The 115,343-nt window shown below is 53.1% G+C and carries 99 protein-coding genes (2 of these 99 running past the window's edge); 44 read left to right on the top strand and 55 right to left on the bottom strand.

From position 1 onward, the window contains the following. From EX31_RS07405 to EX31_RS07395, 3 genes are all read left to right on the top strand, one after another. Positions 1-2,017, top strand: partial view of a GH36-type glycosyl hydrolase domain-containing protein gene (locus EX31_RS07405; protein WP_037034078.1) — the end only. Its footprint begins 6,533 nt before the window's first position; the window shows 2,017 of its 8,550 coding nt (coding positions 6,534-8,550); its start codon lies off the left edge, out of view; it ends in the stop codon at positions 2,015-2,017. A 161-nt stretch (positions 2,018-2,178) separates the two neighbouring features. After that, a complete protein-coding gene (locus tag EX31_RS07400; protein WP_037034076.1) occupies positions 2,179-2,877 on the top strand; it encodes a response regulator in 699 nt (232 codons plus the stop codon). After that, on the top strand, positions 2,874-4,058 hold the full coding sequence (locus EX31_RS07395) for a sensor histidine kinase (RefSeq protein WP_037034075.1): 1,185 nt from the start codon (positions 2,874-2,876) through the stop codon (positions 4,056-4,058). Before EX31_RS07400 ends, EX31_RS07395 begins: the two co-directional genes overlap by 4 nt. A gap of 58 nt (positions 4,059-4,116) precedes the next feature. Here EX31_RS07395 and EX31_RS07390 read toward each other — a convergent pair whose 3' ends face one another. The 3 genes from EX31_RS07390 to ychF all read right to left on the bottom strand — a co-directional run bounded on the left by EX31_RS07390 (position 4,117) and on the right by ychF (position 8,147). After that, on the bottom strand, positions 4,117-6,324 hold the full coding sequence (locus EX31_RS07390) for a TonB-dependent receptor (RefSeq protein ID WP_037034073.1): 2,208 nt from the start codon (positions 6,322-6,324) through the stop codon (positions 4,117-4,119). Between the two features lie 210 nt (positions 6,325-6,534). Continuing rightward, complete coding sequence (gene yajD / locus EX31_RS07385; protein WP_013575600.1) at positions 6,535-6,882, bottom strand: HNH nuclease YajD; 348 nt, start codon at positions 6,880-6,882, stop codon at positions 6,535-6,537. A gap of 173 nt (positions 6,883-7,055) precedes the next feature. Further along, a complete protein-coding gene (gene ychF / locus EX31_RS07380; protein WP_013575599.1) occupies positions 7,056-8,147 on the bottom strand; it encodes a redox-regulated ATPase YchF in 1,092 nt (363 codons plus the stop codon). A gap of 218 nt (positions 8,148-8,365) precedes the next feature. Between ychF and EX31_RS07375 the strand changes: the two genes are divergently transcribed. From EX31_RS07375 to EX31_RS07350, 5 genes are all read left to right on the top strand, one after another. After that, positions 8,366-9,847 (top strand): SulP family inorganic anion transporter, encoded by a 1,482-nt coding sequence (locus EX31_RS07375; protein WP_013575598.1) that lies wholly within the window; start codon positions 8,366-8,368, stop codon positions 9,845-9,847. 212 nt (positions 9,848-10,059) lie between these two features. Beyond that, entirely contained in the window at positions 10,060-12,018 is a 1,959-nt protein-coding gene (locus EX31_RS07365; RefSeq protein WP_037034071.1) for an SPFH domain-containing protein, read from the top strand. After that, entirely contained in the window at positions 12,015-13,049 is a 1,035-nt protein-coding gene (gene hflC / locus EX31_RS07360; RefSeq protein WP_037034070.1) for a protease modulator HflC, read from the top strand. The genes EX31_RS07365 and hflC overlap by 4 nt, the downstream gene beginning before the upstream one ends. Next, the gene (gene hflK, locus EX31_RS07355) at positions 13,046-14,089 is read left to right on the top strand and encodes a protease modulator HflK (protein ID WP_037034069.1); all 1,044 of its coding nucleotides are present in this window, start codon (positions 13,046-13,048) and stop codon (positions 14,087-14,089) included. The genes hflC and hflK overlap by 4 nt, the downstream gene beginning before the upstream one ends. A gap of 12 nt (positions 14,090-14,101) precedes the next feature. After that, on the top strand, positions 14,102-16,006 hold the full coding sequence (locus EX31_RS07350) for a cation-translocating P-type ATPase (protein ID WP_037034068.1): 1,905 nt from the start codon (positions 14,102-14,104) through the stop codon (positions 16,004-16,006). Positions 16,007-16,097: 91 nt separating this feature from the next. Here the strand turns inward: EX31_RS07350 and pth are convergent, their stop codons facing one another. Further along, positions 16,098-16,688: an aminoacyl-tRNA hydrolase gene (gene pth, locus EX31_RS07345; RefSeq protein WP_037034067.1), complete on the bottom strand. Its 591-nt coding sequence runs from the start codon at positions 16,686-16,688 to the stop codon at positions 16,098-16,100. Positions 16,689-16,980: 292 nt separating this feature from the next. Between pth and ychH the strand changes: the two genes are divergently transcribed. Continuing rightward, positions 16,981-17,259 (top strand): stress-induced protein YchH, encoded by a 279-nt coding sequence (ychH, locus tag EX31_RS07340; RefSeq protein ID WP_037034066.1) that lies wholly within the window; start codon positions 16,981-16,983, stop codon positions 17,257-17,259. A gap of 122 nt (positions 17,260-17,381) precedes the next feature. Here ychH and prs read toward each other — a convergent pair whose 3' ends face one another. The 3 genes from prs to lolB form a co-directional block, all read right to left on the bottom strand. Next, on the bottom strand, positions 17,382-18,329 hold the full coding sequence (prs, locus tag EX31_RS07335) for a ribose-phosphate diphosphokinase (RefSeq protein ID WP_013575591.1): 948 nt from the start codon (positions 18,327-18,329) through the stop codon (positions 17,382-17,384). A gap of 162 nt (positions 18,330-18,491) precedes the next feature. Then, a complete protein-coding gene (ispE, locus tag EX31_RS07330; protein WP_013575590.1) occupies positions 18,492-19,355 on the bottom strand; it encodes a 4-(cytidine 5'-diphospho)-2-C-methyl-D-erythritol kinase in 864 nt (287 codons plus the stop codon). 1 nt (position 19,356) lies between these two features. Then, positions 19,357-19,980 (bottom strand): lipoprotein insertase outer membrane protein LolB, encoded by a 624-nt coding sequence (gene lolB, locus EX31_RS07325; protein WP_013575589.1) that lies wholly within the window; start codon positions 19,978-19,980, stop codon positions 19,357-19,359. A gap of 262 nt (positions 19,981-20,242) precedes the next feature. On the opposite strand from lolB, the gene hemA reads away from it, so the two are divergent. The 6 genes from hemA (at position 20,243) to kdsA (ending at position 25,659) form a co-directional block, all read left to right on the top strand. After that, on the top strand, positions 20,243-21,505 hold the full coding sequence (hemA, locus tag EX31_RS07320) for a glutamyl-tRNA reductase (RefSeq protein ID WP_013575588.1): 1,263 nt from the start codon (positions 20,243-20,245) through the stop codon (positions 21,503-21,505). A gap of 32 nt (positions 21,506-21,537) precedes the next feature. After that, positions 21,538-22,620 carry a peptide chain release factor 1 gene (prfA, locus tag EX31_RS07315; protein WP_013575587.1) on the top strand — a complete coding sequence of 361 codons (1,083 nt, stop codon included), beginning with the start codon at positions 21,538-21,540 and terminating at the stop codon, positions 22,618-22,620. Next, positions 22,620-23,489, top strand: coding sequence for a peptide chain release factor N(5)-glutamine methyltransferase (gene prmC / locus EX31_RS07310; RefSeq protein ID WP_037034065.1), 870 nt, complete (start codon positions 22,620-22,622; stop codon positions 23,487-23,489). Before prfA ends, prmC begins: the two co-directional genes overlap by 1 nt. Before the next feature lie 19 nt (positions 23,490-23,508). Beyond that, positions 23,509-23,898 carry a SirB2 family protein gene (locus EX31_RS07305; protein ID WP_037034064.1) on the top strand — a complete coding sequence of 130 codons (390 nt, stop codon included), beginning with the start codon at positions 23,509-23,511 and terminating at the stop codon, positions 23,896-23,898. A gap of 2 nt (positions 23,899-23,900) precedes the next feature. Then, a complete protein-coding gene (sirB1, locus tag EX31_RS07300) occupies positions 23,901-24,710 on the top strand; it encodes an invasion regulator SirB1 (protein ID WP_013575584.1) in 810 nt (269 codons plus the stop codon). 94 nt (positions 24,711-24,804) lie between these two features. After that, entirely contained in the window at positions 24,805-25,659 is an 855-nt protein-coding gene (gene kdsA, locus EX31_RS07295) for a 3-deoxy-8-phosphooctulonate synthase (protein WP_015689950.1), read from the top strand. A gap of 63 nt (positions 25,660-25,722) precedes the next feature. Here kdsA and dauA read toward each other — a convergent pair whose 3' ends face one another. The 13 genes from dauA to EX31_RS07230 all read right to left on the bottom strand — a co-directional run bounded on the left by dauA (position 25,723) and on the right by EX31_RS07230 (position 42,801). Next, positions 25,723-27,390 carry a C4-dicarboxylic acid transporter DauA gene (dauA, locus tag EX31_RS07290; RefSeq protein WP_037034063.1) on the bottom strand — a complete coding sequence of 556 codons (1,668 nt, stop codon included), beginning with the start codon at positions 27,388-27,390 and terminating at the stop codon, positions 25,723-25,725. A 421-nt stretch (positions 27,391-27,811) separates the two neighbouring features. Continuing rightward, complete coding sequence (locus tag EX31_RS07285; RefSeq protein ID WP_037034062.1) at positions 27,812-28,519, bottom strand: GNAT family N-acetyltransferase; 708 nt, start codon at positions 28,517-28,519, stop codon at positions 27,812-27,814. An 883-nt stretch (positions 28,520-29,402) separates the two neighbouring features. Further along, a complete protein-coding gene (locus tag EX31_RS07280; RefSeq protein ID WP_037034061.1) occupies positions 29,403-30,725 on the bottom strand; it encodes a c-type cytochrome in 1,323 nt (440 codons plus the stop codon). 22 nt (positions 30,726-30,747) lie between these two features. After that, positions 30,748-32,352: a GMC family oxidoreductase gene (locus tag EX31_RS07275; protein WP_037034060.1), complete on the bottom strand. Its 1,605-nt coding sequence runs from the start codon at positions 32,350-32,352 to the stop codon at positions 30,748-30,750. Then, positions 32,345-32,911 (bottom strand): sugar dehydrogenase complex small subunit, encoded by a 567-nt coding sequence (locus EX31_RS07270; RefSeq protein WP_037034059.1) that lies wholly within the window; start codon positions 32,909-32,911, stop codon positions 32,345-32,347. The genes EX31_RS07275 and EX31_RS07270 overlap by 8 nt, the downstream gene beginning before the upstream one ends. A 40-nt stretch (positions 32,912-32,951) precedes the next feature. Further along, entirely contained in the window at positions 32,952-33,428 is a 477-nt protein-coding gene (locus EX31_RS07265) for a GlcG/HbpS family heme-binding protein (RefSeq protein WP_037034058.1), read from the bottom strand. A 418-nt stretch (positions 33,429-33,846) separates the two neighbouring features. Continuing rightward, positions 33,847-35,826: a formate-dependent uric acid utilization protein AegA gene (gene aegA / locus EX31_RS07260; RefSeq protein ID WP_037034057.1), complete on the bottom strand. Its 1,980-nt coding sequence runs from the start codon at positions 35,824-35,826 to the stop codon at positions 33,847-33,849. Between the two features lie 209 nt (positions 35,827-36,035). Further along, positions 36,036-37,589, bottom strand: coding sequence for a serine hydrolase domain-containing protein (locus EX31_RS07255; protein ID WP_037034056.1), 1,554 nt, complete (start codon positions 37,587-37,589; stop codon positions 36,036-36,038). An 83-nt stretch (positions 37,590-37,672) separates the two neighbouring features. After that, on the bottom strand, positions 37,673-38,446 hold the full coding sequence (locus EX31_RS07250; protein WP_013575574.1) for an ABC transporter ATP-binding protein: 774 nt from the start codon (positions 38,444-38,446) through the stop codon (positions 37,673-37,675). Continuing rightward, positions 38,443-39,273 (bottom strand): ABC transporter ATP-binding protein, encoded by an 831-nt coding sequence (locus EX31_RS07245; RefSeq protein WP_013575573.1) that lies wholly within the window; start codon positions 39,271-39,273, stop codon positions 38,443-38,445. Before EX31_RS07245 ends, EX31_RS07250 begins: the two co-directional genes overlap by 4 nt. Further along, a complete protein-coding gene (locus EX31_RS07240) occupies positions 39,273-40,199 on the bottom strand; it encodes an ABC transporter permease (protein ID WP_013575572.1) in 927 nt (308 codons plus the stop codon). The genes EX31_RS07245 and EX31_RS07240 overlap by 1 nt, the downstream gene beginning before the upstream one ends. Further along, entirely contained in the window at positions 40,196-41,209 is a 1,014-nt protein-coding gene (locus EX31_RS07235; protein ID WP_013575571.1) for an ABC transporter permease, read from the bottom strand. Before EX31_RS07235 ends, EX31_RS07240 begins: the two co-directional genes overlap by 4 nt. Further along, positions 41,206-42,801 carry an ABC transporter substrate-binding protein gene (locus tag EX31_RS07230; protein ID WP_013575570.1) on the bottom strand — a complete coding sequence of 532 codons (1,596 nt, stop codon included), beginning with the start codon at positions 42,799-42,801 and terminating at the stop codon, positions 41,206-41,208. The genes EX31_RS07235 and EX31_RS07230 overlap by 4 nt, the downstream gene beginning before the upstream one ends. A gap of 250 nt (positions 42,802-43,051) precedes the next feature. Between EX31_RS07230 and EX31_RS07225 the strand changes: the two genes are divergently transcribed. Further along, positions 43,052-44,164, top strand: a complete 1,113-nt coding sequence (locus EX31_RS07225) for a dipeptidase (protein WP_037034055.1) — start codon at positions 43,052-43,054, stop codon at positions 44,162-44,164. A gap of 230 nt (positions 44,165-44,394) precedes the next feature. On the opposite strand, the gene ydgH is transcribed toward EX31_RS07225, so the two are convergent. Further along, the gene (gene ydgH, locus EX31_RS07220; protein ID WP_013575568.1) at positions 44,395-45,348 is read right to left on the bottom strand and encodes a DUF1471 family protein YdgH; all 954 of its coding nucleotides are present in this window, start codon (positions 45,346-45,348) and stop codon (positions 44,395-44,397) included. A gap of 535 nt (positions 45,349-45,883) precedes the next feature. Here ydgH and pntA point away from each other — a divergent pair. Beyond that, entirely contained in the window at positions 45,884-47,413 is a 1,530-nt protein-coding gene (gene pntA, locus EX31_RS07215; RefSeq protein WP_037034053.1) for a Re/Si-specific NAD(P)(+) transhydrogenase subunit alpha, read from the top strand. A gap of 9 nt (positions 47,414-47,422) precedes the next feature. Then, on the top strand, positions 47,423-48,814 hold the full coding sequence (gene pntB / locus EX31_RS07210; RefSeq protein ID WP_013575566.1) for a Re/Si-specific NAD(P)(+) transhydrogenase subunit beta: 1,392 nt from the start codon (positions 47,423-47,425) through the stop codon (positions 48,812-48,814). A gap of 69 nt (positions 48,815-48,883) precedes the next feature. On the opposite strand, the gene uspE is transcribed toward pntB, so the two are convergent. Continuing rightward, positions 48,884-49,843: a universal stress protein UspE gene (gene uspE / locus EX31_RS07205; protein ID WP_013575565.1), complete on the bottom strand. Its 960-nt coding sequence runs from the start codon at positions 49,841-49,843 to the stop codon at positions 48,884-48,886. Positions 49,844-49,978: 135 nt separating this feature from the next. Beyond that, positions 49,979-50,734 (bottom strand): FNR family transcription factor, encoded by a 756-nt coding sequence (locus EX31_RS07200; protein WP_013575564.1) that lies wholly within the window; start codon positions 50,732-50,734, stop codon positions 49,979-49,981. A 441-nt stretch (positions 50,735-51,175) separates the two neighbouring features. On the opposite strand from EX31_RS07200, the gene EX31_RS07195 reads away from it, so the two are divergent. Continuing rightward, positions 51,176-52,201, top strand: coding sequence for a TerC/Alx family metal homeostasis membrane protein (locus EX31_RS07195; RefSeq protein ID WP_013575563.1), 1,026 nt, complete (start codon positions 51,176-51,178; stop codon positions 52,199-52,201). A 79-nt stretch (positions 52,202-52,280) separates the two neighbouring features. On the opposite strand, the gene EX31_RS07190 is transcribed toward EX31_RS07195, so the two are convergent. Beyond that, positions 52,281-53,501, bottom strand: coding sequence for a glycosyltransferase family protein (locus EX31_RS07190; RefSeq protein WP_037034052.1), 1,221 nt, complete (start codon positions 53,499-53,501; stop codon positions 52,281-52,283). A gap of 119 nt (positions 53,502-53,620) precedes the next feature. Next, positions 53,621-54,436, bottom strand: a complete 816-nt coding sequence (locus EX31_RS07185; protein WP_037034051.1) for a mannosyl-3-phosphoglycerate phosphatase-related protein — start codon at positions 54,434-54,436, stop codon at positions 53,621-53,623. 214 nt (positions 54,437-54,650) lie between these two features. Here EX31_RS07185 and smrA point away from each other — a divergent pair, with 214 nt between their 5' ends. Continuing rightward, positions 54,651-55,217 carry a DNA endonuclease SmrA gene (gene smrA / locus EX31_RS07180; protein ID WP_037034050.1) on the top strand — a complete coding sequence of 189 codons (567 nt, stop codon included), beginning with the start codon at positions 54,651-54,653 and terminating at the stop codon, positions 55,215-55,217. 114 nt (positions 55,218-55,331) lie between these two features. Further along, positions 55,332-56,372, top strand: coding sequence for an FAD:protein FMN transferase ApbE (gene apbE / locus EX31_RS07175; RefSeq protein WP_013575559.1), 1,041 nt, complete (start codon positions 55,332-55,334; stop codon positions 56,370-56,372). A 46-nt stretch (positions 56,373-56,418) separates the two neighbouring features. Here the strand turns inward: apbE and glgX are convergent, their stop codons facing one another. Next, positions 56,419-58,701, bottom strand: a complete 2,283-nt coding sequence (glgX, locus tag EX31_RS07170; protein ID WP_037034048.1) for a glycogen debranching protein GlgX — start codon at positions 58,699-58,701, stop codon at positions 56,419-56,421. Between the two features lie 212 nt (positions 58,702-58,913). On the opposite strand from glgX, the gene EX31_RS07165 reads away from it, so the two are divergent. Continuing rightward, the gene (locus EX31_RS07165) at positions 58,914-59,858 is read left to right on the top strand and encodes a 2-hydroxyacid dehydrogenase (RefSeq protein WP_037034047.1); all 945 of its coding nucleotides are present in this window, start codon (positions 58,914-58,916) and stop codon (positions 59,856-59,858) included. Between the two features lie 192 nt (positions 59,859-60,050). Further along, positions 60,051-61,004, top strand: coding sequence for an HTH-type transcriptional regulator Cbl (cbl, locus tag EX31_RS07160; RefSeq protein ID WP_013575556.1), 954 nt, complete (start codon positions 60,051-60,053; stop codon positions 61,002-61,004). A 138-nt stretch (positions 61,005-61,142) separates the two neighbouring features. Here the strand turns inward: cbl and EX31_RS07155 are convergent, their stop codons facing one another. Further along, positions 61,143-63,086, bottom strand: a complete 1,944-nt coding sequence (locus EX31_RS07155; RefSeq protein WP_037034046.1) for an exoribonuclease II — start codon at positions 63,084-63,086, stop codon at positions 61,143-61,145. Positions 63,087-63,235: 149 nt separating this feature from the next. Beyond that, on the bottom strand, positions 63,236-65,542 hold the full coding sequence (locus tag EX31_RS07150) for an FdhF/YdeP family oxidoreductase (protein WP_037034045.1): 2,307 nt from the start codon (positions 65,540-65,542) through the stop codon (positions 63,236-63,238). 458 nt (positions 65,543-66,000) lie between these two features. Here EX31_RS07150 and EX31_RS07145 point away from each other — a divergent pair, with 458 nt between their 5' ends. Together EX31_RS07145 and oxlT are read left to right on the top strand one after the other, a co-directional pair. Continuing rightward, the gene (locus tag EX31_RS07145) at positions 66,001-67,170 is read left to right on the top strand and encodes a serine hydrolase (RefSeq protein WP_037034044.1); all 1,170 of its coding nucleotides are present in this window, start codon (positions 66,001-66,003) and stop codon (positions 67,168-67,170) included. 254 nt (positions 67,171-67,424) lie between these two features. Then, on the top strand, positions 67,425-68,684 hold the full coding sequence (gene oxlT / locus EX31_RS07140; RefSeq protein ID WP_037034043.1) for an oxalate/formate MFS antiporter: 1,260 nt from the start codon (positions 67,425-67,427) through the stop codon (positions 68,682-68,684). A gap of 108 nt (positions 68,685-68,792) precedes the next feature. Here oxlT and EX31_RS07135 read toward each other — a convergent pair whose 3' ends face one another. The 4 genes from EX31_RS07135 to EX31_RS07120 form a co-directional block, all read right to left on the bottom strand. Further along, positions 68,793-69,020: a hypothetical protein gene (locus tag EX31_RS07135; protein WP_013575551.1), complete on the bottom strand. Its 228-nt coding sequence runs from the start codon at positions 69,018-69,020 to the stop codon at positions 68,793-68,795. A 182-nt stretch (positions 69,021-69,202) separates the two neighbouring features. Then, positions 69,203-70,141, bottom strand: a complete 939-nt coding sequence (locus EX31_RS07130; protein ID WP_037034041.1) for an ABC transporter substrate-binding protein — start codon at positions 70,139-70,141, stop codon at positions 69,203-69,205. Between the two features lie 9 nt (positions 70,142-70,150). Further along, positions 70,151-71,248: an LLM class flavin-dependent oxidoreductase gene (locus EX31_RS07125; RefSeq protein WP_037034040.1), complete on the bottom strand. Its 1,098-nt coding sequence runs from the start codon at positions 71,246-71,248 to the stop codon at positions 70,151-70,153. Positions 71,249-71,448: 200 nt separating this feature from the next. Next, on the bottom strand, positions 71,449-72,342 hold the full coding sequence (locus tag EX31_RS07120) for a LysR family transcriptional regulator (RefSeq protein ID WP_013575547.1): 894 nt from the start codon (positions 72,340-72,342) through the stop codon (positions 71,449-71,451). Positions 72,343-72,529: 187 nt separating this feature from the next. On the opposite strand from EX31_RS07120, the gene EX31_RS07115 reads away from it, so the two are divergent. Continuing rightward, positions 72,530-73,135: a cysteine dioxygenase family protein gene (locus EX31_RS07115; RefSeq protein WP_015689937.1), complete on the top strand. Its 606-nt coding sequence runs from the start codon at positions 72,530-72,532 to the stop codon at positions 73,133-73,135. Continuing rightward, positions 73,128-74,747, top strand: coding sequence for a rhodanese-like domain-containing protein (locus EX31_RS07110; protein WP_037034039.1), 1,620 nt, complete (start codon positions 73,128-73,130; stop codon positions 74,745-74,747). Before EX31_RS07115 ends, EX31_RS07110 begins: the two co-directional genes overlap by 8 nt. Before the next feature lie 44 nt (positions 74,748-74,791). Here EX31_RS07110 and EX31_RS07105 read toward each other — a convergent pair whose 3' ends face one another. From EX31_RS07105 to EX31_RS07095, 3 genes are all read right to left on the bottom strand, one after another. Next, positions 74,792-75,058, bottom strand: coding sequence for a YjbD family protein (locus EX31_RS07105; protein WP_013575544.1), 267 nt, complete (start codon positions 75,056-75,058; stop codon positions 74,792-74,794). A 318-nt stretch (positions 75,059-75,376) separates the two neighbouring features. Then, a complete protein-coding gene (locus EX31_RS07100) occupies positions 75,377-75,670 on the bottom strand; it encodes a DUF1161 domain-containing protein (RefSeq protein ID WP_037034038.1) in 294 nt (97 codons plus the stop codon). Positions 75,671-75,722: 52 nt separating this feature from the next. Then, positions 75,723-76,091, bottom strand: a complete 369-nt coding sequence (locus EX31_RS07095; protein ID WP_037034037.1) for a DUF1283 family protein — start codon at positions 76,089-76,091, stop codon at positions 75,723-75,725. A gap of 132 nt (positions 76,092-76,223) precedes the next feature. Here EX31_RS07095 and EX31_RS07090 point away from each other — a divergent pair, with 132 nt between their 5' ends. Then, positions 76,224-76,550 carry a YnfA family protein gene (locus EX31_RS07090; RefSeq protein ID WP_015689934.1) on the top strand — a complete coding sequence of 109 codons (327 nt, stop codon included), beginning with the start codon at positions 76,224-76,226 and terminating at the stop codon, positions 76,548-76,550. 4 nt (positions 76,551-76,554) lie between these two features. Here the strand turns inward: EX31_RS07090 and EX31_RS07085 are convergent, their stop codons facing one another. Further along, positions 76,555-77,460, bottom strand: coding sequence for a LysR family transcriptional regulator (locus EX31_RS07085; RefSeq protein WP_037034035.1), 906 nt, complete (start codon positions 77,458-77,460; stop codon positions 76,555-76,557). A gap of 312 nt (positions 77,461-77,772) precedes the next feature. On the opposite strand from EX31_RS07085, the gene EX31_RS07080 reads away from it, so the two are divergent. Continuing rightward, positions 77,773-79,068: an NCS2 family permease gene (locus tag EX31_RS07080; protein WP_013575539.1), complete on the top strand. Its 1,296-nt coding sequence runs from the start codon at positions 77,773-77,775 to the stop codon at positions 79,066-79,068. 127 nt (positions 79,069-79,195) lie between these two features. Here EX31_RS07080 and ydfG read toward each other — a convergent pair whose 3' ends face one another. The 7 genes from ydfG to EX31_RS07045 all read right to left on the bottom strand — a co-directional run bounded on the left by ydfG (position 79,196) and on the right by EX31_RS07045 (position 86,277). Then, positions 79,196-79,945: a bifunctional NADP-dependent 3-hydroxy acid dehydrogenase/3-hydroxypropionate dehydrogenase YdfG gene (gene ydfG / locus EX31_RS07075; RefSeq protein ID WP_013575538.1), complete on the bottom strand. Its 750-nt coding sequence runs from the start codon at positions 79,943-79,945 to the stop codon at positions 79,196-79,198. 126 nt (positions 79,946-80,071) lie between these two features. Then, positions 80,072-81,127 (bottom strand): aldo/keto reductase, encoded by a 1,056-nt coding sequence (locus tag EX31_RS07070; protein ID WP_013575537.1) that lies wholly within the window; start codon positions 81,125-81,127, stop codon positions 80,072-80,074. Between the two features lie 25 nt (positions 81,128-81,152). Beyond that, positions 81,153-82,247 carry an ABC transporter ATP-binding protein gene (locus tag EX31_RS07065; protein ID WP_037034033.1) on the bottom strand — a complete coding sequence of 365 codons (1,095 nt, stop codon included), beginning with the start codon at positions 82,245-82,247 and terminating at the stop codon, positions 81,153-81,155. After that, complete coding sequence (locus tag EX31_RS07060; protein ID WP_037034032.1) at positions 82,248-83,201, bottom strand: carbohydrate kinase family protein; 954 nt, start codon at positions 83,199-83,201, stop codon at positions 82,248-82,250. A 26-nt stretch (positions 83,202-83,227) separates the two neighbouring features. Then, entirely contained in the window at positions 83,228-84,067 is an 840-nt protein-coding gene (locus tag EX31_RS07055) for a carbohydrate ABC transporter permease (RefSeq protein ID WP_037034031.1), read from the bottom strand. Further along, a complete protein-coding gene (locus tag EX31_RS07050; RefSeq protein ID WP_037034030.1) occupies positions 84,064-84,966 on the bottom strand; it encodes a carbohydrate ABC transporter permease in 903 nt (300 codons plus the stop codon). The genes EX31_RS07055 and EX31_RS07050 overlap by 4 nt, the downstream gene beginning before the upstream one ends. Before the next feature lie 60 nt (positions 84,967-85,026). Continuing rightward, entirely contained in the window at positions 85,027-86,277 is a 1,251-nt protein-coding gene (locus EX31_RS07045) for an extracellular solute-binding protein (RefSeq protein ID WP_013575532.1), read from the bottom strand. 499 nt (positions 86,278-86,776) lie between these two features. On the opposite strand from EX31_RS07045, the gene EX31_RS07040 reads away from it, so the two are divergent. Continuing rightward, positions 86,777-87,949, top strand: coding sequence for an ROK family transcriptional regulator (locus EX31_RS07040; RefSeq protein ID WP_173362098.1), 1,173 nt, complete (start codon positions 86,777-86,779; stop codon positions 87,947-87,949). Here the strand turns inward: EX31_RS07040 and EX31_RS25225 are convergent. Continuing rightward, positions 87,918-88,466 carry a YopT-type cysteine protease domain-containing protein gene (locus EX31_RS25225; protein ID WP_197060712.1) on the bottom strand — a complete coding sequence of 183 codons (549 nt, stop codon included), beginning with the start codon at positions 88,464-88,466 and terminating at the stop codon, positions 87,918-87,920. The genes EX31_RS07040 and EX31_RS25225 overlap by 32 nt on opposite strands. Before the next feature lie 266 nt (positions 88,467-88,732). Here EX31_RS25225 and guaD point away from each other — a divergent pair, with 266 nt between their 5' ends. From guaD to EX31_RS07000, 8 genes are all read left to right on the top strand, one after another. After that, positions 88,733-90,085 carry a guanine deaminase gene (guaD, locus tag EX31_RS07035; protein WP_037034028.1) on the top strand — a complete coding sequence of 451 codons (1,353 nt, stop codon included), beginning with the start codon at positions 88,733-88,735 and terminating at the stop codon, positions 90,083-90,085. Then, entirely contained in the window at positions 90,082-90,750 is a 669-nt protein-coding gene (locus tag EX31_RS07030; protein ID WP_013575529.1) for a TetR family transcriptional regulator C-terminal domain-containing protein, read from the top strand. Before guaD ends, EX31_RS07030 begins: the two co-directional genes overlap by 4 nt. A gap of 115 nt (positions 90,751-90,865) precedes the next feature. Next, complete coding sequence (gene xdhA, locus EX31_RS07025; RefSeq protein WP_037034027.1) at positions 90,866-92,269, top strand: xanthine dehydrogenase small subunit; 1,404 nt, start codon at positions 90,866-90,868, stop codon at positions 92,267-92,269. After that, entirely contained in the window at positions 92,262-94,661 is a 2,400-nt protein-coding gene (xdhB, locus tag EX31_RS07020) for a xanthine dehydrogenase molybdopterin binding subunit (RefSeq protein ID WP_037034026.1), read from the top strand. The genes xdhA and xdhB overlap by 8 nt, the downstream gene beginning before the upstream one ends. A gap of 11 nt (positions 94,662-94,672) precedes the next feature. Next, positions 94,673-95,443: a xanthine dehydrogenase accessory protein XdhC gene (gene xdhC / locus EX31_RS07015; RefSeq protein WP_037034025.1), complete on the top strand. Its 771-nt coding sequence runs from the start codon at positions 94,673-94,675 to the stop codon at positions 95,441-95,443. Between the two features lie 243 nt (positions 95,444-95,686). After that, on the top strand, positions 95,687-96,754 hold the full coding sequence (locus EX31_RS07010; RefSeq protein ID WP_037034024.1) for an ABC transporter ATP-binding protein: 1,068 nt from the start codon (positions 95,687-95,689) through the stop codon (positions 96,752-96,754). A 24-nt stretch (positions 96,755-96,778) separates the two neighbouring features. Then, a complete protein-coding gene (locus tag EX31_RS07005; RefSeq protein WP_037034023.1) occupies positions 96,779-97,777 on the top strand; it encodes an ABC transporter substrate-binding protein in 999 nt (332 codons plus the stop codon). A 19-nt stretch (positions 97,778-97,796) separates the two neighbouring features. Then, positions 97,797-99,527: an ABC transporter permease gene (locus EX31_RS07000; protein ID WP_037034022.1), complete on the top strand. Its 1,731-nt coding sequence runs from the start codon at positions 97,797-97,799 to the stop codon at positions 99,525-99,527. A 38-nt stretch (positions 99,528-99,565) separates the two neighbouring features. Here EX31_RS07000 and EX31_RS06995 read toward each other — a convergent pair whose 3' ends face one another. Further along, entirely contained in the window at positions 99,566-100,174 is a 609-nt protein-coding gene (locus EX31_RS06995) for a hypothetical protein (RefSeq protein WP_037034021.1), read from the bottom strand. 265 nt (positions 100,175-100,439) lie between these two features. On the opposite strand from EX31_RS06995, the gene EX31_RS06990 reads away from it, so the two are divergent. Continuing rightward, positions 100,440-101,135, top strand: a complete 696-nt coding sequence (locus EX31_RS06990; protein WP_037034019.1) for a GntR family transcriptional regulator — start codon at positions 100,440-100,442, stop codon at positions 101,133-101,135. A 50-nt stretch (positions 101,136-101,185) separates the two neighbouring features. On the opposite strand, the gene fetB is transcribed toward EX31_RS06990, so the two are convergent. The 4 genes from fetB to manA all read right to left on the bottom strand — a co-directional run bounded on the left by fetB (position 101,186) and on the right by manA (position 105,637). Then, the gene (gene fetB, locus EX31_RS06985) at positions 101,186-101,959 is read right to left on the bottom strand and encodes an iron efflux ABC transporter permease subunit FetB (protein WP_013575520.1); all 774 of its coding nucleotides are present in this window, start codon (positions 101,957-101,959) and stop codon (positions 101,186-101,188) included. Beyond that, positions 101,946-102,617, bottom strand: a complete 672-nt coding sequence (gene fetA, locus EX31_RS06980; protein ID WP_013575519.1) for an iron efflux ABC transporter ATP-binding subunit FetA — start codon at positions 102,615-102,617, stop codon at positions 101,946-101,948. Before fetA ends, fetB begins: the two co-directional genes overlap by 14 nt. A 162-nt stretch (positions 102,618-102,779) precedes the next feature. Beyond that, a complete protein-coding gene (locus tag EX31_RS06975; RefSeq protein WP_037034018.1) occupies positions 102,780-104,321 on the bottom strand; it encodes a YdgA family protein in 1,542 nt (513 codons plus the stop codon). Positions 104,322-104,455: 134 nt separating this feature from the next. Further along, positions 104,456-105,637 carry a mannose-6-phosphate isomerase gene (manA, locus tag EX31_RS06970; RefSeq protein ID WP_037034016.1) on the bottom strand — a complete coding sequence of 394 codons (1,182 nt, stop codon included), beginning with the start codon at positions 105,635-105,637 and terminating at the stop codon, positions 104,456-104,458. A 246-nt stretch (positions 105,638-105,883) separates the two neighbouring features. Here manA and fumC point away from each other — a divergent pair, with 246 nt between their 5' ends. Next, the gene (fumC, locus tag EX31_RS06965; RefSeq protein ID WP_037034015.1) at positions 105,884-107,281 is read left to right on the top strand and encodes a class II fumarate hydratase; all 1,398 of its coding nucleotides are present in this window, start codon (positions 105,884-105,886) and stop codon (positions 107,279-107,281) included. A gap of 64 nt (positions 107,282-107,345) precedes the next feature. Here the strand turns inward: fumC and tus are convergent, their stop codons facing one another. Continuing rightward, the gene (tus, locus tag EX31_RS06960; RefSeq protein ID WP_013575515.1) at positions 107,346-108,281 is read right to left on the bottom strand and encodes a DNA replication terminus site-binding protein; all 936 of its coding nucleotides are present in this window, start codon (positions 108,279-108,281) and stop codon (positions 107,346-107,348) included. A 163-nt stretch (positions 108,282-108,444) separates the two neighbouring features. After that, positions 108,445-108,993 carry a hypothetical protein gene (locus tag EX31_RS06955; RefSeq protein ID WP_037034014.1) on the bottom strand — a complete coding sequence of 183 codons (549 nt, stop codon included), beginning with the start codon at positions 108,991-108,993 and terminating at the stop codon, positions 108,445-108,447. Between the two features lie 309 nt (positions 108,994-109,302). On the opposite strand from EX31_RS06955, the gene EX31_RS06950 reads away from it, so the two are divergent. After that, complete coding sequence (locus EX31_RS06950; protein WP_013575513.1) at positions 109,303-109,869, top strand: DNA-3-methyladenine glycosylase I; 567 nt, start codon at positions 109,303-109,305, stop codon at positions 109,867-109,869. A 16-nt stretch (positions 109,870-109,885) separates the two neighbouring features. Here the strand turns inward: EX31_RS06950 and EX31_RS06945 are convergent, their stop codons facing one another. Beyond that, entirely contained in the window at positions 109,886-110,848 is a 963-nt protein-coding gene (locus EX31_RS06945) for a GlxA family transcriptional regulator (protein WP_013575512.1), read from the bottom strand. 116 nt (positions 110,849-110,964) lie between these two features. Here EX31_RS06945 and EX31_RS06940 point away from each other — a divergent pair, with 116 nt between their 5' ends. Beyond that, positions 110,965-111,606, top strand: a complete 642-nt coding sequence (locus EX31_RS06940) for an HD domain-containing protein (protein WP_037034013.1) — start codon at positions 110,965-110,967, stop codon at positions 111,604-111,606. Positions 111,607-111,655: 49 nt separating this feature from the next. Here EX31_RS06940 and yqfB read toward each other — a convergent pair whose 3' ends face one another. The 3 genes from yqfB to EX31_RS06925 all read right to left on the bottom strand — a co-directional run bounded on the left by yqfB (position 111,656) and on the right by EX31_RS06925 (position 113,590). Further along, positions 111,656-111,961, bottom strand: coding sequence for a N(4)-acetylcytidine aminohydrolase (gene yqfB / locus EX31_RS06935; protein WP_037034108.1), 306 nt, complete (start codon positions 111,959-111,961; stop codon positions 111,656-111,658). A 537-nt stretch (positions 111,962-112,498) separates the two neighbouring features. After that, a complete protein-coding gene (locus EX31_RS06930; RefSeq protein WP_037034012.1) occupies positions 112,499-112,861 on the bottom strand; it encodes a cupin domain-containing protein in 363 nt (120 codons plus the stop codon). A 123-nt stretch (positions 112,862-112,984) separates the two neighbouring features. After that, a complete protein-coding gene (locus EX31_RS06925; RefSeq protein ID WP_013575507.1) occupies positions 112,985-113,590 on the bottom strand; it encodes a transglycosylase SLT domain-containing protein in 606 nt (201 codons plus the stop codon). Between the two features lie 218 nt (positions 113,591-113,808). Here EX31_RS06925 and EX31_RS06920 point away from each other — a divergent pair, with 218 nt between their 5' ends. Both EX31_RS06920 and gap read left to right on the top strand, forming a co-directional pair. Beyond that, positions 113,809-114,798, top strand: coding sequence for a GlxA family transcriptional regulator (locus tag EX31_RS06920; protein ID WP_037034011.1), 990 nt, complete (start codon positions 113,809-113,811; stop codon positions 114,796-114,798). 78 nt (positions 114,799-114,876) lie between these two features. Beyond that, positions 114,877-115,343: the 5' end (the start) of a type I glyceraldehyde-3-phosphate dehydrogenase gene (gap, locus tag EX31_RS06915; protein WP_013575505.1), read on the top strand. Its footprint extends 544 nt past the window's final position; 467 of the gene's 1,011 nt are visible here — the first part of the coding sequence; the start codon lies at positions 114,877-114,879; its stop codon lies off the right edge, out of view.

The following is a 115,343-nucleotide window of genomic DNA, read 5'->3' as shown; positions in this document are numbered from 1 at the left end:
ACCGGTCAAACTGATTATCATGACCCTGACTAACCTCTCCGGCAGGCCGCGCAGATTGTCGGTGACCGGTTATGCCGAATGGGTGATGGCAGATTTACGTGCCAAGTCCGCGATGCATATCGTGACCTCGGCCGCGCACGTGGTAAAAGGTTGCGGCGTACTGGCGACCAATCATTACACCAGCAACGGCTCTGAACGCACCGCTTTCTTTGCGGTCACCGGCGCACATTGCTCGGTCAGCGGTGACCGTCGCGAGTTCTTTGGTCGCACCGGTTCTGCGGCCATGCCCGCGGCCATGAAAAATCAGCGTCTTTCCGATAAAACCGGTGCGGCGCTGGATCCTTGTGGCGCGGTACAGTCGGCCACAACGCTTATCGACGGCGACCAGCGCACCTTTATTTTCGCGCTGGGTCTGGGGCAGAATGCCGCAGATGCCGAAGCGCTCATTCATCAGTATCTTGAGGAAGGTGCGGCGCAGGCTGAGCTGGATCGCATTCATCATCACTGGCATCAGGTGCTGGATAAAATTCAGATCACCACGCCGGATAAATCGGTTGATTTGCTCGCCAATGGCTGGCTGATTTACCAGACCTTAGCCAGCCGGATCCTGGCGCGCAGCGGCTATTATCAGTCCGGCGGGGCGTTCGGTTTCCGCGACCAGTTGCAGGATACACTGGCGCTAAGCCACGCGGCGCCGGAACGGATGCGCGAACAGATCCTCTTATGTGCGTCGAGGCAGTTCATTGAAGGCGATGTCCAGCACTGGTGGCATCCGCCAACCGGCAACGGCGTGCGTACCCGCTGTTCTGACGACTATCTCTGGCTGCCGCTGGCCATCAGCCATTACATCACGGTCACCGGCGATCATGGCATTGCCGAAGAATCCGTGCCTTATCTCGAGGCACGTTTGCTGGAGGCGGGTGAGGAGTCGTTCTACGAGCAACCGCAGGTCAGCGCAACGCAGGAAAGTCTCTGGCAGCACGGTGTGCGTGCGCTGAAGCATGGTCTGAAAATGGGTGAGCACGGACTGCCGCTGATGGGCGCGGGAGACTGGAATGACGGCATGAATCTGGTGGGGCTGGGCGGGCGCGGGGAAAGTGTCTGGCTGGGCTTTTTCCTCTACGACGTTCTGCAACGTTATGGCGCACTGGCAGAAGAGCGCCAGGACATCGCTATCGCCACCCTGTGCCGCGAGCAGTCGGCGCTGCTGAAGCAAAACCTCAACAACCATGCGTGGGACGGTGAGTGGTATCTGCGCGGTTATTTCGACAGCGGTGAAACGCTGGGTTCGCATATGAACGACGAATGCCAGATAGATGCTATCGCGCAAAGTTGGTCGGTGCTTTCCGGAGCCGGTACACCTGAACGCACCGCCAGCGCCATGCGGTCGGTCGATCAGCGTCTGGTCGATAACGATGCGGGGTTGATCAGATTACTGACGCCGCCATTTGACGGCAACGGCCCGAATCCGGGGTATATCCGCGGATATCTGCCGGGCGTGCGTGAAAACGGCGGGCAGTATACCCACGGAGCCATCTGGGCGGTGATGGCGTTTGCCCGACAGGGTAACACCGAACGCGCCTGGGAACTGATGTCGATGATTAACCCGATCAATCACAGCCTCACGCCGGAGGCGGTCAGCCGCTATAAAGGGGAACCGTATGTGATTTCCGCCGATATTTATTCGGTAGATCCGCACAGCGGTCGCGCGGGCTGGAGCTGGTATACCGGTTCTGCGGGCTGGACATACCGGTTGATCACCGAATCATTGCTGGGCATTACACGCCACGGCGATGCTATCGCCATCCACAGCAAATTGCCTGCGCTGTGGCCGGAAATCACGGTGACGTATCAGCAAGGCAGCAGCCGTTACCTGATAACGGTGCGGCACAACACCGGCGACTACTGTGTCACGCTGGATGGCCATGCCCTGGACGGTGATCTGATCCCGCTGACGGATGACGGTAACGAGCATCAGGTGGTGGTCGAACTGGGGAGCCGGGCAGAAAATGCGTAAACAGGTAATGTGAAGCATTAGTTTTCTGGATATCATTGTGATTCCTCATCATCTAAACGTATGGTTCGTAGCGGATTGCAGCCGCATCTGAAACCGGAAGTCGGGAGAGGCAGGGTCAGTAAACTGCCGGGAATTTATGATGAAACAGCCAGGGCGACTCAATGCAAACAAAGCGGATCCTGATTATTGAAGATGATGCCGATGCGGCAGACGTTCTCGATGCGTATTTAAAACGCGAAGGATATGACGTACAGATTGCCGGCGACGGCATTTCCGGGCTGGAGCATGCGCTGCGCTGGAAGCCGGATCTCATTTTGCTGGATGTGATGCTGCCCGGGATGCGCGGCACTGATGTGCTGGCATCGCTGCGGCGTGAAAGCAGCACGCCGGTGATTATGGTGACGGCGATGGGCGACATGCCCGATAAAATTGGCGCGCTGCGCTTCGGTGCGGATGATTATGTGGTCAAACCTTACAACCCCGGTGAGGTGGTGGCGCGGGTGCAGGCGGTACTGCGTCGTGTGGCGACAGACGAAAACAATACGTCTGCTGTGTTGCGCTGGCAGGGTCTCGACGTGGATGTCGGGGCGCTGACGGCGGCGGTTAGCTCTGCCTCGGGCGAACCGCATTATCTTGATTTAACCCCGACAGAATTTGGCGTACTGAGCACATTAATGCGTGCACCAACACGCCCGTTCTCACGTCAGTATTTGCTGGAGCATTGCCTGCCGGAAAGCGAGGCGCTGGAAAGGGTGGTCGATACGCATGTCTATAACTTGCGTAAAAAACTCGAATCCGCAGGCATCGTTAACGTGTTAGTCAATGTGCGCGGCGTCGGTTACCGGTTCAGACAGCCATGAACCATCACTCTCACTATCAGTCCCTGTGGCGCTGGATTTGTGTGCGGATCCTGACGCTGGCCATCGGCAGTGTCGTTGTGATTGCATTGTGCATGTGGCTGCGTTTTGTCATTGAGAATCTTTGGGTATTGCACCATATGTCTCCCGCACTCAGGGCAGAGTTTTACGTGCTGCGGGATAATCCGGATCTTAATCTTGCGCGGTTTCATGAGATTGTCGATCAGGGCTGGGGGGCACGTTACTCCGATCCCTCCATCGCCTCGGCCGACTGGATCATGGTTGGCATCCTGGTGGTCGTGGTGACGCCGTTTATCGCTATTTTGGGATTAAAAGCCGCGCGACCGCTTTCGTCACAATTCAGCCGTCTGGCCCAGGTGGCGCGTGCGGTCACGCAGGGAGATTTTAATACGCGGGCTGAGCCGGTGAAAAATGCGCCGGCGGAACTGATTCAGTTCACGGATGATTTTAACGCCATGATGCTGCAACTTTCGCGCTATGAGCGGGAGCTGCGGGCCTCCCATGTGGCGATGGCGCATGAACTGCGCTCACCGCTCACGGCGGCAGTGGGGCGTTTACAGGGCATGCTGGACGGTGTTTTCCGCCCGGAGCCGCAGCAATTGCAGATGGTGATGACACAGCTTTTGCATCTGAACCGTCTGATCGACGAACTGCATCTGCTGTCGCTGGCGGATGCCGGTCAGCTTAACCTCAGCAAGACAGAACTAGATCTGGCCGATCTGCTGCGCGAGCGGATGACCTGGCTGAAACCTCAGTCGACGAAAGCCGGTTTTGACATCGCCCTGACGCCGGAGACGCCGTGCCGTTATGTCGGTGACCCGTTCCGGCTCGGGCAGGTATTTACCATTCTGATGGAAAATGCGCTGCGTTATGCGCAGGAAGGACGGCGTCTGGACATCGCCATCGCGCCCGGCAATGGCGGTTATGACATAACGTTCCGGGACAAGGGTCCGGGTGTGGATGACAGTTTTCTGCCTGTTATGTTTGAACGCTTCAGCCGGGCGGACTCTTCCCGCGCACGACATTCCGGGGGCAGCGGATTGGGTTTATCCATCGCCCGTGCGATTTGTGAAGCGCACGGCGGGGGGATCCATGCGACGAAGAGAACGCACGGCGGGCTGATGGTCACGGTCAGTTTACCGCTGCCGGAAAACAGCCAATAAAAAATTCGCACTGTAATAAAAAAGGGGATGCTGAATGCATCCCCTTTTTATATCCGTATCAGAAGTCGTACGTCATGGAGACTTTGAGCGCGCGCGTTTTTCCCTGATAAACATAGGTTCCGGTGCTGTCGATATTTGACCAGTATTTTTCATTGGTCACGTTATCAACACCAGCACGCCAGACCATATCATTCTGGTTGATTTTGGTGCGGTAACGCACGCCAAGATCCAGAACGGAATAAGCGTCGATTTTCTTCGTGTTGGCTGAGTCTGCCCACTGTGAGCCGGAATGGTTCACCAGCGCGGTGGCCGTCAGGCCGTCAACCGGTTTGATGTCATATTCTGCACCCAGCACCAGGTTGTAGCGCGGCACGCCAATCGCATCTTTACCGTTATAGGTGTTGTCTTCGGTTTTGGTCATTTCCGGATCAATCCAGGTCGCGCTGCCGTTGAGACGCAGGCCCAGCACCGGTTCGCCAAAGACGTTCAGCTCCACGCCCCGGTTACGTTGTTCACCGTCCAGATTGTAGAATTTATTGCTGTCCAAAATGCCTGACGGTTTTTTGATTTCAAATAATGCCAGTGAACCGCCAACACGCCCGAAGTCCGCTTTTACACCCACTTCGTTCTGTTTTGAATGGGCAATGCCGGTGGTCGAACCGTAGTTTTTCGCGTTATTCGGTGCCACATCGCCCGGCTGTAAAGACTCGGTGTGGTTGGCGTACAGGGAAATCACCTGCCACGGTTTATACACAACCCCGTACGTCGGCATCCAGCGGCTGTCGCTGTAACGTGATGACACGTCTTCAGCGCCGGTCGCATTGCTGTAATTACGGACGATCACTTTCTGATGACGGGCGCCGACGGTGAACAACAGGGTGTCATCCAGGATGCCCATCGTGTCGGTTAACAGATAGCCCTGAGTCCGGTTACGCCCGGTGGTCAGCGGGTCGTCATAATTACCGCCAGACAGATTAGGTGTCGGGTTCGGGACATTCGTGGTGTGATAAATATTGGTGTTTTCAGCATTGGCACCGTAGGCCATACGCCACGCCGTATTATTGCGTGAAGTCAGGGCGGAATAACCAAAATTCACCTTGTGGGTGATGAAGGCGGTATCGAAATCGCCACGAATTCCCGCCATTCCGCTGAAATTATTGATGATGCGGTTGGTATCCAGACGACCAATCGTTGCCGTTCCGTCAGCATCTTTCAGCGCAGGGGAGGCATAGTCGCCGGTTTCATGCGAATGCTGTGCGCCAACGCCGCCATACACTGTCCAGTCATCAGTCACATCATATTCCGCTTTGGCCATACCAAATTCGGACTCAATATTGCTGTATACCCAATCCTGACTGTAATTGTGACTGTTGGATGGCACTTCCGGGATGAAATCCACACCACTGATATTCACGCCAAGACGGGCGTCGTGGAAGGTTTTCTTTTGATAGCCCATGTCCACAGAGGTACGAAGGCGGTCACCGCGATAATCGAGGCCCAGTGAGGCTGCGGTGGTGCGTTTTTTCTCACCATCAATACCGGTTTCGCCTTCACGGTTAACGGCATTCAGACGGACACCGAACTGGTTGTCATCGCCAAAACGACGGCCCAGATCCAGGGTGCCACCAACCTGAGAGGAGGAGGTGTAATCCACGCCCACACGGGTCAGTGGCGCGTCATCCGCATGCTTCGGTTCGAGGTTGATCATGCCGCCTACGCCACTTGTTGCCGCGCCGTTCAGTAATCCGTTCGCACCTTTAAAGATTTCTACGCGGTCGATTAACGACGCATCCATCACCTGACGCGGCACCACGCCCGGCAATCCGCCATACGTCATGTCATCGCCATCGAGCTGGAAGCCACGAATGCGGTAGGTTTCGGCGAAGTTGCCGTATCCCTGCACGTTCTGGACGGTGGCATCATTGCGCACCACATCAGCAATGGTCCGCGCCTGCTGATCCTGAATCAGTTTTGACGTGAAGCCGATGACGTTAAACGGCACATCCATTGCCTTCTGTTCGCCAAGCATGCCAAGGCGACCGCCATGCGCCACCTGACCGTCCAGATAGGCCGGAACCAGCTCATTGCCGCCGGGTTTGAATTCATTATCCGGCGCACTGACGATAGTCATGGTATCGCCTGTCGCCGCCGTTGAGCTGGTCGCCGGAGCAGGGGCGGTGGCCGCCATCGCAGGCATGCAGCTTACGCTGACGAAGAGTGCCAGCAGGGTCGGTTTAAACCCTGTGGGTGAATTTTTTTCGCGCATAATGTAACCCTAATGTAAAAAGGACTGAGAATCATTATTATTTGAATTTGCGATTATGCGCATGGCGTTTTGGGATGCAAGAAAAATATCAGGGGACTAACTTATGTGGCGGAAATCGCCTCGTTCATCATAAAAAATCCACGGCATCGCGTGGATTTGGGTGAATACCGGGGTTTTTAGTTTTGCCGGAGGAGCGGAGCGGAATCGACCCTATTTCTTCTTATTCAGCATCGCCTGTAAATCGGCAAACGGGTTGTAGGTGGCGGCACCGACATCATCTTGCGCATCTTCACCGGCCACCACCGTTGAACCGTACTGATCGGCTTCGGTGTACTTTGAATGCTCGTGGTCATGACAATACAGGCACAACAACTCCCAGTTACTGCCATCTTCCGGATTATTGGTATGATCATGGTCGATATGGTGAACCGTTAATTCACGCAGGTTTGAATACACAAACTCCCGCGAACAACGTCCGCACACCCACGGATAGATTTTTAGCGCTTTCTCGCGATATCCGCTTTCCAGACGCTGGTAGTTTTTTGGGATCAGTGCCATTGAGATGTTACCCGTTACAAAGAGAAAATTTACGATAGTGCCCTTAATATATCCCGTAACAGAGCGGAAGGAGAAATAAAAGAGGGAGCTGAGGGCGATTTTAGGGGGGGGATAAAAAAGAAAAATCCACGCAAGGGCGTGGATTCTGTGTGGAGCGGAAACTGAAGTTTGGTTCAGACGTTGAACAGGAAGTTCATCACATCGCCATCTTTAACGATGTAGTCTTTGCCTTCTGAACGCATTTTGCCGGCTTCTTTTGCGCCTTGCTCACCTTTGTAGGTGATGAAATCTTCGAACGCGATGGTTTGTGCGCGGATGAAGCCTTTCTCGAAGTCAGTGTGGATTTTACCTGCGGCTTGCGGAGCCGTTGCGCCCACAGGGATGGTCCATGCACGAACTTCTTTCACGCCAGCGGTGAAGTAGGTTTGCAGGTTCAGCAGTTCGTAACCGGCGCGGATCACGCGGTTCAGGCCCGGCTCTTCAATGCCCAGTTCAGCCATGAATTCTTCACGGTCAGCGTCGTCGAGTTCGGCAATGTCAGATTCAACCGCTGCACAAACAGCAACGACCACGGAGCCTTCGGCGTCTGCGATTTTGCGTACGACGTCGAGGTAAGGGTTGTTCTCGAAACCGTCTTCGTTAACGTTGGCGATGTACATGGTGGGTTTCAGCGTCAGGAAGCTCAGGTAGCGGATGGCCGCTTTGTCTTCCTCTGTCAGATCCAGTGCACGCAGCATGCCAGCGTTTTCCAGCTGTGGCAGGCATTTTTCCAGTGCGGCCAGTTCTGCCTTCGCATCTTTGTCACCGCCTTTGGCACGTTTCTGCACACGGTGAATCGCGCGTTCGCAGGTGTCGAGGTCAGATAATGCCAGTTCGGTATTGATAACCTCGATATCATCAGCCGGATCCACTTTGTTGTTAACGTGGATGATGTTGTCGTTTTCGAAACAACGCACAACGTGGCCGATGGCTTCAGTTTCACGGATGTTAGTCAGGAACTGGTTACCCAGACCTTCACCTTTAGATGCGCCTTTGACCAGACCCGCGATGTCCACGAATTCCATGGTGGTTGGCAGGATACGCTGCGGTTTTACAATCTCGGCCAACTGGTCGAGACGCGGATCGGGCATTGGTACCACACCGGTATTCGGTTCGATGGTGCAGAACGGGAAGTTTGCTGCTTCGATACCCGCTTTGGTCAGCGCATTGAACAGAGTAGATTTACCGACGTTCGGCAGGCCGACGATACCGCATTTGAATCCCATGTTTTTCTCACCTTAATATCTTAATTATCAAACGATTAAATATAACCGCACGATGTAATGACCACAATTCCCCGCATTATACACGAGAACCGCATTTATCTCGATCCGCTTGTGGCCGCCACTGTTGTCAGTACACAGGATAAACCTTGCCTCGCCTGGTTCATTTTTAGATACTTGTCACAATTTTTTAACTGATCGGGAAATGTACCGGATGTTTTATGTTTAATCCGCGTGGTCTGAAGTTGTCTGAAATGAAGAACGAAACGCTGGCCGGATTTGTGGTGGCGGTATCAATGATCCCCGAAGCGGTCGGGTTTTCACTGGTTGCCGGATTGTCGCCGATTGTCGGTTTGCACACGGCGTTTATTATCGGGCTGGTGACGGCACTGTTCGGCGGTAAACCGGGCATGGTGTCCGGTGCCGCGGGATCCATTGTGGTGGTGCTGATGAGTCTGGCGGCACAACACGGTATGGGATACGTGCTGTGGGCGACCATTTTTGCCGGGGTGATTCAGATTCTGATTGGTGTTTTCCGCCTCGGGAAATTTATCCGGCTGGTGCCGTTACCTGCGGTTCACGGCTTTGTGAACGGGCTGGCAATTGTCATTATGCTGGCGCAGTTGCACATGATTGCCGGGCAGGGACTGCTGATGTACGGACTGGTGTTGCTGGCGATTCTGGTGGTGGTGCTGTTCCCGAAACTGACCAAAATTATTCCTTCTTCGCTGGCAGCGCTGATCGTCGTTTCGGCCGTAGCGATCGGTTTTAACCTGCACACCTTGCGCGTGGGTGACCTGGCAGATATTTCAGGGGCGTTGCCACACTTCAGCCTGCCGGTTGCGCCTTTCAATGTTGAGATGCTGAAAGTCGTGCTGCCCTATGCGGTAGTGATAGCGCTGGTCGGCCTGATTGAATCGCTGCTGACGATGACCGTGCTTGATGAAATGGGTCATCAGAAGGGCAACGGCAACCGTGAAAGTATTGCGCAGGGAGCGGGGAATACGATTTGCGGTCTGTTCGGTTGCTTCGCCGGTTGCGCGATGATTGGGCAATCGATCATTAATTTCACCTCCGGCGGTCGGGGGCGAATTTCCGGTACAGTCGGCGCCATTTTACTGATCCTGTTTGTGGTCAGTTTGTCCGGTTATATTGGCTTGCTGCCGGTCGCAGCGCTGGCGGGCATTATGCTGGTGGTCTGCTACAACACCTTTGAGTGGAGTTCGCTGCGCCGTCTTCGCCGCATGCCTAAAGCTGATGTACTGGTGATGCTGATTGTCACCGTCATCACGATTTTCACCGATCTTGCCGTGGCGGTGATCAGTGGCGTGATTATCTCTGCGCTGGTTTTTGCCTGGCAGCAGGCGCGTATCCGTGTGCGCGAGCATAAAACTAAAGGCGACCTGGCAGTGTATAAGCTGGACGGGCCGCTGTTCTTCGGATCTGCCGCGACCTTTGCCGAGCTGTTTAATCCTGAAAACGATCCGCAAAATGTGGTGCTGGATTTTGCCGGTACGCGGGTCATGGATTCGAGCGGAGTGGAGGCGATTGATAAACTGACCACGCGCTATCTCGATGCCGGTAAAACCATTCGCCTGCGTCATCTGAGCAATGATTGCGTGAGTTTGCTCAAAAAAGCCGGGCCATTCTGTTCTCACGAACTCGACGATCCGCAATATTACGTGGCTGAAGATAATCTCTGAAACCTCAAAGGTGTCGCTTAAAAACGGCACCTTTTTCGTTATTCACCCGCTTGTGGCCCTTTAAAGATAAATGCTTACAATTCGGGGCAAAAAAGCGGCCAAATTCATATCGCTGAAAATTCTGTAATTTTATACCGTTACGCCCGGTCAACTTCGCACTAACTGGCTTCAGGCCTGCGCTGCGGGGTATTTTTTCCACTGCCGGAGCGGACATGAGTACAGACAAAGTATCCGGGACGGATAACGCCAGTAAACAGCTGCGCTTTCAGTCTGCCGCCACCCACACGCGTTGGCTGAGCGGGCTGATCAACCCCATTATGGTGATCAGCAGCGTGATGTATCTGATCTTGCTGATGCTGTATCTGGTCTCTCCGGCATCGGTGTGGCCCTGGGTGACCGGCAATATCATGGCGGCGATGTGGGTTTGCGCTGCCTCCCTGCAATGTGCCCGGCGTATCTCCCGCTGGCGGACGCAACAATTTGCACCTGCTGTTGAAACCGCCATGCCGGAAGCGTCTTCCGGATTTCCCCAACGTCTGATTTCCCGCCCCTGGATGCGTCCTGTTTTACGTTATGTTGACGCGCATGTGTTCTTCCAGGCGCTTCCTGCGTTTGCCGCAATTGTGCTCATCAGTGTGTTATGGCAGTTGCCAATACCGGCCAATGACGCCGGTGAGGCGGGGTATTTTGCCGGTTCGGTATTCATTCTCTGCGCCTTTGCTGTACTGGTTCTGGAGCGTCACTGGACGCTAAAAAACCCGCTGGAATGGCCGGAAGCGGCAAAGCTCGCACCGATGATGCGCATGATGATTGGCGTGTTTTTGCTGAGTGCATTAGCCCTGATGTTTGCCCGTGAGGCTTCGGTGTGGCCTGCTCACCTGTTGATGCTCACCGGATTATTACCGGGGTTGGTGGCGCTGGAGCTTTTCCTGCGGGCGCTGATGGCGATGTTTTCGCCGCCGCGTGAGGATAAAGAGCCGGAGTTTATTGCGGGCAGCCTGCTGGCCGCGCAGATTTGCTGGCCGCCGCGTCCGTTACAGTTTGTGCAAAACGAACTGCATCAGCATTTTGGTATCGATCTTCGTCAGATCCGGGCGTTTCATTTTATGCGCCGTGCACTGTTACCGCTGGCCGCAATCTTGTTACTGACCGGTTGGCTGCTGACGGGCATCAGCGAGGTGCCGCTGACCCAGCGCGGAATTTATGAATCCTTCGGCAAACCGGTGGCGGTCCGACAACCCGGTTTACATGCAGGTCTGCCGTGGCCTTTTGGCCGTACGCGGATGGTTGATAACGGCGAAGTACATGAACTCACCACCGGTTCCGAAGAACCGGTCACCACCACACCGGTCACGGTGGCTGATACCGCCGAAGGCCCGGCGCCTGAAAGCGCAAACCGTCTGTGGGACTCCGGCCACAGCAGCGATAAATCACAAATCATCGCCAGTGCCACCCGTGACAGGCAAAGTTTTCAAATCATGAATATGGATGTCCGCTTTGTGTACCGCATCGCTATGAATGACGGCGCGGCGATGGCGAGCCTCTATCACACCGACAATATGCCGGTGCTGATCCGCAGTATTGCCAACCAGGTGCTGGTGCATGATTTTTCCTCGCGTACGCTCGACAGCCTGCTGGGAAGTGATCAGACACGCCTTGCCGCAGATATTGGCCGGAAAGTACAGAGCCAGCTTGATCATCTCAACAGCGGCGTGGAACTGCTGGCTACGGTGATTGAATCAATCCATCCACCTGCGGGTGCGGCGGATGCTTATCACAGCGTACAGGCGGCACAAATTCTGGCACAAAGCGCCATCGCCGGTGAGAAAGGGCAGGCCGCGCAGCAACTCAATGCGGCACAGCAATTTGCCCGTCTGGCGCAGGATACCGCCAGTGCGCAAAGCCACGAAAATCTCGATCAGGCACAGGTCATGGCGTTGCGCTTTAACGCAGAAAATCAGGCGTATCAGACTGGCGGACAGTCGTTCCTGACCGACCGTTATTTTAGTCAGCTGATTCTGGCGATGCAGCAGCATCCGGAAGTTCTGATTGTTGATCACCGTATTGGCGGCGGGACTTCGCCGGTGCTGGATCTGAGAAATTTTACCCTGCCATTTACGCCCGGAGCGGATAAAGCGGCGCATTCTGTCAACGCGGAGACTACCCGGTGAATGATTCCCAACAACCTGAAGCCCACGGACACGATCACGATGCTCATGGCGGACATCATCACGGTGCCGGACATCACCATCATCATTCCGGCCCGGCGGCCCCTGGACTCTGGCGACGGGTTACGGTTGCCATCGTCCTGGTGGCACTGATTGCCGCCACCGCCTGTCTGGTGCAGGTGCGTTCCGGCGAAGCGATGGTGATCACGCGCTTTGGTAATCCGGTGCGTGTGCTGTTGCAACCGGGACTGGCATGGCATCTGCCGGTGCCGCTGGAGACCGCGATCCCGGTGGATTTACGTATCCGCACCACGTCCAGTGGGTTGCAGGATGTCGGCACCCGTGACGGTCTGCGGATCATTGTTCAGGCTTATACTGTCTGGCAGGTGAAAAACGATCCTCAGCATGTGCAGCGTTTTATCCGCGCGGTACAAAATCAGCCGGATATGGCCGCCGCGCAGATACGAACGTTTATTGGTTCGGCGCTGGAAACCACCACCAGCGGTTTTGCACTGGCTGATCTGGTTAACACTGATGCCAGCAAAATCCGCCTTTCCGGTTTTGAACAGCATTTGCATGATCAGATCGCCCGCCAGTTGCTCGACAGCTATGGCATTGAACTGGTGCAGGTCGGCGTTGAACGGCTGACATTACCGTCGGTGACGTTAGATGCCACCGTGGATCGCATGCGGGCAGAACGGGAAACCATTGCCACCGAGCGGTCCGCCGAAGGTAAGCGTCAGGCGGCTGAAATCCGGTCTTCCGCCGAACGCGATGCCCGTGTGATTAAGGCCGATGCGTCGGTCAGCGCAGCCAATATTGAAGCGCAGGCGCAGGTTCAGAGCGCGGCGATATACGCTAAAGCCCGGACCAGTAACCCCGAATTGTACGATTTGTTGCGCTCGCTTGACACGCTCAACAGCGTGATCACGCCGGGCACCCGGCTGGTGCTGCGCACTGATGCCGCACCGTTCCGGCAACTGGTTGAAGGTCCGCCCGCCTTGCCCGCCGCCAGCAACGGGCCGCGGCCATGAATCCGTTGTCCCGCTTTCAGGGGAATGCGTGGTTTCAGGCAGGACGCATAGCCTGTCTGGCGCTGTTTGCCATGACGCTGATTGCCGCCGCGAACTGGCTGTTCTCCAATGTGCGGCAGATAGAGCCGGATAAGCGCGCGGTGGTGATGCGCTTTGGTGCGGTTTCCCGCACGGCGGGAGCCGGGTTGTTGCTGGCGTGGCCGGAACCGCTGGAGCAGGTAGAAATTTTACCTGCCGCTGACCGGGTAATCGAGCATCACGTGACCGCGTTGCTCAGAGAAAACATTGTGCCTGCGTGGACCAATACCGGTGGCGAGAAAAGTGATGCCGTCGCGGGCGCGGGGTATTTGCTGACCGGTGATTCCGGCGTGGTTCAGCTGGATGTGCAGGTGTATTACGTGATTACCGATCCGGTGGCGTTTGTGCTGCAGGGGGAACACGTGTTACCGGCCCTGGATCGTTTAACCGAGCACGCGGCGGTGGCGATTTGTGCCTCACGCGATCTGGATACCATTCTGGTCGCGCGGCCGGAAATGGTGGGTAACGACAGCCATATCGCCGAACGCCGGGAACGGCTGCGCGGCGATTTACGTCAGGGCATTAATCAGCAACTTGCCGCCCTGAGAGCTGCAGGCAGCAACTCCGGTATCGAAGTCCGTCGCGTTGACGTGCAGTCTTCTCTGCCACCGTCGGCGGTTGAGGCGTTTAATGCCGTACTGACGGCCAGTCAGCAGGCGGATCAGAACATCGCCAGCGCGAGTAATGAGGCTGCCAGTGTGCATCAGGAGGCGGTTCAGGCGGCAGATCGCACCTTACAGGTCTCCCATGCCAAAGCCAGCGAACAGATAGCCCGGGCTTCCACGGAGACTGCAACCGTGGTGCAACTGGCGAATGATCATTCACCTGAATTACTGTGGCGTCTGTGGCGTGAACGGATGCCGGCAATCCTTGCCCATGCGGGCGGCGTCACTGCCGTTGATCCCCATGACGATGCACATCTGATCCTGCCGGGGCCAGACCGTCCATCCTCTCAACCCTGAGGTATTTGCCCTGTGACTTCTTTTACTTCTGAAGAACCGGCAGCGAAAAGCGTGCTGTTAACGCGCCATGAACAGCGGCGCATGGCGGTTCAGCTGCTTCTGGCGATGGCGGCGTTTGGTCTGCTGCTGTGCGGCTGGATCTGGCAATGGTGGTTTCCACAGCAAAGCGATGTCGGGCAAATTCTGTTTGGTGTGGCGTCATTGCTGGTGGCAGTTCCTGTGCTGCGCTCGGCAATTTATAGTTTGCGCAACCCCAGCCTGCACGGCGTCACCGATCAGTTGATTGCGCTGGCGATGCTTGGCGCGTGGGCCACGGGAGACCTGATGACCGCCGCGTTGCTGCCGGGCATTATGATTTTTGGTCATATTCTGGAAGAGCGCAGCGTTATCGGTTCGCAGGAAGCCATCGATGCGCTCAGCCATCTGACCCGCAGCCGCGCCCGGCGGATTTTGCCCGATGGTGAGATTGAAGAAATCGACAACCATCAGTTGCGAACCGGTGACCGGATTGAAGTGCGCGCCGGTGACCGGTTGCCCGCCGATGGCCGTGTGTTATCAGGTCGCGCCAGTCTCGACACTGCACCGATCACCGGCGAATCGGTGCCACAGGAAGCCTGCGCGGGTGACGATGTGTTTGGCGGTGCCATCAACCTCGACGGATTGCTTTGCGTTGAAGTCACGCGCACCGGTGCGGATGCTACGCTCGGAAAAGTGATTGCGTTGATGCAAAAAGCGGAGCATGCCAAACCGCCGATCACCCGTTTGCTTGAGCGTTATGCCGGGCAATATCTGGTGCTTATTCTGCTGATTGCCGCCGCGACCTGGTTTATCACCCGTGATGCTCACGCCATGCTGGCGGTGCTGGTGGCGGCGTGTCCGTGCGCGCTGGTGCTTTCCGCACCCGCCACGGCAATCGCCGGTATCGCCGTGGCCGCGCGTCACGGCATTCTGATCCGCAGCTCCGCTTTTCTTGAGGAACTGGCGGATCTGAACGCTATTGTGGTGGATAAAACCGGCACGCTGACCCACGGTGAACTGCATCTGCAACGCACGGTGCTGGCAGAGCATCAATCCTCTGACGCCGTGCTCCGTCTGGCGGCCAGTCTGGGCGCGGCGAGCAGCCATCCGGTCAGCCGTGCGCTGTCTAAGTTACTGCCGCGTGAACAATACTTACCGCTGGAAGACGTGTCGGAACAGCAGGGTATGGGCGTGCGGGCGCAAACTGCGCAAGGCGAGGCGTTGTTAGGGCGCCCGGCATTCTTCAGCCAGAACACTATCGCGATGACCGTCGTCCCTGAACATGACGGGCCGCTGGTTGGTCTGGCGCTGAACGGGCATTTTCTCGGCTGGCTGTTGCTGGCAGATTCATTGCGGCCTGAGGCGCAGACGGCGTTAGCTGAACTGCGTCAGCTTGGCCTGCAGCGACAACTGCTGCTGACCGGCGACCGCGCCAGCGTGGCTGAGCGTATTGCCGGGGAACTGGGCATCAGTGACGTGGTGTCGCAGGCTTTACCGGAAGATAAACTGCATCAGGTGTCAGCGGAAATTGCGCAAGGGTTCCGGCCAATGGTGGTCGGTGACGGCATTAATGATTCGCTGGCGTTAAAAGCGGGCGTGGTGGGCATTGCGATGGGGGCGGGCGGCAGTGATATCGCGCTGGCCTCCGCCGACGTGGTGCTGATCGGCAGCGATTTACGCCGTCTCGGCACCTGTGTCCGACTGAGCCGTGCCTGCCGCAGGACGCTGAAAATCAATGTGTTCATCGGGCTGGGCTGGACGCTGGTGGTGATGGCGGCGGCCGCGATGGGGTGGTTAGGCGTGGGGGGCGTACTGATTGCCGCGTTGCTGCATAATCTCAGCACTTTGCTGGTGCTGGGGAATGCGGGGCGTTTGCTGCGTTTTGATGAGCCGCTTTAAATAAAGTCGGTTAGTTATATTTCTAAAATTTCAGGTGTTAGCCAGGCTCGATTCTTTTGCACCCGGCTAACACTCTTGTCAAAAGCAGCGGTTAAAGCTCAGCTTTGAAGGTATGCAGGCGACGCATGGTTTTTTCCAAACCTTCTTTCATCAGCAACTCAGTACAGCGCAGCGACTCATCAATCGCGTCGTCAATCAGCTTTTGTTCACTGGCTGGCGGCTTGCCAAGCACAAATCCCACCACTTTGCTTTTATCGCCAGGATGCCCGATACCGATACGCAGACGGTAGAAGTTCGGGTTGTTACCGAATTTACTCTGAATATCTTTCAGGCCGTTGTGGCCGCCGTTACCCCCACCCAGCTTGATTTTCGCCATGCCCGGCGGGATATCCAGCTCGTCATGCGCGACCAGAATTTCATCGGGCTCAATGCGATAGAACTGTGCCATCGCCAGAACCGCTTTGCCACTCAGGTTCATAAAGGTGGTCGGCACCAGCAGACGGACGTCCTGACCGGCCAGAGAAAGGCGGGCGGTATAACCAAAAAACTTACTTTCTTCTTTCAGTTGCTGGTTGTGCTGGCGGGCGAGAAGGTCGACGTACCAGGCGCCGGCATTATGGCGGGTCTGGGCGTATTCTGCGCCGGGATTGGCCAGTCCAACGATCAATTTAATGCTGCTCACGATGTTCGCTTCTTTATCCGGTGAGGTTTAGCGCGCTAGTTTACCTGTCACTTTGGGCTGTGCCAAATATCAGACAGGGCAAACCCGCCTGATGTGCCAGATTTTGAATAGTTTACGTGTCTGACTATTCACTTTCCGAACGTATCTGACTGGAAAACGTAAAGATTTGTCATTCAATGTTCTCTGTCTGTGATCGTGACCGCAAAGTGAACCGGATGGGACGTCTATAGTTAAAGGCAGGAAAAGACAAGACAGCAGTGATGCTAAGACTATCGACAACTGGAGGTGACTTATGAAACGTAAAACCGCAAGAATAATCGGCAATGGCCTGATGGGACTCGGTTTGCTCACAATGGTCGGTGGTGTTGGTTATTCCATCCTGAATCAGATGCCTGAACTGGGGTTACCACAATTTTTAGCGCATGGCGCAATTGGTAGCATCTTCGTCGGTGCCATTTTATGGCTGGCGGGAGCCAGAGTCGGTGGACAGGAGCGTGTTGCAGACAGGTACTGGTGGGTTCGTCATTTTGATTCCCGCTGCACGAACGGTAAGTCACACCGTCATTTCTGAGTTTATCAGGCTGTAATCTGGCTTCTTTGGTAATAAAAAAACCGTTGTCGCTCACACGATAACGGTTTTTGCATTTCAGGTTCTGTCAAAACAAAATGCCCCTGAAAACAGGGGCATAATGATTAATGCTCGAACATCGCAGAAATGGATTCTTCATTGCTGATGCGGCGGATAGCCTCAGCCAGCATGCCTGACAGGGTCAGGGTACGCACTTTTTTCAGTGCACGGATTTCAGCGGAGAGCGGGATGGTGTCACAGACAATCACTTCGTCGATGACGGAGTTTTTGATGTTTTCCACTGCATTGCCGGAGAAAATCGGGTGGGTGGCATACGCGAATACGCGTTTAGCACCGCGTTCTTTCAGTGCTTCGGCCGCTTTACACAGCGTGCCGCCGGTATCGATCATGTCATCAACCAGTACGCAGTCGCGACCAGCGACGTCACCGATGATATGCATCACCTGAGAAACGTTTGCGCGTGGACGACGTTTATCAATGATAGCCATATCGGTATCGTTCAGCAGTTTTGCCACAGCACGGGCACGAACAACACCGCCGATATCCGGAGAAACCACAATCGGGTTTTCCAGGTTCTGTTGCAACATGTCTTCAAGCAGAATAGGGCTGCCGAACACGTTGTCTACCGGGACATCGAAGAAGCCCTGAATCTGCTCTGCATGCAGGTCTACAGTCAGAACACGGTCAACACCGACGCTGGACAGGAAGTCAGCAACAACTTTAGCGGTAATAGGCACACGGGCAGAACGCACCCGGCGATCCTGACGTGCATAGCCGAAGTAAGGAATAACGGCTGTGATACGACCAGCGGAGGCGCGGCGTAAGGCATCAACCATTACGACCAGTTCCATCAGGTTATCGTTAGTAGGCGCGCAGGTGGACTGGATAATGAAAATATCTCCGCCACGTACATTTTCGTTAATTTGCACGCTTACTTCACCGTCACTGAAACGACTGACGGCGGCGTCACCAAGGCTGGTGTATAAACGGTTGGCAATACGTTGTGCTAGTTCCGGGGTGGCGTTACCAGCAAAAAGCTTCATATCAGGCACGAGAAGAACCTCAGGCTTGCGTCCAGGGAAGACATTGGCTTTTGGCACCACCGGGCGGTGAGCGGTACCAAAGCATTATGCTCACGATACTTCTAAATCTTACTACTTAAATCTGTTGAATAATTGGCTGGCAAAGAACAGACACAAAACTACCGTGACTCTCTACGCTTTGCCCGCAGTTCTCAACCAGACGTCACGAAAACGGTGCAACGGCGAGATATTAACACCTTGTGCGACAAAACTCCGACTCCACGATGGTGTTTTGTCTAAAACCTGACGGGCGGCAGACTCGGTGTCGAATTCCGCAAACACACAGGCACCCGTTCCGGTCAGTCGCGACGGCGCGTATTCTAACAGCCAAGAAAGTAGCTGTTCAACCTCGTAAAAACGTTTTCTCGCAATCGGTTCGCAATCATTTGCGTAAGGCGTGTCTAAAAGCACATTTACAGTGCGTTTTGGTGTATTTCTGGTCAGTTGCGGATCGCTGAAAATCACCGGCGTCGCAATGCTGACACCCGGATGGGCGATCAGATACCATTTTTCCGCCGGTTCGACCGGCTGCAAAATCTCGCCAATCCCTTCAGCAAAGGCAGCATGGCCCATCACAAAGACCGGCACATCCGCGCCCAGCGTCACACCCATCTGAGCCAGTTCGGTATCAGAAAGGCCGCAATTCCATATCGCATTCAGTGCCACCAGCACAGTGGCGGCGTTGGAAGAACCGCCGCCCAGACCGCCGCCCATTGGAATTCGTTTTTGCAAGGTAATGTCTGCCCCCTGAGACGTGCCCGCGTGCTGTTGCAGAAGACGGGCGGCGCGTACCACCAGATTCTCGTCATCTGCTACGCCTTCAACTGGCGTGGTCAGCACGATATCGCCGTCGTCGCGGACTTTAAAACTCAGGCTGTCACCGTAATCCACAAACTGAAACAGTGTCTGCAGATCATGGTAGCCATTCGGGCGCTGGCCGGTGATATAAAGGAACAAATTGAGTTTAGCCGGAGAAGGCCACCATTGCTGCGTCATCTCAGTTTAGCGTCCAGTTATCCATTTTCAGCTTGATACGCTGTTCTCCCTGGGTCATTTCCAGACGCTGCGGCAGGGACGGTTTGGCATCCTCGTCATAGCTCTGATACACCACGGTGCCTGGTTTTCCGTTCTGCGTGAACTTAACTTGTGACAGGCGGTACTGACTGTCGAGGGTGAAATCGGTGCCGTCACCCGGCAAACCGAGCATCCACAAACGCAGATTAGCCAGCGGAATCGACATACCGGTCAGTTTCTGGATCATGTCATCCGGATTATCACTGGTGTAATGCTTGCCTTCATTGTTGGTCAACTGCGCAATACCGCTTTGCACTTTTAATTCCATTTCCGTGCTGCCCAGCGGATTGGTCAGCAATAAACGGTAGCTGTCAGGGGAATATTGTTGCCAGAAGAAGCGGGCATAGACTTTCTGTTTATCGGAAAGATAAGCGAAAGAACCGCGGGTCTGATAATGCTCGAGTTGTTTAACCTGAGCTTCGTGTTCACGCCACTGCGGTGAAGTCGGGCTGGTCGCCGGGCCTTTCGGCGCGTTAATCGAACAGGCGGCAAGGACTAAGCTTGCAAGAGGAAGAAGGCGAACAAAGTGTGCTTTACGCATTGGCATAACAGATAAAATCCTTTGTGCTTTGGCGAAATGGGATGCCAGGGCAAATGTGGCGTGCGTCAGTTTAGCACAGCCCGCGCGAGGGGTGATCTCAACCCTGTGCAGATGATCGGCGATTGAAAGGTTTTGGGACAATGCTGATGTGTAAAAGGATTTAACCGAAGATGCTGTTCGCCTTTTATTGATCTCGCGCATCTTGTAGAATGCCCAACAGACGTAAACCCATACTATTATAAAGTATAAGCCGATAATCGCTCTCCCTATGACCCTGCTTGCATTAGGTATCAACCACAAAACCGCCCCGGTGTCTCTGCGTGAACGGGTAACATTTTCACCCGAGACCCTCGATCAGGCGCTCTCCAGTCTGCTCCAGCAACCGCTGGTGCAGGGCGGTGTCGTGTTGTCTACCTGCAACCGCACTGAGCTGTATCTGAGCGTTGAGCAACAGGAAAACCTGCAGGAGCAACTGGTTAAGTGGTTATGCGATTATCATCATCTGAGTGAAGATGAAGTGCGCAAAAGCCTGTACTGGCATCATGATAATGAAGCCGTCAGCCATCTGATGCGCGTGGCAAGTGGACTGGATTCACTGGTGTTAGGCGAGCCGCAGATTTTGGGGCAGGTTAAAAAAGCCTTCGCCGAATCGCAAAACGGACGGGCGGTTTCCGGTGAACTGGAGCGTCTGTTCCAGAAATCTTTCTCCGTGGCCAAGCGTGTGCGTACTGAAACTGATATCGGCGCCAGCGCCGTTTCTGTCGCGTTTGCGGCCTGTACTCTGGCACGCCAGATTTTCGAATCCCTTTCTGAGCTAACCGTCTTGCTGGTCGGTGCGGGTGAAACCATCGAACTGGTGGCGCGTCATCTGCATCAGCATAATGTCCGCCACATGATGATTGCCAACCGTACGCGTGAACGTGCGCAGGTGCTGGCGACGGAAGTGAACGCAGAAGTGATCAGTCTGCAGGATATCGATTCCCGTCTCGCTGAAGCGGACATTATTATCAGTTCTACCGCCAGCCCGCTGCCGATTATTGGTAAAGGCATGGTCGAGCGCGCGTTAAAAGCCCGCCGTAACCAGCCGATGCTGATGGTGGATATTGCCGTTCCGCGTGATATCGAACCGGAAGTCGGCAAACTGGCGAACGCCTATCTGTACAGCGTCGATGACCTGCACAGCATCATTCAAAACAATCTTGCACAACGCAAAGCGGCGGCCATTCAGGCTGAAACTATCGTTGAGCAGGAGAGTTCAAACTTCATGGCCTGGCTGCGTTCGCAGGGAGCCGTTGAAATTATTCGTGATTATCGCTCGCGTGCTGATATTATTCGCGCCGACGCACAAGCAAAAGCTCTTGCCGCCATTGCGCAGGGCGCTGACGTCGAAGCGGTGATCCATGAATTAGCCCACAAATTGACAAACCGCCTTATTCACGCACCAACCCGTTCTCTGCAACAGGCAGCCAGCGACGGTGATGTGGAGCGTTTGCAAATTTTACGCGACAGCCTCGGGCTGGGTCAGCAATAGTTCTCCTTTTCTCACAGGGTTAAACACCACGCATGAAGCCTTCTATTGTTGCCAAACTGGAAGCGTTACAAGAGCGCCACGAAGAAGTGCAGGCGATGCTTGGCGATGCCGGCGTCATTGCCGATCAGGATAAATTCCGCAGTCTTTCCCGCGAATATTCACAGTTAACGGCTGTTTCTGAATGTTTTCTTGCCTGGCGTCAGGCACAGGAAGATTTAGAAACTGCTGAGATGATGCTCGACGATCCTGAGATGCGCGAAATGGCGCAGGATGAGATCAAAGAGTGCAAAGCTAATATCGAAGAACTCGAAGAAAAATTGCAGGTTCTGTTACTGCCAAAAGATCCGGACGATGAACGCGGTTGTTTCCTGGAAATTCGTGCAGGAACCGGCGGTGACGAGGCGGCTATTTTCGCCGGTGACTTATTCCGTATGTACAGCCGCTACGCCGAAATGCGTCGCTGGCGTGTAGAGATCGTGAGCGCCAGCGAAGGCGAACACGGCGGTTATAAAGAAGTGATCGCCAAAATCAGTGGCGAGGGCGCTTACGGCCAGTTCAAATTTGAGTCAGGCGGCCACCGCGTTCAGCGTGTACCGGAAACCGAATCTCAGGGGCGCATTCATACCTCTGCCTGTACCGTTGCCGTGATGCCGGAAATTCCGGAAGCCGAACTGCCGGAAATCAACGCCGGCGATTTGCGCATTGATACTTTCCGCTCATCCGGCGCTGGCGGACAGCACGTTAACACCACGGATTCCGCGATTCGAATTACCCACATTCCAACCGGTATTGTGGTGGAATGTCAGGATGAACGTTCACAGCACAAAAACAAAGCCAAAGCGATGTCCGTGCTGGGCGCGCGTATCCGTGCTGCGGAAGTGGCAAAACGTCAGGCAGAAGAAGCCTCGACGCGCCGTAACCTGCTCGGCAGTGGCGACCGTTCTGATCGCAACCGTACCTACAACTTCCCGCAGGGGCGTGTTACCGATCACCGCATCAACCTGACGATTTACCGTCTGGATGAAGTGATGGAAGGTAAACTGGACAGTCTGATCCAGCCGATCGTGCAGGAATATCAGGCCGATCAACTCGCCGCGCTATCTGAGCAGGACTGATGGATTTTCAGTCCTGGCTGCGTGATGCCACCTGCCGTCTTGCTGCGGGTGAAAGCCCGAAGCGGGATGCTGAAATTTTGCTCGGTTTTGTGACCGGCCGGGCAAGAACTTTTATTATGGCTTTTGGCGAAACGCTGCTGACAGCCGGACAACTTCAACAACTGGAAATTCTGCTTGCGCGACGTGAGCAGGGCGAACCGGTTGCCTATCTGACTGGCGAGCGAGAATTCTGGTCGCTGCCACTGTCTGTTTCTCCCGCGACATTAATTCCCCGCCCTGATACCGAATGCCTGGTGGAACAGGCGTTGATCCGTCTGCCTTCTCAACCCGTCAGCATACTGGATCTCGGCACAGGAACCGGTGCGATTGCACTGGCGCTGGCCAGTGAACGCCCGGATTGCAAGGTTACCGGTGTCGATCTGCAACCGGATGCTGTACGCCTTGCCCAACACAACGCGCAAAAGCTGAATATCCTGAATGCACGATTTTTGCCGGGCAGTTGGTTTTCACCGGTAGCCGGTGAACGTTTCGCGCTGATAGCCAGTAATCCGCCGTATATCGATGCCGCCGATCCGCACCTGGCGAAGGGTGATGTACGTTTTGAGCCCGCCAGCGCGCTGGTGGCAGAAAATGCCGGTCTGGCTGATCTGGCGCATATTATTCAGGTGGCACCCGCGTATCTTCACAAAGGCGGCTGGTTACTGCTCGAACATGGCTGGCAGCAGGCGACTGACGTGCAGGCGTTATTGCGCGATGCCGGTTATCAGCATATCGCGACGGTAAAAGATTATGGTGATAACGATCGTGTCAGCCTCGGGCAGTGGGAGCCGCTACACGGATCAGAAGAAAATCAATTGGTTAGAATTTAAATTTCAAAGGAAACGGACAATGGCATATGTCTGGATCAAGAATCTGCATCTGCTCACTATAACCCTGAGTATTGCATTGTTTGTTTTACGATTTTTTTGGAAATGGGCAGGTTCTGCTATGATGCAGAAACGCTGGGTGAAGACTGTTCCCCATATTGTGGATACAGTGCTGTTATTAAGTGGTATTTCGCTTATCTTCATCACACACTTTTATCCGTTCAGCCCTCAGGGAACCTGGCTGACCGAAAAGATTTTTGGCGTTATTATCTATATCGCGCTGGGTTTTGTGGCCCTGAGCAAGCGACCAGTCAGTCAGAACATCCGCTGGCTGGCCTTTATTCTGGCGCTCGCTTGCCTGTATCTGATTCTTAAACTGGCGCTGACGAAAATACCGCTGCTAATGGGATAACTATGAGTACCCTTGCTGATTTTGAATTTAACACCGCCCGGCTCAGTACCGGGGTGATCAAAGTAACGGAAGCCGTGCGTTTCGATTTCAATGCGGACGACGTTCGCCACCAGTTACAGTCACTGGTCGATGAAGCCCGCCGTGTCGTTCCTGAAGAGCTTGATCAGGATCAGCAGCTCGAAGTGTTGATTGAACTGTTTTACCGCACCTGGGGTTTTGGGGGCGCTGGCGGCGTTTATCGTCTGTCTGATGCTATCTGGATCGACAAAGTGCTGTCTTCGCGTCAGGGCACACCGGTTTCACTGGGGGTGATTTTTCTGCACATTGCCCATGAACTGAGTTTGCCGCTGATGCCGGTGATTTTCCCCACTCAACTTATCTTGCGTGCTGACTGGCTCGACGAAGAAATGTGGCTGCTTAATCCGATCAACGGCGATACGCTCAATGAGCATATGCTCAGCGTATGGCTGAAAGGCAATCTGGGCGTAATGGCGGAAATAGAAGATGACGATCTGGAAGAAGCGGAAAACACGCTGATCGTCCGCAAAATGCTTGATACGCTGAAAGCCGCGCTGATGGAAGAAAAACAGTTCGAACTGGCTCTGCGCGCCAGTGAAACAGTATTGCAGTTTGACCCGGAAGACCCCTATGAAATCCGCGATCGCGGGCTGATTTATGCTCAGCTGGAATGCGATCATGTGGCGATTTCTGATCTCAATTATTTTGTTGAGCAGTGTCCGGAAGACCCGATTTCAGAAGTGATTAAAGTGCAGATCCATTCGATTGAGCACAAACAAGTTACGTTGCACTAATTTATACTTACCTTACGTCACACCCGCAAAGTTATGACAGAACAATGAGTTATGTTATTTCGGGTGAAAGATTTATCACTAAAAAGGCCAAAGCATGAAACATAAAGTGGTTAGCATTCAGGACATCAAAGTCGCCAACGATCTGCCGTTTGTATTGTTCGGCGGGATGAATGTACTGGAATCGCGCGATATGGCGATGCGTGTGTGCGAGCATTACGTCACTGTGACGCAGAAACTCGGCATTCCTTACGTGTTTAAGGCGTCTTTCGATAAAGCCAACCGCTCATCTATTCATTCCTACCGTGGTCCGGGCCTGGATGAAGGTATGAAAATTTTCCAGGAGCTGAAAAAAGCATTCGGCGTGAAAATCATCACCGATGTGCATGAATCCTGGCAGGCGCAGCCTGTATCTGAAGTGGTTGATGTGATCCAGTTACCTGCATTCCTGGCGCGTCAGACCGATCTGGTTGAAGCCATGGCGAAAACCGGCGCAGTGATTAACGTGAAAAAACCACAGTTCGTCAGCCCTGGTCAGATGGGCAACATCGTCGACAAATTTAAAGAAGGCGGCAACGATCAGGTGATTCTGTGCGATCGCGGCAGCAACTTCGGTTATGACAATCTGGTTGTCGACATGCTGGGCATGAATGTGATGATCAATGCTACGGGCGGTCATCCGGTGATTTTCGACGTGACTCACGCACTGCAAACCCGTGATCCTTTCGGCGCTGCTTCTGGCGGTCGTCGTGCTCAGGTCGCTGAACTGGCTCGTGCCGGTATGGCGGTAGGTATCGCCGGTCTGTTTATCGAAGCGCACGAAGATCCGGCTCACGCGAAATGCGACGGTCCGTCAGCCTTGCCGCTGGATAAACTGGAACCGTTCCTGGTTCAGATGAAAGCCATCGACGATCTGGTGAAAAGCTTCCCGGCGCTCGATACCAGCAAGTAATCTGACCTATTCAGATAAAACAAAGGCGACCTCCGGGTCGCCTTTTCCGTTTACCGCGCAGGTTTATAACGCGTCGTGCAAAGAACTGTGGAAACTCAGTTTGCCTTCCACCGGCTGCATTCTGGCGCGGGCCAGGGTTTTCAGCGGCTGGAAAGGGATCTCAGCGATTCGCAGTTCTGTGCCTTCCGGCAAGGTATTGATGAAGTTGCGTAATGCACTGACGCCACCGGCATCGAGTACGGCAACGCGATCCCATACCAGAATGATCACTTTCTTGCCTTCGCTGCGCACCTGCAATTCACTGAAGATACGTTCCGCCGCAGCAAAGAACAGCGGGCCATTGATACGCAGCACCAGCGTATCTTCCGGTATGTCGGCCATCACTTCCGTCAGGCGGGTGAGTTTGGCGATACGGCGCATAAACAGCAGCGACGCCATCACGATACCTGCGGTAATCGCAATCACCATGTCGAACAGTACCGTCAGGCTCATGCAGGTCAGCATCACCAGAATGTCGTCTTTCGGTGCACGGCGCAGTAAATCCACCACTTTATGCGCTTCGCTCATATTCCACGCCACCATCAGCAATAACGCCGCCATCGCCGCCAGGGGCAGCCATGAAAGCAACGGCGCGAGAATGAGCAGGGCGAGGATCACCAGCAGCGAGTGAATAATGGCCGAGACCGGAGATGTTGCACCGGCGCGAACGTTAGCCGCGGAACGCGCAATCGCCGCTGTAGCGGTGATGCCGCCAAAGAAAGGGCTGACCATGTTGCCGATACCCTGACCGATCAGTTCGTTATCCGAATGGTGTTTTTTGCCGGTCATGCCATCGAGCACCACGGCGCACAGCAACGATTCAATCGCGCCCAGCATTGCCATGGAAAACGCAGCGGGGAGCAGCGCCTGCACCAGAGACCAGCTCAGTCCGCTGCCATCGGATTGAGTCCACGGCAGGGCAAATTGCGGCAAAATAGGCGGAATGCCGTTGCCCTGCGAACCGTCAGGCAGCAGGAAGTGAAAGCGTGAACCGATGGTGGCGACAGGGTGTCCTGCCTGCATGAAAATGGCCATCACCGCGCAACCCGCCAGCAGAGCCGGAAGATGGCCGGGCACGCGCAATCCCAGTTTTGGCCAGAGGATTAATATACCGAGCGTCACAATCCCTATCGCGGCATCGCCGATATCCAGCGTTGGCAGCGCCATGACCAGCGCCGCAACTTTACTCAGATAATGTTCCGGCACCGTTGCCATCGTCAGGCCAAAGAAATCTTTAAATTGCATGGTGCCGATGGTGATCGCAATACCGGACGTAAAGCCGAGCGTGACAGGCAGCGGTATGTATTCGATCAACCGGCCAAATCGCGCCAGCCCCATGAAGAGGAGCATAAAACCAGACATCAGCGTAGCCAGCAATAAACCGGACAAGCCGAACTGTTGTGAGACTGGATAGAGAATAACAACAAACGCCGCCGTCGGGCCGGAAACACTGAAACGTGATCCGCCGAAAACAGCGATGACAATCCCGGCAATGGCCGACGTATACAGCCCGTATTGCGGCGGTACACCGCTGCCAATGGCCAGCGCCATGGCCAGCGGGATGGCGATGATCCCCACGGTGACGCCAGCAATGGCATCTTTGAGTAAGCGTTGAAGCGTATATTTTTCACGAAAACAGGCGTCTATCAGTGCGCTGAAAGGCCTGATATGGCGTCTTCCTGAAGTATTCATAGGATGTAAATCACCTGACAGAAGAATGGATATTAACCCGGTATTCCTTCACCGGAAAAACGGTAGCCTACGCCTTTCAGGGCCACTACGCGTAGACATAAATCAAGCCTTGCTTACACAAAGGCGTGTTGCAGCCCTTATAGTGTAATTGTTCGCCATGTGATGTGCCGCCAGATATTTCATGCGTGAAAATAATCATGGCATTCATCATCTGTATTTAACTTAATACCCGAAATCAGCCTGAAAAAGCCCGGGAGGATGCATTTATCTGTGCCGGACATACGGTAAAGATGTAGTTAAAAATAATCCCGGCAACCGGATAGGCTGCTGATGAATCAGCGGATCTACACGAAAAACGCCCGATGCAGACGAAGGCTATAGTCTGCATCAGGATTGGTTTTGGTCTCTCCCCATTTACCTGCTACGGGTGAGGCATAAACTCTGCCAGCGGATACTTTTGCTTTCCACGGTCATCAAGGTTGGAAGGGCTTAACCAACTTTCCATGGCCCGACGGATCCCATCCCACTCCTCGTCAATAATGGAGTACCAGCGGATGTCACGGCTATGCCCCTTCGAGACTTGTGTCCGTCTGAGCGTACCTTCATAGGTAAATCCAAGTCTTTCAGCCGCACTGATGGCGGCCTGATGCAGGCTGTCACACTTCCAACCGCACCGGCGATACTGGAGTGTTTCCAGGATGTAAGAGAGTAAAAGAAATATGGCTTCTGTGCTGCACAAGGTCCGTTTCATAAGTGGTGACCAGTTAACCCAGCCAATTTCTACAGATCCGTTATCAGGGTCCATTCGTTGCAACGCGAGAAAGCCCGTGGCCTTACCCGTGGACAAATTAATCACCGCGTAAAAAAGCGGGTCTTTGCTTGCGGCAAGTGAGGCGATATAGTGATCGCACTGTCTGATCGTGATGGGGCGTTTAATATGAAAGTATGTCCAGTCACGTTCGTCATCGATACTGTGCCAGGCGTCAAATAAATCCCGGCTATGTTTGAGATCAATCGGCTCAAGCAGACAATATTGCCCCCTGAGTATAACTCTTTGCGGAAGCGAGCGTGGCTGCCAGTCGGGGAGTGATTGACCCAATTCTTGTCCGTAAACATTTACTTCCGTCATTATAAACCTTCATGCGTGGTTAAATTTATAAAAGTGTCGCCGGGTGACAGTAGACAAAACGAACTCAACCTAAATACAGCAAAGTGACACGCCAGTGATGATAATAATCAATACGATAAACCTGGAATGCAATACATTCTTTTTGAAAGATTTCTGAAAGTCAGTTTGGTTAACATAATAAAATCCTTATTTAACATATCCATATGTTTTCTTATATTATTTTAGCATCCCCTGGTGTGGCTGCATTGTAGCTGAAATATTTATCGGTAAAAAAATAATTTACCTTAGGTCGAAATTCGTTAATTATCACAAATTAATCTCAATGGTTTGATTCATATGCACTTTAATTTTATTGGCGTTATCGGGTGCTATTCAAAATAGTGCGCCAGATCACAAGGATGTATTGGTGTTGTGACTAGCAGGCTAATGTTGAATGACGTTGTTATTCCTCGTTTTATTATAATTACCCTCTGCTTTATTCTGGTTTCATTATATTATTTTTAGGTTTTTTATGACTTGCATAAATTATTTGTATTCGTTTTTTGATTTTTCCGTGCAATGACATATTGATAGGGATAAATAATTAAATTAATGAAAATGAGGCATACAAATTATTAAAATGTAGACTATACTTATTAAGTTCAGGAATGTCTGGATGCAGTAGTATAAATAATGAAGTTTTTGGCGCTGATAGCCTGATGTATCAGCGCTTTTTTTTTTATTTTCTATCTTATTTTTATTTATTATTCTTCCGTGCGAATAAGTCTCATTCAGTCGAATATTTGGACAGTGGTAATATTATTGGCATATCAAAATATTTAACCTTCTCACAATCAAAAGGAGCCTTGTGCGGCTCCTTTTGTTTAGCTTTCACCGTGGTGAATTATTTTTGCGTGCCATCTTCAATTTTCGGCGGATAGGGCAGGTCAGCGGCTTTACGCATCTTCGCCACATCTTTCGCGGTGACCGTGGCTCCCGCCGGATTGCCAAACTGTGTGCTGACGTAATGACTTAGCGTCGCAATCTGTTCATCGTCGAGCTGACTGGCAAACGACGGCATCATGATTTCGCCTTTATCCATGTGGCGCTGGACGCCGTTGAGGATGACCGAAACCTGATTGCGGCTGTCGTAAGAACCAGTGCTGGTATGGCTGAACAGTGACGGATAGGCATGGAATCCCTCGCCGCTGCCTTCACCGCCTTTGCCGTGACAGGCTGCGCAGCTGGCATTAAACAGGGCGGCGGCTGACTGGTCGATTGTCTGACCTTCGGCGCGCAGTGGGTAAATATCCTGATTCTGCTCACCCCATGCATCTCGCGGTTTGGTTTGCTTGTCATCTCCGATTGCCGGGACGGAACGGATATAGGTCGCAATCGCGTTCAGGTCGCTGTCTGACAGATGCTGCAGACTGTGCTCAATGGCTTCTGACATCGCCCCTGACGCTGACGCCTTACCGGCAACAAAACCTGTTTTCAGGTAAGTCACCAGATCCTGCTGCGACCAGTTACCGATCCCGGCATTTTTATCCGGCGTGATGTTGAAAGCTACCCATGAGCCTAAATCGCCACCGGAAAACGTTTTGTCGGTGTCCATGCCCATGGTCAGCGTGCGCGGCGTATGGCAGGTGCCGCAGTGTTCCAGCGCTTCCACCAGATAAGCCCCACGGTTCCAGTCCGCTGATTTGGACGGATCGTTTTTCAGCTCACCTTTGTCAAAGTTAAACATCTTCCACACGCGCATGCCCCAGCGTTGGTTAAACGGGAAGGACAAGTCCGTTTGCGGCCCTGCGGAATGTACCGCTGGCAGCGACATCAGATAAGCTTTGATCGCTAAAACATCTTCACGTTTCATTTTGGTGAAGGAGTCGTAAGGCATAGCAGGATACAACTGTTGTCCGTCTTTGCCGACACCGTCACGTACCGCGCGCACGAATTCATCGTCCGTCCAGTTGCCAATACCAAACTGTTTGTCAGAAGAAATGTTGGTGCCGTAAATCACCCCGAAAGGTGACGCCAGCGGATAACCGCCGCCGAATTTTGCCGTTTTATCCGCCCCCGGCGCAGTATGGCAGGCGGTACAGTCACCGGCTGTCGCCAGATATTCACCGCGCTTAATTAAATCTGCGTTGCCCGCTGCGTCATCAGCCCGGGCGGCGTTAGCCGCGACCATTAACGGCAGCAACGCCAGCATGAATTTCATTTTCATTACTCAGTCCTCAGAAAATCAATCAGGCCAGGCTTTTCAGCACCGTATCAGCCATACGCAACGCCAGCGCAGTTCCGGACAGCGTGGAGTTCACCGTCGAAGCAGAGGGCATAATGCCGGTACCGGCGATGAACAGGTTCGGGTGGTCATGCGTACGGCAATCACCATCCACTACCGAATCTTTCAGATCGTTGCCCATGATCATCGTGCCGGTAATATGCTGGTTGTTGTCGTACACCCCACGCTTGCTGTACACCACTTCGGTGCCGCCCATTTCTTTGACGATTTTCTGAAAATCAAGCATCGACTGGTCATAACCGCGGTGAACGTAGTCCGGGAATTTGTAATGCACTTCGAGGCGCGGAATACCCCATTCGTCTTTCTCGGTTTTGCTCAACACCACACGGTTTTCCGGTTCCGGCAGCATTTCCAGCAGGCATTTCAGCTGAATAAAACGCTCAGACTGATAGGTCAGCTTGTCATTCAGCGCTTTGCCGTAATACCCCTGACGCACCAGACGTTCAGTCAGATAGCGCACCGGCGAGGTATTGGCGACGTCGATACGTAACGCAGAGCGATCGCGGCGGAAATCACCATCACGCAGATTATTGATACTGCCCGGGCGCATCGGGCCGCGGCCGAAATACACTGGCTCGTCGGCGTAAAACTCAACAGAGGTGCCGGGGTGATCCATCAGATTTCGACCCACCATGCCGGAGCTGTTGGCGATACCGTTCGGGTATTTATCGCTGGTGGACATCAGCAACAGTTTCGGGCTTTCGATGCCGTTGGCGGTCAGCACGAAGCGTTTACCGGTGACTTTATGGGCCACTTTGTCAGCATCCAGATAGTGCACAGCCACGATCTCGCCGCTGTCACTGGCTTCGATGTTGTACACCACGGCGTTGGCAATCACGCGCACACCGGCTTCGATAGCTTTGCGCGCCGAAATACCGCCGTGATACTGCGCATCGATCGGGCAAACAGGCATACAGTTATTGTTGCCGCAGCAGGCAGGACGACCGTCATAAGGAATACTGTTACGCGCCTGCGGGCCGATACCTAATACGTAACCGAGTTTGGCAATGCGTTTGCTGATGCGGTCAAAACCGTAGGGCAGCGGAATACCCGGCAGCGGATAGGGTTGTGAACGCGGTGAATCCAGCGCGTCGTCACCGGAAACGCCCATCTGAATTTCGGCTTCGGTGTAATACGGCTCCAGATCTTCATAACTGATTGGCCAGTCACGACCCACGCCATACAGCGTTTTGATTTTCATATCATTTGGCAGCAGGCGAAACGCCTGTCCCGCCCAGTGCCAGGTGGTGCCACCGACACCTCGCAGATACTGCGCTGCGTAGAGGTCCGGGCCTTTCTGGATCAGATAATTGTTATCTTTCGGCTGGAATTTCGGTTGCGGTGCCCAGGGTTTCGGCGGATAGGGTTCGGTGAAGTCGCCTTTCAGCGGTGACTGACGGAACAGTTCTACCGCTTCGTCTCGTTTGATCACCGGCCCGGAATCGAGCATCAGCACGGAAACACCGGCTTTGACCATTTTCAGCGCGGCGAGAGAACCGGCGATACCGGCACCAATAACAACGACATCTGCGTTCAGTGCATCAGCCATGAGCCATTACCTCCGTGGAGTTTTGTTGCTGTGCAGCAGGTTTGTTGACCCAGAAATTCGGCTCGCCCGGTGCATAGCTTGGAGGCAGCAGATTATTTTTCAGCAACTGATAGCTGACGATATTTTCGAATCCGATACATTTCTGGCTGCCGGGTTGACCGACCACACCGAGATACCAGCCACTGACCAGTTGCTGATACAACTGCGCCAGCTCTGCCGGTTGCTGTGCAAGAAGCTGATGTAAATCATCACCCACTACGCCGCGGTGTGCGGTGATCAGTGCTGAAAGGGTATCGAGTTGTGAGTCGAGCTGCGCGCTGTTCTGCGACTGATGCAGCCAGCTGTAAAGTGCCTGAGCGAGATGCGGCTCAAGCGTGTCCATGCCGGTGAGTTGTGCTGAAAGGGTCATAAAACTTACCGGCATACTTACGGCAGAAGCCAGAGGGGGCGCAGCATAAGCCAGGCGGGTCAATACACCACCAAGCATCTGGCTGCTGATACCCGCAGCCAGTATGCCCGCAGTGCCGATAACCAGCCGGCGACGGGAGAAATTGATCATGACGTGATGTTCCGTATACGAATTATTATGGTTTACGTCGTTATTTCAGGACGCTGGCCGCTTTCTCAGAGGACTGGTTGTCGATGTCCTGCTTCGGTGTGCTGACACCGACTGCGCCCACCACGTCACCGTTAATCGTCAGCGGGAATCCGCCACCCAGTGGCACGGCATTCGGGATCGCCAGTACGGTGGTTTCGCCACCCTGCAGGCGTTGCATGAATTTCAGTGATGGCGCGTGGTAGAGCGCGGAAGTGCGTGCCTTGCCGATGGACGAATCAACACAACCGGCCGGAGAACCGTCAAGGCGCTGGAAGGCCAGTAATGAACCAGATGCATCAACTACCGCGACGCAACCGGTGCTGTGTTGTTCTGCAAGAGTGGATTTCACACTGTCGATGACTTTGGCTGCCTGCGCGTTATCCAGCGGAGGATGTCCGGCGGCGAAAGCGGAAGTGGCGGAGCAGAAAAGCGTGGTGGCACACAGTAAAGCCTGTGTGGTGGTTTTTTTAACAGACATAGACTCATCCCTTGTAGCAGTAGCAAAACATGATTTGACGTATTTTTCGAATAAGAGTTTTTAAATAAGTGTTTTAAATCAATGGAATTAAAAACAATAACGTTAACGGGCGGAACACTCTGGTGTGTTTCTTAATGCCACACGAACAAAGGCGTTATTGGTTTTTGTTTCGCGGATGTTAATTCAATTAACAAAACAGCAAAAGTGACGGTTGCGCTGGGAAATTAATTCCCGGGAGATTTTGTGCGGATATTATGAGCAAAGCGGGCCTGTAAGCCTTGTTGGATAAGGACTGAACATTTTGTGCTGTTACGAACCAGATGATCCGTTTATATTAATTAAATGTGATCTTGTTAACAAAAAAACCTCCCGAAAAGGGAGGTTTGTATTTTGCCGACAGCGCAAAGAAACGGGAGGGCTAATGGGCCGCAGGTCTGAGAGCCGGTGTACGAAAATCCAGCGATGCAATAATGCTGTTTGCTGCCTGTCGTCCATCCGACATGGCTGTCACCACCAGGTCGGCGCCCCGCACCGCATCGCCGCCTGCAAATATCTGCGGGTGACTGGTCTGATACGGGAAGCGGCTGTGATGCGGGGCCTGTAACAATCCCTGTTCGTCGTGCCTCACCGACAGTTCATCCAGCCACGGCATAGCATGCGGCAGAAAGCCAAATGCCATAATGACCGCTTCCGCTTCGAGCAGGAATTCAGAACCGGCAATCGGTGTGGGTCTGCGTCTGCCGCTGGCATCCGGTTCTCCCGGGGCGGTACGGACTAAGCGGATACCGCAGACTTCGTTACGGTTATTCAGCTCAATGCTCACCGGCTGAACGTTAAACATAAACTCAGCCCCTTCCTCGCGTGAGTTTTTCACTTTTTTCTTCGAGCCCGGCATGCTTTTTTCATCGCGGCGATACGCACAAATCACGCTTTTGGCATTCTGGCGCAGCGACGTGCGCAGACAGTCCATCGCTGTATCGCCGCCGCCGAGCACGACCACGCGTTTTCCCGCCATGCTGACATAAGGCTCATGTTTCAGTTCGGGCAGATTCATCAGATGTTTGGCGTTCGCAATCAGGAACGGCAGGGCGCTGTAAACGCCCGGCGCGTTTTCATTTTCCAGCCCGGCTTTCATCGCTTTATACGTACCCACACCTAAGAATATTGCATCGAACTCTTCCAGCAGTTGTTCCGCCTGAATGTCGACGCCGATTTCGGTATTGAGCCGGAACTCAATGCCCATTTCAGTGAAGATTTCCCGGCGTCTGACCAGCACGTTTTTATCCAGCTTGAACGCCGGAATACCAAAGGTCAGCAGGCCGCCGATTTCAGGGTGACGATCAAAGACCACGGCTTTTACGCCATGCCGCGCCAGCACGTCAGCGCAGCCCAATCCGGCCGGGCCTGCACCCACCACGGCTACGCGATAATTACGCGGAATAACCTCTGAAAGATCGGGTTTCCAGCCTTGTGCCAGCGCGGTATCGGTAATATAGCGCTCAATATTGCCGATGCTCACTGAGCCTTGTTTATCAAAAGTGCAGGCGCCTTCGCAAAGCCTGTCCTGCGGGCAGACGCGGCCACAGATCTCCGGCAGGCTGCTGGTGCGGTGCGAAAGTTCCACGGCTTCCAGAATGTGTCCCTGTTTCGCCAGCGCCAGTAATTGTGGGATATCGTTATGCAGCGGGCAGGTCCAGGCGCAGAAAGGGTGATCACTGCAATGCAGACAGCGGCCAGCCTGTTCTTCAACCTGCATCGGTGTAAAGCGCGCATAGATCTCATTAAACGTGCTTTTACGTTCGGTGAGCGGGGCTTTTGCCGCATCGAGGCGCGGTGGTGCCAGGGCGGCGGCGAATACGGCTGCTGATTTGCTGGTCAGTGAAACCTGCGGATTCCGGCCCATGGCGGCGCGGTATTGTTTATCAGCGCGGTTTTGAGCAATAACCTGATCGGTGATGAGATGCAGTGCCTGTGTCGGGCAAGCATTGACGCATGCCTGTCCGTCCGGGCTGTCATTGCACAGATCACATTTATGCGCCACGGCTGCCGCGGCGGGTAAGCCGGTCAGCGGATAGCTCTCATGCTGTACGATATCAATGGCGCCAAACGGACAGGCCACGGCGCAGGTTTTACAGCCGATACAGCGTTCTTCCAGCAACTGAATGCTGTCGTTACGACGAACGAATGCGTTTGTCGGGCAAACCTGTAAACACGGGGCATCTTCGCACTGACGGCATAGCACGGCGCTATGCCGATCGTTTTGCCGGATGACATGAATGCGCGGGGTAAACTGTTCTTTCGACGGATAACATTGTTCATTGTGAGACAAGACGCAAGCGACCTCACAGGCGCGACAGCCTATGCAAGCCTGAGAATCAGCAATAATAAATTGGTTCATTTTTACCCTGTCTGCATTTTAGTTTGCTGTGGTCTCTCATAGGCCACACAAATACTATGGGTTTGTTTGTCATCCTAATGGATACAAATACAGGGTTTATTTGAGGTGTGTCACAGTTTGACGTGTTGTTGCAGTGAGGGAGTTTAAAAAAACGCCGCCAGACGTGGGCCGGGGCGGCGTTTTGCAGGACAACGCTTCGCAGGTTATTTTTACGGATGCCAGCTGCTGCGGCATTCATCACGACGGAAACTCAGCACGCGGCTGCGGTTGGAAATCAGCCGGACGTTGTAGCCCTGGAAATAAAGACAGAAGTTTTTCTTCCACGGTCCGTCAGGGAGTTCCACCAGCAAACGCCCCGCACCCAGCGATGTTAACTGGCCGCTGGCACGCAGCGTGCCGACGCCCATCAGCAACTGATCGCCCTCAATATCAAAGGCGGCTTTCGATTGGGGATGATACCAGCGCCCCTGAACCATTTTCAGGCAATCGTTGGTTTCCACCGGGGTAAAGTAACGCGGCGCGTGTCCGATTTCACCCTGAATGGCGGTGCCGTCCCAACGCAAACGCATCGGCATGTGCGCGGATAGGGTGATGGCTTCGTCGGCGTCCGCGCCCTGATAGAGGTTATCGGCAGCGCCGAGATAACTGGCCGTGCCGTTGCTGACTTTTAGCCAGTACGGCTCGGCAACGCTGGCGTATACACCATCCGGCAATGCATGGCTACGCGCCGGGAGCGGCGCAGCTAACAGTGACGACATGACTTCCAGCACATGGGTAAACGCTGTGGTGTCTTCGCGATTGGAGACCAGCGCAATGCCTGCATCAAGCTCAGGATGAAGCAGGAAATAGGTTTTATAACCGGCATGGGAACCGCCGTGGCCGTAAACCGTATGTTCACCGATTTTCGTCGAGGTGATGCCCAGCCCGTAAGCGGAAGGAATGTCGCCTTGCAGATAACGTTGTTCTGTCAGTGTTTGCAGTACGCCCGCGGCCGGTCCGTTTTGTGAAAGCAGGCTTTGCAGCCATACTGAAAGCGAACGTGCGCTGCCGGTCAGGCTACCGGATGCTGACAGATGCAAACCTGCGACGGCTGTTTTCCAGCCTGTCGTGTCCTGCCAGTAACCGGGCACCAGGTCCGGGACGATATCGAACCAGGTTTCCGGCGCATGGAAAGCGATATCCAGCGGCTGCGCGATATGCTTTTGCAGCAGATCCTCAAACAAAATGCCTTTTTGTTTGAGGATTTCTTCCACCAGCCGGTAACCGGTGTTGCTGTAGGAAATCTCAGTCCCTGCTGTGAAGTTCAGAGCGCCGTCCTGCGTCAGGAATTCCATAATGGCACTGGCTTCGCTGACGTTATAAACAGAAATACCCAGCAGCGAAAGGGTTTCCCGCACGTCCGGCAGGCCTGCGGTCATGTCCAGCGCCTGCCCGAGGGTCACCTGTGACATCGGCGCTTTCAGTTGCGGTAAATGCTGGCCAAGGGTATCACTCACCGAAAGACTGGCATCGCTTTTCAGCAAGGCCAGTGTGGCGAAAATATGTTTTGTGACAGAGGCATAGCGGACAACAGAATCGATGCTGAAAGGTGTCGATGTGCTGAGGTTTGCCAGCCCTCCGGTCGCGAAACTGCGGAGAGTTTTACTGTCAAAAAGGGTGATCGCGCCGCCCGGTTCTCCGGGTTTATCCCAGTTTTTAGTTATGCGTTTTGCTGTTTCTTCAGCCGCCTGCCACTGTAATGCAGACTGTTCGGTGGATGTCATTAACGTCTCCTGACTGTCTTTCAGTGAAAAAGTGGGCAGCCCGGGCTGCCCGCGAAACCCAAATACGTTCACGGCAGGAACGATTATCCGGGCTCCTCTAAACTGAGACTTAACGATCGTAACTCGGCTGTGTGCGGATGGCTGACGTTGCCCATCCGTAAATCGTCTGCGCTCAGAAGTTCGACCATTTCACCACCAATCATTACGCCAATGCTGGTGCAAAGATGCGTTACAACGGCCAGATTGTGACTGACCAGAATATAAGTCAGTTTCCGGCGTTCACGCAGGTCGCTTAGCAGGTTGAGGATCTCCGCCTGCACCGAGACATCCAGCGCCGAGGTCGGCTCATCGAGCAGTAAAATTTCCGGTTCTGAAATCATCGCCCGCGCGATTGCGACCCGCTGACGCTGACCGCCGGAAAGCTGGTGCGGGAAGCGAAAACGCACCGTCTGCGGCAGGCCAACTTCGGCCAGCGCATCAGTGATACGTTTTTCGATATTCAGAAAACCGTGCACAATCAGCGGTTCGCTGAGAATGCGGTCAATGGTCTGGCGCGGATGCAGCGAGCCGTATGGATCCTGAAATACCATCTGCACGCGGCGGAAAAAGCGTTTCTGGCGCACCGGCACCTGATCTTCGCCGCCAATCACCATCCCGCCGGACCAGGACTGATTCAGCCCGGCCAGTGCGCGTAAAATGGTGGACTTGCCCGAGCCGCTTTCTCCCACGATGCCGAAACATTCACCGGGCGCGACACTGAAACTCACGCCTTTCACCACTTCGGTATCGCCGAACGCAATGCGCAGGTTATTGAGGATTATTTTGCTGTTATCCAGAGGAGGGAGTTCTGCTGTCATGAGGTTTTCCATGCTTCGTCACGCACCAGCACCGGCAGTCTGTCCCGAGGATGTTTCAGCGACGGCAGACATTCCAGCAGCCCGCGGGTGTAAGGATGTTGAGCTTTCAGTAAATTACCGGCTTGTAACGTTTCGACGATACGCCCGGCGTACATGACGGCCACACGGTCACAGAATTTCGATACCAGTGGCAAATCATGGCTGATCAGAATCAGCCCCATGCCGCGGCTGGATACAAGGTCATCGAGCAGACGCAAAATCTCAGCCTGCACAGTGGCATCAAGGGCGCTGGTCGGTTCATCGGCAATCATCAGTTCCGGATCAGGAGCCAGCATCATGGCAATCATTACGCGCTGACCCATGCCGCCGGATACCTCATGGGCATAACGCTCGGCCACTTTATGCGGCTCACGGATACGCACCTGATCCAGCAGTTCAATTGCCGCATTCATGGCCTGTTTTTTCGAGCCGCCTTTATGCGTTTGCCAGGCTTCGGCCACCTGTTTACCGATCGGCATCACCGGATTGAGCGAGTATTTCGGATCCTGCAAAATGAAACCTACCCGCTTGCCACGGATCTGACGCATTTGCTTCTCGCTGGCATTGCGCAAATCGATGCCGTCGAAAGACAGCGTTTCGGCGCGGCACCTGGCGCTGGAAGGCAGAAGGTTCATCAGGCAACGTGCTGTCAGGGATTTACCCGAACCACTTTCGCCTACGATGCCAAATTTCTCCTTACCCAATGACAGCGATACGCCGCGAACGGCATCGAAACTGCCGCTGTTGGTCTGAAACGTAATATGCAGATCTTTGATATCAACCAGCATTATTGCTCCTTAGGATCGAGGACGTCACGCAGCCCGTCGCCGAGGAAATTAAACGCCAGAGAGGTCACAAAAATGGCAATGGCCGGAATTAACGGTACCCACCATTCACTGAACAGGAAGCGGCGGGCAGTGGCAATCATCGCCCCCCATTCCGGCGATGGCGGTTGAGCGCCCATACCTAAAAAGCCCAGACTCGCGGCGGTGATAATGATCGAACTCATGTCCAGCGTGATACGCACCACCAGGCTCGGCACACACAGCGGCATGATATGGCGCAGCACGATGCGGGCAGGCGTTGCGCCAGTCAGACGGCAGGCGGCAATATAATCCGTGCCGCGTACCTGCATAGTTTCTGCGCGTGCAAGGCGGGCATACGGCGGCCAGGCGGTGAGGGCGATCGCCAGAATGGCACTTTCGATACCGGGTTTGAGTGCCGCCACAAAGGCCAGAGCCAGGATCAGACGCGGGAAGGCCAGAAAAATGTCGGTGATGCGCATCAGAATACGGTCAAGTAATCCGCCCGCATAACCGGCCACGCAGCCAATCAGCAGGCCGAGCGGGGCGACAATCGCTACCACGATAATCACCATTCCGAGCGTGATACGTCCGCCATAAAGAATACGGCTCAGGGTATCGCGGCCCAGTTCGTCGGTACCCAGCCAGTGCAGGGAAGACGGTTTTGCCAGACGGTGCGCCAGATCCTGTGCGCCCGGGTCGTAGCTGGTCAGCCACGGCGCGCAAAGGGAAATCAGCAACACAATCAGCACGGTAAACAGGCCGGTTACTGCCAGCGGGTTTTTACGCAGACCGAGCCAGATGCGGTAACGACGGCCCCAGACGGCTTGCGTGCGGGTGTGCGGCGTGTCGGCCAGCAGCCAGGCGCGGCTGCCCGCGCGGGGTTGAGGTATGACAGGTAAAGTGCTCATTTTACGCGGGGATCCAATAGTCGGTAGAGAAGGTCAGCCAGCAGGTTGAGCAGCACATAAATCGCGCCAATCAGCAATGTTGAGCCGATCACCGGATTCATATCCGCATTCATCAGCGACACGGTGAGATATTGTCCGAGACCCGGCCAGGAGAAGACGTTTTCTGTGACCACGGCGCCTTCGAGAAGGCCTGCGTACGTCAATGCCAGCACGGTGATCAGTTGTACACCGACGGTGGGGAAGGCATGTTTCCAGATAACCCGTTGTGCCGAGAGTCCCTTGGCACGGGCGGTGATCACGTATTCCCCGCCCAGTGCGTTGAGCATGAAAGTACGCGTCATGCGGGTGATATAAGCCATGCTGAAATACGCAAGGATCAGCACCGGCTGAACCATATGGGCGAGGGCATCCCAAAATGCGCCCATGTCACCGGCCAGCAGAGAATCAACGGTAAGCAAGCCGGTGACCTGCGGGATCATGTCCTGATAAATGATGTCCTGACGTCCCGGCCCCGGCGCGATACCCAGCGCAGAGTAGAAAATCAGCAGGCTGAGCAGCGCCAGCACAAACACCGGCAGCGAGTGACCGGCCAGACATACCACGCGGATAGTCTGATCAATCCAGCTGCCCTGACGGGTTGCCGCCCAGACGCCCAGCGGAATACCGACTATGGCGGCGATAATGATCGCCGCCGTGGCCAGTTCCAGCGTGGCAGGGAAAAACCGGGCGATATCCGTGGTGACCAGATTGGATGTCAGGGCAGAGCGCCCTAAATCACCGTGGAATACCTGACTGAGATAATGGAAAAACTGCAACCAGAGGGGCTGATCCAGCCCCATTTCATGACGAACCCGTTCGACCACTGCCTGCGGGGCATTATCGCCAACCGCAGCCAGAACCGGGTCCGTCGGCATTACGCGACCGATAAAAAAAGTCACTACCGACAGACCAAACAAAGTAAGACAAACGCTGATGCAGGTACTCAGAAATCCTTTGAGTCTCTTGCTCACGCTTTAACAACCTTCTCGTAGGGGCTGGTGCTCATTACAGTCAGTACCACACCGGAAATCACTTTGCGGCAGGCGGCGGTCATGGTCGGTTGCAGCATGATGGCAAACGGGCTGTTTTCCATATGTTTGGTCTGCAATTCTTCATAGAGTTTGATACGGGTGGCCGGATCCGATTCTTTCAGCGCCTGGGTGCTCAGATCGGAGATTTCCTTATCCTGCCAGCTACAACGCCATGCCAGCGTACGGCTCTTGGCGGCGTCGGTGTTATCCGGATTGCTGCAGAAGGCTTCGGCGTTAGAGTTCGGGTCAAAGTAATCCGCGCCCCATTGGGTCATTGCCAGTTGTTGCTGACGTGCACGCATTTTGGTCAGTACCTGACGGCTTTCCGCAGCCAGCAGTGTCACTTTAATCCCCACTTCGGCGAGGTTAGACTGCAATGCCTGCACGATGTCAGAAGAAGGTGAGGCGGAGTAGTGATCTAAGGTGATTTCAAAACCATTTGGGAAACCCGCTTCGGCCAGCAAGGCTTTGGCTTTTGCCACATCACGTTTGTACATGATGGTGTTCACTGCCGCCGGGAACCCTTCAGGCAGGAAGCTCTGATGGATTTTGTGGGTCAGCGGCACGATATGTTGCTGGATATTCTCGTAATCGATAGCCCATTTGATCGCCTGCCAGACCTGCGGTTTAGCCAGATTCGGATGAGCGGTATTGGCAGACAACATAAAGGTGCCGGCGATACCTTTTTGTACCAGCGTGAAGTTTTTGTCGTTGATCAGCGGACGCAACTGCTCGGTGGTCAGGTTACGGGCGATATCCACATCGCCTTTTTGCAGCATCAGCAACTGAGCGGAAGGGTCGATAATATGGCGCATGATGATGCGCTGAATTTTGCCTGCGTGCGGGTTGTTCTTGTTGCTTTCCAGAATCACGGATTCGCTGACTTTCCAGTCGCGCAACTTGAACGCACCGGAACCGGCACTGTTTTTCTTCAGCCAGGCATTACCCAAATCGTCACCGGTCTGATTCGCCAGGCATGCGGATTTTTGCACGATACTGCCGACGTTGGCGGTCAGGCAATACAACAGGAAGGATTCAGATGCAGGTTCAGCGGTTTTGATCACCAGCGTTTCGGCGTCAGGCGCGGTAATCAGGCTCTCGACGTTATCTTTGGTGTAACCAAACTGGTTAATAATGTAGGCCGGGCTCTTATCGAGTTTCACAACGCGTTGCAGGGAGAAAGCGGCGTCTTCGGCAGTAACCGGTTTGCCATCGGCCCATTTGGCTTTCGGATCCAGTTTGAAGGTGAAGGTTTTTTTGTCGTCAGAAGCCGTCCAGGACACTGCCAGATCGCCTTCAATTTCATCAGGGGAGGCCAGTTTAGGTTTCACCAGTTGCTGATACATATTGCCGGTAATTTCACTGCCCACGGACTCAAAGCTTTCATGCGGATCAAGGCTGGTAATGATGTCGAGCTGAATAGCCATGACCAGTATTGATGCCGGCGTGGCAGCAAACACGGCATCAAATTTCAGGTAGGACAGCACAGGTATTGCGGAAAAACCGGTAACAAATTGACGCCTGGTAACCATAACTACTCCCATCGTGTTGATATATAAAAGTAAAATTAAAAATTACGGTGGCAAACCCTTGACTTAACTCCGGGCAACTGGCTTAAATGAAAAACGGTTGCTTTGCACTCGTCGACGTTTCATATCGAAAAAACTAATGTGAAGCGTACTGTGTTTGTTCAAAGCTGGTGCAGCATGACTCCATTACTGCACCCCGCATGAACAAATCTCCGTTGTCTTAGTCATGCTTAATCAAAGGTAGACCTTTTTTATGAATAACGTAGCGCACGGAACTGAAGAATTAATGCCGGTTTTTGATGGACATAACGATGTTTTGCTGCAACTTTGGACAGAACATCATCAGGATCCTGAACGCGCATTCCTTCAGGGACCCGCCAGCGGACAACTGGACCTGCCGCGCTGTCGTGAAGCAGGCTTTGCTGGCGGGCTTTTCGCCGCCTGGGTGCCGACTCCGGATATTGATCTAGCAATTAGCGTGCCGGATCGTTCAGTGGACCCCCGTTTTCTGCCCGAAGGTACTCAAAAACATCCTGATTTTTCCCCGACACCTTCTTTCGATTTTGCACGTGATGTCACATTTGGCATGATGGCGTTCCTGCTGAGAATCGAAGCGCAATCGCAGGGCAAGGTGAAAATTTGTCGTACCGCGCAGGAGATCAGGCAGTCAATGCATAACCATGCATTAGCTGTGGTTATGCATATTGAGGGCGCCGAGGCAATTGATGAGGATTTGTATAATCTTGATGTGCTTTACAGCATGGGGCTGCGTTCCCTGGGGCCGGTATGGAGTCGTCCGAACATCTTCGGTGAGGGGGTACCGTTTAAATATCAGACCTCACCGGATACCGGGCCGGGGCTGACAGAGGCGGGTGTGCGTCTGGTGAAAGCCTGTAACCAGAAACGCATCATGATTGACCTCTCTCATCTGAACGAAAAAGGCTTCTGGCAGGTGGCTGAATTAAGTGATGCGCCGCTGGTGGCCAGCCATTCCAACGCATTCAGTATCTGCCCGCAGTCACGTAACCTGACCGATAAGCAGCTGCACGCCATCAAAGAAAGCCAGGGCTTCGTCGGGCTGAACTTTGCGGTGCCATTCCTGCGGGAAGACGGTAAACGCAGTGATGATACCGGCACCGATATTATGGTACGTCACATTGATTATCTGGTTGAGCATCTGGGTGAGGAGGGTGTCGGATTGGGATCAGACTTTGATGGCGCATCGATGGCACCGTTTTTGAAGGATGTGCGCGGGTTACCGGTGCTGGTTGAAGCCCTGCGCAAAGCGGGCTACGGCAATGCGCTGCTGGAAAAAATCTGCTACAAAAACTGGGTGAATGTGCTGGAACGTACCTGGGGAAACTAAGCGGGCCGCAAGGGCGTTCGCGGCAAAAAAAAGGCAGCCATCTGGGCTAATGCCGGTCACTTAAGGAAATGAGGCCCGTGAATTTGGGCCTTCGATGAAGAAAAATAGCGCTATAAGCCCTGATTCCTTCATTATCCTTTGAAGCACAAAAATGAATTTGTATTCATAAAAATGCTTAACTGACTGGCATTAGCCACCTGGACTGCCTTTTTGCTGTCTGTCATTCAGACTTATTTGAAGAAGTCTGCGCTTACAGTCAGGTTGCCACCGCTCTTGTTCTGCCACTGGCGGGTAATGTGGTAGAACTTGGCACCCTTGGCAGCCGCACGGTTCGCGACTTCCTGCGAAACATCCGTGGTGCTGTTGAAGTGGCCGGTAAAAGTGGTGGAATCAAACGGAACCATCTGTGCGGCAGTTACGTCATTCACTTCCTGAATCTTTGCACCGTTAGTGGCAGTGACAGTGTAACGCTTGCCAGTTGATGACTGCGTTTCAAAGAAACGGCCAACATCACGGCTTGGGCTACCAGAGGATGCCACACCCGGGATTTCGACCTTGGCTGCTGCTGCGCCGCCCGCTGCCAGTGCTGCTTTACCGGCTTCAGAATCAGCAGGGATAGCATCCGGAGACTGAACAACACGTTTTTGTGCATCTTTCTTATAAATGAATGCAGTGATGTACTGGTTGCCGCCGCTGTTGGCATCAATCTGGCGAACGATGAAGAAGGAATACGCCCCTTTTTCTTTCGCTGCTTTCGTAATGGCATCGTTGACGTCTGGCTGGCTGCGGTAGAAACCGTTAACGGTGACGGTATCGAAAGGTTCGAGGCCGTAAGCAACATCTTTAGGCAGCTCAACCACACCGTTGATAACACGGTAGTGAGGATCATTGCTGATTTCTGGCGCATCTTTTTTATAGATGTCTGCAACTACGCGCCAGTTCCCGCTATTGTTAGTGCTGTTGGTATCTTGAATATAAAAATAATCTGCACCCAGCGTATCGGCACGGCGGGAAACGGCGTCAGCGGCGTCGCCCAGCGTGTTGAACCGCCCGGTAATAACAATGCGATCAAAAGGCTTGATGGCTGCGGCTTTCTGCGGGCTAATTTCCTGCGCGGCATGTGCAGCAGACAGCGCAGAAACAGAAAACAGGGCCGATGCGATGATCGTTTTTGTCAGCTTCATAAAAAATCCTTCCACCTTGCGCAGTAATGTTGAAACGTGCTGAATTCTTGATGTGTAACAGGTTAGCGGACGATTATTGCATGTAACAATGCCAAGTGTCTCAGCAATTTATGGCAATAATGCGTGTGCTACCGGTATATCACATCACTTTTATTACTGCGCATAACTTATATAAGTTTGTTGAATAATCCAAGTAGTGAAATAAATGTTAATTATTCACTATTTTCTAACTTTTATGCCCAGTCCGAGCGGGTTATGGTAGAAGGATCCTGAGTGATTGATCCGGTGTTACGGTTGTTATGAGGTGGATTAAAGGCTTGTTTCTCAGGGTTTGCAGCAGGTTTGCGGACCATATCGACTTTTTTAATATTAATTACCTGTCTATCGCTGTGATACGTAGATTATTGATTAGATATTCAGTAGGTTATAGTCAGCCTGAAAAAATAAAATTCGGTGGCTTATGAACCGACGGGCTTGTACTTGAATTGTTATGTCGATGACAAAAATCATCAATGAAAAGGGTGAAGGGAATACTATGCGTATTGGTGTACCAAGAGAGCGGTTGACCAATGAAGCCAGGGTTGCAGCCACGCCGAAAACGGTGGAGCAGTTGTTGAAACTCGGCTTTACGGTCGCTATCGAACAGGGGGCCGGTAAGTTAGCCAGCTTTGAAGACTCGGCTTATGAGCAAGCGGGGGCATCAGTCGTCAGCGGTGATGATGTATGGCACTCAGATATCGTTTTGAAGGTTAATGCGCCAGAAAACGATGAAATCGATAAATTACAGGCGGGAACCACGTTAGTCAGCTTTATCTGGCCTGCGCAAAACCCTGATCTGATCCAAAAACTGGCCGACCGTCAGGTGACGGCAATGGCTATGGATTCTGTGCCGCGTATTTCCCGTGCGCAATCCCTTGATGCGCTGAGCTCAATGGCTAACATTGCCGGTTATCGTGCGATCGTTGAAGCGGCGCATGAGTTCGGTCGTTTCTTTACCGGGCAGATTACTGCCGCAGGTAAAGTGCCACCGGCAAAAGTGATGATTATCGGTGCCGGTGTTGCTGGGCTGGCTGCTATCGGTGCAGCTGGCAGCCTCGGTGCTATCGTCCGTGCGTTTGATACCCGCCCGGAAGTGAAAGAGCAGGTCAAAAGTATGGGCGCTGAATTCCTCGAGCTGGATTTCGAGGAAGAAGCAGGCAGCGGCGACGGTTATGCCAAAGTGATGTCCGAAGCGTTCATTAAAGCGGAAATGGCGTTGTTTGCGGCGCAGGCCGAAGAAGTGGACATTATCGTCACGACCGCGTTAATCCCTGGCCGTCCTGCACCGAAGCTCATCACCAAAGAGATGGTTGCCTCTATGAAGCCGGGCAGTGTGATCGTCGATCTGGCGGCTCAGACAGGCGGTAACTGTGAGCTGACAGTAGCAGACAAAATCACGACCACTGAAAACGGCGTGAAGATTATCGGCTATACCGATTTGCCAAGTCGTCTGCCCACGCAGTCTTCCCAGCTTTACGGTACCAACCTGGTTAACCTGCTGAAATTGCTGTGCAAAGAGAAGAACGGTGAAATCGAGATTGATTTCGAAGATACCGTTGTGCGCGGTGTAACAGTCGTGAAATCCGGCGAAGTCACCTGGCCTGCGCCGCCGATTCAGGTCTCTGCTCAGCCTCAGGCTGCGAAAGCCGCAGAGCCTGTTGCCAAAGTTGAAGCCAAACCGGCGTCGCCGTGGACCAAATTCATCATTATGACTGTGGCTATTGTGCTGTTTGGCTGGCTGGCGAACGTTGCCCCGAAAGAATTCCTTTCCCACTTTACCGTATTCGCGCTTTCGTGCGTGGTCGGGTATTACGTGGTGTGGAATGTCAGTCATGCGCTGCATACCCCGCTGATGTCGGTGACTAACGCCATCTCCGGGATTATCGTGGTCGGTGCCGTACTGCAAATCGGTCACGGCGGCTGGGTGAGTTTCCTGTCCTTCGTCGCTGTTCTGATTGCCAGTATCAATATTTTCGGCGGATTCACCGTCACTCAGCGCATGCTGAAGATGTTTCGTAAGAACTAAGGGGAATATATGTCTGGGGGTTTAGTAACAGCAGCATATATTGTTGCCGCAATTCTGTTTATTTGCAGCCTGGCTGGGTTGTCAAAACATGAAACATCCAAGCAGGGTAACATTTTCGGTGTCACCGGGATGGCGATCGCGTTAATCGCGACCATCCTTGGGCCTGACTCCGGCAATGTTGGCTGGATCATCGTTGCTATGGTGATTGGCGGTGCGATCGGTGTTTATCTGGCGCGTAAAGTCGAAATGACCGAAATGCCTGAGCTGGTGGCGATTCTGCACAGCTTCGTGGGTCTGGCGGCGGTTCTGGTGGGCTTTAACAGCTATCTGGATCACGGTGTTGTTCCGATGGAAGGCGTGATGGAAAATATCCATCTGACCGAAGTATTCCTCGGTATCTTCATCGGCGCAGTGACCTTTACCGGTTCGATTGTGGCGTTCGGCAAACTGCGTGGGATCATCTCTTCCAAACCGCTGGCATTGCCACACCGGCATAAACTGAATCTGGCTGCACTGGTCATTTCCTTCCTGCTGATGGTGATGTTTGTTCGCACTGAAAGCGTAGGGCTGCAGGTTCTCGCATTACTGATCATGACCCTGATCGCACTGGCGTTTGGCTGGCACCTGGTGTCCTCCATCGGCGGCGCGGATATGCCGGTTGTGGTTTCCATGCTGAACTCCTATTCCGGTTGGGCTGCAGCTGCGGCGGGTTTCATGCTCAGCAACGACCTGCTGATCGTCACCGGTGCGCTGGTGGGGTCTTCCGGTGCAATTCTGTCCTATATCATGTGTAAAGCCATGAACCGTTCGTTCATTAGTGTGATTGCAGGCGGTTTCGGTACTGACGGCTCTTCTACCGGTGATGCTGAAGAGATGGGTGAATATCACGAAGCCAGCGCGGAAGATGTGGCTGACATGCTCAAAAATGCCAGCTCGGTAATCATCACTCCTGGCTATGGCATGGCAGTTGCTCAGGCACAGTATCCGGTGCATGACATCACGGCGAAATTGCGCGCGAAAGGCATCAAGGTGCGTTTCGGTATTCACCCTGTTGCGGGGCGTCTGCCGGGCCACATGAACGTCTTGCTGGCCGAAGCAAAAGTGCCGTATGACATCGTGCTGGAAATGGATGAAATCAATGATGATTTCAGCGATACCGACGTGGTGCTGGTTATTGGTGCCAATGACACCGTGAACCCGGCCGCGCAGGAAGATCCGCGCAGCCCAATCGCCGGTATGCCAGTGTTGGAAGTGTGGAAAGCGCAGAACGTGATTGTGTTTAAACGTTCAATGAATACCGGTTATGCCGGTGTGCAGAACCCGCTGTTCTTCAAAGAAAATACCCAAATGCTGTTTGGCGATGCTAAAGAAAGCGTAGAGAAAATCCTGCGCGCGCTGTAATCAATCGAAATCCGTAATGCAAAAAGGCCAGTCAGTTGACTGGCCTTTATTTTTTGTATGAATCAGACTTTACTCGTCTTCATCTTCTTCGTCGTCATCTGACGTAATAGGGCATTCGAAATCATCGGGTTTGATTGCCAGCAAATCGCATTTCAGATGGTCGATCACCTGTTCGGTCGTATTCCCCAAAAATGCGGCAGAAAGGCCGGTGCGGCCAATCGCACCAAGAACAACCACACCTGCCTGCAAATGCTCTGCAAGGTCAGGAATGACTTCTTCCGGCAGGCCTTTTTCCACGTGCGTATATTTTTCATCAAGCTGGAATTTCTGACGCAACGCTTTCATCGCGATCAGATGCTGACCGCGGATGGCGTCATTATATACGCTTGGGTCGAAGTCCGGCAGTTCAATAGCAATATTGATTGGCGTAACCGGATAGGCGCCGACCAGATGGACTTCCGTCTGATTAACGTGAGACGCCAGCTCAATGGTCTCTTTCACCAGTTTAATGTTGAGCGGGTCGTGATAAGGTTCTTCGCTGGAAAGGTTGACAGCAACCACCGCTTTGCCGCCTTCCGGCCACGGCTGGTCTTTTACCATCCATACCGGACACGGACATTTACGCAGTAAGTTCCAGTCAGTCGGGGTGAAAATAACAGACTCAAGGCGGTCATGCTGATGAGCCATTTTCAACAACAAGTCGTGATTATTGGAAACGACTTCCTGAATGATGGCTTCGAAAGGTTTGTTATGCCAGACAACTTTGACATCAATGGGAATGCCCGCTTCGACATAATACCGGCACTGTTCTTTAATCCATTCTTCCCGTTCGCTGATCACACTTTGTCGCATACTGGTCCGTTCGTCGGGCGACAGCATGGTGGTCATCTCATAGGAGAAGTCATAAATCGACAGGAAGGCTTTGATGCGGCCGCCATTACGTTGCACCAGATAAACGGCACGACGTAGCGCGGGTTGGTCATCCTGATTGGGGTCTATAGCAACCAGTAAATTCTGATACTTAGCCATGGGGACTCCTTAACACCTGTAGAAGAACGGCGGTCAGTGTATTAAGTACAGAGTAAACCAAGATTAAGCAATCGGACAGAGGAGAAATTGAGTCGGATCAACAAATTATTCTTTGCAGATCCGACTCAATATTTATCAGGCAGAAACCGGAGCAGACTGACCGGCTAATTGAGAAAGCATTTCATGATTCTCAATGGTGATGTATTTACCTTTTACGCTCAGCATTTCTGATTTCTGGAAACGACCGAGTAAACGGCTGATAGTTTCCACGGTCAGACCGAGGTAATTACCGATGTCGCCACGGGTCATGGTCAGGCGGAATTCGCGCTGAGAGAAACCACGTTGCGCAAAGCGGCGGGAGAGGTTGTAGATAAATGCAGCCAGTCGTTCTTCAGCATTTTTCTTCGACAACAGCAGGATCATATCCTGGTCGCCTTTTATCTCACCGCTCATCAGGCGCATCATTTGCTGGCGCAGATTCGGCATTTTTCCGGAGAGATCGTCGAGGGTCTCAAACGGAATTTCACAAACCATAGACGTTTCCAACGCTTGCGCAAAACTTGGATGCTGTAAGCCTCCAATAGCATCAAAACCCACTAAATCGCCCGCAAGATGGAAGCCAGTGATTTGCTCGTCGCCTTGCTCAGTGATGGTGTAACTTTTGATGGTGCCTGAGCGAATCGCATATAAAGACTTCAGTTCATCACCGGCTTTAAACAATGCCTGACCTTTTTGGATCGGCTTTTTCCTTTCAATAATGTTGTCTAACTGATCGAGTTCATGTTCGTTCAGCGTGAAAGGAATACAAAGCTGGCTGATGCTACAGTCCTGACAATGGATTGCACAGCCACCAGATTGGATACGTCGAATAATACGCTTTTCCGGGATCATAAGAGTCACTCTGGCAATATTGATATGGGTCAATTTTAACATCTTTTGCAGCGAGTGATAAGTAGCTATAAGTAGCTAAAAGGGCGAAATGTTAAAAAACCCCGTTTTTTAACGGGTTTTTTTTCTCATTATTTTGATCTGCACTGAGAATTAAGCCCAATTGAGAATCAATGAGATTCAAAGCTGGATCAAATTATCACTAAAAAGAATATTTAAATTTTAGAGAATAAGTAGATTGAATCAATTTAGGAGAGAAAACGTCTATTTAATTATCCGTTTTGGTTCGTTATTGACCAAGGTTTTTTTGCAATTCTTGCCGTAAAAGACGCATCGGATTATGGCATAAAACGCCGTACCGGATCGACTTTGATACCCATTCACCTCACAACCGCTTACAATGGCTGAATTCGTTTAGCTTTCGTTTACTTTAGGAAAGGTGTAATGCAGTCTGATTCTCTGGGTTTTCCGTTTGAAACCACGCTTGTTTTTGTCGTTGTAGCTGTTGCGGCGCTGCTGACTGACATCTTTGCCCACCGCAGTCATAAGCCTATCGGCCTGAAAAGTGCCTCCCTTTGGACCCTATTCTGGATCGCTGTTTCTCTTGGTTTTGCCGGATTCTTATATATCCATCACGGCAAAGAAGTCGCCAGTCTTTTCCTTACCGGTTATGCGCTGGAACAGGTGCTTTCCATTGATAACCTGTTTGTGATTATGGCCATTTTTGCCTGGTTTAAAGTGCCGGATGGCTATCGTCACCGCATTCTTTACTGGGGCGTGATTGGCGCAATTGTCTTCAGGGGGATTTTCGTGGTGATTGGCACCAGCCTGCTGGCGCTGGGGCCATGGGTGGAAATGGTGTTTGCCGTTGTTATTCTCTGGACCGCTATTCTGATGATGCGTGCCTCCAGCGATGATGAAGAAAATGATGATTACTCCGATCATATTGCTAACCGCATGGTACGTCGTTTCTTCCCGGTGTTCCCGAAACTGGTGGGGCCACATTTTCTGGTCAGCAGTGAGCAGGTAGAAGCTGAACTGGCGAAGCCGGAAAATCAGGGCTTCAGCTTTACGGTGAAGAAGGGCGTACGTTATGCAACGCCGTTATTGCTGTGCATTGCTGTGGTTGAAATTTCAGACCTGATGTTTGCGTTTGACAGCGTACCTGCCGTCATCGCTGTCAGCCGTGAACCTCTGATCGTCTATTCCGCCATGATGTTTGCCGTGCTTGGTTTACGTACGATGTATTTCGTGCTCGAGGCTCTGCGTAAATATCTGGTGCATCTGGAGAAATCAGTGATCTTCCTGCTGTTCTTCGTGGCGGCAAAACTGGCACTGAATTCCAGTAACCATCTGTGGCATCACGGGATTGAAATCAGCGCATTAGCCAGCCTTTACGTGGTGCTGGGTGTTCTGGCGTTAGGCATCATTGCCAGCTTACTTTTCCCAGGGAAAAAAGAAGCCGCGTAACGCCAGTCTGAAATTTATGCATAAAAAAACGCTGCGATTGCAGCGTTTTTACTTTCTGCGGTAATTCTTTTAAAAGGCGTTACACATCGCCTTCATTATCTTTTTCGACTGCTTCATGAATGCGGTCCAGCATGTCCGGGAAGGCGGACTGCACACGGCTCCAGCTTGGAATGAACGGCTTTTCGCTCGGCGTATCCACAAAAGCCTGACCGGCTTCCATGATCGCGCCTGAGAATAATTCCACCGCCGATTCCTCGCTGTGACGGTCAAAAGTTAACCCGTTCATTTTGGCGTCATTTTCAAATCCGTCGATCATATCCAGCGCATTACGATAATAGGTCGCTTTCAGAATACGGAAAGACTCGCTGGTAATATTCACGCCGAGAATAGCCATCTTACGATACAGCGCTTTGGTGATATCAATACTCATGCGCTGTAAACCATTAGACGCATCCTCTTCTGACATCGGCTGGTGTTTATGGTCGTAATTGTCGGCGATATCCACCTGACAAATACGCCTGGTCGCTGTATTACGGTGCAGTTCTGACAGCACACCAATTTCCAGCCCCCAGTCACTCGGAATGCGCAAATCGTTCAGAACATGCGTGCGCATCGCAAATTCACCTGAAAGCGGGTAACGGAAGGTGCGCAGATACTCAAGAAAATCAGAATGGCCGTAAACGATTTGCAGGGATTTCAGCAACGGGAAAACCAGCAGGCGACCGACGCGGCCATTGAATTTCCCGTCTGCCACACGGGCGTAATAACCTTTGCAGAAATCATAATGGAAGTTGGGATTGGCCACCGGATACATCAGGCGAGCCAGCATCTCGCGGCTGTACGTGACAATGTCACAATCATGCAGCCCGACCACTGAGGTGCGGCGCGAGGCCAGCGTATAGCCGACACAAAACCACACATTGCGGCCTTTGCCCGGTTCATTCGGGGAAAGGTTTTCTTTCTTAAGCTCCTCATCCAGTGCCGTCAGGCGCGGACCGTCATTCCATAAAATGCGGTGACGTTGCGGCAGGCGGGAGAAAAATTCGCGGGCAAATAAAAATTGATCACGGTCAGCGCGATCTAAACCAATAACGATTTCTTCCAGATACGGGACTTTCGTCAGCTCGTCGACAATGCGCGTCAGCGCCGGACCTTCCAGTTCTGAAAATAACGACGGTAATATTAATCCCATTGAACGGCGGCCGGAGAACACCTGCAGATCGTATTCCAGTTCTTCGACTTTGCGGTTCGTCAGATTATGAAAATTAGTAATGACACCATCCTGATAAAAATCGCTCATACGGTATTCTCCAATTTTAGAATAGATAAAATTATTGGAAGTCTTCTCTGCAAACACAGAACGATAAACAATGTGGAAACCAACTGTTAATAAAGTATTTTACCTTTTCCATTTTTCCTTCAGAGAAGGGTAATAAAATGATTCAGCCCCTGACTCCAGCCGCGCGGGCCAAATTCATCGGTGCGAAAAACCTGTGTCACATCGTCTCGCTGTAGCGGCATTTCATGCTCATGATGGCCTTTGATTACCACGGCGTAATTCACCGTTTCCAGCATGGATAAATCATTAGGTCCATCTCCCAGACCTATGCTTAACACCGGATGACCGCGTTTTTGCTGATAGCGCGCCGTTAACCATTGCACCGCCTGACCTTTACCGGCACCAGCGCCCATTACGTGCCAGAAACGTCCGCCGCGGGTCAGTGACAGGCCTTCGCGCGTGAGACATTTTTTCAGGTGCGCGAAATCCAGATCATTACCGAACCAGATCAGCGGTTCAGAAGCGTCACGTTGCATCGCCAGTGCCGCATCCTTGACTGCCAGTCCGGTCCAGACTGCGACCTGTTTCGCCGTGACATCACCAAAGCCGCGAAACTCAAAATCATAACGCTGGCGTAGTTCCACTAAAGTCTGGCGGATCTCGCGATAACTCGCGCCGGAAAGGTGAAACGGCGCGGCGTCCTCTTCCCGCCAGTCAGGTGGCAGATGAATGATTGCGCCATTTTCTGCAATAAAAGGCTGCTTTGTCAGATTCAGGTCAGCCTGTAATTCCGCCACTTCGGCTGAGGTTTTACTGGTGGTTAAAATTAACGGAACCTGTGCCACCGAGAGTTTATCCAGCCAGGGCTGCGCGGGTTGCCAACGGTAATCATGATGGTCGAGCAGTGAGCCATCAAGGTCAGTGAAAATAATCAAGGGATCATCAAGGTAAGGCATTTTTTCTCCTCAATTGTGCCGGGGAACGTAAGCACAAGCTCACTGGTTTACTTCTTCCCCAGCAGCTAAGTATAGATATAAAAATGAGTTTTAACGGCGGGCAGGGCATTTCCGGAATTTTTACCGACGCAGTTCCGCAGGCGTGTGACTTTACCCGCAGCGGGTTTATGGCGATAATTTGGTGCAGTCCCCCCGCTGAAAAAGAGGTAAGCAGATGAGCGAAGATGATGATTTATTCAGTCAGGAGATGGCAGGTGTACAGCCACTGGCGTCGGATAAACGGGTGGTCTACCTCAAAAACTCAGTTGCGGGGCACAAGGTGAGTGCAGACCCTGAGTCGGAAATACGTGAGAATCCGCTGACTACCGGCTTTCTGAATATTCAGCCATGCGATGAGCCTCTCGAATACAAACACGATGGCGTACAGCAGGGAGTGCTGGATAAACTCCGGCAGGGGAAATACCCGCTTGAAGCCAGCCTGAACCTGTTGCGCAAACCTGTTGAGCAGTGCCGCCAGGAACTGTTTGCCTTTTTCTGTCAGGCACAGGCGGAAAATTTACGCACCTTGCTGATTATTCATGGGCGTGGCCGCGAAGACGAAAGTCATGCGAATATTGTGCGCAGTTATATTGCCAAATGGCTGCAGCAACTGGATGACGTGCAAGCGTTTTGCGCCGCTGTTCAGAAAGATGGCGGTGCAGGAGCCTGTTATGTCGCACTAAAGAAAACCGCGCAGGCAAAACAGGAAAACTGGGAGCGCCACGCCAAGCGCAGCCGGTAATTTTTATTGCGCTATGGTTCAACGGTGCGTCCGTTGCAGTGTGGTTTAAGCATCACCCCTTACTGTCCTGATACTTTTCATGCCCGGCGACGGGCACTTAATCGAGTTATTTCCATGTTCTCAAAACCGGTTTATCTGCGCTGTACACTTGTGTTGTGCGGCGTCAGCCTTTTATCTGCCTGTGATCGTCATATTCCTGAGCCGCTGGTGATTGAGGGCAAAACTATGGGCACGTTTTATCGTGTCAGTCTGGCAGGAGTGGATAAAAACCGGGAACCGGCGCTGCGCGAACAAATTGAAGCACAGCTTAAAGAAGACGATCATCAGCTGTCGACTTACAAAGATGACTCCGTACTGTCACGTTTTAATCAGTATCAGGGCAACGTGCCGCAGCCGATCAGTGAAGGAATGGCCGATGCGATTGTTACCTCCATCCGGATTGGCAGGCTGACCGGTGGCGCGATGGATATTACTGTCGGCCCGCTGGTAAATCTGTGGGGATTCGGGCCGGACAAACAGCCGGTAAAAATCCCGACAACGGAACAAATCGATGCCGCCCGCGCCCGCACGGGTTTACAGCATCTTAAAGTGATCCAGCAAAATGACGGCCAGTACCTGCAAAAAGATTTACCCGGGATGTATGTCGATCTATCGACCGTGGGCGAAGGCTACGCTACCGATCATCTGGCACGTTTAATAGAAGGCAACGGCATCAGCAATTATTTGGTGTCTGTCGGCGGAGCGGTGGTTTCCCGCGGGCATAACGCGCAGGATAAACCCTGGCAGGTGGCAGTTCAGAAACCGACGGACAAAGAAACTGCGGTGCAGGCGATTGTTGATTTGCAGGGCATGGGGATCAGCACTTCCGGCAGTTATCGTAATTATTACGAACTGAACGGCAAACGCCTTTCACACATTATTGATCCGGCGACCGGTTCGCCGATCACGCACAAGCTGGTGTCAGCCACGGTGATTGCACCGACCGCACTGGAAGCGGACGGCTGGGATACCGGCCTGATGGTACTTGGCACGAAGAAAGCGCTGGCGCTGGCTGAGCAACAGCATCTGGCGGTTTATCTCATCACCAGAGAAGGCGACACGTTTAAAAGCTACATGTCTCCACAATTCAAAGCCTATCTGAAAGATCCGGAGTAGGTTTTCGCTGCTTCAGATCCTCCTTATCTGAAGCAGCGTCAAAGCCTTAGTGTTTCGCGGTGCTGATCAGCTCGAATAACACGACAGTGCGGGAGGTGCAGACGTACTCGCGGCCAAACTCAAAGTTGTGCTCGTTGATGTCGTCCGGCTGGAAGGTATCGAAAATATGTCGCCAGCTTTCACCGTGCGCCACCGAAGGCAAGGTGAACACCACGTCTTCGTGTGACGCGTTGAACAACAGCAACACGGTGCTGAGTGAGCCCTGGCGAACCAGACCGGTGGGCTGGGCGCGCCCGTCAAGCAGCATCGCAATGCATTTGGCATGCGGATCTTTCCATGCCGCATCCGTCATTTCCGGCCCCTGTGGCTGGAACCAACTGACATCTTTCACTCCCAGTTTTTCATGCAATGCGCCCGTCAGGAAACGTCCGCGATGCAATATCGGGAAGCGCTTACGCAGGGCAATGAGCCGGTAGGTGAATAGCAACAACGACTGACCTTTGTCTCCAATATCCCAGTTCACCCAGGCAATCTCTGTGTCCTGACAATAGGCGTTGTTATTGCCGTTTTGCGAGCGGCCAAATTCATCACCCGCAAGCAGCATCGGCGTTCCCTGAGAAAGCAGTAACGTCGCCAGCATATTACGCATTTGCCTCAGCCGCAGTTCATTGATGGCCGGATCGTCAGTCGGGCCTTCCACACCATAGTTGGCCGAAATATTGTTATCGCTGCCATCCTTGCCGTCTTCGCCGTTCGCCTCGTTGTGTTTACTGGCATACGACACCCAGTCATTGAGCGTGAAACCATCATGGGCAGTAATAAAATTCACGGAAGCATAAGGCTTGCGGCCCCGGTGATTAAACAGATCTGCTGAACCGGAAAGCCGTGTGACAAACTGCGCCAGTTGGCCCTCGTCGCCACGCCAGAATTTGCGCACCGTGTCGCGGAACCGGTCGTTCCATTCCATCCAGCCCGGTGGGAAGCCGCCCACCTGATAGCCGCCGGGACCGCAATCCCAGGGTTCGGCGATCAGTTTGCACTGACTGAGGATCGGATCCTGACGGCAGGTGTCGAGAAAACCGCAGCCCTCATCAAAGCCATAGCTTTCACGTCCGAGGATCGTCGCCAGATCAAAGCGGAAACCATCGACCTGCATCTCGGTTGCCCAGTATCTCAGCGAGTCTGTGACCATCTGTAATACGCGCGGATGACTGAGATTGAGCGTATTACCGGTACCGGTATCGTTAATGTAATAACGCTTATTGTCCGGCATCAGCCGGTAATAGCTGGCGTTATCGATACCTTTAAAAGACAGCGTCGGACCCAGCTCGTTACCTTCAGCGGTATGGTTGTAAACGACATCCAGAATGACCTCAATACCCGCAGCGTGCAGGGTGGCGATCATTTGTTTGAATTCGTTGACGGTATGCGTTGCCATATATTGCGGATGCGGCGCAAAGAAACTCAGCGTGTTGTAGCCCCAGAAATTATGCAGACCTTTATCCTGCAAATGCCGGTCATCGGTGAAAGCATGGACCGGCATCAGCTCGACAGACGTGACCCCGAGAGAACGGATATAGTCCACGATATGCGGCGTGCTCATGCCGGAAAACGTGCCGCGCAAATGCTCAGGTACTGCCGGATGGCGCATGGTATAGCCGCGTACATGCGTCTCATAAATCAGGGTTTTTTCCCAGGGGATATGTCTTTTACGTGAACGGGCCCACGAGAATGCCGGATCAATCACCCGGCATTTAGGCAAAAACGGTGCGCTGTCACTGTTATCGATGTGCAAATCTTTCTTTGGGCTTTGCAGGTCATAGGCAAACAGAGCATCGTCCCATTTCAGTTCGCCGACAATCTGCTTGGCGTAAGGGTCGAGCAGTAACTTGGCGGGATTAAACCGGTGACCATCGTGCGGCGCATAGGGACCATGCACGCGATAGGCATACAGCAGGCCAGGACGGGCATCCGGCAGATAACCATGCCAGACTTCATCGGTATATTCCGGCAGTTCGATCACATCATATTGCTCGCCGTCTTCGTTAAAAAGACACAGTTCTACCTTGGTGGCATTGGCTGAAAACAGTGCGAAATTTACGCCAAGCCCGTCCCAGGTCGCCCCCAGAGGCACCGGCAGTCCTTCGCGTACCCGTGTGGTGTGTCCGGAATCGAAACTGCGCACAATTTCACCGTCGCTGTAAGGCTCGATAATACGTACGCCAAACTCATCTACTGCAATATCAACCTGTAAATGTGCCGGAAGGGTGCGGATTGCTTCCGTTGTTACGGCAGGTTTACTTATCTTGCTGGATCGGGCCTTTGCCATACTTGACGTCACTCCGTTTCAGGGAAATCTGACAAAAATTGCCGAAAAGGGCCGTCTGCGTTCACGCGGACGATAACAACGAGTGTAGACCGGACTTCGTAACTTCTCCCGTAAACCGCCGAAAAGCTGTACAAGAGGAAGGGCTTCGTCGATAGTGAAAGCGAAAAAGCTAGCCTGCTAGTTATTGTCTGACTTTATCCAGAGGAATCTCCATGACCATCGCGTTGCTCAGCCATGTTGAACTTGATGCTGGCTATCCTGACCGGTTCGAAGCGGCCGGTTTTACTCTCTTTTTTGCGACGACGCCTGAACAACGTGCGAACCTTGATCCGCAGATTGCTCAGCAAATCCGTGCGGTATTAACCATTGGCAGCATCGGACTAAGTGCAACTGAAATGGACGCGTTACCGGCGCTGGAAATCATTTGTGCACAGGGTGTAGGGTTTGAACATATTGATGTCGCGGCTGCAAAACAGCGAGGTATTCATGTCACGAATGGCCCCGGCACCAATAACGCTTCTGTCGCTGACCATACACTGGCGCTGATGCTGGCGGTCACGCGGAAAATCCCGCAGTTTGATGCCGCTGTACGTACGGGAGAATGGAAAAAAACGCGCTGGAATACGCCGGGAATGGCGGGTAAACGTCTGGGAATTATCGGGCTGGGAAATATCGGCGCACTGATCGCACGACGTGCAGCGGGCGGGTTCGATATGGCGATCGGTTATCACAACCGGCGTTCGCTGGAAGACAGCCCGTACCGTTATTTCCTCACCATCACTGAGCTGGCCGAGTGGGCTGATTATCTCGTGGTGGCGACGCCGGGTGGCAAAAATACCGCCAGGCTGGTGGATGACAATATTCTGCGCGCGCTGGGGCCGGAAGGGTTTTTGATTAATATTGCGCGGGGAAGTGTGGTGGACAGCGCCGCGCTGATTGCCAGCCTGCACAATAACGAAATCGCCGGTGCTGCACTGGATGTGGTGGACGGCGAGCCGCAGGTGCCGGCGGAAATGTTCACGCTGGATAATCTGGTGATCACGCCGCACGTCGCGGGGCGTTCGCCGGAATCAGTAGAAAATATGCTGGCCCTGGTGTTATCAAATCTTGAGGCGCATTTTGGCGGCAAACCGGTCATGACGCCGGTGCCTGAGTAAGCCGCTGATTGTTACCGTTCTGCTGAGAATGCTTTAAAAACGCTGCTTGCCAGCGTTTTTTTATGGCAGCCAAAAAACAGACACCTGATTTCTATAGTCGTAAAAAGCATAAGTAACCGCTTTTTCTTATTTGTCTGGTATAGCAACAGATCGTAACAATAGGGTTTTCGGCAAGCAAAGAGGCAGACAGCGGTGAACTTTCAACAACTCAAAATTATACGGGAATCAGCGCGATGCAATTACAACCTGACCGAAGTATCGAACATGCTGTTCACGTCGCAGTCAGGTGTCAGCCGTCATATCCGCGAGCTGGAAGATGAGCTGGGCGTTGAGATATTTATCCGTCGTGGAAAGCGCTTACTGGGGCTGACTGAGCCGGGTAAAGAGTTGCTGGCAGTGGCCGAGAGAATTCTCAATGAGGCGCAGAATATCCGCCGTCTTGCGGATGTTTTCTCTAAAGAAGACGCGGGCGTGCTGACCATCGCCACCACTCACACTCAGGCGCGTTACAGTTTGCCTAAAGTCATCAAAGCCTTCCGTGCAATTTATCCGGGTGTACGCCTCGAGTTGCATCAGGGCTCGCCACAGGAAGTGCTGACAATGCTGCTGAGCGGGCAGGCGGATGTCGCCATCGCCAGCGAAAAGCTGATGAATGACCCGTCAGTCGCCGCGTTTCCTTATTACCGCTGGCATCACGCAATTGTCGTACCGCAAGGGCATCCGCTGACGTTGCAACACCCGCTGACGTTACAACATCTGAGCGAACAACCGCTGATCACCTATCGTCAGGGTATCACTGGCCGTTCCCGTCTCGATGAAGCTTTCAGCCGTGCCGCGCTGACCGCCGATATCGTGCTGAGTGCGCAGGATTCTGATGTGATTAAAACCTACGTCGAGCTGGGGTTGGGCGTGGGCATCCTGGCAGATAAGGCATTTGAAGCCGCCCGTGATACCGGCCTGCAGTTGATCAATGCGGAGCATTTATTCGAAGCCAATACGGTCTGGCTGGGACTGAAGAAAGCGCAATTGCAGAGAAACTACGTATGGCGGTTTATCGAGTTGTGTAATCCGGGGCTTTCTGTGAATGAGATCAAAGAGAAGGTATTTGCGACGGGCGGCGAGCCGGTGATTGACTATCAGATCTGAGGGGCAAGCTTTTCGTTCCTCCCCCTGCGAAGGGGGATGCTGGGAGGGAGTTGACAGAGCACTTTCCCAGCAATGCCTGTTTACGACATAAAAAAACCGGTCCTGAGACCGGTTTTTTACCTTCGCTAAAAGCGAAACCTAGACTGCCGGTTTGGCGATCACATTGCGGTTTTCCATGCGAACTTCAGCAATGTTCACCTCAATAATGTCGCTCTGGCGGTAGGCCACTTCGCCTTTAATCAGGACAGTACCGGTATCGGCGCTGCACACCAGTTCGTCGCGCACGCTGTGCAGGAACGGAGCAGGGATGAACGCCACGGCACCGATATCTTGCAGACGTATGCGCAGGCCGCCGCGGGTGACATCGATAATTTCAGCACTGAATTTAACGTCAGTGCCGACTTTATCTTCCAGGTAACGGGCATACAACCAGTCACCGACATCGCGCTCGGCCATGCGGTTGGCACGACGGCGTTCTGCCAGTTGAATGGTCATGTCGTCCTGAGGTTTTTCAGCAGACTGTTGCAGGATCATCGCTTTCAGCAAACGGTGGTTCACCATGTCGCCGTATTTACGGATAGGTGATGTCCAGGTCGCATAAGCTTCCAGCCCCAGACCGAAGTGCGGCCCCGGAGTGGTGCTGATTTCTGCAAAGGTCTGGAAACGACGGATGCGACTGTCGAGGAACTGGGTTGGCAATGCATCAAGCTTACGGCGCAGAGCGCAGAAGCCCGGCAGGGTCAGCAGTTCTTCAGCGTTGGCTTCAACGTCATTGGCCTGCAGCACGGTGACCGCGTTTTCCACCAGCAGAGGATCAAAACCGGTATGCACGTTATAAACGCCGAAACCGAGGCTGTCGCGCAAGGCGATAGCGGCACAGACGTTGGCGGCAATCATCGATTCTTCAACGATGCGGTTAGCAATGCGGCGATGCTCGGCGATGATTTCAAGCACGTTACCTTTCTCACCCAGCACGAAGCGGTAATCAGGACGGTCTTTAAATACCAGTGCATGTTCGGTACGCCATGCACTGCGCACGTCACAGACGCGTTTGAGCAGGCGGATCTGTGAGGCGATCACCTCGCTGGCCGGTTGCCATTCGCTTTTCTCATCCGCTTCCAGCCAGTCAGACACGTCGTCATAAGCCAGTTTGGCTTTCGACTCGATAGTCGCCGCGAAGAAACGAATGTCGCTGCCCAGTGAGCCATCTGCGCCTACTGTGACAGAACACGCCAGAACCGGACGGCTGACGTCCGGCCACAGGGAACAGATATCATCGGACAATTCACGCGGTAGCATCGGGATGTTGAAGCCCGGCAGATAGTTGGTGAATGCGCGTTTTTTCGCAATATTGTCCAGCTCGCTGCCTTCGCTGACGTAAGCCGTCGGGTCAGCAATTGCGACAGTCATTTGCAGGGTGCCGTCGCCGTTGTCTTTCACATACAGCGCGTCATCCATGTCCTGCGTACTGCCGCTGTCGATAGTGACAAATGGCAGGGCGGTCAGGTCTTCGCGGGTCAGGCCTTCATCGCGCAGTTCGGCAATGTCAGATTTCGGCGCTTCACGTTCAAGGTTATGACGTGCCAGCGTGACCCACCACGGCGCAAGATCGTCGGCGCCGGTGGTGATCCATTCGGTGATTTCAGCCTGGAAGCTGTGGTCGCCTTCTTTCAGCGGGTGACGGCGCATTTCAGCCACACACCAGTCGCCATCACTCACTTCATGATTGATGTTGCGGGCAACGCGGCACTGAATAGCATCACGTAATAAAGGATGATCCGGAATGATAGAAAGACGGTCGTCTTTCTTCGTTACGCGGCCAACAAAACGGCTGAGAAAAGGTTCAACCAATGTTTCCGGCTGGACGACTTCACGCTCTTTTTCGGTTTGCAGGGAAGCGATAACGCGATCCCCGTGCATGACTTTTTTCATGTACGGAGGCGGAATGAAATAGCTTTTTTGGCCGTCTACTTCAAGAAAGCCAAAGCCTTTCTCAGTGCCTTTTACGATGCCTTCGACACGCGGAGTCTGAGAGTGAAGTTGCTGTTTTAGCTGCGCGAGCAGCGGGTTATCTTGAAACATATCGTCCAGAGAATTGGGGGTTAATGTGGCTCGATTAGCGGCAGACAGTTTTACGCGATCTGACCCCTTCGGGCAAGCGGCATCTGCCCCTTTCGCCTCATAACCCTGAAGCGAAAGGGGAGATTTGCGCGATGTCGCGCAAGTACGACTTAGGCGATACGTTGCAGGTCCACTTTTTGTTCGCAGCGACGGATAGTCACCGGTACGGCTTTGGAGGTCGGGGTGTGAGTCTGGTCACCAAAACTGGACATCGGCACCAGCGGGTTGGTTTCCGGATAATAAGCCGCCAGGTTACCGCGTGGAATATCGTAGCTGACCAGTTTGAAACCGGTCACTTTGCGCTCAATACCGTCGTTCCACAGCGTTTCGATTTCCACCAGTTCACCGTCTTTCAGGCCCAAGTCCGCCAGATCCTGCGGGTGAATGAACAACACTTCACGCTGACCGTAAACGCCACGGTAACGGTCATCGAGGCCATAAATGGTGGTGTTGTACTGGTCGTGAGAACGTAACGTTTGCAGGGTGAACGGCGCATTCTGGTCGCCCATCGGGATCAGTACTTCAGGCAACGGTGATGCACTGAAATTGGCCTTGCCACTCAGGGTGTTGAATTTCAGCTCTGCTGCCGCATTACCGAGATAGAAACCGCCTTTGATATCGCAGCGCGCATTGAAATCCCGAAAGCCCGGAATGGTGGCTTCAATATGATCGCGGATAAGATTGTAATCGTCAGCCAGCGCCATCCAGTCGAGGTATTTATCACCCAGAACCGCATTGGCGATACCGCAGACAATCGCGGTTTCAGAACGCTGTTCTTTGGATAACGGAATGCCTACGCCTTCGGAGGCATGTACCATGCTAAAGGAGTCTTCAACGGTGATGAACTGCGAACCGGTCGCCTGCATATCCAGTTCGGTACGGCCCAGCGTCGGCAGGATCAGCGCTTCTGCACCCGGCGTCAGGTGCGTACGGTTCAGTTTGGTGCTGATCTGAACAGACAAATCCAGATTGCTTAGCGCCTGTTCTGTACGCGGAGTATCCGGTGCCGCCGCCGCCAGATTACCGCCAAGGCAGATCAGGACTTTGGCTTCTTTACGCAGCATGGCTTCCAGCGCTTCAACGGTGTTATGGCCCGGGACACGCGGTGGTGTGAATTTGAAGTGGCTTTCCATCGCATCGAGCAACGCTTTTGGCGCTTTCTCATCGATACCCATGGTGCGGTTACCCTGCACGTTGCTGTGACCGCGAACCGGACACAACCCGGCGCCAGGTTTGCCAAGCTGACCAAATAACAGTTGCAGGTTGGTGATTTCACGCACGGTCGGCACAGAGTGTTTATGCTGCGTCACGCCCATCGCCCAGGTACAAATCACCCGTTCGGCGTTCATATAAATGCTTGCCGCTTCGCGCAAGTCCTGTTTACTCAGACCTGACTGTTCAGTAATTTTTTCCCAGCTGGTGGCATCGACCACGGCCAGATACTCATCGACACCGGCACAGTTTGCCGCGATAAATTCTTCATCGAACAGGGAAGGCTGACCGGAAGCAATACGTTCGCGGTGTGTCTGCAATAACGCTTTAACGATACCGCGCACGGCAGCCATGTCGCCGCCAAGGTTTGGCTGATAATAGGCTGCGCTGATACGACCGGCTTTCGGTGTGACCACTTCCAGCGGTTTTTGCGGATCGGCAAAACGTTCCAGACCCCGTTCACGCAGGGTATTAAAGCTGACCACTTTTGCCCCCCGGTCAGACGCATGACGCAGACTGTGCAGCATTCGCGGGTGGTTGGTGCCCGGGTTCTGGCCGAAGACGAAAATGGCGTCTGCTTTCTCAAAATCATCCAGACGGATAGTGCCTTTACCGACGCCGATGCTTTGCTTCAGGCCCACGCCGCTGGCTTCGTGACACATGTTAGAACAGTCAGGGAAGTTATTGGTCCCGAACATACGGCCGAACACCTGATACAGATAAGAGGCTTCGTTACTGGCACGCCCGGAGGTGTAGAAATCTGCCTGATCGGGACTTTCCAGCCCGTTAAGATGGCTGGCGATCAGTGAGAATGCGGCATCCCAGCTGATAGGCTCGTAATGATCGGTGGTGCGGTTGTAACGCATCGGATGGGTAAGACGCCCCTGATATTCCAGGAAATAATCGCTCTGTGCACGCAGCTTACTCACACTGTGTTGAGCAAAGAACTCAGGTTCGACGGCTTTGCGGGTGGCTTCCCAGCTGACGGCTTTCGCACCGTTTTCACAGAAGCTGAACGTGCTGTGATTATCGTCTCCCCAGGCACAGCCCGGACAGTCAAAACCGCGACCTTTGTTAACACGCATCAGGTTACGCAGGTTAGAAAGGACCTTCTTACTGTCGAAGACGAAACGGGTGGTGGATTCCAGTGCACCCCAGCCGCCGGCCGCGCCGTGGTAGGGTTTGATCTCAGTTTTGAATTTCATAGTTATGCTTCGCAGGTGGTTTTTGTCTTGTCTGTGAACAAACCGGATGATGAGTTGTTAACCGGATTGTTAATTTTATGTCACAAGTTTAGGAGTGGGTGACAAGAACGTCTAATCGAATGCTGTGATGGAGCGATAGAAATCCTCTATCGCAGGGAAATATCGGGGAATAACGGAAATTCCCCGTAAGGAAAGGGGCGCACCACGGTATTTCATCCCTGTTGAAAACAGCGGGTTGTGATAATAAAACCTGATTGCAGGCTCAGTGGCGGATGTTGGTGGAAATTAACGCAAGTTGTAACAGAACCGTTTCACTATGAAATGGTTAGCAAAAGACTAAGGGTTTTTCTGCAGGGGGTTTTAGTGCAACCTATGCCGCAGATTTTATCCCATAGGTTTTTGATATATTGCCGAGTTTAATAATACCCCGGCAATATGGCGTGTTTAAGGAAGATTCAGTGAAACGTAGTGTAATGAGTGTTTTATCTTGTGTATTGATGTTCTCCGCAGGCAGTGCGAAAGCTATCGCGCCACTGGATTTCCCTGTCGTGCCGCCAAGCATTGACGCCGCTTCTTTTGTGCTGATGGATTATGCCAGCGGTGATGTGCTGGCCGCCGGCAACCCGGATGAACGCCGTAACCCGGCCAGCCTGACCAAACTGATGACAGGTTATGTCATTGACCGCGCGTTAGATCATAAAAAAATCACCATGGATGATGTGGTGACGGTACCGCAGGAAGCCTGGGTCGCTGGCAATAAAAGTCTGGCCGGTTCTTCACTGATGTTTCTAAAGCCAGGTGACCATGTCACCGTCCGTGACCTGATCCGCGGCATCATCATTACTTCCGGTAATGACGCCTGCGTGGCCATGGCCGATTATGTGGCGGGCAGCCAGGATTCATTCGTAGGAATGATGAATCAGTACGTGGTGAGCATGGGGCTGACCAACACCCATTTCGAGACTGTGCATGGCCTGGACGCGCCGGGGCAATACACCACCTCTTACGATCTGGCGAAACTTTCCCGCGCCATTATCGGCGGGGAACCTGAGGAATATCATATGTATGCTGAAAAATCGCTGACGTATGACAACATCACTCAGCAGAACCGTAACGGCCTGTTGTGGGATAAAAACCTGCAGGTTGATGGCCTGAAAACAGGTCACACCGAAAGCGCCGGTTTCAACATTATTGCCTCTGCGACGCAGGGCGACCGTCGTCTGATCGCCGTCGTGATGGGCGGTAAAAGCTCAAAAGGCCGCGAAGAACAGGCGCGCAAACTGCTGACCTGGGGTTTCCGCGAATATACCAGTAAACAGATTTTCAAAGCTGATCAGACCGTTTCCAGCGAACATGTCTGGTTTGGTGCTAATGCACAGGTGAAGGTCGGTTCACTGAGTGATGTCTTTATCAGCGTGCCGCAGGCCGATGCCGATAAACTGAAAGCCCAGTACGTGCTGACCCGTCCGCAGATTGACGCGCCGCTGAAGAAAGGTCAGGAGCTCGGCAGTATTAATATCGTAGATAACGGCAAAGTCATCAAAACCGTACCGCTGGTGGCACTGGAAGATGTCGCAGAAGGCGGGATCATCAGCCGTGCGATTGATTACGTGAAACTGAAAATCTAACGTCTGTTCCGCTGGTCAAAACGCCAAAAGAGCCTGCCCGAAAAGCAGGCTCTTTTTTTTTGCATGCTGCACCACAGTTGACCATTCTGCGGCACCGGGGCGACATCTTTATTCCTCCCCGTCGGACAGGGCAGGTGTAATTACCTGAAAATCCCATCAAATCAATGTGGCATGTTTGTTGCTGAGAACTTATTTCTTGCTAGCAATGTTAAAAATCTTTGGCTGGCGTTGACAGGAAATAAGGGAGACGACGAATGACAACATTGAATATGCCCATGACAATCGCGGCCAGCGCACGGTGGCGGCAGTTAGTTCTGGGGCTGATTTGCATGGCGGCGATTTCCAGTCCGCAATATGTCTGGACTCTGCTGACTAAACCGCTCGCGCTTAAACTGGGGGTTCCGCTGGCAGAGTTACAGGTTACGTTCTCGCTACTGATAATTCTGCAAACCTTCTTTTCTCCTTTTCAGGGCAGCCTGATTGAACGTTTTGGCCCGCGGAAACTGATTTCAATCGGCACGCTGTTATCAGGGTTCAGTTGGGTACTGGCGTCACAAGTCAGCAGTATTACCGGCCTTTATCTGGTCTATGGCTGCATCGGCGGACTGGGTACCGGCATTGTTTATGTCGGTGTCGTCGGGTTGATGGTGCGCTGGTTCCCGCATAAACGTGGCTTTGCGGCGGGAATGGTGGCTGCCGGATACGGAATGGGGGCGATTCTGACCACGTTCCCTGTTTCGACGTCACTGACCAGTCGCGGGCTGGAAAGTACGTTGATTATCTTTGGCGTTATTTTCGCCGTCATTGGTTTTCTGGCCAGCCAGGGATTACGGCTGCCGCCGTCGCTCAGCGAGCGTCAGGATGTGCCGGTCATGGTGACGGAAGGCAAACAGTACCGTCCGAAACAAATGCTCAGACAGCCTCTGTTCTGGCTGATGTTTTTCATGATGGCGATGATGTCGACTTCAGGGCTGATGGTCACCTCGCAAATGGCGGTGTTTGCCCATGATTTTGGTATCACCGAAGCGGTGGTGTTTGGCATGGCTGCGTTGCCGCTGGCACTGACCATTGACCGTTTTACCAACGGGCTGACACGCCCGCTGTTCGGTTTTATTTCGGATAAATTTGGTCGTGAGCAGACGATGTTTATCGCATTTGCGCTGGAAGGCTGTGCGATGATTTTGTGGCTGATGTGCCGCGACAATGCTGTGTTGTTTGTTCTGCTGTCCGGCGTGGTGTTTTTTGGCTGGGGAGAAATTTTTTCCTTGTTCCCGTCAACGCTGACCGACACCTTTGGCAGTCAGAATGCCACTGCTAATTATGGCTGGTTGTATATGTCGCAGGGCATAGGATCCATTTTTGGCGGCCCGCTTGCGGCACTGATTTATCAGCACACGGGCGGATGGAACGTTGTATTCACCTGCGCCATCACGCTGGATTTTGTCACCGCCATTCTGGCGCTCTGGGTACTGAAACCCTGGCGTGCCCGTTTTATGCAGGCAGCCCGTGACTGAATAATCCTAAACTAGCGGGGTCTGGAGACGTTGTCACAGAGGAATGTTAACAAGCTGTAATTCAGGTAAAAGCAGCGGGGCGACCGGCTCACGGACGCCCCGAACGGCCTAAAACACTTTCGAAGAAAAATCCGTTTTCACTTCGCTTTCAATGTAGGTATTTAAACCCCAACCGGCGCGCGCCAGTTCCTTCATTTTTTCGAGATGTTCGGGGCCAGGATGGCGGATATCGTAGAGATAAACGTGATTGTTCTTGAAGCGGATTTTGATCGAGTTGGCATCAATCTGGAAGCTGACAACCTGTGAATCACCGCTTTTGTTGGCGTAATTTTCCATGCTGCATCCTGTTAGCTAAGCCTGATTTCGGGCGACATCTTCTATTAACCACGTCCGGACTTTTCTTGCAGGGCGACAGTTCACAGTTTCTTCAACTCGCTGAAAACTTAGCTTATCTGTGTACATCACTCCCCAGTTTTTCGGGAAGTGATGGAACAGGGGGGCATTACGCTTCTTCGCGATTATTTCAGCAGGAACGAATGATCAAAGGTGCCGCTGACATTCAGCGCGACGGGCAATAATCCCTGCGCGTGATAGAAATCAGCTGTTTGCTGTTGCTGCGTCTCGGTTGCGGCATCTATCGGCTGCCAGTAGGATTTACGACGCTCGAACCCCAGCTTTGCGGCATCCAGCGGGAAGCCGATGATTTTCGCCAGTTTTTCGCTGTACGCATCCAGATTTTTATACGCCCATATCTGTGCATCGCTCAGGCGCTGCAGATAGTCAGCGATGGCCTCGCGTTTAGCTTTATCTTTCAGCGCCGTATCCGTCGCGGCAAGGAAGCTGTTACCCGACCACAAGCCGCGGCCATTTACGACCACACGCAGATGATCCTGAGTCTCAGCGAAGGCGGTGTAGGGTTCCCACGTTGCCCAGACATCCACTGAACCTTGCGTCAGAGCCAGCTTCGCATCGCTTGGCGGCAGGAAGCGGAACGTGACGTCTTTGGCGCTCAGTCCGGCAGAGGCGAGGGCTTTCAGCGCGACAAAATGTCCGATGGAACCGCGGTTGGTCGCGATACTTTTGCCTTTCAGATCCGCGGCGCTTTTGACCGGGCTGTCCGCTTTCACCAGCAGCGCGGTGCCGTAGGCGTCTGACTTATCCACGGCGATGGCTTTTACCTGCGCACCGGCGGCCTGTGCAAATAACAGCGGCGCATCACCGATAATGCCCACATCTACCGCCTGTGCATTCAGCGCTTCTGCCAGCGGCGCAGCAGCCGGAAACTCTGACCATTCAATTTTATAGGGCAGCTTATCCAGCTTATTTGCCGCTTCCAGCTGTGCCCGCATGTTGCCTTTCTGATCGGCGACCCGCAGGGTAATTTGTTCGGCATTTGTGGCGAACACAGCGCCGGTCAGCGTGACCAGCAGCAGAAGATTTCTCACATTCAGTCGCATCGGGTTTCCTTAACTCAGGGCAGTAACGGCGGTGTGTTTTCGGGCTTCCCGCGCAGCGATTTTCTGCTTCGTCAGCGGGATCAGACTCTTACCGTATTCGACGGCGTCATTCAGCGGATCAAAGCCGCGGATCAGGAAAGTGGTGATGCCCAGATCGTAATATTTCAGCAGTGCATCGGAGACCTGTTCCGGCGTACCGACCAGGGCCGTAGAGTTGGAACCGCCGCCAGTCAGCCCGGCGATGCCGGTCCACAGGCAGGAATCGAGACGATCGCCTTGCGCGACGGCTTTCAGTAAACGCTGAGCTCCCACGCTTTGGGGTTTGGCTGCCAGCACCTGACCTTTCTCAGCTTGCAGGGCGGTGGCTTTAGTGAGAATTTCATCCGCTTTCGCCCAGGCTTCTTCTTCTGTTTTGCCGAGGATAGGGCGGAAGGAAATACTGAAGTTAATATCCCGGTTGTGTTTTGCCGCAGAGGCTTTTACCGCTTCCACCGTTTCTGCCGCACTGGCCAGCGGCTCGCCCCATAACGCAAACACATCCGCCTGTTTACCTGCAACACGGATGGCATCATCGGAAGATCCGCCGAAAAATACCGGCAGTTTTTTCTGACACGGCTTAATGGCAGAGAAAGCATTTTCCGCCTGATAAAATTCACCCTGATGGTCAAAACCGGTTTCTGAATACCAGCTCTGTTTCAGTACATCGATGTATTCATCCGTGCGCTGATAGCGGCCGGATTTCGCCACATAATCACCGTCACGGCGTTGTTCCGCATCGCTGCCACCGCTGATGATATGCACTGCCACGCGACCATCCAGCAGGTGGTCGAGGGTCGCCAGCTTACGGGCGGCGAGGGTCGGCGCGACGAATCCCGGCCGGTGAGCCAGAAGAAAATGAATGCGGGAAGTGCTGGCCCCGGCGTGCGCGGTGACCAGAAAAGCATCGGGCTGGTCGGAGGCATAGGCCACCAGAATGCGGTCAAAGCCAGCATCTTCATGGGCTTTGGCGAAATCGGAAATGTATTTTTTATCGAAAATCGGGCCGGTCGGTGGGATGATTTCAGAAGCCAGACGGTGTCCGATCATACCAATAAATTGCACGCTCATAGGCTGTCACTCCTCGGGATGAGGCCAGCGGATGAAGGTCTGCGCTGGCAGGAGTTATCACCATAAACGGCAACTTACTATGTGAGAAATTCATTATCTTCATAAGCTAATATAAAAAATGTGCATGAACCGGTGTTGCTTTGGGCATCGCGCCCAGGGGGTTGACCTTAATGCCAGTCCGGATGGCAATCCCATAATCACTACCTGCCACAATCCAACCCGTTAGCAATCGCGGCGGCAAACGCATCAATCGCCGGTACCTGACTCGCAGGAACGTTGGGATAAATCAGCCACAACTGGCTGCGGGGGGCGAAATCTTTCAGGTCATACAGCGCCAGTTCAGGGCGCAGTGCATGTTTTTCTACCAGCGCACGCGGCATCAGCCCCAGGCCGCGCCCTTCAGCAATCAGGGATAATTGTAAGGTCGTGCCAAACGCCTCAAGATTGATGAGCAAAGGTAAACCCTGTTCAGTCAGCGCACGCTGCAGGGCGGCGCGGAAACCACAGCCATGCGGATTGAGGATCCACCCGTGCTGATAACAATCTTCCAGACGTTGTGGCAAAGCCTGCGGTGCTTTCGGGCCGACAACCACTAAATCGACCGTACCCAGCGGCTGGTTTTCGACACCCTCCGGGAATTGCTTACTGGCAGGGAACAGCACGACCGCGGCTTCCAGTTCCTGCTGCTGTATCCGTAACAATAATTCGTCGCCCCAGCCGCTGGAAAGTCGCGGCTGGATTTGCGGAAATTGCGCAGACAGGGTTTTCAGGGCAGGCAACAGACTGCTTTCGCTCAGGCTTTGTGGCACGGCAAGGCGCAGAAGGCCGGAAGGTGGACTGTCGGCGGCAACCAAATCACTGAGCGCATCCACCTCACGCAAGATATGACGGCATTGCTGATAAACACGGTTGCCCATCAGCGTGGGTTTCAGGGGTTTGGTCTGGCGGTTCAGCAGCGGAATGCCCAGCGATTCTTCAAAATTTTGTACCCGACGGGTAATTGCCGGCTGTGTCAGCCCCAGCTCATCGGCAGCAAGCCGGGTAGATTGCAGGCGGATAACGGCGACAAAAGCAGTCAGGTCTTCAATTTTCATAGGTACTCAGCGTCAGAATTAACGTAAAAACGGATGCCGGCAGGATAAAACAATTTTCACGCGGACGCTGGATCCTGATGCACATTTTTATGTGTGATTTGCATATTAGCTTATCCATAAAATGAATTTTGCTTGGATCATGGCGATGCTAACCTGTCGGAAACAGTGATGAAGTATGAGGAAAGTGATGACGACTTTACAGCTCGCGCCGCTGAGACAATTTCTGGCGGACTTCACCCGGCTGGTGCAGGAACCGCACGGTCAGACGCAAATACTGGCGCAGGGAAGCGAACTGCTGACCCGTCTTATCGGCGAAGATAACTGGCTGCCGGAGGAGTTTGCGCAGCCTCATCCTGAACATTATCAGCAATATCTCTTGTACGCCGATCCGCTGTCGCGTTTTTCTGTGGTGAGTTTTGTCTGGGGCCCGGGGCAGAAAACACCGGTGCATGACCATCGTGTCTGGGGGCTGATAGGTATGCTGCGCGGTGCAGAAGTCAGCCAGAATTATACCCGCCACCCCGACGGAACGCTGCAACCGGAAGGAAATCCCATTACGCTGCACGTTGGCGACGTCGGGAAAATCTCCCCCGATCAGCTGGATATCCACCAGGTCAGCAATTTTTTCAAGGATCAGGTCTCGGTCAGCATTCACGTTTACGGCGGCAATATCGGTGCGGTTTCACGGGCGGTTTATCTGCCAGACGGCACCGGGAAAACCTTTATTTCCGGCTACTCCAGCCCGCACCTTCCCAATATCTGGGACCTGTCAAAAGAGAGAAATCATGACTGATTCATATTCACTGCCTTTGCGCCATTTTTCTGAACTCCGCGAGGCGTTGCTCGAAGGACAGGATGTGGCGCTGGTTGACCTGCGTGAAGAAGCGGCCTTTGCCACCGGACATCCCTTATTTGCTGCCAATCTGGCTTTGTCTAAACTCGAACTGGAAGTGCTGGATCGCATACCAAACCGTCTGACGGCTATTACGTTGTATGACAACGGTGAATTTTATGACGTGCAGCGCGGCGAGCGTAAAACCATGCGTGCGGCTCAATTGCTGAAATCGCTGGGGTATCAGAATATCGCGTTGCTGGCCGGTGATCTGGCTGGCTGGAAAGAAGCGGGCGGTGAGATATTTATTGATGTGAACGCGCCCAGTAAAGCCTTCGGGGAATGGGTTGAACATCATTACGAGACACCGTCCCTGAGTGCGGAACAGGTGCTGGCATTGCAACAGCAGGGGGCAAACATTGCTGTGCTGGATGTGCGCCGTTTTGATGAATACCAGGTGATGAGTATTCCGGGCGGCGTGAGCGTACCGGGAGGCGAACTTGTGCTGCGCCTGAAAGATGTGGTGCCTGATGACCACACGCAGGTGATCATCAATTGTGCGGGGCGTACCCGCAGCATTATCGGCGCGCAATCTCTGATTAATGCCGGATTTACGCAGCCGGTGTCTGCATTGCGTAACGGTACGATTGGCTGGACGCTGGCGGGGCAGGCACTGTCGCACCTGCAACATAAACAGTTTCCGGCACTGAGTGAAGCCTCACGCAGGGTTGCGCTGAAAGGCGCGCAAACTCTGGCTTTACGCGCGGGCGTACGTTCAGTGACGTTGTCACAATTACGTGACTGGCAACAGGATGATTCCCGCACGTTATACGTGTTTGACGTGCGCACGGCAGAAGAGTTTCGTGCCGGGCATCTGGCAGGCACGCGACACGTTCCCGGTGGCCAGTTGGTTCAGGAAACCGATCACTATGCCAGCGTTCGTGGTGCGCGAATAGTGCTGGTGGATAATGATGGTGTGCGTGCGCGCATGGCGGCCTCATGGCTGGCACAGATGAACTGGGAAGTGTATATCGCCGAAGTGAGGGCTGAAGATCTGACTGAACAAGGCGACTGGAAAGCCCGGGTTGCGCCCGCACCGGCTGTGGAATCTGTCAAACCGGAACAACTGCTGAACTGGCTGAGTGAGGGCAATACCGGCATTCTCGATCTCACCACCAGCGCGAATTTCCGTAACCGGCGCATTCCGGGTGCGGTCTGGACAACACGGGGCAATATCCCGCAAATTATTGCCTTACAACCGCAGAAAGCGCGTTGGGTTGTCACCTGCACCAGCGGTTTGCTGGCTCGTTACGCTGTCACGGAAGTGGCCGGATTAACCGGCAAACCCGTTTATTTGCTGGAAAAAGGCACGGTGGGCTGGATCGATCACGGGTTGCTGCTTGAGCGGGGGGATTCTGTTTATCTGGACGACGCGCAAGACAGATATCGTCGTCCGTACGAAGGCACGGATGTCAGCCCGCAGGCGATGCAGGATTATCTGGACTGGGAATACGGGCTGGTCGGGCAGTTGGAAAAAGACGGAACGCACGGTTTCAGATTACTGGAAGCCTGAGGGCTGAGGCCTCTGCGTGAGGAACGCAGAGGTTCAGTTAACGTTTAACGACGACCACGCGGATGAGTGCGGGCTGTCCAGTCGTATGTTGCAGAAGTGCTTGGAACGGCTTTATTACGGCGCTTTTCGGCCCGCGCTTTCGCAGCGACTTTTTCTTTTTCTGCCATCAACGTATCGATGTAGTCATCTTTAATCCGGTTATTTTCCGAATTCGTCAGCTCACGGCCCTGTGCTTTACGGGCTCTGTCCAGCAGTGTTTTTAACTCACGCTGTTCGCTTTCCGTCATATCTTGTTGGGTCAGTCTTTTCATTTTTACCGCATCCTGTGAGGAAAGTGGCTACCATTGTAGTCGAAATGGTGGCAGGAGTCGCTGCAACTCATCACCTTACTTGTTTTGTTTTTTTAAAAGGCAGTTTTTCAGAAAGCTTGCTGAACGGAGCGGCAGCGTGTGTTGAAAACGTGAAGGGAGATCCGGGAGGGAAAAAGCACTTTTCTCTCCCGGTGGTTTCGGTGCGAAGATCGTATGATAACTGTTATTAAGAAACCGAAAGGTTCCCGATCAGGTCATCGGGCTTTCACTGCAAGTGATCAACCGCCGGTGATATCCGCTCCGATATCACCGCAAATATTACTGTGAATCCTGGCTGGTCCCGGTCTTAGGACTTGCCGCTGAACTGTCACCCGCATCGGCGGTTTTGGTATACACAATCTTCTGACTGTCATTGCCGCAGTGGCCCACGACCTGCCCGCCAGTCTGATCGGCCTGATCATTTGGCACGATATCGAGTTTAAACCCTGATTCAGGCAAGCCGTTTGCCACGATTTTCTGGGTAATGTCAGCTTTTACGCTTTCACAGGAAGCCTGTGCCATCAGCGGTGCGAACATAACGACAGCAAGACCCGCTAAGAGTGTCTTTTTCATCATTCATTCCTTTTATGAAAACCAGTGTACTTATGAGTCTAGCAGATAGGATTTACGGAGCCAGTAACTGACGGCCATTACGACGGTCAAGGCAGCGCTCAGTGTTCGGTTCCCAGTACGCATTGATGTTTTGGCTGGCCTGACACTTGTCGCGCAGATCAATCGAATTGTCGTATTTGGAGAAGTCTTTCTCGTTACGCTGGTTTTTCATGGCGCGCAGGCGTTGGGTTTCATTCCATTGCTCTTTGCTCTGACGTGCTTCTTCGTTGGTCATGGCATCATTGCCGGTACCGCCAAAGACACAGGTTCCGCCCGCACAATTGGTGGCCGCGAGTGCAGGCGCCTGCCAGCTGGCGGTTATAGCCAGCAAAGCCACAGGCAGAATGCTGCGGGTCAGTCGGGATTTAAACGTTGTATTCATCAGCTCATCCTTTTAATTTACACATCGCTCAGGCGAATAATTGCATTATAACATCCGGCCGAATGACGTCACCCTTTGCCGGTAAACTGGTTGATATCTTATTGAACTTCGGACTGTAAACCTGGCCCAATTATGCTCAAAACGTCTTTACTGTTCTTTGCGACCGCACTGGCAGAAATCATTGGCTGCTTTTTACCTTATCTCTGGCTGCGCAAAGGGGCAAATGTGCTGCTGTTATTGCCTGGGGCGCTCAGCCTGGCGGCGTTTGTCTGGTTGCTGACATTGCATCCGGCGGCAAGCGGCAGGGTGTATGCGGCTTACGGCGGGGTTTATGTCATGACTGCCATGCTGTGGCTGCGGTTTGTCGATGGCGTGAAGCTCAGCGCCACCGACTGGCTGGGCGCATGTGTGGCTCTGGCGGGGATGCTGATCATCATTTCTGGCTGGAAAACGGCGTGAACGGCTATTGCGATAATCTTTCCATCAGCACAATCACTTTCTGAATCACAATTTGCGCCGCGCGGGATAACTGGCGGCGCGGGGCAACGCACAACGCCAGCGTCAGCGGTTTGGCACTGCGGCCCTGAAGCGGCACAAACGCCAGTCGCTTTTCCTGTAAATCTGGCAATACATCTAACAAACTCAGCACGCCGACACCGGCCCCTTTGCGGATAAGTTCGCGCATCATGCGCACGTCATTACAGACGATCGACGGCGTTTCCAGTAACTGATAGCGGTTATACAGCAGTCTGGCGCGGGCATTGACCATCAGCGGTTCGGAGGGAATGATCTGCCGGTAGGAGGCGATGTCGCTGAACGACAACGATTCCTTCTGCGACAGTTTATGGCCCACCGGCATCGCAATCCCGATGGGTAATTCCGCAAAAGCGCGTACTTCCAGCCCGGTATGTTCGACGGGATCGAGCAACAATCCAAAATCCACTTCCGCTGAACTGACCTGTTCGCTGATGTTCCGGCTGTCTTCGATGCGGATATCAAACGTCAGGTAAGGGTGTTCTGCGCCCACGTCGGCAATCAGTTCCGCCACCATCCCTTCGCTGAGAGCGGCAATCATAGAGATGGTGACATGCCCGCGTCGCAGTCCCTGAATTTCATCGAAACGTTCGCGGGTGCGGGAAAATTCTTTCCGCCAGCGGCGAATGTCATCGAATAAAATTTCGCCTGCTGAGGTCAGTTTCAGGCCTGTCGGCAAGCGTTCAAACAGCGGGATTTCCAGCGTTTGTTCAGCCTGCAGGATCTGCCGGTTTATGGCTGAAGCCGAGACGTGCAGCACTTCTGCCGCTTTGCGCAAACTTCCTGTTCGGGCGACTTCGGTAAAATATTGCGAAAAACGGGAGAATGGCGACATGGGTGTACTAATTTATGCAGTGAATAAGTGAGATAACTATTATGGACTGCATCACTCATTTTTCCTAGATTGTGCGATGCCCCTTTGTAAAACAATCACCTCAGGTTGTTTTACAGGCAAAACGGGCAATGACAGGGTTCGTCAAAACACGTTTAAGCTCGCGTGCCGTATTCCACGGGATAATGGTGGGACGAATTGTGGCGTTCGTTCTGCTGGTGCGCGCGCGTGTGTTTTGAAAAACAACACTAATAACAAGCGTGCATTTTTGATCACCAGACTGAAAGTGATCACGCGACCAAGAGATTCCTTCTCATGTTAGAAAAACTATTTAAGTTAAAAGCTCACCGTACTAACGTGCGGACTGAGATTGTGGCTGGACTCACTACATTTTTAGCAATGGCCTACATTCTGTTTGTTAACCCGTCTATTTTGGGCGCGACGGGGATGGATAAAGGTTCGGTTTTCGTGGCTACTTGTCTTGCTGCCGCAATCGGTTCCGCACTGATGGGCTTTATCGCCAACTACCCGATCGCACTGGCTCCGGGCATGGGGTTAAACGCCTTCTTCACCTACACCGTGGTGCTGCATATGGGTTACACCTGGCAGATCGCGCTGGGGGCCGTTTTCCTTTCAGCCTGTATTTTCTTCGCGTTATCGATTTTTAAAATCCGCGAATGGATTATCCGCAGTATTCCGCTGCCATTGCGTTCGGCCATTGCGGCGGGTATCGGTTTATTCCTGGCGCTGATTGCGCTGGAAAATGCCGGTATCGTGATCGCTAACCCGGCGACGCTGGTCGGTCTGGGCGATCTGACCAAGCCGGGTCCGCTGTTTGCGATGCTCGGTTTCATTCTGATTGTGGTGCTGGAAGCGCGTAAAATCACCGGTGCGGTGCTGATCGGTGTGCTGGCCGTGACCGTTCTGGCGATTGCACTGGGTTATTCGCCGTTTGGCGGCGTAATGTCGATGCCACCTTCCATTGCGCCAACCTTCATGCAACTGGACATCAAAGGCGCGTTTAACGTTTCGCTGATTAGCGTGGTGTTCGCGTTCCTGTTCGTGGATGTGTTCGACAACTCCGGCACCCTGATTGGCGTGACCAAACGCGCAGGGCTGGCGGATGAAGACGGCAATATCCCGAAAATGGGCCGTGCGCTGGTCGCTGACAGTGCGGCGGCATTGTTCGGTTCACTGCTCGGCACCTCAACCACCACCAGCTACATCGAATCCGCAGCAGGCGTGAGCGCTGGCGGACGTACCGGTCTGACGGCGATTGTGGTGGCTATTCTGTTCCTGCTGAGCCTGTTCTTCGCTCCGCTGGCAGGCAGCGTTCCGGCCTTCGCAACGGCTCCGGCTCTGTTGTTCATTGCGGTTCTGATGACGTCTGGCCTGGCTGAAATCGACTGGAAAGACATCACCGTGGCAGCACCTGTTACCGTGACTGCGCTGACCATGCCGTTCACGTATTCCATCGCCAACGGTATCGCATTTGGTTTCATCACCTGGACGCTGGCAAAACTGCTGACCGGTCGCTGGCGTGAGCTGAATTCTGCGCTTATCGTCTTGTCGATTCTGTTTGTGATTAAACTGGGCTGGCTGAGCGCGTAATAGGTTTTCGGTTGCCGGATGTCGGAAAGGCGCGGGGAGGTTGCCGCGCCTTTTTTGTGCGCACTGATAAAAGGCAGATAATAAAAAAGCAGCCGGAGCTGCTTTTCGTGTCAGTCAGGGCGCAATATTACCCTTCGCGATGTACCTGCAAACCGGCGAGAGACTGGCTGACCGGCATCATTTCGATGCTGTTGATGTTGACGTGTGCCGGCAGGGTGGATGCCCAAAACACGGATTCGGCCACATCGGCTGCGGTGAGCGGATTAGTGTTATCGTAGGTTTTACTGACTTTCTCGTCGTCGCCTTTAAAGCGCACGCTGGAGAATTCAGTACCACCGCACAGACCCGGTTCGATATTGGTGACGCGAACGTGGGTGCCATGCAGGTCGGTGCGCAGGTTCAGACTGAACTGACGCACAAACGCTTTGGTCGCGCCATACACGTTGCCGCCTGCGTATGGCCAGTTGCCTGCGGTGGAACCGATGTTGATCACATGCCCGGTGTTGCGTTCAACCATGCCCGGCAACACGGCGCGGGTCATGTACACCAGCCCTTTGGTGTTGGTGTCGATCATTTTGTCCCAGTCTTCCAGCGAGGCTTTATCCGCTTTTTCCAGACCGAGTGCCAGACCGGCGTTGTTAACCAGAACATCAATGTTACGCCAGTCAGCAGGCAGGCTGGCGATAGCTTCTTCAATAGAAGCCCGGTTAGTCACGTCCAGTTCAACAGCGTACAGCGCGTCTCCCAGTTCGGCTTTCAGGTCATCCAGACGCTCTTTACGGCGACCGGTGGCAATCACTTTATGGCCTTCTTTAACAAATTTACGTGCGATTTCAGCACCAAATCCGGCAGTTGCGCCGGTAACAAAAATAATCATCCCGGTATTCCTCAGTTTTTAAGCAAGGTGTGCACGAGGCCCACTAAAGAAACTCTTTAAGTATTAACACAAAAATAACGAGACCGGCATAGTCAACCGGTCTCAGTGCGTATCATTTTGTTGCAGTTACTTTTTCAGATAGGGCGCGATCAGCGATAAATCCGCTACAGACAAGCGATCCGGTGCGGTCTGCGCCTGATGCCAGTAAGGATACAACAAAGGTAACTGGCTGACCTGATTAAGTCGTTCAATTTCTTCGTTATTGAGGGTTAAATCAGCGGCGAGCAGGTTATCCTGCAACTGCGTGTCGTTGCGCGCCCCGACAATCACCGACGTCACCTGCGGACGGGCAATCAGCCAGGCCAGCGCAATCTGCGCCGCAGAAACGCCACGGGCTTCGGCGATGTCCACCAGCACATCGACCACGTCGTACAGCGCACTTTCATCACGCACCGGCGGTTCGCCCCAGTCGGCCAGATGACGGGTGCCTTCCGGTGCCGCCTGATTGCGGCGATATTTACCGGAAAGCAGGCCGCCTGCCAGCGGGCTCCAGACCAGCACGCCCAGCCCCTGATCCTGCGCGGCGGGCAGCAACTCATATTCAGCTTCACGCGCCTGCAGGGTGTAATGGATTTGCTGACTGACCGGACGGATATAGTGATTAGCGTCGGCCACGCCCAGCGTTTTCATCACGTGCCAGGCGGAGAAGTTAGAGATACCGACGTAACGCACTTTGCCACTGCTGACCAGATCGTCGAGCGCCCGCAGCGTTTCTTCCAGTGGCGTCAGGCCGTCCCATTCATGCAACTGATATAAATCCAGATAATCCGTGTTCAGACGTTTCAGGCTGGCTTCACAAGCGCGCAGAATATGATGACGGGACGAACCACGGTCATTCGGGCCTTCACCCATTGGAAAGCGGGCTTTACTGGCCACCAGCACGTCGTGACGTTTGTTGCCCAGTGCTTTACCAAGAATCACTTCCGATTCACCGCCTGAATAGACATCGGCGGTATCGAACAGATTAATCCCGGCATCAAGACATAATCCTGTCTGGCGTTGTGCGGCCTCAACGTCAGTTTGCCCGGTTTTGGCAAATTTCCCCTGACCACCAAACGTCATGGTACCCAGGCTGAGAACTGAAACTTTCAGGCCAGACCGGCCTAACAGACGGTATTCCATAGTTTATCTCCATTGAGCGTCATTTTTACCGCAGATCCTCTGCCAGCCGTTCACCGGTCTGGGCATCAAACAGATGGATCGCCTCGCGGTTGGCATCGAGATACAGCGGCTGACTGGCGCTGATACGGGCGCGTCCGGCGAACTGAACGTGCAGCGGGAAACCGCACCAGTCGATGTGCAACAGGCTGCTTTCTCCGGTCACTTCCAGCAACCGTAATGTGGCGGCAGGTTGGGTACTGTGCTCTGCCGGTTTTAAATCGTGCGGACGCAGGCCGAGCGTGACGGGTTCTCCCTCAGCGTGCCGTGCCTGCAACGCCCACTTCTCCGGCAGTGCGAACCACAACTGATTACAGTTCACACCTGGCTGACCGTCAATATTGCGGAAGACACCGCTGAGCAGATTCATCGGCGGTGAACCGATAAAACGCGCCACAAAGGTATTTACCGGCTTGTCGTAAATCGACAACGGGTCGCCCTGTTGTACGATAAAACCGTCTTTCATCACCACGATATTATCGGCCAGCGTCATGGCTTCGATTTGATCATGGGTCACATATACCGTGGTGGTGCGGAACTGCTGATGCAGAGATTTGATTTCGGCGCGCAGTTCCATACGTAACTGGGCATCGAGGTTGGAAAGGGGCTCATCGAACAGAAACACTTTCGGATTACGCACCAGCGCACGACCCATCGCCACACGCTGACGCTGACCGCCGGACAAATCTTTCGGCAGGCGTTTCAGTAAGTGATCGATACCCAGCACTTTTGCGGCCTGTAGCACTTTGGCCTGTTGTTCGGCTTTCGGCACTTTCTTCACCTGCATGTGGAACGCCATGTTTTCGGCCACGGTAAGATGCGGATACAGTGCGTAACTCTGGAATACCATCGCAATATCACGATCGGCGGGGTCAAAATTATTGATCTGCTGTTTATCGAGCAGAATGTCGCCGTCAGACAGGGATTCCAGCCCGGCCAGCAGGCGGAGTAAGGTGGATTTTCCACAGCCCGAGGGGCCGACCAGCACGGTGAAACTGCCGTCAGGGATGGTCAGATCCAGCGGTTTCAGCACCTGCACTTTGCCATAATGTTTGGCGACTTTTATCAGTTCTACCAGAGCCATTTAGATTTTCTCCACAAGGCCAAAAAGTGATTGCCAGTCAGGGTAACGGCGCGGGGAACTGCTGATGGCACAACCGGCAACGCGAACCCCCCATTGCAGCGCCGTGGCAGGCGGCAGGCCATAAATCAGCGCGGATAAAAACCCGGCATTAAAACTGTCACCGGCACCGATGGTATCGACCACCCCGACCGGTTCGGCGTGCTGGTGCAGCGTCAGATTTTTGGCCCACAGACGCGCCCCCTCCGGCCCGCATTTCGCCACGCAAAAGGCGTTATCCGCCATCTGCTCCAGCAACGTCAGCGCGGCGACGTCCAGTGTGGTAGCGTCTGCCAGCCCGAGTGTTTCGACTTCATTGAGCAGCAGCGCATCGCAGAATGGCAGCCATTTTGCCGCCTGTTCACGCAACGCATCGCTCCAGTCTTCCGGCGGCCAGCCACTGTCGACAGCCACCTGATAACCACGCTGTTTCAGCGCTGCCAGCAGTTGCGGATAGTCGGTGTAAAGCGCGGTACACAGCCAGGTGCCGCACAGCAATACCCAGTCTCCGGACTGTGCCGTTTCAGGGATTTGCCCCAGAACGTCCTGCATGGACAGGCGCACAATATGTCCCTGATTACTGAAAAATGTTCTTTCGTGATCAGGATGTGTCACGCCAAAGGTCAGCGAGGTTTCGCAATCGCAGGTCGGCCAGCGTGAGGCGCTTTCCGGGAACATACCTGCCAGCCAGCCGCTGAACTGGTCATTGCCCTGATTTGCCACCAGACGAAAAGGGGAACCGAGCGCAGAGAGTGCCAGCGCGCAGTTTCCCGCCGACCCGCCGGGGCGCAGTGAACTGCTTTCGAGCATCGCTTCCGTGCCTTTTTTCGGCCATTCGTGCAACGTGCTCATGATCAAATCCACGTTGATATTGCCCGTCACATACAGCGTGGCGCGGGTCAGAGGTTTTGTTGTCATTGATGAGGTTTCCCTGATGTTCATTTTCAGCCCTTGCTGCCGCCGGCGGTCAACCCGCTGACCATGGTTTTTTGCAGCCAGAGCGCAATAAAGAGCGGCGGAATGGCCGCAAGGATCCCGACAGCGGCAATCAGACCGTCGTCAGTGGCGCGTCCGGCGGTGAATCCGGCGATGGTGACCGGCAGCGTCTGGGCATCGATATTGTTGGTAAACAGCAGGGCGTAGAAAAATTCATCCCAGGCCAGCAACCAGCCAAACATCGCCGATGCACCCAGCGCCGGTTTTGCCAGCGGCAGGGTGATGCGCAGCAATACTTGCCAGTAACGCAGCCCGTCGAGACGCGATGCCTGTTCGATATCCACCGGCAGTGCGTCGAACTGGTTTTTCAGCATCCAGGTGAGGAACGGCAGGATCATCGAGCAATACACCAGAATCAGCCCGAGATGGGTATTGAGCAGCGCAAGCTGTTGCAGGATGAAATACAGCGGCAGCACAAACGCCACCGGCGGAACCATGTAAATCGCCAGGCTGCCAAACAGCCAGCCGTCGCGACCGGGATAGCGCGAGAAGCTATAGGCCGCCGGTATTGCCAGCAACAACGACACCAGTGTGGCACCACAGGCGACCAGCACACTGTTGCCGAGCGCATGCAGGAACAGCGCGCCGGGCGTTCCGGCCTGTAAGGTCAGCAGGCGGGTATAACGGTTGAAATCCCAGTGGCGCGGCAGCCATTCCAGCGGAATGCGGGTCAGATCTTCCGCCGAGCTGACGCTCATCAGGAACATCCACAGCAGCGGGGCAAGAATCGAAACGGCCACCATCAGCGCCGCAAAGTAACGTAAAACGAGCCGGATTTTTTGTTTCATTCGCTGCTCCCTGAACGGCGCTGACGCAGTAACATCACCATGTAAATCATGATCAGCAGTGCGCAGATCAGCGTCATGAGTATCGCGTACGCAGCACCGCTGCCAGCGCGCAGATAACTGAACGATTCCTGATAGACAAAGAAACTGACGGTTTTGGTGCTGTCGAGCGGCCCGCCACGGGTCATGACATAAATGATGTCGAAGATTTTGAAGGCGTCGATGGTGCGCAGGACAAGCGCGACGGCCAGCGGTGCGGCAATCGCCGGTAAGGTGATTTTACGAAAACGGCGGAAAGCCGATGCGCCGTCGAGCCGCGCGGCTTCGAATAAATCTTCCGGAATGGTTTGCAGCGCCGCCAGCACCAGCAGGGTGATCAGCGGATAGTTTTTCCAGATATCCGCGAACATCACGGCATTGATCGCCGAAGACGGATCGCCGAGCCAGCTACGGTAGGCGTCAATCAGCCCGAGCTGAGAAAGCAGGGCATTAATGCTGCCGTAATCGGGATTAAAGTTCAGCCGCCACAGGGTGGCGTTGACGATAGTCGGCAATGCCCATGGCAGAATCACCAGCACGCGCAGAGCGCTGCGTCCCCAAAACGGCTGGTTCAGCAACAGCGCGACCAGCACGCCGATGATGCCTTCAATAACCACTGAGACGACAGTGAAATAGAGCGTCCGCCAGAGTGCGGCGCGAAAATCCGGATCCGTCAGCGCATAGATGAAATTCTCGCTCCCCACCCAGTTGGGCGCAGAACCGTCGCCGATTAACCCGGCATCCGTAAAGCTGAGCCACAACGTGCGGGCGAGCGGCCAGGCGGTCAGTAAGAACATCATCAGAAGCATGGGCGCAAGCAGCAACCAGGCCTGACGTTTCTCGCGTTGGGGTAATGTCAGCATATCTTTTCCCAGCCCGTCCGGCCGGAACCGGGCGGGCTATTATAGTGTTGGCTTTAAAACTTAACGTAAACGATCAGCGGCTTTGGTTGCGGCTTCCATACCATCCTGAGCCGGGGTTTTACCCTGCAATACCGCCTGAATGTTTTGCTGCAAGATGTTCGACAGACGGGAGTAATCTGCTGTAACCGGGCGCGACAACATCACATTCAGCGAGGTTTTCGCCGCCGCGATCAACTGCTCCTGATCTTTCTGCACCGCCGGATCTTCATAAGACGATTTCCAGATTGGCAGGCTCAGTTTGGCGTATTTGTTCTGCACTGGCTGCGACGTCATGTAGCTGATGTATTCCCATGCCTGGTCCGGATGTGCGCTGGCTTTGGCGATGCCCAATCCCATCGACCCGTTAACGCCGGATGCGCCACCGGCGGTTTCACCCGGTGCCGGAATGACCCCCACGTCACCCGCGACTTTGCTCTGTTTCGGGTCATTCGCCATGTTGTACATGTAGGTCCAGTTCAGTGCGAAAGCCGCATCACCGTTGGAGAACGACTTACGCACATCTTCTTCCAGATATTCACGCGAATTCGGGTTAGTCAGCCCTTTATCCAGCGTCTCTTTCATGTAGCTGATGGCTTTCATCGCGCCGGAATTGGTGAAATTCAGCTTGCCGTCTTTGTAGAAATCCCCTTTGAACGCCGATACCAGCGTGGTGTAGTCGCACAACAGCGCTTCGGATTGTGACCAGCTCCAGACCAGCGGATATTTCACGATGCCTTTTTCTTTCAGGATCTCAGATTGCTTTTCAACATCAGCCCAGGTGGCGGGCGGGGTAGTGATCCCGGCTTTGGCCAGCATGGCTTTGTTGTAATACAGATATTTGGTATCGAGGATCCACGGCATCCCCCAGCGTTTATCTTTGTAGGTCACGGTGGAAATCGCGCCGTCAAAAATCTTATTGCTTTCTTCAGCCGGAATACGCGCCGTGACATCCTGCAGCAGGCCGTATTTGTTAAATTCAGCAGGCCAGATCGCATCGAACAGCACCACGTCATAACCTTTGTCACCGGCACCGCGTGCGGCGACGATTTTGTCGTGCAGGGCTTCATACGGCACAAACTCCAGGTTCACTTTGATATCCGGATGCTGTTTAGTGAACTCGGCGGTCATTGCGCGGATATCCGCTTCGCTGTACGCCGCCTGAGTCATAAATAAGGCACTGAGCGTCGTATCGGCCAGCGCGCTGGCGGAATATCCCAGGGTGAGGGCAGAGAGGGCGCACAGGGTGGCCGCAGGGGTAAATCGTAGGCTCATCGTCATTCTCCGAAACAGGGTTAGGTTTATTAAATCAATTTGATTGCTTTAATCGGCTAAAAAAAATGGGAAGGCATAATTCTGCCAGTCCCTGCGTCCCTGCCGGATTTACCCTTCATACTTCGGGCTGCTGATGCGTTGGCTACGCTCCATCACCCGAATCACTGACTTATGTCAGCTCATCGGGATTCACTCGCTTGCCGCCTTTCTGCAACCCGAATTATCTTAGGTATAAAACGTGTGCTACACGGATGATTCAAATCTAAATAGTGACTGGCGATTATTATTAACATGGCAATAACATTCAAAGCTGTGATGCCACCGTCATATTCATATCATCCCAGGTTAACCCTAAATAATTCGGGTTGCAGGAAGGCGGTAAGTGCGCGCAACCAACGCATCTGCAATACGAAGTATGACGGGTTAATAAAATCAATTTGATTGCTGTAATCACTCGCCACATACTGCCCGCAAGGTCTTCACCGTGGAGAGGGATGTGATAACAACGTCTGGTACCAATCTTGAGCACGCCCGTGCTCACAATCGTCGGGTGGTGATCGAAGCCATTCGCCTTAACGGTGAACTGACCCGCGCTGAAATCGCCCGGCTGACGTCGCTCACCCCCCAAACGGTCTCCAACATTGCCACCGAACTCGAGCAGGCGGGTATCCTGTCTTCCCACCTGCCGCGCCGTGCGGGAGGGCGTGGTCAGCCAGCAACGCCACTGACACTCAATCCTGACAGCGCCTATTCAATAGGCATCCATCTTGATCATCAGTCGCTGCTGACTGTGCTGGTGGATCTGACCGGAACTGTTCGCTTTCGCAAACTGATCCATGTACAGAAACCGCAGCCAGAGCCCACGCTGGCTCTTATCGATCAGGTTCTGCAAGAAATGCGCCAACAGGTGAAAATTGACTGGCGAAAAATATTAGGCGTGGGTGTGGTGATGCCGGGGCCGTTTGGCGTAGAAGGGATTTCCTCACAAGGGCCGACCACGCTGCACGGCTGGGATAATATTGATATTGAAGCGCGTTTAAGCGCCGCGACCGGCTGGCCGGTGACGCTGGAAAACGATGCGACGGTAGCCGCAATCGGTGAGCGTTTTCACGGTGTTGCCAAGCAATTATCGTCGTTTGTGTATCTGTATATCGGCACCGGGCTGGGTGCCGGCATCTTCACCGACGGCCGGATTTACACCGGTCATGCACACAATGCGGGCGAAGTCGGCCACATTGTGGTGCAACCGGGCGGGCGGGAATGTTATTGCGGCAACAAAGGCTGCCTCGAACGTTATGTTTCTTTGCAGGCGGCGTATGAAGCCTGCGGACTGGATCCGATGTCGGCCATGCCCGAAGACCTGCTGAAAGTCGATGAAAAAGTGTTCGATAAATGGCTCGATACTGCCGTCGAACCGGCACTGCAGGCCATCAATATTATGGAATGCGTGTTCGATGCGCAGAGCGTGATTATCGGCGGCACCATGCCTAAGCCACTGGTGGAAAAGCTGATTAAGCGCCTGACACCCCTGTATAATTCGGTGCGCAGCCGGTACGCGCAGAGTGCACGCATTCGCCTCGGGATGTCCGGCAGCGACACACCCGCGCTCGGTGCTGCCGCGTTGCCAATATTTGATGAATTCAATCCGCAATATGAAGTGCTGTTGAAATAGTGATGTTTAAGTGCTTTGATTTATATTGTGTTATCTGCAAATAGGGTGTGCGTGAAGGGGGATATTTTTTTGATATCCAGTCCTGACAAATAAAAGAAGAAAAACTTCTGCTTTTTGTTATCTCAAACTCACCCAGATTGGGGTCAAATATTTTATAAGTCCCTTTATGTATGCTCATGCCAATGCAGTGTGAGTAACCATTTTTTGAATAAACAACGATACTGAAAACACCCCTGATGGTGGATCTTGCAAATGACTGAAAATCATTTGTTTTTAAATCAACTTGTCTTATCGGGTAAAATAAGTCGCTGTTGAAAGCCAGGTTTATTTTTCCAGATATCAGGTACTTACAGGTTAATGCGCGTTGGCGGGAAATAAAGTTATAAGTGTTTTTATAGAATAAAAAAGATTGAGGTTTCTCAGAAAGTTCATGCTGGATCCATGAACTTACCATGCCGGCACATACGCCATAACCTGAAACTGATATATCCCTGGTTTGTGTTTTTAAAAATGCCATCTGGTCAAGATGAAAATTACATGTCATGTGTTTTGTAGTCATAAAGATAGAGATTAATTAATGATTTCTGATGGGGCTAAATGTTATCACACGCACGCATCAGAAGATGTCTGGCATAGCTAAATGAATTATTTTCGATCCGGTATTGAAATTTCGAACCAACCGGTCTGACTCTTTGATCTGACCGGTTGGTCAGATTTGGCATAAGCTTTGCAAATGTTCTGTTATCAATCGTGAACGAGAATGTTGCAGAGAAGGACAATGCCATGAGTCAGATCATCACCCGCGCCGTCCGCGGAAATTTCTTCGATATCCGCGAGCCGGTATTACGGCCGGAAGATTTAGAAGCGCAGGTGCGTTATATCGAAGACGGCCTGATGTTGCTCAGCGGCGGCACAATCATCTGGCTGGGAAGCTGGCAGGAAGGTGAGGGCAAGCTGGCGCTGGCACGTAAAACCGCTGTTCTGGAAATTGATGATTATCGCGACAAGCTGATCGTCCCGGGCTTTGTCGATACGCATATTCACTATCCGCAGACCGAAATGATCGGCGCGTACGGCGAGCAGTTGCTCGAATGGCTGACGCGCTATACCTTCCCGACCGAACAACAATATCACTGCGCGGATTACGCCAGGCGCATGTCGAAATTCTTCATCAGTCAGTTGCTGCTTAACGGGACCACCACGGCGCTGGTGTTTGGCACCGTTCATCCGCAGTCCGTCGATGCCCTGTTTAAAGAAGCCTCCGACATCAATATGCGGCTGGTGGCGGGCAAAGTGATGATGGACAAAAACGCCCCCGACGCCCTGCTGGAAACCCCTGAAGAAAGTGAAAGTGACACGCGCGGGCTGATTGCGCGCTGGCATAACCGCCAGCGTCTGAGCTATGCGCTGACGCCGCGTTTTGCGCCGACATCTTCGCCTGAACTGCTGCAAAAAGTGCGGCTGCTTAAGCAGGAATTCCCCGACGTGTACATGCATACCCATCTGAGCGAAAACGTCGCTGAACTCTCGTGGGTGAAAGAAATGCACCCTGAACATCAGCATTATCTCGACGTTTATCATCAATACGGACTGACCGGCGAACGTTGCGTGTTTGCGCACTGTCTGCATCTGGATGACAGTGAATGGGATTGCCTGCACGACACCGATTCGACTATCGCTTTTTGCCCGACGTCTAATCTGTTTCTGGGCAGCGGTCTGTTTAATTTGCAGAAATCCTGGCAGAAACAAATTCGCGTCGGCATGGGCACGGACGTCGGTGCGGGCACCACCTTCAACATGCTGGAAACGCTGTCAGAAGCCTACAAAGTCGGGCAACTGCAGCGTTACCGTTTATCCGCATTCGAAGCCTTCTATCACGCCACACTCGGCGGCGCACGGGCGCTGCACCTCGACGATAAAATTGGCAACTTTAATACCGGTAAAGAGGCGGATTTTGTGGTGCTCGAACCGGGTGTCAGTGCGCTGCAAAAATTACGTGCCACCAACAGTAAAACGCTGGCTGAAAAGCTGTTTGTGCTGATGACGCTGGGTGATGACCGCAATGTGTATTGCACCTACGTTGACGGCGAACCGGCGTATGTACGGGATGCTCAGCGGGAGGAACTCTCAGCATGATGAACAGTGATACCGGCGGCAAAGTCCGCCTTGCGCGTGAACGCACCCTGGAAAATATCCACGCGGCGGCCATTGCAGAATTCAGTGAAAAAGGTTTTCAGGGGGCAACCACTCAGGCCATTGCTCAGCGCGCCGGGATCAAAAAAGCCCAGTTGCATTACTACATCGCGGGCAAAGAAGAGTTGTACGAAGAACTCTTGCAGAAAGTGCTGAAAGTCTGGGGCGATATCATTCAGTTCGACCCGTCCCTCAGCGAACCCGAGGCGGTGCTCAGTCGTTATATCCGCAATAAGCTGAATTTCTCGTTCGATCAGCCGCAACTGTCGCGCATTTTCACCAGTGAGGTGCTCGGCGGCGGTCACTATCTGCATAAATACTGGCCGCTGGCCACGCAGAATATCACCGGCAAAGAGAACCTGATCCATCAGTGGATTGAGCAGGGGAAAATCCGTGCGCTGGATGCCCGTCTTTTCATCATGCATATCTGGGCGGTGACGCAGTATTACGCCGATTTTGCGGTGCAGGTCAAGCATATGTACGGCAATTTCGAAGGCGATGAACAGGCGCGTGAACACATTATTGGTGAGGTTACGACACTGATTCTGAATGGCTGTAAAGCCTTTGCTCCTCCCCCTGCGAAGGGGGAGGCCGGGAGGGGGTATTAAGGGCAAACTCCCAGTCAAAGCATACATCAACTTTTTGATTTTGCTTTAAAACCCCACCCCAACCCTCCCCTTCGCAGGGGAGGGAGCAAACCAGTGATTTTTGAAGGATATGATCATGATCCAATTTCTGATGAACGGCAGGATCCACACGGAAAATCTGCCCGCTGACACGACGGTATTACAATATCTGCGCCGCGATGCAGGGCGCTGTGGTACCAAAGAAGGCTGTGCCTCCGGTGACTGCGGCGCCTGTACGGTGGTGCTGGCAGAAAAGCAGGGTGAGCAACTGCAATACCGCACGGTCAACGCCTGCCTGACCTTTATGCCTGCGGTGCATGGCAAACAGCTTATTACGGTTGAAGATCTGAAACATCGCGGCGAACTTCATCATGTACAACAGGCGATGGTGGATAATCACGCTTCGCAATGCGGTTTCTGCACGCCGGGTTTTGTGATGTCACTGTTTGCGATGGAAAAAAATAAACCTGTTTTTACGGTTGAAGGCGTGCAGGACACCCTTTCCGGCAATCTTTGCCGCTGCACGGGTTACCGGCCAATCATGGATGCGGCGAAAGCCATTTGTGAAGCCCCGCAGGCCGATCAGTTTGATGCTGATGCCCGGCAAACGCTGGAAAAACTCGCCGCGATATCCGCGACTGAACAGCCGGTGACTATTGATGAACTGGCCGGACGTTATCTTGCCTGCCCGGATTCCCGTCTGGTGGCAGGCGGTACCGATCTGGCGCTGGAAGTCACACAACGTTATCAGCGCCTGCCGAAGCTGATTTCGCTGAGTCATATTCCCGAACTCAAGGCAATTACGCTGACCGGTCAGGCTATTCATATTGGCGCAGCCGCGCCACTCAGCGCTTGTATGCCGTTTTTACATGAAGAGTTCCCGGCGTTTGGCGAGTTGCTTGAACGGTTTGCATCACAACAAATTCGCAACCAGGGGACCTTCGGCGGCAATATCGCCAACGCTTCGCCAATCGGTGACGGCGGGCCGGTGTTGCTGGCGCTCGGCGCTTCGCTGCTGCTGCGGCGTGGCGCTGAACAACGGGAGTTACCGCTCGATCAGTTCTTCCTCGGTTATCGCAAAACTGCGTTGCAGCCGGGCGAATTTATTGAACAAATCCGCATTCCCCGCAATACCCCGGCGGCACGCCAGTTACGGGTTTATAAAGTGTCGAAACGGCTGGAGGACGATATTTCTGCGGTCTGCGCGGCGTTGCATATTGAAGTGCTAAATGGCGTGGTGGTGCATGCACGTGTGGCGTTTGGCGGCATGGCGGAAGTGGCGAAACGGGCCAGCGGCTGTGAGGCGCAATTACTTGGTCAGCCGTGGCAGACGGCAACTGTCGAGCGGGCCTGTCAGGCGCTGGAACTGGATTTCACGCCAATCAGTGATTTTCGTGCCAGCCGGGAATACCGCATGCAGGTGGCGAAAAATCTGCTGCGCCGCTGCCATATCGAAATGACTTCTCCTGAAACACTGATGCGGGTAACACATTATGTCTGAATCGAAACCATCACTTTCTCAGGCTGAGATGGAAACGTTGTTCCGCACGGGGTTGCAGAGCGGCGTGGGCAAAAGCCAGAAACATGAAAGCGCGGAGAAACATGTCAGCGGTGAAGCGGTGTATATCGATGACCGGCTGGAATTCCCCCGTCAGTTGCATCTGGTGCCGCTGCTCAGCCCTCATGCGCATGCTGACATTTTGCATATTGATACCGAACCTTGTTACGCCGTACCGGGCGTGGTGCGGGTGATGACTGCACAGGATGTGCCCGGCAATCTGGACATTGCGCCGCTGACCCATGGCGATCCGCTGATGGCGCAGGGCACCGTGCAGTATGTCGGCCAGATTGTGCTGGTGGTGGCGGCAACCTCAATGGAAGCCGCCCGGGCGGCGGTGGCGCTGGCGAAAGTGGAGTATCAGCCGCGTGACGCGGTGCTGACGGTAAAACAGGCGCTGGCGCTGGAACATTACGTCGAAGAACCGCATCAGCATAAACGCGGTGACGCTGAGATGGCGCTGGCCTGTGCGCCGCACCGTTTACAGGGCGAACTGGAAATTGGCGGCCAGGAGCATTTTTATCTCGAGACGCAGATTGCCTCAGTGATGCCCGGCGAAGACGGCGCGATGCTGGTGTACAGCTCGACACAGCATCCGACAGAAGTGCAGAAACTGGTGGCCTCGGTGCTGGATTTGCCGATGCACAAAGTGGTGGTTGATATGCGACGCATGGGCGGGGGTTTTGGCGGCAAAGAGACGCAGGCCGCTGGTGCAGCCTGCCTTGCCGCGCTGGCGGCGCATCTGACCGGACGTCCGGCAAAGATGCGGCTGTCGCGTCAGGATGACATGCTGATCACCGGCAAGCGCCATCCGTTTCATGTCAGCTATGACGTAGGGTTTACCGATGACGGCGTCATTCACGGTATCGACATTAAACTGGCGGCCAACTGCGGTTATTCGCTGGATCTCTCCGGTTCTATCGTCGATCGCGCCATGTTCCATTCCGATAACGCCTATTACCTCGGCGATGCGCTGATCACCGGTTATCGCTGTAAAACTCATCTGGCGTCGAACACCGCTTACCGCGGATTTGGCGGCCCGCAGGGCATTGTGGCGATTGAGCACATCGTTGATCATATTGCCCGCGAACTGGGTCTGGATCCGCTGACGGTACGTAAAAATAATTACTACGGTCAGGAAGTCCGCAACGTTACGCATTATCACCAGCCCGTCGGGCAAAACCTGTTGCAGGAGATGACGCAGCAACTGGAGGATAGCGCGGAATACACCGCAAGACGTGACGCTGTCACGAAATTTAACCGCAGCAACCCTTATCTGAAAAAGGGGCTGGCGCTGACGCCGGTAAAATTTGGTATCTCCTTCACCGCCAGTTTCCTCAATCAGGCAGGCGCGCTGGTGCTGGTGTATACCGATGGCAGTATTCAGCTCAATCACGGTGGCACCGAGATGGGACAGGGGCTGAATACCAAGGTCGCGCAGGTGGTGGCTGAGGTGTTTCAGGTGGATATCAGCCGGATTCAGATCACCGCGACTGATACCGGCAAAGTGCCCAATACCTCGCCGACGGCAGCGTCATCCGGCGCTGACCTGAACGGTAAAGCGGCGCAAAACGCGGCGGAAATCATCAAAGGGCGCATGGTTGAGATGCTGATGCGTGTTCATGATGCACAGGAAACTGACATCACCTTCAGCAACGGTCAGGTGCGCGTTAAAAATCAGTATTTCAGTTTTGAACAGGTGGCGACCCAGTGCTGGCTGAATCAGGTGCCGCTGTCCAGCACCGGCTATTACAAAACACCGAAGATTTTCTATGACCGCAGTAAAGCCGCCGGGCATCCGTTCTATTATTTCTCCTACGGCGCGGCTTGCGCGGAAGTATTGGTCGATACGCTGACCGGTGAATACAGGCTGTTGCGGGCAGACATTCTGCATGACGTCGGCGACTCACTGAATCCGGCGATTGATATCGGTCAGGTGGAAGGCGGATTCGTGCAGGGCATGGGCTGGCTGACCACGGAGGAGCTGGTGTGGAATGACAAAGGGCGCTTAATGACCAGTGGTCCTGCGGCGTATAAAATTCCGGCAATTGGCGATATTCCGCAGGATTTGCGTGTGAAACTGGTGGAGAACCGTAAGAATCCGGAAGATACCGTTTTCCATTCCAAAGCCGTGGGTGAACCGCCGTTTATGCTCGGGATATCCGTCTGGTGTGCCATCAAAGATGCCGTCGCCAGCCTGGCCGGTTATCGTGTACATCCGCACCTTGATGCACCTGCCACACCGGAAAGAGTGCTTAACGCCATAAATCAGATGCATTTTCAGGGTGACGTTGTCACTTATCCCGCTATGGTTAGCGCAAAAATTGCCGGCTGACGGAGGTTCTCATGCGTACTGATGACTGGGTAACGCGTTTACATGACCTGCAACGTCGCGGGGAACCGTGCGTGGTGGCGACGCTGGTGGAGAATCAGGGCTCCACGCCGCGCGATGCAGGCAGCAAAATGCTGATCACCGCTGACCAGCAATTTTATACGCTGGGCGGCGGCAATCTTGAGTTTCAGATTACAGCCATTGCCCGCGAGATGTTGCAGCAGGGTGCGAAAACCAGCCGCTTCGAACGCTTTTCATTAGGGGCGCGGCTCGGACAATGTTGCGGAGGCATGGCGTCGGTGTTGCTTGAACCGCTGGGGCAACCGCAACCGCACGTTGTGGTTTACGGCGCAGGTCATGTCGGGCGGGCACTGGTGAACATTCTCAGCACCTTACCCTGTCGCATTACCTGGGTAGATGCCCGTGCCAGTGAGTTTCCGGCACGGGTGGACCCGCAAGTCACCTGCCTTGTGGATGAGGAACCTGAAAGCACGGTGGCGCAGATGCCCGCTGACAGTTATTTCATGGTGCTGACGCACGATCACCAGCTGGATTTCGCCCTGAGTGAGCGCATCCTGAAGCGCGGCGATTTCCGCTACTTTGGCCTGATTGGCTCGGATACCAAGCGTAAACGCTTTGATTACCGTTTATCGGGCAAAGGGATTTCGTCTGAGCAACTGGCGAGAATGCGTTGCCCGGTGGGGCTGCCCGATGTGCGCGGCAAACTCCCGGCAGAAATTGCCGTGGCGATTGCCGGAGAATTTATCGCCGCGTATGGAAAATGATTGTTTCTTATAGATAATCTTTTTTCTATTCAGAACTCTTCAGATATTGCATTGATTTATAATGTGTTTTAATTAAAAGGAAGTGATTCATTTTAATCAGGAAGTTATATCGCATTTATGTCTTCTCCTGCCATGTTGTGTCGAACCAAACCTTCGCCACCGGTTCATAAAACAGTCACAAAACCGCAGTAATTTGTTTCCTCATTGAACGGGCCAGTGCCGCTTTGAGGAAACATCCGACGCATGTCTGCCATACAGATTTCCCACCTGAGTAAATCCTTTACCACTCAGCCGGTGCTCAATGACGTCTCGCTGCATATTCATCACGGTGAGTTTGTTGCCGTGCTCGGTCCCTCAGGTTGTGGCAAAACCACGTTGCTGCGTACCATCGCGGGATTCGAGCCGGTAAACAGCGGCACAATCATCGTCGGTGAACGACTGTTTTCATCCACCGGCGTCCATGTTCCAGCGGAAAAGCGCGATCTGGGCATTGTGTTTCAGAACTACGCGCTGTGGCCGCATATGTCGGTGGAAGAAAACGTAGCGTACAGCCTGAAAGTGGCGGGGATGGATCGCCATGAACGACGCACGCGAACGCAGGATGCGCTGGCGCTGGTGGGACTGAGCGATTACGCCATACGCCGTCCTTCCGATTTGTCCGGCGGTCAGCGACAACGTGTGGCGCTGGCTCGTTGCCTGGTCACACGCCCCGGCGTGGTGCTGCTGGATGAACCGCTGGCAAATCTTGATGTGCATTTACGTGCGGCGATGGAAGAAGAGTTCCGGCGTTTTCATCAGCACACCGGCGCAACGCTTTTGTATATCACCCACGATCAGCAGGAAGCGATGGCGATGGCTGACCGTGTCGTGGTGATGAACGAGGGCAAAGTGATGCAGTTTGCTACGCCGCAAACGCTGTACCGTGAACCAGCCAACGCCATGGTCGCGACCTTTATCGACGAGGGTCGCGTTATCCCGGCACAAAATATTCAACCCGCCGAAAACGGCACGGCCTGGGCCGATGTTTTCGGTATGCGTATCCGGTTACGGGCTCCGGCACATCAGACAACGGTGAGTGAGGCACAGGTGTGTGTCCATGCTGCGGATTTACGTTTTGCTCAGCACGGCGAACCGGGCATCGCTGCGCGGATCACCCGGGTGATTTACCGCGGCGGCTATCACCAGATTGACGTCGCGCCGGTAAACACGCCTGCGCTGAAGCTTTCCCTTCATTCCTCTGTTTCGCCCGATAGTTACGCGAGTGACGTTGTCACTTTCGTCATTGCCGACGGCTGGATCCTTCCCCAATAATTTTCTCATTCTAAGGACAGGGCTATGCATATTTTAAAAACCATCACGTTATCCTTGAGCGCATTGCTGATTTGCGCCACGCAGGGAGAGGCAAATGCTGCCGAAACCGCCTCCGGAAAGCTGGTGGTTTATACCTCTCAGGCACCGGAAATTGCCCAGCAAACGATTGACGCCTTCAAGGCGGCTTATCCCGATGTGCAGGTGGAGTGGACGCGCAACGGCACGACGCAACTGATGAATGTTTTGCAAACTGAGATGATGGCCGGGGACGTAAAAGCTGATGTGCTGCTGGTTGCGGATTCCATCAATCTGGGCGCGTTGAAAAAAGACGGCAAACTGATGGCCTATACCGATGCGCCGGTGGGAAATATCAGCCCGGATTTTTACGACAAAGATAAAACCTGGTTTGGCACCAAAATTATCGCCACAGTCATTGCCTACAACACTAAGAACGCCACACCGGTTGATAGCTGGATGGCGCTGACCGAACCGCAAAACAAAGGTCAGGTGGCCGTGCCAAGCCCGCTTTATTCCGGGGCGGCGTTGTATCACCTGCATACGGCCATTAATACGCCGGACATCGGCTGGGCGTTTTATCAGAAACTGGCGCAGAACGGCATTACCCCGGAAGGTGGCAACGGCCCGGCGCTGAAAGCGGTAGCGAGTGGCATGGCGAAGTATGGCGTGATTACCGATGCCGATATTATCCGCGCTAAAAAGCAGGGCTCGCCGATTGATCTGGTGTATCCGAAAGAGGGGGCTTCATTTGTGACTGAGCCGGTAGCCATTCTTTCCGGGGCACATAACGTGCCTGCGGCGAAGGCGTTTGTTGATTTCATGCTCTCACCGCAGGGCCAGCAATTGGTTGCGAAACAAGGTAACCGGCCAATTGAATCCGGCATTGCGGCACCTGAAGGCTTTGCACCGCTGGATTCGATTAAGCTGCTGACGCTGGATTCGGATAAAGCGGTGGCGGATGATAAAGAAGTTCGCGCGAAATTCACTGAAATCTTCGGTGGCTGACAGCCCAAAGGACAGCCAGATGAGCGTGATGAGTGAAATTCAGCGCCGCGCCACCCCCTCGCGTCGGTTCTGGCCGGGCAGCGAGAAGTGCGTGCTTTGGGCACTGACGTTGCTGATCGGGTTATTGTCGATAGCGCCCCTGATGCGACTGGTTTGGGCGGCAATGGCGCCTGAAGGTGCGCCGGACATCTCGCGGCTCAGCCATTTACTGGGCACACGAAAAGTCCTGACTGCCACGCTGAATACACTAACGATTGCTGTCGTCTCAACTTTTCTGGCGATGGTGCTGGGTACGGTGGCGGCGCTGCTGATCGCGCTGACTAATTTGCGCGGTAAGCAGGCCTGGGTATTTACTTTTATTCTGCCACTGATGATCCCGCCGCAGGTGACGGCGCTGGCGTGGGTTCAGGCACTTTCGCCATCCAGTCCGGTATTGCAGTGGCTGGGGTTAACGCTGCCCGCCGGTTCGACTTCGCCGCTGTATTCGCTGACCGGCATTATTGTTCTGCTGGGATTGCACAATGCGCCGCTGGTTTTCCTGATGGTGCGGGCCGGGTTGCGCAGGTTGCCAGCCGAACTGGTGGAGGCCGCGCGCAGCGGTGGGGCACAACCGTGGCGGGTATTGTTTACCGTGATTTTGCCGCTGGTGCGCCCGGCTATTTTTGCCGGTGCGGCACTGTCGTTTGTCACCGCAGCGGGTAATTTTGGTATTCAGGCAATGCTCGGCATTCCCGGTCGTATCCCGACGCTGATCACGCTGGTGTATCAGCAACTCAACAGCGTGGGTGCGTTGGCGCTGACGGATATGGCAGTGCTTTCGCTGCTGATTGCCGCTATTACGCTTGCCGGACTGATGTTCAGCCGCTGGCTGGGCGGGCGGCAGGATGTGCGTGTCACGGGGACGCCGCGCGCGCTGCATCAGTCTCTGGGGCGATGGCGTTTACCGGCAGAAATTGCGGCCTGGCTGTGGATGTCGCTGACGCTGTTATTGCCGCTTTCCGCGCTGATGACCACGTCCCTGACCACGGGTTTTGGTCAGGCACTGACCTTGCAGAGTCTGACGCTGAGCAATTATGCCAATGCGCTGTTCGGGTATCCGGCAATCCGCCATGCCTTTATGACCAGCCTCGGGCTGACCGTGATGACCGCGCTGATCCTGACACTTTCCTCGTTATTTCTGGCGTATTTCCTGAGCTGGCAGCGAACGCGGCTGGTGCGTATTTTACAACTGTCGACCGAACTGGCTTACGCGTTGCCGGGGATAGTGACCGGAATTGCGGCGATCCTGTTTTTCCTCAAACCGTTGCCACTGGTGCATGTCAGCCTTTACGGCACGGTATGGATTATCCTGGCGGCTTATCTTTCCAGTTTTATGGCACTGGTGCTTCGTCCGACGCTGGCCGGTTTTGCGCAAATCGAGCGTTCGCTGGATGAGGCCGCACAAATATTCGGTGCCAGTTTCCTGCAACGGATGCGCGATATAGTGATGCCGCTGGCGGCGCCGTCGGCCATGGCGGGCACGATTCTGGTGTTCCTGACCGCACTGAATGAGATTCAGGTGTCGATTCTGCTGGTCACATCCGGTACGCAAACGCTCGGACCGATGATTGTGTTTCTTGATGAAGGCGGTTCTTCCACGCTGGCCGCAGCCGTGGGGTGCCTGATGATTGGTGTGGTGCTGGTCTTTATGCTGCTAGCGTCGCTGTTTGCGCGTCGATTGCCGGAAGGCGTATTGCCGTGGCGCGTCTGACATTCTGCCTGCTGCAGAAATCCGCAGCAGGCAGAATTTTACAGGGTTTTCAGTGGTTCACTGCGCTGCCAGAAAGCAACTGCAGAACCCAGACACAACAGATAACCCATCAGTTCGGTGCCTTCTTCGACAATATTTTTCACTGTCCGTACGTATTCGCCTTGCATTACCACTTTCCAGATCATATTCATCCCAAAGACCCGTGAGAACACCAGGATCAGTACCAGACCGCAAACCATATAGTGACAGGCCGGATGAACCAGAAAAGCTGATAATCCGCGCAGGCTGGTTTTCGGCGTGATGCAGGCCCAGGCGATACAATAGACCGCGAACAGGCTGGCGAAATACACCCATGAGCCGTAGTGGATCAGGTCAAACAGGGCATCGAGTTCGCGGATAAGCATGCAGAAGAAGAACCCGCCAATCAGGATCATACCTCCCCGCAATGCCGGATGTTTTCTGGCCTGTAAGAAAAACAACGCGCTGATGGCCAGCAGTGAAAGTTCCTGAAGGAACTCAGTGGCGGAAATTTCCTGGATACCGTCTTTAAATATGGCCACATCCAGCCAGATGACCAGCGCGGTACAAATGGCTCCCAGGGCTAATAAGATAAAATTGAGTAAGTGTTTAAAAAATGTGTGTTTCATTATTGTCCTGATTTCAATACGTTGGCGTGCATACTTCACGTGTTCTGAACATTTTTCTGCGTTGCGTGAGGTGCTGCAAGGATACGGAAGGTGATAACAGGGATATTGTGAATGCGTGCGGGAATGATAATTATTATGAATGTTATGTGCTATTTATTGGGATTTCTCGCATGATTTGAAACCCCACGTCATTTACTAATGACGAACGCGAGCAGATGGTGATAGGTTGCACGGAAACTGCCAGAGAGAGGCCATTTAGCAATCCATGAGTAATCAAACTACAACCGCCAAGCAGCTGGAAGTTCAGCGCATTGTCGATGTTCTGTCTAAAGCCATCGCGCAGCAACGCCTGCGTCCGGGCACCCGGCTGGTGGAATCACAGCTTGTTGACGCGCTGGGTGCTAACCGTAACCACGTTCAGGTGGCGTTACAGCGTCTGGCGATGCAGCGAATTGTGACCATCGAACCTAACCGTGGCGCAATGGTGGCGCAGCCCACCGCCAAAGAAGCGCGTGAAGTGTTCATCGCCCGTCGTGCTATCGAACGGGCGATCGTTGAATGCATCGGACCGGACGTGATCCGGCGTCACCGTCACCGTATTAGCACCCATCTGCGCGGAGAGCGTGAAGCTGTGCAATCTGAAGACCGGCGCGCCATTGTGCGTGAGCTGAGTGAATTTCATCTTATTCTCGGGGAAATTTCGGGCAATGATGTTCTGAGTGAAATTCTGTCGAATCTGATGGTGCGCAGTTCCCTGATTGTGTCGTTGTACCAGCGTAACGAAGTGCCTTCGTGCCAGTGTGATGAACATCAGGCGATTATCGATGCACTTGAAGCGGGGGATAATACGCAGGCTGCTGAAATTATGCAGGAACATCTGGACGATCTGGAAGGGGTGTTGGATCTTGATGACGAGGCCGCCGGAGAGGTGAATCTGCGTCAGGCATTGTCTGATTTATAAAGCCTGAAAAATCCTGCCCGCCGGTTTTCGACCCGCGGGCAGAATACGTATTACGATGATTTCAAATCGCGCAGCTGCGCACGGTCATTGTAGAAACGTTTGTAAGCGAGATAACCGGCAATAATCGTCGATAAGCTCGCGGTCGCCAGCAGCATAAAGGTCACCATAATCTGATATTTGATGGCTTTCACCGGATCGATACCCGCAAAAATCAGCCCGGACATCATGCCCGGCAGGCTGACAATCCCGACGGTTTTCGCTGCATCTACGGTCGGGATCATGGCGGCACGAATGCTGTCACGGATAATCCGGTCGGAAGCCATTTTTACCGGCGCGCCGAGGCTCAGCATCTCGAGGATCTTTTGCTGATTATCGAGAAAACGCTGGTTAAGATTGCTGTAACACAGGCCTACTGCCACCATCGCATTCCCGGCAATCATCCCCGAAATCGGAATCACCTGCATAGGCAGAAATTCGATCGAACCGCTGAGGATCAGAATCATTAATGTCAGCGAGGTACCCACCGTAATGGCGATAAAAGAAATGATAAATCCGTTATCGATATTACGGCTGCGCTTTTTGGCATTCAGCGCCGCATTCACGCAGATAAACAGCACCATCAGCACGGTTAACAGGCTGTTATTGATATCAAAAATGTATTTGAGAACGTAGCCGACAATCACCAGTTGTACGATAGCGCGGGCAACGCTCCAGATGATGTCTTTTTCCAGTCCGAGCTTTTCTTTCTTGCTGACGAGCAGGGCGACGACGACCAGGATCAGCGCGAGAGCCAGAGACTGGTTGGTAATATTATGCTGATTCATGCGACGCGCTTCCTGATGAATGACGGGTCAGGGTAATGACGTTTTTGGCGTGGCGGATTTCGTTCAGGTCATGGCTTACCCATAACACCGCGATCTGCTCTTTCTCAACCAGCCCGGCAATGATGTCGTTGATGTTGATTTTATTCTCTTCATCCAGCGCGCTGGTGATTTCATCAAGCAATAAAATATCCGGCATAAATTGCAGATTGCGCAGCAATGCGATGCGTTGCTTTTCCCCGCCGGAAAGCTCCTGCGTACGTTTGGTCAGCATGTCTTCGGATAAATTTACCTGTTTCAGCCAGTCGCGAAGCTGCCCGTCATCAGGTTTTTTATTGCGGATCTGATAAGGCAGGGCGAGGTTATCGTAAACCGTTTCGCCAAATAACGACGGTGTCTGGAAGCAATACGATACGCGCTGGCGGTACGCTTCAGGTTTGATCTGCGTAATATTTTCGCCTTTGAAGTAAAGATTTCCACCGGTCGGATTTTGCAATGACGCAATAATCTTCAGCAACGTACTCTTTCCGCTCCCTGAAGGGCCGGTCAGTAAGGTAAATTCCCCCGGATTCAGGGTGAGGGAAACAGGCTCCAGCAGCGGGATATGGTTGAGTGTAAAAGAAACGTCTTGCAGACGAAGGAGGTCAGTGGGAGTGGTCACGCCTGAGAATCCTTTGGTAGCGGAGGTTTTACGCCTTCCCCACTCATGAGGGGAAGGTTGGGATGGGGTGTGAACTTTTACTAGACCAGAACACTGGCAGAAAGTTCGGTTGTAAAACCGTCTTCCAACCTCCCCCCTGGCAGGGGGGAGATGTAAAGAAGATTACTGAGCCGGGACGGGGGCAGGTGCCGGAGCCACTGGCGTTTCCTGATCAGGGGTTGCTGCCGGCGCTGCCGGCCCACCCAGAATACCGAAAAGACCGGCGAATTCCTGCAATGTCATTTTCTGGCCATTCAGGTCAACCTGATTGTCAGCGTAATGGAAGCTGCTGGTAATAGTGTCGTCTTTCACGGTGGTCAGTTTAAACATCTGACCCATTGCCGCCAGACCCTGAACCTGCTGCTGTGCCAGTTTAGCGGCGTCGTCTGCGCTGTAACCTTCCAGCTGAGCCACCTGCGTGGTGACCTGAGTGGCCATCGGCAGAGGAATAGTCAGTTTGGCATCAACCTTGTTTACCAACTGAGACAGCATTTGATCCTGAGTCTGTGCTGGCGTTGCGGCCGGATCTTTGAGATCCAGTTGCAGGGTGAAGTTACTTTCGCCTTTGCTGTTTTTCCAGCTCAGCGGTGCAATGCTGATGCCCGGATTGCCTTTGAGCAGCAGTGGCAGGTTAGCCAGCAGTAAATCGGTAGCCTGTTGCTGATAAACAGCCGGATCAATCTGACCCTGTTGCAGCAGAAGTGCGCGGGATTGCTGGTTATAGTTGTCTGCGAACTGTTTCATCGCCGCGCCATCGAGTTTATCCAGCTTCAGTGTCAGTTTGGCTGAACCGAAATCTGCACCCTGAATTTTCAGTGCGTCGAGGGTGTAATCCTGCTGACCGGCGATGTTATTGCCATTTTCAGAGAATTTGCTCACCAGTTTGAAGTTATCCAGCGAAGCGGCATCTTTGCCGTCAACGTTCACCAGGATTTGCTTCACAGTCAGGTTTTGATCACCCACGCCGACCTGAAACTTACCTTGTTTGGTGTCGCTGTCCATGCTGAAACCGGCCAGGGTCACTTTTTCAAGCTGACCCCACTGATTTTTAGAGGTCAGAGCGATGCTGTCGGTGCTGGCGTCCAGCTTCATGGCCGTCAGATCTTTGTCGACATCGACATTGATTTTACCGCCAGAGAAGGCCAGCTGGCTTTCATCTTTCTGATACGTCACAGGAATGATGTCAGCCGCCGAGGAACTTGCGCCGCTGTAGGAAACGCGGGTGTCAATCGTGACCAGAGATTTGCCTTTGGTGACATCAAACAGACCTTTCACCGTTGGCGTGTTTTGCAGCTCTGAATGAACAGAAGCCATGCTTGGGATCAGATTGAATTTTTTCAACTGAGCGGCAGGGAAAGGGCCGTGATCGATAGTTTCGATAAAGGCAATTTCGTCACCCGTTTTCAGTACGCTGGTGCCCGCCGTTGCGGCAGCAGGCTCCGGTTGCAGAACAATGCGCATTTTGCTGCTGAACAGCCCGCGCTGATAATCCTGATAGCTGACTTTCAGCCCGGCTTTCGGATAAGCACTTTGCAACTGGCTGTTAGCCGCCGCAACCTGTTCATCCATATGTTGTTCGATCAGCTTGCCCGTATACCACGAGACGCCTGTCCAGGCCGCGCCAAGGACTACAATGACGCTTACAGCGACTAACGACTTCTTCATATCTCTGTTTATCCTTATGAAATGTCCCGAAAATAAAAAACGCCTTCCGGCGTTATTAGTCTACAGAGTGTAGCTGAATCAGCAAAAAAATCACCAAAATGGGGCGTTTAGCCCCATTTTGTTTAATCAACTGTTCATTTCGCGAGTGTATTGAACACGCGTGCTATGCGGCCGTTGCCGCTGGCAGTCACCGGTGACTCATCGGCTGACAGGAAACACGACTCACCCGGATTGAGAACCAGGGTTTGATTGTTCTTCACCAGAACGCTCTGACCCTCAATACAGAAGACAATCGCCGCGCTGTCCTGCTCCAGCGTTTGCGGTTCAGCAGAGAGGCTGTGAATTGAAAAAGCAAAATCTTCGACCGGGATCGGGAAGTTGAGTTCCGCACCTTTGACAACCGGCGTGGTCAGCAATTCAGAAGCGGGTCTGGCGTTGAATTTCAAATTCGCCAGCAGCTCAGGAATATCAATGTATTTCGGCGTCAGACCTGCGCGCAGCACGTTATCGGAGTTCGCCATCACTTCCAGCGAGACGCCTTTCAGGTAGGCATGCGGCGTTTCGGCATACAGGAACATGCCTTCGCCCGGTTGCAGGGTGATTACGTTGAGCAGCAGCGGGGAGAACAGGCCGCTGTCATCAGGATAAAATTCAGAAATACTGCGGATGGTGTCCCACGGCTCACCCTGTTGTTCATCCAGAACGGATTTCAGCACGTCCAGCGCCCGGGATTTATCTTCACCTTCCAGACTCAGCAGGCCCGCAAACAGCGTGCGCAGGTGATCAACATCCGGAGACGTCAGGAAGCTGGCAATTAACGGATGCGCACCGGCCACGGGTTGCAGTAATGAAACAATTTCGCGCAACTCGCGGAAACCGTTCATGGCCTGGAAAGGGGTCAGGGCATAAACCAGTTCAGGTTTGTGGTTCGGATCTTTGTAGTTACGCTCGGCGGCATCCAGTGGAATACCGGCAGCATTTTCTTTGGCATAACCGATTTCAGCCGCACTTTTGCTCGGGTGCACCTGAATCGACAGCGGCTGATCGGCGCACAGCACTTTAAACAAGAAAGGTAATTCGCCAAAGCGCTTAGCCACTTTTTCGCCCAGTTGCGCAGACAGTCCGGCACTTATTTGGTCGCGCAGAGAGAGGTTCTCCCCACGGGAGTTCTCAATCTGAGAGCTACATTTCGGATGAGCCCCCATCCACAGTTCAGCCATCGGACGGCCCTCTGCATCTTTAATTCCATAGAGTTTGGTCAGCGCGTCTTTGCTGCCCCAGGCGTAATTTTGTACACCGTTATGCATCTTTTGCATTGCTTCATCCTGAATAGAAAATATTGCCGACTAGTAAACAATGACGAAGGGGGCTTTACAACTGCGAAGGCCCAAAAAGTGCGGCTGGCATGCATTTTCAGATTGGGGATCGAATCCAATTATACGCCCGGCTTATATGTCACTATAATCAACAGGCCGCCAACGGATGCGTGGGAGCGCGTGCGGCAAACAGTAACCTGCAAAAAAACTGATTTATCATCGTAATAAGCATCTAAGGAGACAGTAATGGCATCTACACGCGTTGAGAAAGACTCAATGGGGCCAATTGATGTTCCGGCAGATAAACTTTGGGGCGCACAGACGCAACGTTCCCTCGAGCATTTTCGTATTTCCTCTGAAAAAATGCCAACGGCGCTGATTCACGCGCTGGCACTGACAAAGCGTGCGGCAGCCAGCGTCAATATGGACCTCGGGTTACTGCCTGCTGAGCGGGCAAACGCCATTATTGCCGCTGCCGATGAAGTGCTTGCCGACAAGCATTCTGCCGAATTCCCGCTGTCCATCTGGCAGACCGGTTCCGGCACCCAGACCAACATGAATATGAATGAAGTGCTGGCTAACCGGGCAAGTGAAATTCTCGGTGGCGTGCGCGGCGAAGAACGTAAAGTTCACCCGAACGATGATGTGAACAAGAGCCAAAGCTCCAACGATGTTTTCCCGACGGCCATGCACGTTGCGGCAGTGACTGAACTGCGCGAAACCCTGATCCCGCAGTTGAAAGTGTTGCACAAAACGCTGTCCGATAAAGCCACGGCATATCGTGACATTGTGAAAATAGGGCGTACGCATTTGCAGGATGCCACACCGCTGACACTGGGACAGGAAATTTCCGGCTGGGTAGCCATGTTGGGACACAGCCTGACGCACATTGAAAACAGCATCCCGCATATTGCCGAACTGGCGCTGGGCGGAACTGCAGTCGGTACCGGGTTGAATACGCACCCGGAATACGCCGTGCGTGTGGCGAAAGCACTGGCAGAACTGACCGGACAACCGTTTGTGACATCCCCGAATAAATTTGAAGCGCTGGCGACCTGTGACGCACTGGTTCATGGCCACGGCGCGCTGAAAGGGCTGGCCGCTTCACTGATGAAAATCGCCAACGACGTGCGCTGGTTATCTTCCGGCCCGCGTTGCGGCATCGGTGAAATCTCGATTCCGGAAAACGAACCGGGTAGCTCGATCATGCCGGGCAAAGTCAATCCGACGCAGTGCGAAGCGATGACTATGTTGTGCGCACAGGTGCTGGGAAATGACGTTGCAGTCAACATCGGCGGTGCATCCGGTAACTTTGAGCTGAACGTGTTCCGTCCGCTGGTCATCCATAACTTCCTGCAATCCGTTCGTTTGCTGGCTGATGGTATAAGCGGCTTTAACGAGCATTGTGCGGTCGGTATTGAACCTAACCGTGACCGTATTACCCAGTTGTTGAATGAATCGCTGATGCTGGTGACTGCGCTGAATACCCATATCGGCTATGACAAGGCGGCGGAAATCGCCAAGAAAGCGCATAAAGAAGGCCTGACCCTGAAAGCGTCGGCGCTGAAACTCGGCTATCTGACCGAAGAACAGTTCGACGAGTGGGTGCGGCCTGAAGCCATGGTCGGTAGCATGAAAGCGTAAACAGCCTGCTATTTACATGTGAAATGAGGTCCGGGCAACCGGACCTTTTCACGTTCTGAGTGGCTTACAGCGGATGGTCCGTATAAAGATGCAGACGTTTGATCAGCAGGCTCAGTGGCTGCGACTGCGGTTTATATTTATGCTTCACGGATGACACATCGTAATCATGCAGTTCCCCTAACTTAGGAAGTTGCATCATGGGCGAACGCAGACATAACGCAATCAGCGGCAGCGGGCAGGGGTGTTGCACCTGTTTCTGGTTGTTGCGATACCACACGCGGGCTATGGGCTGAACTTTCACCGGGCGTTTGAATTTGAGCGCCGCGTGTTCCGGCAAACGTTTCACGTCTATCATCTCGCGGTTAATATTTTCCATCCATTGCTCACGGGTATAAGGCGAGACAGCGCGTCCGGCATGCAGACTCTTTTCCAGTTGTGCCAGAACTTCATCGCGGGTCACGTTCTTAATAATATGTTTGTTCGCCCAACCAAAGCGCACGGAGTCCGGGTCATTGAGATACGTCACCGAACGGTAAGCGTTCAGCGTTATCAGGCCGCGAAGGTGGGTATGTACAAACTCAAAACGCTGTTCACGGGCGAGACCGGACTCGACGGTCACGATATGTTCCAGTTCAGCTTTCAGCTTATTCACTTCTTCAATCAACAGCAGGGCAGACTGATGCTCCGCTGCGTCCACGGCATAACACAACACACCGGGTAAACGGACGGCGGATTTACTGCTGACATTCTCGTTATTATGATGAATAAACAACCGCTGAAAATGCTGTAATGCCAGTTGCTGTGCGGTTTCGCCGGTGTGAGGCGTGACAGTGATTTTGTCCGCCGGATTATGCTCTTCGCCTTTCACTACTTCAGGCAAGGTAAATACCCGCGCCTGCAATAATTCCAGTTGCCCCAGGAAATTCCCCAAATCTTGCAATGCCATTTCCAGTTCGTTAAAACAGCCGTTCATCCGGGCAATTAAATCATAATCCGCCATAAACCCTCCGGTTAGTTACAACATACAGTTTAGGGCAAAAAGGAAAAATGTACATACCTGAATAATAGGGAAATCATAAACTTCCCCTATAAACAATTTAACCAGACAGAAACTCAATGCTTAGGATATATCAATGGGCAACCGTCCGGAGAGTTTTAGATAATCACACTAAGGTGGTGGCAATATGTTTTATTCGCTGGGTTGAAATAGGCGCTTCAATTTGAATTTCATCAACGCTGTTAAAGTCGCGAATGAGAGCACTGTGCGCCAGGGCACGAGCCTCACTAACTGGCATGCTCGCCACTAATTCAGCCGGTAAGGAAGCTAACATCGCCTCGACTAATGCATTTTGATCACGTTTGTAGTTTTCAACAAATGAAAAGCTACGCTTTCCTAATATATTGATCTCATAGAGGTATTGAAAATTTTGTTTCCCCATGAAAGTTCTCGTTTTCAGGAAAGCCTTTGCCCCTTTTTTCGTCCTGGAGGCAAAGACAGTGTTATCTCCAAATACCCGAAACTCTGTGTTATCCCGGCTGATTGTTCCAAAAAATCCCTGAGCTTCAATTATTTCCGGCCCGCGCGAATCGTATCTATAAGCACAAGAATTACCTTTGGAAATAAAGGATTGCGGAAAGGTTTGGTTCTTCTCAACTTCTTTACCGTGAGGGGGTGTTGCGGGGCTAAATATACGACCTAAACGACTAAACATGGTTCCATCCTGTTTATAAAGAAGCGTAATATAATTCCTATGCCCAAAAAGGATGATGACGTAAATCAATCTCTGTCACCGAAAAGACCTGGGGATAGAATTTCATTTATGTCAATCTGCACGAAATCATGAAGCACTAATTAGTTACAACATTCAGTAATATCGATAAATATTAAATGTGCACACATAAACATCTGTGAAATCATTAAATTCGGTGTGAAAGTCGCTGAGCAGGGTGGAGAAGAAGTTTACCCCTTCCATGCACGGATCAGGTTAGAATAAAGAACTTTCTGCTTTCAGGAGTTTGCGATGACAGATCTGATCCGTTGCCCGTGGGGCACGAGTGACCCGATGATGATTGACTATCATGATGATGAATGGGGCAAGCCGGTACGTGACAGCCGGGCACTGTGGGAAAAGCTGATGCTTGATGGCTTTCAGGCCGGATTATCCTGGCGGATCGTGCTGAAAAAAAGGGATGCCTTGCGCCTGGCCTTCTGCGATTTTATACCCGAGAAAGTCGCTGAATTTACCGAAGAAGACATCGAAAGGCTGGTGAATAACGCCGATATTATCCGCTCCCGCAGCAAGATCACGGCGGTTGTCAGCAACGCCCGGGCCTATCTGTCCATGCAGCAAGCGGGTGAAGATTTTGGTGAGTGGATTTGGGCGCAAATCGGCGGGAAAGCGATTCAGCATACCGGGCCGGTTCCGACTAAAGATGCGCTGTCTGATCAGATTTCAAAAGATCTCAAAAAGCGTGGATTCAAGTTTGTCGGCCCGACAATAGTCTATGCCTGGCTGGAAGCTACCGGCCTGATTAATACCCATCATCCGGATTGTTTCCGGCGTGCTCAGGTAGCAAAAGAAGCCTGATTTCTCGAAGGTTTTTTCAACGGGAATACTGCTTTTGATATTGTGACGGTGTCACGGATAATTGCCTGACGAACGCACGTCGCAAGATATCAACGCTGGAAAATCCGCACTGTGCCGCAACCTGCTTCACCGCCATTTCCCCCGTTTCCAGCAGTTGCCGTGCGTGAAATATCCGTTGCTGTTCCAGCCATTCTGCCGGTGATTGCCGCAGCGCCTGATTAAACAAACGCGTCAGATGGCGGACACTGATCCCCATATGAACAGCCAGGCTTTGCACATTATGCGGTTGATCGAGCGAATTCATCACCCACCGCTGTACGTCCTGTAATGCCGACCGGCCACTCAGTGACGCCTGGCCATGGCGGCTAAACTGCAACTGCCCGCCGGGACGTTTGAAGAACATCACCAGTTGCGAAGCGACATCCAGCGCGGTTTCCCGTCCAAGATCTTCTTCCACCATATTCAGGGCTAAATCCAGCCCGGATGTGACACCTGCTGCCGTTCTCAGCTCACCCTCGGCAATAAAAATAGCGTCAGCTTCGACATTCACCCGCGGATACTCTTCGCTTAGTTTTGCGGCGACGGACCAGTGTGTGGTCACGCGCCGGTCGTCAAGCAATCCGGCGGCGGCAAGTAATAACGCACCGCTGCACACGGAACCAAAACGCTTCGCATGGTGGCTCCAGGTACGGATCCCGTCTTTTAATTTTTCATCCCGCAGGAATGTTTCCAGCACGGGCGCACCTGCGACCAGAAAAGTATCGACGGCGGCAGGAAGCGGGGTTGCAAGAGTGAGATCTGCAAACAGACGCACGCCGGAAGAGGTGCGTACAACGGGATCGTCGCCAATCGCCATCACGCTCAGGGTATAAACGTCGCGGCCGCGTTGCCGGTTGGCTTCAGCGAAAACGTCCAGCGGACCGGAGACATCGAGAAGTTGCACGCCCGGCACGGCGAGAATAATGATGTGTTTTGGCATTTGAATATTTCCTGTCGCAAATGAACAATTATGTCTCATAACGTCATATTACGATGATTGATGACATTTATCTTGCCGCTTATGCTGACTCTATTCAACCCAACAGGACAAATACTATGACTCTGAACATTAAGGGTATCCGCATTCCCGACAGCAAAATGGCTCGTGAAGCAACAGAACGGGTCCGTGATATGGAATCAGATTTACTGTTTCAACATTCCAGCCGTGTATATTACTGGGCCGCGCTGGCCGGGCAACAACGTCAGCTAAAGGTTGATCATGAGCTGCTTTATATTGGCTGTATGTTCCACGATGTGGGGCTGACACACGAAAATTGCAGTTGCGATAAACGCTTTGAAGTTGACGGCGCCAATGCCGCACGCGAGTTTATGCAACAGCACGGCATCAGCACGCAGGACATCGATAAGGTCTGGACCGCCATTGCGCTGCATACCACGCCGGGCATCCCTGAATTTATGGATCCGGTGATCGCACTGGTGACTTCAGGTGTGGAAATGGACGTACTCGGCATCAATTATCAGGGCTACGATGACAGCGTACGTAATGCGGTTGTCGAAGCGCATCCGCGGACACCGGCGTTCAAGGAGGATATTATTCAGGCATTTTATGACGGAATTAAACACAAGCCGCAGACCACATTCGGTAATGTCAAAGCCGACGTCATTGCTGATAAAGAACCCGATTTTATCAAAGGAAATTTTTGTTCAGTGATCCGCAATTCGCGCTGGAATGGCTGATGAGAAGAAAAGGGCGCGTGGAGAAGGGATCCCGGCGCGCCACACGCAATTATAGAAGACGAAATTCAATCATAAACAGTGATTTCAGCCCCGGATAAATCTCGCTGATGACCTGTTTAAGTTCTTCCAGTGTCATGTTTTCCTGCACCGCGTGCTGATCGTTGAGATCGTCGAACTGTACTCCAGTGACAGCGATAATTTCAATGTTGCAGAAAAACACGTCATCTTCATAACGGCTGACGCGAACTTGATCGCCTGCCGTAAAATCCGCGTCGCTGGCTTCACGCAGGGTAATCGTTTTACGGCCAGCAAGAATATCAGCCTCGAAACGACCGTAAAAAGTGATATTTTTCATGAGGTTTCCTGCGTTAAATAGGGAGAACGTCCGGTTGATGGTATAGCGTGTGCTTCGCCCGCCGCTTACAGACTTGCGCATACAGCCGAGAGAAACGAGATCAGCCAGATGTCGCGTTGCGGTGGCTTTACTGACTTTTGCCACTTTCTGATACTGACTCGCATTTATGCCTTCGGAAAAACCGTTCTCACCGCCGTCGAGTAATCGGTTGAGTACTTTTTTCTGTTCAACTGAAAGCGCGCTGGTGTGGTAAATCTGCCAGAAACGGGATTTATCCAATACACCGGTCAGCACAAGGGCGTCAGGCGTAATGAGATCAATCCACGTCAGTGCGCGTTCAAAGCGTGCGAGGTTATCATTATTTTCTGCGGCATGAATGTCAGACACCTGGGCGATAATCACCAAAAACCTCCGGGAGGATTTCCCGTTATCAGAATAAGAACAATGTAGAGGATATAGAACGGATAATCAAAGTGCGCATAATGTATATTATGTTAAATAAGATATCAACTTACGCACCAGGCGCCATCATTTTCCTCATTCTGCCTCACCTGCTTCGTTCAACGTTTTTTCACCGTAATGAATGGCCAGCCAGATGGTCGTTCCATTCTGTTCAGTCCATTCGACGCGGTGTCTGCACAGCGACGGGATATTCACAAAGTCGCCTGCTTTCAGAATGCGCACGTCGGTTTCAGTATCAAACTTCAAACCGGCCGAACCTTGCAAGACCAGTATCCATTCGTCATGCGTCTGGCAATACCAGAATCCCGTCGGGCTGGCTTGTCCTGTGGAAATAATCCGCTCAATACGAATACCGGGTCGTGTCAGCAACTCTTCAAAGGTCTCGCCTTCACCATTGCGTGCAGCTTCAGGAATATCTGTGAATATGTTATCTGGCATTCACCACCTCCGTCCGGACTTTCAGGGTTTCAAATTGATCGCGCTACGTGAATTCTGAGAATTGAACAGCATAGTTGTACTGCAGATTTCACGTAGCACGTCCATTTTTCAGTGCTCTAAACACTATAAACCGGCATAGGCTTTTTCGACTTTGGCCATGTATCTGGGTGCCTGCGGCGCCGGATGATACTGACGAACATGCCAGTTAAAGGCTTCCGGCGTCAGTTGATTAATCATCTGGATTGCCGTCTGCCGGTTACTGGAAAACGTTCTAAGTAACGCTCCCGCACCGTTAGCATACGCGACTTCTGTGGCATAACGGCGCGTCAGCGGATCGTTAATCCAGTTAAGTTGCTGACGTTGCAATGCACTGATGTATGCCGTTCCCAGATCAATGTTGGTTTCCGGATCCAGCAAATCATCGTCGTCCGGGCAACCGCGTTTACCTTTATAACGATACGCATCGCAACCGCTGGTCGATGCTTTCAGCTGCATCAGACCAATAGCATTAGATGGACTGACTGCTTTGGGATTAAATCCGGATTCGACCTGAATGATTGCCTTCACCAGTTTACGGTCAACTTTGTATTCATCGGCAGCATCTTCAATCTCATCATCAAAGGCATGCGTGTCGTATTTCTTATAATGAGGTTTGCCCGAGCAGCCAGCCAAAATCATCAGCATAACCAACATGCTGAATTGTGAAGTTTTTTTGAATAATGAAATCATAATCTTCCAGGATCTAAATGAACGTTTCTCCGGCTGATAAGATACCGTTATCGTCACTCAGGATCATGTATTTATGAGGGATTTTCTGACATTCAACGGTATCAAAAGTGCGAAATCCTGTCCATGCGCCCTGCTTTCACGTTAATTTACTGGCTAAGTGATTCAATAACAGCATTCGCAGATTTGACTTATTTAATACACATTGTATTTTTAATGCCATGAACACATTCCTGATTATCGTCCCCGACGGGGGCATGTTATTCGAAGCAGCAGGTATTGCTGATATCCTCATGCAGGCGAATCGTCTGTTGCCTCTCCACGCCACGTCTGATTCCAAAATTGCGCCTTATCAGGTGACTGTTGCCACCACACAACCGCACCGTGTGATTCACGGTGTCTCAGGGCTTAACCTTCTCGCGGATCACCGGTTGTGCGATCTTGACCCCACATTGACCCGCGACACTATCTTAGTCACCGGTAAAGGCTTATCTGAAGAAGAAGGCTCAAACGTTGTACGCTGGCTGCAACAGGCTGCGCCGCATGCCCGCCGCGTGGTATCTGTTTGTGGCGGCGCGGTGTTGCTCGCCCAGGCGGGATTACTCAACGGCCGACACGCCACCACACACTGGCGTCTGATCGACACCCTGCAGGCACAATACCCGCAGGTGACCGTGGAACGCGGCCCGATGTATGTTCAGGACGGTCCGGTCTGGACGTCAGGTGGCGTCAGCTCCGGCTTTGACCTCACTCTTGCATTGGTCGAAGAAGATCATGGTTTCAGCATCGCTAAAAATGTAGCTCAGGATTTAGTGATGTTTCTCCGGCGTCCGGGTGGACAGTCGCAATTTAGCCGCTATCTTTTGAATCAGGCCAGCAATGGCTCTATCCGCGAACTTCAGGCCTGGTTACCTGAGAATCTCAACAGCGATTTATCTGTCGAAAACCTTGCTGAACGTGTCGCGATGAGTCCGCGAAACTTCACGCGCGTTTTCACACGCGAAACCGGCATAACCCCGGCAAAATATGTTGAGGAAGTCAGGCTGAGTGCCGCGCGACAGCTTCTGGAACAAACAACACAAAACATAGATCGTATCGCCCTCACGACCGGCTTCGGCGGCGGGCTGAACCTGCGCCGCGTTTTTGAACGAAATTTACAACTGACACCGACAGAATACAGAGAACGCTTTTGCTCCAGATATTTGGCGTAAATTGATCTTTTATTGTCATTTACGCCAACCCTCCTGCGTACTAGATTAACTGTAAAGCAGATAACTAAGGAGTTCATCATGGTCAAAGTAGGTATCAATGGTTTTGGCAGGATTGGACGGAATGTTTTGCGCGCCGCACTCGGGCGGGATGACTTCCAGGTGGTGGCAATTAATGATCTAACGGACAGTAAGACTCTCGCTCATCTTCTGAAATATGACTCACTCTCAGGCACGTTAAAAGCTGACGTCGAAGCGGGTGAAGGCGAATTACGGGTTGATGGAAAACCGGTACGCGTTTTCTCAGAAAGGGATCCCGCTGCAATTCCGTGGAGCTCTGTGGGCGTTGATATCGTTATTGAAGCTACCGGCTTCTTTACTGAAAAAGCTAAAGCGGAAGTTCACATCACCCGGGGCGGAGCAAAACGCGTCATTATTTCCGCACCGGCCAAAAATGATGACATCACCATTGTGATGGGCGTTAATGACAGCGATTACGACCCGGCAAAACACAAAGTGGTCAGCAACGGCAGTTGTACCACCAACGG

The sequence above is a fragment of the Rahnella sp. WP5 genome, assembly GCF_000745615.1.
GTDB classification, from domain to species: domain Bacteria; phylum Pseudomonadota; class Gammaproteobacteria; order Enterobacterales; family Enterobacteriaceae; genus Rahnella; species Rahnella aceris.
The sequence above is the reverse complement of the archived record's forward strand: the minus strand, read 5'-3'. Positions and strand labels throughout refer to the sequence as shown.

Coding starts and splice junctions, on each gene's coding strand:
- uspE (WP_013575565.1), bottom strand. CDS start 49,843: ATGGCTAAGTATCAGAATTTACTGGTTGCTATAGACCCCAATCAGGAT.
- EX31_RS07080 (WP_013575539.1), top strand. CDS start 77,773: ATGTTAGAAAAACTATTTAAGTTAAAAGCTCACCGTACTAACGTGCGG.
- oxlT (WP_037034043.1), top strand. CDS start 67,425: ATGACAACATTGAATATGCCCATGACAATCGCGGCCAGCGCACGGTGG.
- EX31_RS07400 (WP_037034076.1), top strand. CDS start 2,179: ATGCAAACAAAGCGGATCCTGATTATTGAAGATGATGCCGATGCGGCA.
- EX31_RS07265 (WP_037034058.1), bottom strand. CDS start 33,428: ATGTCTGTTAAAAAAACCACCACACAGGCTTTACTGTGTGCCACCACG.
- EX31_RS07030 (WP_013575529.1), top strand. CDS start 90,082: ATGATGAACAGTGATACCGGCGGCAAAGTCCGCCTTGCGCGTGAACGC.
- EX31_RS07285 (WP_037034062.1), bottom strand. CDS start 28,519: ATGACGGAAGTAAATGTTTACGGACAAGAATTGGGTCAATCACTCCCC.
- kdsA (WP_015689950.1), top strand. CDS start 24,805: ATGAAACATAAAGTGGTTAGCATTCAGGACATCAAAGTCGCCAACGAT.
- EX31_RS07045 (WP_013575532.1), bottom strand. CDS start 86,277: ATGAGCCTACGATTTACCCCTGCGGCCACCCTGTGCGCCCTCTCTGCC.
- yqfB (WP_037034108.1), bottom strand. CDS start 111,961: ATGAAAAATATCACTTTTTACGGTCGTTTCGAGGCTGATATTCTTGCT.
- fumC (WP_037034015.1), top strand. CDS start 105,884: ATGGCATCTACACGCGTTGAGAAAGACTCAATGGGGCCAATTGATGTT.
- EX31_RS07245 (WP_013575573.1), bottom strand. CDS start 39,273: ATGCTGGTTGATATCAAAGATCTGCATATTACGTTTCAGACCAACAGC.
- EX31_RS07185 (WP_037034051.1), bottom strand. CDS start 54,436: ATGCCTTACCTTGATGATCCCTTGATTATTTTCACTGACCTTGATGGC.
- xdhA (WP_037034027.1), top strand. CDS start 90,866: ATGATCCAATTTCTGATGAACGGCAGGATCCACACGGAAAATCTGCCC.
- ispE (WP_013575590.1), bottom strand. CDS start 19,355: ATGACGCAGCAATGGTGGCCTTCTCCGGCTAAACTCAATTTGTTCCTT.
- EX31_RS07070 (WP_013575537.1), bottom strand. CDS start 81,127: ATGGAATACCGTCTGTTAGGCCGGTCTGGCCTGAAAGTTTCAGTTCTC.
- EX31_RS07190 (WP_037034052.1), bottom strand. CDS start 53,501: ATGAGCGATTTTTATCAGGATGGTGTCATTACTAATTTTCATAATCTG.
- EX31_RS07115 (WP_015689937.1), top strand. CDS start 72,530: ATGACGACTTTACAGCTCGCGCCGCTGAGACAATTTCTGGCGGACTTC.
- EX31_RS07050 (WP_037034030.1), bottom strand. CDS start 84,966: ATGCTGACATTACCCCAACGCGAGAAACGTCAGGCCTGGTTGCTGCTT.
- EX31_RS06940 (WP_037034013.1), top strand. CDS start 110,965: ATGACTCTGAACATTAAGGGTATCCGCATTCCCGACAGCAAAATGGCT.
- EX31_RS07095 (WP_037034037.1), bottom strand. CDS start 76,091: ATGAATACAACGTTTAAATCCCGACTGACCCGCAGCATTCTGCCTGTG.
- glgX (WP_037034048.1), bottom strand. CDS start 58,701: ATGGCAAAGGCCCGATCCAGCAAGATAAGTAAACCTGCCGTAACAACG.
- EX31_RS07390 (WP_037034073.1), bottom strand. CDS start 6,324: ATGCGCGAAAAAAATTCACCCACAGGGTTTAAACCGACCCTGCTGGCA.
- EX31_RS06955 (WP_037034014.1), bottom strand. CDS start 108,993: ATGTTTAGTCGTTTAGGTCGTATATTTAGCCCCGCAACACCCCCTCAC.
- EX31_RS06975 (WP_037034018.1), bottom strand. CDS start 104,321: ATGAAGAAGTCGTTAGTCGCTGTAAGCGTCATTGTAGTCCTTGGCGCG.
- dauA (WP_037034063.1), bottom strand. CDS start 27,390: ATGAATACTTCAGGAAGACGCCATATCAGGCCTTTCAGCGCACTGATA.
- EX31_RS07090 (WP_015689934.1), top strand. CDS start 76,224: ATGCTCAAAACGTCTTTACTGTTCTTTGCGACCGCACTGGCAGAAATC.
- prmC (WP_037034065.1), top strand. CDS start 22,620: ATGGATTTTCAGTCCTGGCTGCGTGATGCCACCTGCCGTCTTGCTGCG.
- EX31_RS07225 (WP_037034055.1), top strand. CDS start 43,052: ATGAATAACGTAGCGCACGGAACTGAAGAATTAATGCCGGTTTTTGAT.
- EX31_RS07055 (WP_037034031.1), bottom strand. CDS start 84,067: ATGAAACAAAAAATCCGGCTCGTTTTACGTTACTTTGCGGCGCTGATG.
- EX31_RS07085 (WP_037034035.1), bottom strand. CDS start 77,460: ATGTCGCCATTCTCCCGTTTTTCGCAATATTTTACCGAAGTCGCCCGA.
- EX31_RS07135 (WP_013575551.1), bottom strand. CDS start 69,020: ATGGAAAATTACGCCAACAAAAGCGGTGATTCACAGGTTGTCAGCTTC.
- EX31_RS07120 (WP_013575547.1), bottom strand. CDS start 72,342: ATGAAAATTGAAGACCTGACTGCTTTTGTCGCCGTTATCCGCCTGCAA.
- EX31_RS07195 (WP_013575563.1), top strand. CDS start 51,176: ATGCAGTCTGATTCTCTGGGTTTTCCGTTTGAAACCACGCTTGTTTTT.
- EX31_RS06930 (WP_037034012.1), bottom strand. CDS start 112,861: ATGCCAGATAACATATTCACAGATATTCCTGAAGCTGCACGCAATGGT.
- EX31_RS07005 (WP_037034023.1), top strand. CDS start 96,779: ATGCATATTTTAAAAACCATCACGTTATCCTTGAGCGCATTGCTGATT.
- prfA (WP_013575587.1), top strand. CDS start 21,538: ATGAAGCCTTCTATTGTTGCCAAACTGGAAGCGTTACAAGAGCGCCAC.
- EX31_RS07155 (WP_037034046.1), bottom strand. CDS start 63,086: ATGTTTCAAGATAACCCGCTGCTCGCGCAGCTAAAACAGCAACTTCAC.
- ychF (WP_013575599.1), bottom strand. CDS start 8,147: ATGGGATTCAAATGCGGTATCGTCGGCCTGCCGAACGTCGGTAAATCT.
- EX31_RS06950 (WP_013575513.1), top strand. CDS start 109,303: ATGACAGATCTGATCCGTTGCCCGTGGGGCACGAGTGACCCGATGATG.
- EX31_RS06995 (WP_037034021.1), bottom strand. CDS start 100,174: ATGAAACACACATTTTTTAAACACTTACTCAATTTTATCTTATTAGCC.
- ydgH (WP_013575568.1), bottom strand. CDS start 45,348: ATGAAGCTGACAAAAACGATCATCGCATCGGCCCTGTTTTCTGTTTCT.
- xdhB (WP_037034026.1), top strand. CDS start 92,262: ATGTCTGAATCGAAACCATCACTTTCTCAGGCTGAGATGGAAACGTTG.
- EX31_RS07010 (WP_037034024.1), top strand. CDS start 95,687: ATGTCTGCCATACAGATTTCCCACCTGAGTAAATCCTTTACCACTCAG.
- EX31_RS07110 (WP_037034039.1), top strand. CDS start 73,128: ATGACTGATTCATATTCACTGCCTTTGCGCCATTTTTCTGAACTCCGC.
- EX31_RS07305 (WP_037034064.1), top strand. CDS start 23,509: ATGGCATATGTCTGGATCAAGAATCTGCATCTGCTCACTATAACCCTG.
- EX31_RS06945 (WP_013575512.1), bottom strand. CDS start 110,848: ATGCCAAAACACATCATTATTCTCGCCGTGCCGGGCGTGCAACTTCTC.
- EX31_RS07130 (WP_037034041.1), bottom strand. CDS start 70,141: ATGCGACTGAATGTGAGAAATCTTCTGCTGCTGGTCACGCTGACCGGC.
- apbE (WP_013575559.1), top strand. CDS start 55,332: ATGTTCTCAAAACCGGTTTATCTGCGCTGTACACTTGTGTTGTGCGGC.
- EX31_RS07255 (WP_037034056.1), bottom strand. CDS start 37,589: ATGACATCCACCGAACAGTCTGCATTACAGTGGCAGGCGGCTGAAGAA.
- pntA (WP_037034053.1), top strand. CDS start 45,884: ATGCGTATTGGTGTACCAAGAGAGCGGTTGACCAATGAAGCCAGGGTT.
- EX31_RS06925 (WP_013575507.1), bottom strand. CDS start 113,590: ATGATTTCATTATTCAAAAAAACTTCACAATTCAGCATGTTGGTTATG.
- sirB1 (WP_013575584.1), top strand. CDS start 23,901: ATGAGTACCCTTGCTGATTTTGAATTTAACACCGCCCGGCTCAGTACC.
- EX31_RS07270 (WP_037034059.1), bottom strand. CDS start 32,911: ATGATCAATTTCTCCCGTCGCCGGCTGGTTATCGGCACTGCGGGCATA.
- EX31_RS07230 (WP_013575570.1), bottom strand. CDS start 42,801: ATGGTTACCAGGCGTCAATTTGTTACCGGTTTTTCCGCAATACCTGTG.
- hemA (WP_013575588.1), top strand. CDS start 20,243: ATGACCCTGCTTGCATTAGGTATCAACCACAAAACCGCCCCGGTGTCT.
- EX31_RS07000 (WP_037034022.1), top strand. CDS start 97,797: ATGAGCGTGATGAGTGAAATTCAGCGCCGCGCCACCCCCTCGCGTCGG.
- EX31_RS07275 (WP_037034060.1), bottom strand. CDS start 32,352: ATGGCTGATGCACTGAACGCAGATGTCGTTGTTATTGGTGCCGGTATC.
- smrA (WP_037034050.1), top strand. CDS start 54,651: ATGAGCGAAGATGATGATTTATTCAGTCAGGAGATGGCAGGTGTACAG.
- pntB (WP_013575566.1), top strand. CDS start 47,423: ATGTCTGGGGGTTTAGTAACAGCAGCATATATTGTTGCCGCAATTCTG.
- EX31_RS25225 (WP_197060712.1), bottom strand. CDS start 88,466: ATGGCATTTTTAAAAACACAAACCAGGGATATATCAGTTTCAGGTTAT.
- EX31_RS07125 (WP_037034040.1), bottom strand. CDS start 71,248: ATGAGCGTGCAATTTATTGGTATGATCGGACACCGTCTGGCTTCTGAA.
- EX31_RS07240 (WP_013575572.1), bottom strand. CDS start 40,199: ATGAGCACTTTACCTGTCATACCTCAACCCCGCGCGGGCAGCCGCGCC.
- EX31_RS07200 (WP_013575564.1), bottom strand. CDS start 50,734: ATGATCCCGGAAAAGCGTATTATTCGACGTATCCAATCTGGTGGCTGT.
- EX31_RS07375 (WP_013575598.1), top strand. CDS start 8,366: ATGTTTAATCCGCGTGGTCTGAAGTTGTCTGAAATGAAGAACGAAACG.
- fetB (WP_013575520.1), bottom strand. CDS start 101,959: ATGAATCAGCATAATATTACCAACCAGTCTCTGGCTCTCGCGCTGATC.
- lolB (WP_013575589.1), bottom strand. CDS start 19,980: ATGCCAATGCGTAAAGCACACTTTGTTCGCCTTCTTCCTCTTGCAAGC.
- EX31_RS07395 (WP_037034075.1), top strand. CDS start 2,874: ATGAACCATCACTCTCACTATCAGTCCCTGTGGCGCTGGATTTGTGTG.
- aegA (WP_037034057.1), bottom strand. CDS start 35,826: ATGAACCAATTTATTATTGCTGATTCTCAGGCTTGCATAGGCTGTCGC.
- guaD (WP_037034028.1), top strand. CDS start 88,733: ATGAGTCAGATCATCACCCGCGCCGTCCGCGGAAATTTCTTCGATATC.
- EX31_RS07150 (WP_037034045.1), bottom strand. CDS start 65,542: ATGAAATTCAAAACTGAGATCAAACCCTACCACGGCGCGGCCGGCGGC.
- EX31_RS06990 (WP_037034019.1), top strand. CDS start 100,440: ATGAGTAATCAAACTACAACCGCCAAGCAGCTGGAAGTTCAGCGCATT.
- EX31_RS07105 (WP_013575544.1), bottom strand. CDS start 75,058: ATGAAAAGACTGACCCAACAAGATATGACGGAAAGCGAACAGCGTGAG.
- tus (WP_013575515.1), bottom strand. CDS start 108,281: ATGGCGGATTATGATTTAATTGCCCGGATGAACGGCTGTTTTAACGAA.
- EX31_RS07280 (WP_037034061.1), bottom strand. CDS start 30,725: ATGAAAATGAAATTCATGCTGGCGTTGCTGCCGTTAATGGTCGCGGCT.
- EX31_RS07100 (WP_037034038.1), bottom strand. CDS start 75,670: ATGAAAAAGACACTCTTAGCGGGTCTTGCTGTCGTTATGTTCGCACCG.
- EX31_RS06920 (WP_037034011.1), top strand. CDS start 113,809: ATGAACACATTCCTGATTATCGTCCCCGACGGGGGCATGTTATTCGAA.
- yajD (WP_013575600.1), bottom strand. CDS start 6,882: ATGGCACTGATCCCAAAAAACTACCAGCGTCTGGAAAGCGGATATCGC.
- ychH (WP_037034066.1), top strand. CDS start 16,981: ATGAAACGTAAAACCGCAAGAATAATCGGCAATGGCCTGATGGGACTC.
- EX31_RS07065 (WP_037034033.1), bottom strand. CDS start 82,247: ATGGCTCTGGTAGAACTGATAAAAGTCGCCAAACATTATGGCAAAGTG.
- xdhC (WP_037034025.1), top strand. CDS start 94,673: ATGCGTACTGATGACTGGGTAACGCGTTTACATGACCTGCAACGTCGC.
- EX31_RS07060 (WP_037034032.1), bottom strand. CDS start 83,201: ATGACAACAAAACCTCTGACCCGCGCCACGCTGTATGTGACGGGCAAT.
- EX31_RS07165 (WP_037034047.1), top strand. CDS start 58,914: ATGACCATCGCGTTGCTCAGCCATGTTGAACTTGATGCTGGCTATCCT.
- hflK (WP_037034069.1), top strand. CDS start 13,046: ATGAATCCGTTGTCCCGCTTTCAGGGGAATGCGTGGTTTCAGGCAGGA.
- EX31_RS07250 (WP_013575574.1), bottom strand. CDS start 38,446: ATGACAGCAGAACTCCCTCCTCTGGATAACAGCAAAATAATCCTCAAT.
- EX31_RS07365 (WP_037034071.1), top strand. CDS start 10,060: ATGAGTACAGACAAAGTATCCGGGACGGATAACGCCAGTAAACAGCTG.
- manA (WP_037034016.1), bottom strand. CDS start 105,637: ATGCAAAAGATGCATAACGGTGTACAAAATTACGCCTGGGGCAGCAAA.
- ydfG (WP_013575538.1), bottom strand. CDS start 79,945: ATGATTATTTTTGTTACCGGCGCAACTGCCGGATTTGGTGCTGAAATC.